Source organism: Flavihumibacter sp. (genome assembly GCF_036676075.1).
Taxonomy (GTDB): Bacteria; Bacteroidota; Bacteroidia; order Chitinophagales; family Chitinophagaceae; genus Flavihumibacter.
The window spans coordinates 749,729-865,071 of the sequence record NZ_JAKFDQ010000007.1 but is presented as its reverse complement, the minus strand read 5'-3'; the positions used below and the strand labels follow the sequence as shown (position 1 = coordinate 865,071).

The following is a 115,343-nucleotide window of genomic DNA, read 5'->3' as shown; positions in this document are numbered from 1 at the left end:
GTCGGTTATTCCACTAAGAAAAAATCGCAGTTATCCAGTGCAGTATCGGTGGTGTCGGCAGAAAAGCTGACGGATGTAACTTCCAGCAACCTGAACTCTTTATTGCAGGGTAAGGCCCCTGGTGTGGTGGTATCCTCTGCTTCCGGAGATCCCACATCAGGATCGAGTGTGGTGATTCGCGGTGCAGGAACAATTAATGCAAGTACCAGTCCGCTTTATGTTGTGGATGGAAATATCGGCGGTACCTATAATCCAACCGATGTTGAATCAGTTACTGTTTTGAGAGACGCTGCCGCAACTGGTCTGTATGGTTCAAGAGCTGCCAATGGTGTGATCATCATTACCACCAAATCCGGAAAAGCTGGTAAAACAAAAATCGAGTTGAATTCTACCATAGGTGTTGCCCAGGCCACAACAGGTAATTTCAAATTGATGAATTCACAACAGCTCTATGATTACCAGCAAACTTTCTATACTCCTGATCCCGCTGCCATCAATAACAATACCGACTGGTGGGATCTTGCATTCCACAACGCGATGGTTAACAGTTATACCCTTAGTGCAAGTGGAGGAACAGAAAAAAGCCAGTTTTATGTTTCCGGAAACTATTACCGTGAGGAAGGTACACTCATAGAAAACAGCAATGACCGGTACAATTTCAGGGCTAATCTAACGAGCAAGCTCACCCAAAAGCTTAAGCTTACAACCATGCTGAACGGAATATTTATCCAGGATAAATATAACCCGGATGCAACCGTTTATGATGCCTATCTGAACCTTCCCTTTGATGCGGCGTATAATGCCGATGGCACCCCGGTTGATGCACGTTATGGTACCTGGTATGGCCGCGACCGCGACAATTTCCTTCATTCACTACAGTATAATACATCAAAGGCTCGCAGCTTCAACATGAGCGCTGATGTTAACCTTGATTATACCGTATTAAAGAATCTTACTCTTTCTACGTATAACCGTGCCCGTATTTACCACTATAACAGTGATTCTTATTACGATAAACGTTCCAAGGAAGGCGCTACCAACAGCGGTTCAGCCTATATGAGCAATGGCTTTAACACAACCCTGGTATCTTCAAACCGTTTGCGTTATGGCGTTGAAATGGGCCAACACAGCCTGTCGTTATTAGGGGTATATGAAATCGAAAAGGGATATTCAGAAAGCAGCGGTGCTTCTGTAAAAGGATTGCCTCCAGGTAGAGATGCCTTTAGTACGGCAACAGATATAATTCAGAATCCTTATGGTGGTAATGACCGTTATATGTTCAGTAAATACCTGGGACAGGCAGATTATAGTTTTGCCAATAAGTATTTTGCCGTTGCTTCCCTCGTAAATGAATTTTCTTCCCGCTTCGGTGTAAATAATCCGGCTGCAACATTTTATCAGCTGGGAGCAAGCTGGATCATCAGCAATGAAAATTTCATGACAGGTATTGACCCGGTCAGTTTCCTGAAACTTCGCGCCAGTTATGGTACTACTGGAAATGCTGAAGGTATCGGGTACTATGCATCTATGGGACTCTATAGTATTTCCACCGGCGCAAGTTATGCCGGCCTGCCAGGCGCAGCACCCAGCCAGAAATCAAATCCAGATCTGACCTGGGAAAAGTCTAAGTCAATGAACCTGGGTATTGATATGAGTTTCTTTAAAAGGATTGATCTGTCGGTTGACCTTTACAGTAAAGAAACCTCCGACCTTCTCTTCTTCCGCGGATTGCCCGCCACTTCCGGATTTGATGGTGTGTATGAAAATGTTGGAGCCATTCGTAACAGGGGTGTGGAATTCAATCTTACCACTAAGAATATCGTAAAAAAGGATTTCAGCTGGGAAACCAATTTCAATATGGCTTTCAACAGGAACAAGGTACTTGAGATAAACGAAGGTCGTACTGAAGTAAACACGGGCGCTCGTCAGCCTATTGCTGTTGGTCGTGATATGGACGAATGGTTTATGCCTGTTTGGGCCGGCGTTAATCCTGACAATGGTGATCCATTATGGCAGAACCTGATCATGGATGCCGATAATAAAAATTATATCACCTATACGAATAATTACAACCTGGCATCACGTGTTTATACAGGTAAATCTGGTGCCCCGAAATTCACAGGTGGTTTATATAATAACCTTCGGTATAAAGCCTTTACACTTTCTGCTTTCGTCAATTTTGTTTACGGCAACTATGTTTACAATGATAGCCGGTTTTATTTCGACAATGATGGTTTATATGAGAGCTACAACCAGATGCAGCTGGCAGAAGGCTGGAATCGCTGGACCAAGCCTGGTGATATCGCAACACACCCTAAACCCATCCATGGTCGCTCAGATGCATCCAACGCAACTTCTACGCGTTACCTTGAAGACGGAAGTTATCTGCGGCTGAGAAACATCACCCTTGGTTACAATCTGCCCGAGCAGATTACTCAATCGCTTCGGATAGCAAATTTTCGCGTATTTGTTAGCGGCGATAATCTCTATACTGCCACTAATTTTTCCGGAACAGATCCGGAAGTTGACCTGGGCTCTGGTCAATCCAGCATTAAATATCCCATCAGCAGGAAATTACTTGTTGGTTTAAACATTACCCTTTAAGCATCCTGAAAATATTGAAACATGAAACAATCATTTATATCTGCATCACTGCTTGCTGTTGTTCTGGTGACCAGCCTGGGTTCCTGTAGAAAAACGTATCTGCCCTCAACGGCAATTGATGAAAATTCCGCTCTCTCTAATGCGGGTGATATTGAAACCGCAACCATAGGTACATATGCCTTATTCAAAAACGAAGGCTACGTTCGGAGCGGCCACTTTTTAATGGAATATCCCAGTGATGAAATTGCACAGGGACAAAACTCTTCCGACGATCTGACCAGAGCATATCGTTATACACACCTGGTTACTTCTTCGCACCCTCAATTGTTCTGGTCGCAGGCTTATAAGGCAGCAGGTGCAGCAAACAGGATCATTGAAGTAATACCAGATAATGCAACTCCTGATCTGCTGCAATTAAAAGGAGAAAATCTGTTTATCAGGGCGATGATGCATTTCAACCTGGTGCGCATTTTTGGACGTCCCTATTCGCAGGGAAGCGGACTTGATGCCGGTGTGCCTATCCTGAAAGATGGGTTAACAGAAGAGGAAAAGCTGACAGTGCCCAGAAGCACGGTAAAAGAAGTGTATGAATTTGTAATAACTGACCTCCTCAGGGCGGCTGAATTTATGACACAGCCAAAATCAAATTCATTTGCCTCAAGGGAAGTTGCTTATGCTTTATTATCGCGGGTTTATCTCTATATGGAAGATGATGCCAAAGCAATTGAGTATGCGAACCTCGTAATTGGAAATGATATTCCCGGAACGGCTGCCACCGGTCGCTACCAGTTATTGCAGGGCGCTGAGTATTCTAATTATTTCAGAAATGCACCGGATGGAAATAAGGAAACAATTTTCTGCATCCGCCATATCAAGACAGAAGATCGTGGATATTCTGCAATTGGCTCCATGTACTTCAGTGGAGATGCCAGCGGCAATGCGCAAAACCAGGCATTCAGCGGATGGGGTGAAATTTATGCCTCTGAAAAATATGTGAATTTCCTGAAGCAACAACCTGGCGATCGCAGGCTTTCCTTTATTTCCAGTTATACGGTAAACGGTGTTCAGCAAATGAATACTAAACTGACACCCAATACTCCCATGCATTATATCAATAAATATAGTTTGCAGGAAGGGATCGTTAACCTAAGCTCACCTGTATATATCCGTCTCGCTGAATTATATCTGAATCGCGCCGAAGCCAATGCGAAACTGGGTAATACTGCAGCAGCACTGGAAGATGTAAACCTGATTCGTTCCCGTGCAGGCGTTGCACCTTATACAGAAGCCGACCTAACGGTGATGAATAAATCAATTCTTGATATTGTATTGGAAGAACGTTGGCTGGAGCTCGCTTTTGAAGGCCATCGTGTGTATGATCTATTCCGTAACAATCGGTCTATGATCCGGAATTATCCTGGATCGCATGTGGTAGGTGGTAACGTAAACCAGACGATCCCTGCTGCTGACAACCGGGTTATATTCTATATTCCGCAAAGCGAAATTGATAAGAACCCGGCGCTCTCTCAAAATCCTTAAGCGTTCATTTTAAAAATTATGTCGATGCTACTAATAAAACAAATCATGGGTTGGGGACTTTTCTTATCTGCCCTTGCCTGTGGTAAATCTTCAACGGGTGGCGATAATATACTAACCCCGGAACCCGTAATTACGGGTACCAATATTCCACTTGGTGGAAATGCTTATCTGGTAGAAAAGCCTGTTGGTGCAACAGAGAAAATTGAAGCTACGGGCCTGGTGGGCTGGACAAATGCCTCTACCGTTTGTGCAGTTTATTTTCTTGTAGAGAAACCAGGTGAAGTTTCAATTGCAATTAAAGGCAGAGTTCTTTCAGGTAGCAGTACCATAGAGATAGGTATAGGCGACAAAACCTTTCGAAAGGAATTGACGAATACGACTGTAAAAGTGATCAATATTGGATCAGTGCAACTGACCCAACCTGGTTATCTGAAACTGACGTTGCGGGGTATTCAGAAAACAGGAGCAGAATTTGCAGAGGTATCCGATATCGTAGTGCATGGCGCCGCTGCAACGCAGGTAAAATTCGCCAATGATCCCGAGAATTTTTACTGGTCGAGACGAGGCCCTTCTGTTCATATGACCTATTCGATTCCCACTGAAACCCAGGTGGAATGGTTTTACAATGAGCTTACAGTTCCGGTTGGAGAAGACAAACCCGGTTCATTTTTTATGAGCAATGGTTTTTCGGGTGGCTACTTTGGCATCCAGTCGAGAGCCAATGACCGCTGGGTTTTATTTTCTGTTTGGGATCCTGCAGTTGGACAAGGAACAACGCAGGCCATTGAACAGGGCGAAAATGTGGTGGTACAGCGTTTTGGTGGAGAAGGAACAGGGGGTCAGAGCTATCTCGTTTATGACTGGAAAGCTGGTACTACATATCGTTTCCTTACCCGGGGCCGGCCCGATGGCGCGGGCAATACACTATTCAGTGCATGGTTTTACGCCCCCGAATTGAACAAATGGACTTTTATTGCAACCTGGAAACGACCTAATACAAACACCTATCTAACGGGCAATCATTCCTTCCTTGAGAATTTTTATGATGAAAACGGATGGATGGAAAGGAAAGTAAATTTTCATCAGCAATGGATACTCCCGCATTCAGGTGCCTGGACGGAGATCACTTCAGCCCGATTTACCGCAGATGCTACTGCACGCAATAAGCAACGTTTTGATTATGCAGGCGGGCTCAGTTCCAATGAAGGGTTTTTTCTGCGAAACGGCGGTTTCTTTTCTCCCGCTGTAACGATGGATCAACAATTTTCCAGGCCTGCTAAAGGGCAGGCACCAGTAATCAATCTTGAAACATTACCAAAAAAATAAAAGAATATGAAAACAACATATTTATGCATAGCATTCGGATTACTGACCATTGCAGGTTGTAGCAAACCCGAAGCTGTTCTTTTCAAAGACAACAGCACTGCCATCAAGGCCGATAAATCATCATGGACGGCAACTGCCGACAGTGAAACGCCTGATGGTTGGGAAAATACCGGTAAAGCCTCAGCTTTGCTGGATGGCAATAATGCTACCTACTGGCATACAGATTATTCTGTATCACCAACACCCGGGTATCCGCATTGGGTTTTAATTGATATGAAGGCAGACCAATATATGGTAAGTGTTGCTGTTACAAACCGCCAGGCTGCCACGCCAAATCGTGTGGGAATGAAAAAATTCAAACTGGAAGGAAGCAGAGATGGTCAGACGTTTACATCTCTGGGTGAATTTAATTTTGGTATCACCAATGCAGCCCAAACATATCCCTTATCTCCGTCGGAGGGCTGGCGCTATTTAAAACTGACTGCCCTCGAAAGTCAGACCGGAACAACCGCACATACTTTCCTTTCAGAGATCGATGTGTTTACGACAAAGTAATTATGAAGTATTGATTTCTTTTTATTGAGCATTTAGTTTTGGTTAAACGAGCCGGGGTTTCAACCCCGGCTTTCTTTTTTCCACAGTATTGAATACCCCTTTCGTGGTATTGCGGCGGCGGGTGGAATTACATATTTTAGTGATCATGCAAACCATCTCCACCACCCAATCTCTGCCACGGGGGAAGGCGGGCACGAAAAAGTACAGCGCCTGGCGCAAAAACCATTTCTTCTGGGGCAGCACGGCAATGCTGGTGTTAGCGGTGATCGGCTTCTCCGACAATCTTTTTTTCGATCTTGGGCAGGAGAGCAATAGTGATCCCAAATTCATCATACACGGGCTGTTTTTCCTGGCCTGGTTCGTGGTGCTGGTTATCCAGTCGGGCTTTATCCGACAGGGTAATTACAAGGCGCATATGCGATGGGGTATTGTGGGCATGCTGATCGGGGTAGGTGTTGTGCTCAGCACATTTTATGTTTTTGTGGCAGTGTACAAGGGCTGGTCGGTGATGCCGTTTTATGTAAAGGCAAACCGCTTTTACACGGTGACTTTTGCAGTGCTGCTCTGGCTGGCATGGCGAAACCGTAAGAACGGCGTGAAGCATAAGCGCTACCTGTATATGGGCACGCTGTACACATTGGGACCAGTGCTTGACCGGGTGGCGCCTAAGATCGGAATAGACAGTTTCTGGGGCACTGTATGGATGGAAGTGTTGATTTGGAATACGCTTTTTCTGGGTTTGTTCCTGTACGACTGGCGTACTCTGAAACGCATCCATCCCATCAGTTGGATCGGTGTGCTTTGGTTTTATATTGTCCTAACCCTGGTGCAGGTTTTGTGAGTGGATTGGTTCGGCTGCAGATCAGCGTTATATTCCAGTGACCAGGAGTTGCCAAAAAGAAAAAATCCTCGCAGAACGTAATATCTGCAAGGATTTTTGCCTTTATTGAAGCTCCCCCTGCTGGACTTGAACCAGCGACCCTCTGATTAACAGTCAGATGCTCTAACCAACTGAGCTAAGGAGGAATGACCAGCTCCACAGTTGCCTGCAGAGTTCCCTTTTGGGGAGTGCAAAAATAGGCATTTTTGCAATCGGACAAAATTTTTACTGCCTTATTTTAAAAGCTGGCACTATTCAGCTCAATCATATAACATTCTACTGTCAATCATAAGATGCCGCATAGGCATTGTCACGCTTTCTTTGCGCTATCCACCACTCAAACAGTTTGGCGGCCGCAGTGCCAATGAATATGCCCAGGATAGCACCTCCAATAATGTCCAGCGGGTAATGCTTGCCCACATATACCTGTGCATACCCTATCATGAAAGCCCATAAAAATAACCAGCTCCATCGTTTGCCTTTTATCAGCCAGATCGCCCAATACCAGAAACTGGCCAGGGCAAAATGATTGCTTGCATGGGAGGATGGAAAACTGAAATGTCCTCCACATCCTGCCAGTACCCGCACCATCCCATCCAGCGATGGCTCATAACATGGCCGCTCACGACCAAACAAAGGCTTTAGCATGGAGGCCGATGAATAATCCGCCAATCCTACACAAGCAACAGTTAAAAGAATAAAAACAAGCGCATATGGTCGGGCATAACGGATTGCCCAGTAAAGAAAAACAGCATATAAAGGCAACCATGTTTTCGCATTCCGCAGGGTTAACATTATAGAATCTGTAAAGGGAGAAGCACTTGTTTCCTGAATCCATAAGAACAGGGATTTGTCTGCACCCAGCAACCATTCAGTGAAGCCCATAATAATATTCTATTCTGCTAAGGTGTCTTCTATGTATTAGCTTAATATGAAATGGACGTTATCTTATCTTGAACGTCGCGTTTTATCCACATTATCTAAATGGTTGATTTTCGCCCCCATTTGGTTGGCATTTCTCTACATTATTGCGCGCATATTTTCTCCTCAACAGCCAATTTTTGCTGGCACCGGAATTGTTGCTTTAGGTTATTCTTTAACCATAAAATTATTAACTATGCGAAACAGATCAGACAGACGGGACTATGGCTCCCGTGATCAGGACAGGCAGCGTTATAATGACCGGTATGAAGGCCGCTCCGGCGACAACCGGTACTATTCAGAATATGACCGCGGATTTGAAGACGATAATGACTTCCGCAACAGTTCTCAGCGTTACAGAAATGATGATGAAGATGTAGATGAGCGAAGCTATCGCAATGACTATGGTCGCAATGACTTCGACCGTAATGATTATGATCGTCATCGGAATGATTATGGCCGTAATGACTATGATCGTAACAACTACAGCCGTTTCAGTGATGAGCGTAACGAAAGATCAGACCGCTATGATAATCAATGGCGTTCAGATCGCCAGAATCAGTATGGCCGCGATCATCAGTCAGATGACCGCAACAGATCCCGTAATAATCCAGAATCAGCTGATAACCTCGCCCGCATGACAAGCCGTAATTTCGGCCGCGGACGCAGCACTGATCCATATGAAAATACAAGGTCTTCCTGGGATAGCAATTATCGCGAATCACGCGGCAGTGGCTACGGTTATGCCGGCAGAAGAACACGCCGGGATAACGAATGGTAAAAACTTTGCTTGCCTAAAAACAGTACGATCAGTTCGTTGGAACTGATCGTATTTTTGTTTAGTTCAGGCAAGAAATTTGTAGTAAATTATTAAACGATTGCATCTTTTTTCCATCCTTAAAACAGCCGCCATGAAAAATTTCAAACCAGGTTCAAAAGCCCTGAAAAATTTCCGTGTCATTGATACGAAAAGACAGGAACCGGTACCCCCAACAAATACCAACCAATATGGGCACCGCGGTATCTATGACCAGGTTGAAGCTGCGAAAATGGGCTATGGTATAGCTAATCCTGATAGGAACAGGCCGGGACTGGAAAACCGCCATATCGGAAGCGATCCTGCAATGGGCGGATTTGCGCAGTGGGATATGGAAGAGAGTCTTCAGAAAAATCAGCCAAACGCATATAGCCGTAAGGATGAAGACCTCGCCTATGATTGATCATTATCAGAATATTCCGAACAAACCTTTTTCTTCCATCCCTATATATATACCTTCTTCCCTAATCTCTACGGGCCAGTGTTTCAGGTAATAACCTTCACCCGAAACATTGCGCCCGTTTTCCATGCAGAATTTATACCTGTGCAACGGACAAACTACATTCCCCAGCGCATCTATAAAACCCGAAGATAAAAGCCCACTGGCATGTGGGCATTTATTTGCGAAGGCAAACAGGCGTTCCTGGTGTTTACCCACACAAATTGTCTTTCCATTGAGTGATGCCACTGCAATGTTATTTGCAGCGAAATCCAACTCCTCCACACTCTCTGCCAGCTTATGCCATTTGTATTTCTTATAGCTCATCTGACCAGAAAAATTCCGTTTTGTAAGGATAGCGTTCGCGGTAGAGTTTACGAACCCTGTTCAGGATGGTTGCCCTCAACCCTTCCAGGTTACGGCGTTCCAGGGCAGATATAAATACGCAGTTGCCAAGTGTCACATTCTCCCACCGTTCTCTCAGCTCTTCCAAAATCTGGTTTCTGACATCGGGCTCCAGCCATTCATCAAATGTGTTTTTTTCATATTGATCCAGCTTATTGAAGATGGTGATCATGGGTTTCTCCGTAACCTTAAGTTCCTGCAAGGTTTTATTCACCACATTGAACTGGTCCTCATACTGCGGGTGACTTAGGTCAACCACATGCAAAAGAATATCCGCTTCACGTACTTCATCCAATGTGCTTTTAAAACTCTCCACGAGGTGATGCGGTAATTTCCGGATGAATCCCACCGTATCACTCAATAAAAACGGAGTGGTATCAAAAACAACCTTTCTCGTTGTGGTGTCGAGGGTGGCGAATAGTTTATTCTCAGCAAAAACCTCACTTTTGGCCAGCAGGTTCATGATGGTGCTTTTACCCACGTTGGTATATCCAACAAGGGCAACCCTGATAAATTCTCCACGGTCCTTACGTTGCGTAAATGACTGCTTATCGATTTCGGCAAGTCTCCTTCGGAGGAGGGCGATCTTTTCCTTAACAATACGACGGTCGGTTTCAATCTCCGTTTCCCCTGGTCCCCTTGATCCGATTCCACCTCCCTGTCTTTCCAGGTGCTTCCACATTCCTTTAAGTCGGGGTAAGATGTATTGGTACTGCGCTAATTCAACCTGGGTCTTGGCCTGGGCTGTCTGCGCACGGCGGGCAAAAATATCGAGGATAAGATCAGATCGGTCGATGGTTTTCACACCAAGCGCCTTTTCAATATTAAGGATCTGAGAGCCGGTTAGCTCATCATCAAATATCACGAGGTTGATCTCATGGCGTGTGATGTATTCTTTGATCTCTTCCAGTTTACCCTTGCCTACAAAAGTTTTGCTATCGGGATGGCTTAGCTTCTGCATGAATTTGCGGTGGGTGACCGCCCCGGCTGTTTCCGCCAGAAAAGCCAGCTCGTCGAGGTACTCTTTTACCTGTTGCTCATTCTGGTCTTTCTGTACAACGCCAACAAGTACTGCCTTTTCGTCTGTAAGTATCTGTGATTTTTCTATCAATGAGATTTGATTAAGTTGACAAAAATACTATAAAAAAAGCGGGCCATTAAGCCCGCTTCTGAATATGTTGACCGGTTTTATTAAAGTCCGCTGATAGTGAGTCCGATGCTGTACGGGCGCACCTGCGGTCCCTGGTTTTCTTTTATAAGTGTTGTGATCTGGTAAGCGCCATGCAATGTAAGATTGCCATATCCAACGCGCGCCATAGCGGATAGACGTGTCGTATTGAAATAGCGCTTGGTACTTTCCTTGAAAGTATATTGGTTAATGGAGCTGCCCGATTTTGTCTGCAGGTTCTTGCCCTTGGTATGAGCATTGAGCATGGTTCCTATCTTGGCTCCCATTGCAAATTTCCAACTGCGGTTGCTATTTTCAGGGTTGGCAACAAAACGAAGCTCCACGGGGATCTCTGCCCAAACATTGGCCAGCTTGTATTTTTTGAAATGATTGGTATCGGCAACATTCCTGAACTCCATCGTTGGCGTAGTTCCCGCGATCTTTACTTCCATCTTGTCAAAAAAGATATTGCTGCTTCCTATTCCAGCACCCAGTCCAACGCTGAAACGGGGATCGGTCTTGAAAGGAAAATCAAGCATGAAATAAACATTCAGGTGGCGACCTATTCCGGTTGTTACAATAGAATCCGGTTTATTGGCCCAGCCATCATACCCAACCTGGATCATAAAATGATCATTGGCCCGGCCGGCAAGGTTCACTTTACTCCAGTCTTTTTTTGATTTCTTACCGGTGGAATCTGTCTGCGCAAAAGCTCCCAGGCTACATACCAATGCCATGAGGGCAACAAAAAATTTTCTCATATTAGTTGATAAAGAACAAATCTAGAGGTCCCGTCTCATTGCTGTAGCCGGGCTCCTGTTAATGTTAATAAAAATCACCGCCCGCGGCGGCGACCGCAAAAATAGGGTCTTTTATGTTCTAGGGAACAAGAATTAGAAGGGCTATACCAGGGGGATGACCTTCTTTTCATGGAAACTCTCCATCGCAGCATCAATCACCCGCATGGTTCTTATTGCTTCAGATGCTGGTACCGGGTTTACGGCCCCGTCCACCAGGCACTTATATACATCATCATAAAAACCCATATAGTTACCGGGCTCTGAGCGGGTTTGTTTTTTGATCTCCTCTCCCTGGTAGCTTGTATGGATATATCCGTCGGGTTCCTTAGTTGCCGGGCACCAGGCACTAATAGTTGGTATTGCTCCTTCCAGTAGTTTCTGCTCCTGCTGGTCTGATCTTTCCTGTAAAAATGTGCCGTCCATTCCATGCAGCACAAAGGCTGGAGTTGTTACACGGGCAACTACGGTTCCCTTTAGCCGAACACGCATCCGGGGATAATATAACAACACTTCAAAATAATCATTCGCACCTACGCCTTCCCTGGTAATCATCAGGTCTGCAAATACCGATTGCGGCCATCCGAATAACTGAAGGCTCTGGTCAATAAGGTGCGCCCCAAGATCATGCAACGTACCCGCACCGGGCAATGATCCCTCCTTATGTTCCTTTCCACTGCTTACTGTCCGGTAGCGATCATAACGAAACTCCACTTCGCGGAGATCTCCCAGCATTTTATCGTCCACCACTTTTTTGATGGCCCTGAAATCACCATCATAACGCCGGTTCTGGTAAACAATCAGCATACGATTTGCTTCCCCGGCAATTGCCTCAAGAGCCTCAGCCTCACTGGCAGTTACCGTGAATGGCTTCTCTACTACCACATGCTTTCCTGCCTGCAGCGCTGCTTTAACCATTTCATAATGGGTCTGCACAGGGGTATTTACCACAATAAGTTCAATACTTGTATCGGCCAGCAGCTCCTCAAAGGAGCGGTAACATTTTGAAACGGGATAGCGCTCGCGCGATTCATTCTTGCTTCGCTCAACGATAGCCGTTAATTCGAAGCCGGGATGACTGTCAATAAAGGGGGCATGAAATAATTTGCCGCTCATGCCATAGGAGCAGAGGCCGGTTTTGATGGTTCTCATGTAAAGATGATATTCCCAAATATACCAATTGTGGGTACTTCCTTTGCAGGCAATGGATCATTGTCCCCATTTATTGCGGGGATTGCCCCTATAAGGGGAGATTTTTTTTCGCAACGCTACCAAAGCATCTGCAAAGGCAAGTGCCCGTTCAGCAGTTGTGAAACGGAATGTGCCAACATTTATGAAAGATTTTAAAGTGATCTTTCCATCAGCATCGGTCTCCATCATTTCATGTGGACCATCGAGATAGAGTTCCACTTCCTTATCCATTGGCTTGATGCCATAAAGTAGATGATTGCCTGCGCTGTCGGTTGTATATGAACGAAGGGTTAGTAAGGTTATGGAATCTTTCTCTTTCCCCGATTTGTCAAACCATAAACTTAAAGTACCGGTTTTGGACAACCGAAGGTCGTGAATCCCTTTTCCATTGTATTGGGCAGTATCCTTCCCAAAAAGTTCTGCTTTTAGTGAGGCTAGTGTTTCGTCAACCTGTGGTTGCCGGCCAGCTTGTGACTGCTGGCCTCGCAGCACAGGTAAGTAACCAACTATAAAAAGAAAGAATAAGATTGAACGCATGTTCTGAAAACGAAAACCAGGTATATTATCGTATAGCTGTGCAAAAATGCCTGTGGAGTTAGTTCCGGCCATCCAACACCAGTACCCAATCTTGTCCATAGCCCGCTGTTGGCGGATGAAATAGGAGCGGAAGCTGCTTCCCGAAGTTGCCGATTGGTTTGCTTTCGCCATTCCGTGGATCATACCAGCTGGCCTTCAATTGAGTGGCGTTTAGTTTGCCCGCATCCACGGTAAAAGATTTTCCGGCAGCTGTATAGATAAAGGCATAATCCTTTCCCCGGGTAGCTTGAATTCTTTCTGACGGCGGGGTAGCCGGTTCCAAAAGAATTGATTGATCGGGTACCCGGTCGATAATGGAGAATGACTCCATAAGCTTGCGAACATATTTCATCTGGTTAGCACCGGGAAGTTCAAGTGCCTCCTTCCAGAAAAAATGCGGTCCATTGATACCCTCTGTTTTTTCTGAGTAGAATTGCCATACTCCATGGCATCCATAGGTATGTCCATGTGATCCGGCAAACAAATCGATCCACGCAGCTTTACGAACATCATATGCATTTGAAGTGCCCAGATCTTTAGCGTTGAAACAAACGGGATGATCTTCATAAATAGGCTCGCCATCCATCACAGGTTTATCGGGCACCATGTCATATACCTTGCGGATCAAATCATAGCTGGCAATATCGCGGCAATGCCCGATCTGGAACATATGGAAACTTATCCAGTCATCCTTGGCAAACCAGGTGGCCGACCCCAAAGCACTGGGTTGGGGATGAAAAGTAAGCAATGTCTTTTGTGCATCCCCAACACCTTCAATTACTGCTTTAGCCATGCTGCGCCATACCGCCATATCTGATTCATTCCTGGGATTTCGATCACCACCCATCACCCAAATAATATTCTTCTTGTCGCGATAGCGTTTACCAATCCATTTTCCATAGATGGCAGCCTTCTCTTCTGTAAAAATTTCCGGTCCCTTGCCCCAGCTGTCTTTGAAAAGCTTGTCTCCCCATGTGGGTAGCAATGCCACCGTTAATCCATATGATGCTGCTTTGTCTATTATATGGTCAACATGCTTGAAATAGGCTTCATTTGGTTGGGCTGCATCCTCATTATGAAGTGGAAGAACACCGTAAGCGTTAGGTACCCTTAGCCCATCCAACTCGGCTAATACCACTGCCTGTATAACGGTGAAGCCTTGTTCGGCACGGCGTTTCAGGTATTGATCCGCTTCTTCGCGGTTAAGGCGGTGGAAGAGTTCCCAGGCAGTATCACCCAGCCAGAAAAAGGGTTTGCCATCTTTAAGCAGATAGCGCTTGTTTTCACTGATAGCATACTGGCCGAATGATGCATGAAGTATTTGCATCATTAAAAGAGAAAGCAGGAACCTCTTCATGATCTGTACATTTTTCTATTTTCAAACCCGCTCCAGGATAACGGCATATCCCTGTCCCAGCCCTATACACATAGTTGCCAGGGCATATCTTTTCTGTTGTTTCTTCAGCTCCAGTGCCGCTGTATGGATTATTCTCGTTCCACTCATTCCCAGAGGGTGGCCAAGCGCAATTGCACCGCCATTGATATTGATTCGGGCATCGTCATCGGCCATCCCCAATTCACGTATGCAGGCTATACTCTGTGCAGCAAAGGCTTCATTGATTTCTATAACATCCATATCACTTAACTGCAGGCTTGCTTTTTCCAGTGCTTTCCTGGTGGCACCTACCGGACCGATTCCCATGATCCTGGGTTCTACACCCACCACTGCTGAACTTACTATGCGTGCCATCGGTGCCAGTCCATATTCTTTTACCGCTTTATCTGAGGCAATATACATGGCCGCGGCTCCGTCGTTCAGTCCCGATGAATTTCCTGCGGTAACTGTACCATCTTTTTTGAATGCAGGCTTAAGAGTAGCAAGCACCTCTTCTGTTGTATCAGGTCTGAGGAACTCATCTTTGTCAACCACCAGCGTACTGCCTTTTCTCTGAGCGATCTCAATAGGGGCGATCTCTTCTGCAAACCGTCCGGAAGCCTGTGCTTTCGAAGCTTTCTGCTGAGAAAGGAAGGCGAAACGATCCTGGTCTTGTCTACTGATATTATATATCTCTGCCAGGTTCTCGGCGGTTAATCCCATAGGGTCGATACCATATAACCTTTCCATCTCGGGGTTTACAAAACGCCACCCGAAACTGGAATCATACATTTTTGCATCGCTGCCAAATGGCTGGGATGTCTTGGAAATAACCCATGGACTTCTCGTCATATGCTCCATGCCACCTGCTATAAAGAGCTCGCCATCTCCGGCCCTGATTGCCCTTGCTGCCTGCACCACTGCGCTCATTCCCGAAGCACAGAGCCGGTTAACGGTTTCTCCCGGCACAGAATAGGGTATGCCTGCAAGCAGTAATGCCATCCGAGCCACATTGCGGTTATCTTCTCCGGCCTGGTTATGACAACCAAGGATTACATCATCTATTGCGCTCATAGGGATGGCGGGATTTCTCCCGGTAAGCTTCCTTAAGATGGTTGCGGCCAGGTCGTCGGCCCTTATACCGGCAAGGCTTCCCTTAAAATTACCAATGGGTGATCTTACCCCGTCAATGATATAGGCTTCTCTTTCCATTTTTTCTGATTAGGGCTTCAAAGGTGCAGCTTTCCGGGCAATGCATAACTTCCAGCCGGGGATAGAGTAGAGGCTTTTGGTTTTTAACGGTTCCAGACCGGCATCTGATTGCCAGTCGGTTATTTCCGCTACCGTCCACGCACCCGATGAACTGGTCATAGAAAAATATAGTGCCGATGTTGCAGTGATCATATCTGTCTTTGCCGGCTGGCCTTCCGGAATGAACTCCCCGATAACAAAGATTCCTCCCGGCTTTAATGCTGCTGCTACTTTTTTTGTAAGCCGCCGGTTCTCTTCCACATTGAAATGATGCACAAGATTATTGGCCATAACAATATCATATACCCCTGTCCCGAGATCATCCTCCAGGGCATTACCTGCCTTGTAATGGATGCGGGAACCATCGTGGTATTGCATTCCAATTTCACGGGCAGCCTGCACGGCACCAGGTAATTCGAAAATGGTTGCTTCCAGTTGAGGATATTTCTTACAAAGTTCTATAGAATAAGCTCCATGCGCCCCACCAATATCTAGCATGCTTCGGGCATCATCAGGCAAAGTGAGCTTTTTTGCAGTTTCCAGGGCAAGCGTATAGGAGAGGTCGCGCATCGCGCCCTGGTAATCGGCCCATTCCTGCTCCGTAAGATTTGAATGAATGTCAATGATCTTTCCCTCCCTGATATAATTTTCCAGGCCAGCCATCCAGTTCCATTCTTTTTGCTGGAATCTAAGTTTAGCCAGCAGGTTGGTGGGAGAATCAGGCAGCAGCCATTTGTAATACCCACGACGTAATTGATAGGTATTGTTCCTGTAACGCACATAATTCATACTCACCAGGCATTGCAGCAATTTTTTAGTTGCCGCTTCATTGGTATCTGTTTTTTCGGCAAGTTCCTTTGCTGTGTTCCCTGTTTTTCCCATCGCTTCAAACAAACCTGTGTTAGCGGCAGCCATGATTACACGGGCAGCATTAAACGCTACCTGTGTATCAATTAAAGGCCTAGGTACCAGGTTGAAAAGCATTCCGATTGCTTCCAGCAGGTTCTGCGCTTTGAGCTTGAATTTCATGATGGTGTTCCAGCCCTTAATTTAAGCATTTGCGAAACATTTGTTAATCACTAGATCAGCACCCAACCCTTTTTTCTCCACCCGGGGTATTACCTCTATCAAACCTGAACCTTAAAAATTTAAAAAATGAAAAAGTTATTTCAGTTAAACCTTGTTCTATTCTCTTTTATGATTCTTTTCCTTGCTGCATGTAGTAAGCAGGATGTAGTTAAACCAATGCCAGGTGGAGGAAATGGTGGCAATGGCGGCGGTAATCAAAAAACAACCATTCGTTTCCAGGTTGCATCATTGCCAGGTGAAGTATCCGCTGTAAATGGATTATTTGCTGTTATCAGCATGGTTAATGGCCAGCAGCAACCAGTTTGGACAGCTAAAAAAATCGCCCTTCCTCACAATGGTGCTTATCTCACCGATTCTATTATTGTGGAAGCCGATAACTACCGCGTTACCAGTGTAATGATCATGAATGCAGCCGAAAAAGTGTTGTTTGTTAGTCCCATGGCCCATTCACACAAAGCCAATGAAGTGACCAAGCCGCTTCCTTGTGGTTTCCAGGCAGTGAAAAATACCCGGACAGATATCACACTTGAACTCTCAAAGGTAAATCCAACTGACCAGCCAGCAATGTTCGGTTATCCCGAAGGATCTTTCAATCCGGGCAGTATACCGGTTGATCCTTTCATGAAGATCATCGTTCATCCCCTGATAAAGATCGGTGATGTGGTTTATGACAGCATACCAGTTTCTTACCGCCTGATGACCTGGGATGCTAACGGTGGTGGAACTGTTGTTCACGGAACATTCAATCCAGGCAAAAACGAACTGACCTTGTTACGTTCAGCCATCCGTTTCCAGATTGCAATTAGCAAATGGGGTACCCGCGATGAACTTACACTCGAGAAAGCTGATGTACAGGAAGGCACTGTTTATACTATGGGCGGAAGCAGAGAAGCTAAAAAGCTACGCGCTGAGTATATTTTCCAGTATGACAATGGCAACTTCAAACCTATCAGCAAAGCGGCTTATGAGTATGCTTCGGATGGCAGGATTTCTCAAATAGTTCATTATCGCAAAAAAGCAGACAACAGTACTTATGTAGATATGACTGATAAGTTTGAATACAACGGACTCACTAAACCAGCCCGTATCATTCGATACAACGAAAGCAACTCAATAGTAGCAGAGAATATGTTTACATATGATGCGGAAGGCCGGGTAATAACCATGAAGAAAAAAGAAGCGGGTGTTGAAACAAGCGCACAGGTACAGTATAGCCCACAGCCAGGCGGAACAGGTATAACCGGTAACTATGATGTAATGGCCCGATATGATTACAGCAACAGTCCTATTGACATGACATACACCATGCGGTTTATTGGTGGTAATAATATGAGTGATGCGGCTACTACGTCTAATCATAGCAGTGAGGTTGGTACTTACCAGTATGATTTCAATATCAATCCGTTCATTCATATCAACATGCCTGATATCATGTTGCCTGCAAGGTCAAGGCATAATGCAACAGTTGAGGTGAAGTCATACCATGGTAGTTATCCTGAGTTCGTAGCCTATGACTTTCAATATAAGTATGACGCTGATGGCTACCCGATCGAGCTGGTGAAAAGCTACAAATCCTATTTAACCGGAATATTTGCTTTTAAAACGAAGACGGTTTACAGTTATTGATTGTGAGGTTGAATGACGAAAGGGTTCCGGATTTCCGGAACCCTTTTCTATTTGCAATCCGTCCTTATTTAATATATCGGCTGATGTTTTTAAAACTACGCTGGAAGGAATCATTCGCAATATCAACGCCTCGTTTCACTCCTTCATCAAACACTTGCTCCATTCTGTCTGCTATCTTCTCATCCATTTTTTCAAGGTTGGCTCCTATTTCCTCTCTTACGGCAAGTAGCCCACTGCCAATGGCGATTGCAAAGAGTGGATTAAGGTCAAGCCATGGCACCACAGGATCCTGAATTTCTTCCGGTTGAGGAAACCATGGATCAATGGTTGGAATGAGTTCGGGAAGTGGATAACGGATAATATCCAGTATGAACTGTATTTTACGGCAATGACTTGCTCTTTTGCCCAGCACATCCGTAGCATGTGTACCAATGGCATAAATAAGAGAGGCATGTATTTTTTCAAAACGCAGGTTAGGTTCCATCATGGTTGCTTCCAACACGCGGTGGTTATAAACAAGGTCCCAGATTGTCCGCTTGCGGAAACATGCATGGTTAGTTTTCCTTGCCATCCACACACCAATATTGATATAGTAATGTTTGATCTGGTCGAAGTGTGCCTGCCCTGCTGCAGTGGCCAGAAATCCAAGTCCCTTAATTTCTGAATCAGGAATGCCAAGTTCACCAACCAGGTTAACATTCACGAAATGGTGCCAGGTGGCATCAGTTACAACCCTGCCGATATCCGCACGGTGACCATCATACGCAGATATCGCTCCAAACCGTTGGGCATTAGTGGCGGTTTTACTTCCTCCTGCATTGCTGCCTGCAAGTACCGTTGAAAATGCTATCACTTCCGGACGTATACCCATTGGGTATTCGGGGCTGCCATCTAAATAGGTTTGGGAAATATCCGATGGTTCGATGCATTCGCCTTCATGCGGATGATCGGGCAGTATCATTATTCTTCCATTGGGACTGCAAAGGAGTGGATGTGGATAGGTCTCCTTCCAGAATGCACCCCATCTGCTTGAATAAAGTTTTGGCTGAATGGGTTGCGGAACATCATCTGACTGGTCATCAAATTGGGAGCCGGCATCATGACCCGGACGGTTGGTATCATTACGGGCAGCGTCTGACATCCCCACATTACCGGCGCTATTATTCCAGTTGCGCATAGACCGAACCCTGGTGATATTTCCACATAGTTCATTACCCAGGCTGCCATGATCACCGGTGGCAAATACTCCACCTCCTCCGTTCATAAACTGGCTGATAGCGATGAGTTCACTGTCGGGTATGGGGGCTCCACTATTGATGCCAAACAGAAATACTTCATCATACATGTTGCTGCTAAAATGATTGGTATCATCAAACTTGAATCCCTTGATACTTCTCTTTATACCCGCCGCGCCTGCCTGAACCTGAGCATCAGAGGCAAAGGCCGAACGATGTGCAAGCGTAAGTTCAAAGCGAACATAGCCCCTGCCATCATTCTGTAGAATACTGACAAAAGTGGAGAGGCCGAAATCGCCCGTTCCAAAATCAAGTCCCCCATCTGTTACCAGCAGAGCCCGCACAGTGCAAGGCCAGAACCACCATGGATAGATCTTCATTGGTTCAGTTCTGAATAGTTCTTTGTTTTTCCTGATCTCGCGCAGGAGATTTTCATTTGCTGTTGACAGCAATTTGTTGTCTTCCATTTTAATTCATATTTAAGGTTTACGAAAATGCAATAGCAAGACGATGCGCTAATCAGGAGTGATGTAAAAATAAGACGATGGCAAAGTTGTGTACAGGGGCCTTTTCCCCGCTCTGGCAGGGCATTTTAAAGGGGTTGCTACTGTAGGTCTTACGATAGCAGAATTACCAGATGATTACAGTTTTCTGCAGTATGAATTTTATTGAGGGATATAGTTAAGAAGTATTACACCGCTTTTAAAAGTCCGCGTACTAACAAGTTGGAAAGAGAGAGATTGGTTTATATTTTCAAAAAGGGCTGTTCCTTTTGCTATTGCAACCGGATCGATCATGATCTGTAATTCATCGATAAGTCCCGCTTCCGCAAACTGCGAAACAATGCTTCCGCTTCCCAGTATGGTCATGTCTTTCCCTGGTATCTCTTTAAGCTTTTTTGTTTCATTGATTATATCATCGCAGATAATTCTCGTGTTATTCCAGTTGGCCTGTTTGAGAGTGCGCGAGTAAACGATTTTTTCTGAGCTATTCATCCCGGCAGCAACTTCCGGCATCATCTCTAAAGCCATGGCACTGGGCCAGAAACCCGCCATCATTTCATAGGTAACCCGGCCGAAAAGCAGGGTGCTGCCTGAATTTGCTCCTTCTTCAGAAAATTTCATTTCTTCCTCTCCATGCTTATGCCAGCTGATATCCTCATTAATTCCTTTGTAGTAACCGTTGAGGCTGGTAAAGACAAATGCTGATATTTTTCTCATGTCACAAATTTAAAGTGGGCTGGTACACATATTGATAAACCCATTTGACCTCCTATTATTCATTCAAAATTTAACCCATGAAAAAATTCATGTTGGCCTGCGCTGTATTGTCGGCACAGATGGCCTTCTCACAGAAAATTGTGAAAGAGCATTACACCGTTAGTGGTGGACTGTTAGGTGCAGCCAATTTCGCTAAACTCCGTGTATCGGATAACGACAATCTTGACTATAACTCAAAATTTGGCTGGGGCGCCGGTGCCTGGCTGAATATCCCACTGGGTAAAGTTGTGTCTTTTGAGCCACAGTTGATGTACAATAGCCTCAAGTTCGAAACTGATGCAGGTGCTGCTTTTCTGAAAGATACTAAAGTGAGTTATTTCTCAGTTCCCGTATTATTGAAGTTTCATTTGGGCGATAAATTTGCCCTTACTGCCGGCCCACAATTCGATTTTGTGTCCTCGGTAGATGATGATAACAACCGTTATACCAAAGACAGTCTTGAAAAGTCGGGGATTGCCCTCAACGTAGGTGCTGAATTATTTCCCCATGGTAGGGTTACGCCTTTTGCCCGTTATATCCATGGTTTGAAAAATATTGATAACAGGGGGAATGCTAATCCCGGTGGTGAATACTTTAACCAGAATATACAGGTTGGACTAAAACTCAAACTATTTGGTAAACTCATTCCGGCAGATTCTGATGGCGATGGTGTTATCGACAAGAATGATGAATGCCCAGGTGTTGCCGGATTAGAGCGTTACAAAGGATGCCCGATTCCTGATACTGATAAAGATGGCATCAATGATGAAGAAGACAAATGCCCTACAGAAGCTGGTTTGCCTAAATATGGTGGTTGCCCCATTCCGGACACAGATAAGGATGGCGTGAATGATGAAGAGGACAAATGTATAGATGTGCCCGGTATTGCTAAATACAATGGCTGTCCAATTCCTGATTCTGACAAGGATGGAGTGAATGATGAAGAAGATAAGTGTCCGAATGAAGCTGGATTAGTTCGTTACCAGGGATGTCCTCCGACTGATCGCGACAATGATGGCGTGAATGATGATGAAGATCGTTGTCCAGACCTCGCAGGTCCTGCAGAAAACGGAGGTTGCCCAACCCTTGAAGCTTCTAAATTCAATGCCAACGCTGTTCAGTTCGTAACCGGAAGTGCAAATCTTACCGCTACAGGTCGTAAGGAACTGGATAAGGCTGCACGGATCCTTAATGAACAATATCCGCAGTTGAAAGTGCAGATAGCAGGACATACTGATAATACAGGTAAGGCTGAATCTAACCAGACACTCAGTGAAAAGCGTGCTGCTGCTGTTAAAGCATACCTCGTGAAAAAAGGAATTGCTGATGATAGGTTAACGACCATAGGCTATGGCCAGGATCAGCCCGTGGCAGATAATGGAACAGCTGCTGGTAGGACCCAGAACCGCAGGGTAGAGTTCAAAGTGAGCCAGTAAGTTTTACAGGATCATATAAAAGTAAAAGGGGTTACGATTAACGTAACCCCTTTATTTGTGGGCCCTGCCGGGCTCGAACCAGCGACCCTCTGATTATGAGTCAGATGCTCTAACCGACTGAGCTAAGGGCCCTTCCCTCCGTGGAGGTGCCTAAGTTTTCGCTAAGGCGGGGTGCAAAAATATAAAAACATGCCCTAAACTGAGCAGCTGGTAAAAAAATAATCATTCTTGAACATTATCGGTAATTTTCCAGCTCAATCCATTTATTTACAGATTGCTCATGATTGCTCCTGGCCGTATACAATATTTGCAGGAACGCATCGCGCGTTTTGATGACCAGGCGGCCTATCGCGAGCTCTTCAGTGCATTTTATACACCCCTCACCCAGTTCGCCTTCGGCTTTACCCGCTCTAAGCAATCAGCTGAAGAGATCGTATCGGATGTGTTCATAATCATCTGGGAAAAAAGAAAAAGACTGGAAAATATCAGCAGTCTTAAACTCTACCTGTATACAGCTACACGAAATACTGCCTATAATTTCCTGTCAAGACAAAACAGAGTGCTTCTGACCGACCTGAGTGAGATCCCCGTTGATCTCAAATCAGTCCACCTTGATCCGGAACGTATGCTGATAACCGCGGAAATGAAGAAAATGGTGCAGGAGGCTATCATGAAGCTGCCACCTCGCTGCCGCCTGATCTTTAAACTGGTGAAAGAAGATGAGCTCAAATACCGGGAAGTGGCCGAATTACTCAAGCTTTCGGTCAAAACCGTGGAAACCCAAATGTCCATTGCTCTAAAAAGGATAGGTGAAGCCGTGCGCTTTGATATCCGAAAGGCAGTTCCCGCCCCCCAAAGAGGGAAATAAAAATATTTTTAAGAATTCTTTAAGGGTAAGAGGTATGAATCGGTGTCTTACTACCCTCAACAACAAACCAGCATGATTACAGACCGGCTCTGGGAGCTAGTGGCCAAGAAATTATCGGGAGAGAGCTCCGTACAGGAGGCTGCCGAGCTGGAGGAGTTGTTGAGGCAACACCCCGAATATCATTATCCCCTCCAGACCATATCAGACATATGGTTTCAGCAGGGGGGTTCCAATTCCGCTGATGCCGCGGCTGCCTATGAAAGGCATATTGATCGAATGGTAACGCAGGGGCTTCTGGAAGGGGTAGAGGAAAATAATGACGATTTGGAATCAAACATATCTCATGGTTTTTTTCGCCGTAACTGGTTATGGATGTCAGCCGCTGTAATTGTATTAGTTGCCGGCCTTCTTTATTTTTTTAACCCGGTACTGCCGAGCAGCCAAAAAGAGCTTGCGGTTGTCAATAGTGAGATATCTACACGCAATGGCTCCCGGTCAAAACTTATGCTTCCTGATGGAACACAGGTTTGGCTTAATTCGGGCTCGAGGATTACCTATAGTAAAGACTTTGGTATAAATACGAGAGAGGTAAACCTTACAGGTGAAGCCTATTTCGACGTGGTAAAAAATGCAGAAAAACCTTTCCTTATACATGCCCACAACATCGATATTAAAGTGTTGGGCACGGCTTTCAACGTGAAATCATATCCGGGTGAAAAATCTACTGAAACCAGCCTGATCAGGGGCAGTTTGGAAGTTAGTATCAAAAGCAGGCCGAGCGAAAAGATCATCCTGAAGCCAAAGGAAAAACTGGTGGTAATGGACGAAGAAAGATCCGGATCCCGCTCACTTAAGCCAATTGCTGTAAGCGGCAAAAATGTACCTAAGGTGGCAATCGGTGAAATCCGTTACGCAGAAATTGACAGCGCTGTAATTGAAACATCCTGGATAGAAAACCGGCTGATATTTGAGAATGAATCACTTCGCGACATAGCCCGCAATATGGAAAGATGGTATAATGTGCAGATAGAATTCGCGGATGAAGAAGTGGCCGAATGGCGGTTTAAGGCAGATTTTACCAAAGAATCGCTGGAAGAAGCACTGAGAGCACTGTCTATCGCCACAAAATTCAGATACAAGATCAATAACGATACAGTAACGATTTCAAAATAAAACCAACGAACGACTAAAAAACGAACTGCCATGATCAACAACTCCACTTAAAAAATGGCGGGAAATGCGCCAACATTCCCCGCCGGGAAAACAAGGACATACTCAACCCTTGAGAAAGTTGATGAACCATTTAGTTAACCCTAATTGCTCAAAATATGAAAAAATTCGCTGATGGGGATGCCTGTCTATTAGCTCCCTTTTTGCTAAAGTTTGCCAGAATTATGAAGCTAACCGCACTCTTTATGCTTTTTTGCGCCCTGCAGGTGTCTGCAGGTGGATATTCTCAAACCAGGATCAGCCTGAAACTGGAAGGTGTTAATCTCAAAAAAGCACTCTCTGTAATTGAAAAAAAATCCAGCTACAGGTTCCTGTATAACCAGGCACTTCTTAATGAGGATGCCCGTGTTGCCATCAGCGCCGAGAATGAAGAGGTAGTTTCAGTTCTCGATAAATTGCTGAATAATACACCCCTTGGTTATGAGATCCTCGACAATTATCTCGTTGTTCTTAAGTACCGGGGAATGAATTTTCAGCAGACACGTGTTACAGGTCGTATCACCGATGTTAACGGAGCGCCCGTTCCACTCGCCTCCGTAAAAATAAAGGGAAGTACCGCCGGCACCTCCGCCGATAATGACGGAAATTTCGCTATCACTGTTCCCGAGAACGCCACACTGGTAATCTCTTCCATCGGTTTTGACGACCAGGAAATAGTTGTGGGTGATAAAACAATCATCAATGTTGTTCTCCAGCCTTCTACAAAACTGCAGGATGAAGTAGTGGTGATCGGTTATGGTACAGCCCAGAAGCGCGATCTTACCGGATCCGTTGCCAAAGTAAAAGGTGATGAACTGGCTTCCCAGCCTAACACCAACCCGCTGGCTTCCATGCAGGCTAAGGTAGCCGGACTATCAATCGTGAACAATGCCATTCCGGGTTCAACTCCCGATGTAAGGATCAGGGGTACCATCAGTATCGGTACCGTTCGCCCTGTTTATATCATCGATGGTATCTTCAGTGATAACATGGACTTTGTTAGTCCAAATGAAATCGAAAGCATCGAAGTATTAAAAGATCCTTCTTCTCTCGCAGTATTTGGTATCAGGGGTGCAGCGGGTGCTATCCTGGTTACAACCAAAAGAGCTAAGGCCGGGCAGGTTAATGTAAACTTTAGTTCTGTTTACGGTGTTAAAACACTTGTTGATAAGATAGAACTCGCAAATGGCGATGAATATCGCCAGCTGGCAACCTTCGAGGCCAATAACCGCGTTCAGGATAATAGCAATGATAATTCTTACCTGAGCTTTATTGATAATATTGGCGGACCAGGACTGTCGGCTTATACGGGTAATACCGATTGGATAGATGCCGTAACGCGAAATGCCAAATTCACTACCAATAATATAAGTGTAGATGGAAGTTCAGAGAAAAACCGTTTCCACATGGGCGTTGGTTATACATATGATGAAGGTCTCGTGAAACATGTTAAATATGACAGGATAAACATCAACATCAATGATGAATATAAGATCAACAAGATCTTTAAGGTTGGTTTCAATTTCATTGGTGCAAAAGAAAACCTGCCATACAATAGTGGTGCGCTTGAAAATGCAAGAAGGGCGCTTCCTATCATTGATTCAAAAACAAGACAGTTCAATACACGGAATCCTTATTTCCCGGATGATTCATCAACCTATAACCTGTACTCTAATACACCTATCATCCAGAATTCAGAAGCTAATCCCCTTGCCGTTCTGGAGAATGAGTACGATAAGAGAAGTGATACCCGTTTCCGCTATGTGGGAAGTGCATTTGTAGATATCAATATCACCAAAGACCTGAACTTCCGCAGCACCTGGTATGCAAATATCAGTAACCGCGATGAGCGTGTATATACACCCTTATATGATGTATACGATCCCACAAGACCAGAAGGAGAGCAGGTGATCGCAAAAAATAACCTTACAGCTGTTGCTCAGTATCAGGATAATACCAAGTCATTCCAGCAGGATTATATTGGTACCTATAAGAAACGTTTTGGCGATCATTCGATCACGGCAACTGCAGGTTTCACTACTTTTTATAATAAGTTTCAGTCCATCACCGGAAATATCAGCCAGGAAACAGGTGGTACGCCCATCCCCAATGATGAGCGTTTCTGGTATATTCAAACAGGATTTGGAAATATCGGAAGAGCTACTTCAAGGTCGAGCCAGAATGAATATTCAACTGTATCAGGACTGGCACGTGTTCTTTACAATTTCCAGAACAAGTATTATCTCAATGCAAGTTTCAGGAGAGATGGATCCAGCCAGATCAATCGTGACTACAAGAAGAAATTCCAGAATTTCTGGGCAGTGGGTGCTGCATGGGAAGTTACCCGTGAGAACTTTATGGATGGACAGGATTTCTTTGATTACCTCAAGCTGAAAGGATCGATTGGTGAATTGGGAAATTTTAACTCAGACAGAGCTTATCCTGCTTACCCAACTACTTCCACAGGATCTTCAGCAGTATTCGGAACAACATTGGAGCCGGTATGGACAGAGGATTTCCTGGTTGATCCAAATCTGCAGTGGGAAACAGTAATGTCATCAGAAGTTGGAATTGAAGCTGACTTCCTTGACAGGCGCTTTCATTTTGAAGCCAATTACTATTATAAGAAAACAGAGGATCTGCTTGTATCACTACGTTATCCGGGTATCCTTCCAACCCTTACCAATGGTGGTACCATTGAGAATAAAGGTTTTGAATTCATTGCAGGATGGAATCAGAAACTCAGCAATGATATGACCCTTTCCCTTTCCGGAAACCTAACCACTTATAAGAACAAGGTTTTGGAAATGGAGACTAAATTCAGAACATTATCCAGCAGTGAACAAACTGCCAGCCAGGTGGAAGCAGGCTACCCAATGGGTTATTTCTATGGTTTGGTGGTGGAAGGTGTTTACCAGTCTTATAGGGACATCCTTCTTTCTCCTGATAATACCATTAATGGTGGAAATGCACGTCCGGGCGATTTGAAATATGCCGACCTGAATGGGGATGGTGTTATCACTGATGAAGACCGTACTAATATTGGTAATCCAACTCCTGATTTCACTTATGGTGCAAATGCCAACCTGAAGTATAAGAACTTCGATCTTGGTGTAGATGTTGCTGGTGTATATGGTAATGAAATCTACAGGGTTTGGGGCACATCGGAGCAGAAAAACTCAGTTTACAACTACCCAAAGAATTACCTCGAAGGTTGGACAGCTCCTGGTTCATCCAACTTCATTCCTATTGTAAATGCTGCGCACCTGATAAACAGGGCACCATCAACATATGGAGTGGAAGACGGAAGTTATTTCAGGATAAGGAATGTAACACTGGGATATAATTTCAGCCAGTTTAAGAATTCAAATATTATAAAGAACCTGCGGATTTACGGTAGTGTTCAGAACCTGAAAACATGGAAGAACAACCTTGGATATTCACCTGAATTTTCAGGCGATGCAACTTTCTGGGGTGTTGACTTCGGAGGTGCAGGAAGTGCGCTTCCAAGGATAGTTAGTGTTGGTTTGAATGCGAATTTTTAATTACAATTTTCACAAAAAAGGAAGCAACCATGATAAAGAGTAAACATATAGTACCGCTGGTGCTGATAGTCGTGATCTCTGCAGTAACAGGATGTGAAAAATTCCTGGACAGGAAGCCTCTGCAGGCAACCATCGAAGATATTCCGGGTGCCCTGGATGGCCAGGCAAAAGGTCTTTATGGCGCCATCAGGAATTCCGCCAATGATCCTTTCATTGGAGATGGATTTCAGAACATTCCCTGGATAGCGATGAACGGATTCCGTTCTGATGACGGTGAAGTAGTGGCCGATCCGGGTGCATCTGCCTGGAACCAGACCTATGACAGATTTCAGTACACCAAAGATGACTGGGGTGCTGGCCTGTACTGGGATAAGCACTATGTTATGATCGGGCAGTGCAATAGTGTACTGTATACGGCCGAATCAGGAAATTTTACCGATGAAAGATCTATGGTTAACAGGGCCGAAGCGAGGTTTTTCCGCGCCTACACCTATTTTGACCTGGTACGTACTTTCGGAGATGTTCCCATTATTGATTTTATCATCACTAAACCAACTGATGGTGAAGTGGAGAAATCCAATGCTGATGCAGTATGGCAGTTCATTGATGAAGACCTTGCTTTTGCCGAAATGCATCTTCCTCTCGTATGGGAGGAGAAATATGCGGGAAGGCTAACCTCAGGAGCTGCGAAATCGCTCCGGGCTAAAGCTCTGATGTATAAAGAAAGATGGGGTGAGGCGCTTGGTCTTCTTACACAGGTAATTAATTCTGAGAGCGCTGCTGGATATGGGTTACTCGATGATTACTGGAGGGTTTTCAAAGAAGAGGGTGAACTTGGGCCAGAATCTGTATTCGAGATCCAGGCATCCAAGCAGGCGGGCGATGGTAATATATATTGGAGCCGTCTCGGACAGTCACAAGGTGTTAGAGGTTCGGGAACATGGGACCTTGGCTGGGGTTGGAATACGCCTACACAAGATCTCGTAGATTCCTATGATGATGGTGATAAGCGCAAGGCTGCAACAATTCTTTATTCCAACCAATCAGATGGTGGACCGAGTACGGGTGGATATGGACTTACACTCCCTAACTTAACCAATGCACTTTACTGGAATAAAAAGGTTTACAACAATTTCGAAAGATATCTGGATGCCGGTTTGGGTACCCCTAACAATGAAGCACAGAACACCTGGATCAACCATCGTGTGATCCGTTATGCCGACGTTCTATTGTTGGCAGCTGAAGCAGCTAATGAAGACGGAAGAAGTGCAGAGGCATTACCATGGCTAAACAGAGTTAGACAAAGAGCCGGATTAGACCCGGTTACTACTACAGACCAGGCTGAACTTAGGGATATAATCAAGAAGGAAAGAAGGGCTGAATTCGCCATGGAATATGAAAGGTTCTTTGACCTGGTAAGATGGGGTGATGCAGTGGAAGAATTGAGCGAACTCGGTTACCAGAACAAGCACCGCTATTTCCCTATTCCTACACCTGCATTGAATGCCAATCCAAAACTGACACAGAATCCGGAGTGGTAATTTTCTTAAACCTATAAAAGGAGTGAACATGAAATCAATAATTAAATTATACCTGTTATCACCCATACTGGTGATGCTGATGATCGGGTGCCAGAAAACAGAACGCCCAGTTCTGGGTGAATATCCTACCGATGAATCTAAACCACCTCTGCCAGCAGGGGAACTAAGGTTCTTTGTTCCATTTGGTGATGACCCGCAGAAAAGATATGAAGTAAAAGATAGTATCTCTGGCGATCCCGCACAGGTACATCCTTTCAGTCTTACTGAAGGTATCAATGGCAAGGCTGTACAGGGCACTGATGCCGGTAATGCCATCAAATACATGAACGTGAATGATTTTGGTGCAGCTACCAGTTTCACCATTGCATTCTGGATGAAGAATACAGATAAAGGAAGAACTGAATTTGTTTTTTCATTGGTGGATGATAAATATGGCTGGCACCACTCCGCAATATTTCTCCTATTGGAGCATGGTGATGCAACTGCTACTACGCTCAAATTGGGGGTAATGGACCAATGGCTTGAATTCCCTGACTCCAAAAAATTTGCTAAGCCTTTGATGGATGGCAACTGGCACCATATAGCTTTTGTATATGATGAAACCACTTCCAAAATGGCCTATTATTTTGATGGGGCGATAGTAGAAGATGCACCAGCCAGTGCAACCGATGTTAAGAAAGATGGTAATCCAAGAGGAGCCGTTGACTTAACAACTATTAAGAACCTTGTACTTGCAGGTTGGAACAGGCATGCAAAACTTGCCGGACCAACTGACGATTGGATCAAGAGCTATACCGGTGCATTGGATCAGTTCAGGCTGTATAACAAAGCATTATCCGCAACTGAAATCAACGCATTGTTTGCAGGTAAACTGTAAAGAAGGAAAAGTTATTTCACACACGGAACATTTTATACAAAAGGGCTGAAAGTCTTCTTTCAGCCCTTTATTTTCCTGCCAGGGCTCAAAACAACCGTATGTTATTTTTAAGATCGGCCGTAATCCTTTTAATATCTATCTCACTGTTTTCCGTTTCCTGCAACAACCAACGGAAGGATACCCTGTTCGAAAACCTCCCGGTTTCGCATACCAATATTTCTTTTGAAAACAAACTCCAGGAAAATGAAAACCTGAACATCTTATATTATCTCTACTACTATAATGGTGGCGGAGTTGCTACAGGTGATATTAATAATGACGGCCTCCCTGACATTTACTTTACGGCGAATTCCAAAAGCAACAACAAGCTTTATCTCAACAAAGGCGATTTCAAATTCGAAGACATAACAGCCGCTGCAGGAGTAGCCGGAAAGGCCGATTGGGCATCAGGTGTAACCATGGTCGATATTAATGCCGATGGTTTCCTTGATATCTATGTTACAGTAAGCAGCCAGCACCATGGTCTTACCGGCAACAATGAACTCTACCTCAATAACCAGGATGGAACATTTACGGAAACTGCCGAAAAGTATGGACTCAACTTTTCGGGTATGGGTACCCAGGCAGCCTTCTTTGATTATGACCGTGATGGCGACCTTGATTGTTACCTGCTTAACCACTCCCAAAAACCAAACTCAAATATTGTTGATACAGCAGCCAGGAGAAAATACAATCCTCTCTCCGGTGATAAATTGTATCGCAACGATCTTTCAGCAGCCGGTCGGTTCACAGACGTCTCTGCTGAAGCGGGTATCTTTCAAAGTGCACTTGGTTATGGACTCGGTATAGCCATAGCTGACATGAACCACGATGGATGGGATGATATCTATGTAGGCAACGATTTCCACGAAAACGATTATTACTACCTGAATAATGGTAACGGCACTTTTACAGAAAGTGGTGATAAAGCCTTTCGCCATTATAGCCGCTTTAGCATGGGCAATGATATCAATGATTTCAATAATGACGGACAACCTGACCTGGTAACCGTTGATATGTTACCCCCTGATGAAAAAGTGCTCAAGACCTATGGCAGTGATGAAAATCCGGATACCTATAAATTCAAACTGACCTACCACGGCTACCAATATCAGTATTCAAGAAATGCACTTCAAGTGAACAATGGTATGGGTACAAGTTTCACGGAGACCGCATTATTGAGCGGAGTAAGTGCCACTGATTGGAGCTGGGCACCACTTTTTGCAGACTTCGATAATGATGGCAATAAGGACCTCTTCATTTCCAGTGGAATCGTAAAGCGCCCTGTTGACCTCGACTATATTCGATTTGTATCAGACCTGGTTGCAAAAATGGACCTTAAGGATACGAAGAAATATGACAAAGAAGCCATTGATAAAATGCCCGACGGCGCTTCGCACCCATACTTTTATAAAGGCAGCGGCTCATTGAAATTTGATGATGTTAGTGAAGAATGGGGGACTTCTGATATCAAAGGATATTTCAATGGCGCATCCTACGCAGATCTCAATAATGATGGCAATCTGGATATGGTCATCAATAGCCTTAATTCGCGTGCCCTTGTATTGAAGAATAATGCTCCCCCAAAATACACTGCAGAACTACATTTTAAAGGACCAGACCAGAATCGATTTGGTATAGGAACAAAAGTTTGGCTTTTCACCGGGGGAAAGATGCAATACCAGCAACTTCATCTCTCCCGTGGCTTCCAATCATCCTGTGAACCAGTAATGCATTTTGGAACCGACAGCATTCATACTATTGACAGTATGCTCGTAGTTTGGCCCGACCAGAAATATCAAATGGTAAAAAACATTCCTCCTAAAGGTGATCTCCAGATGGAATACCGACATGCAGGAGGAACATTCGAATACAATTTATTTTTTCCTCCGATTCAACCGCTGCTGAATGACATAAGCAAACAGGTGAATGTAAACTGGAAGCATAAAGAGAATAATTTCTTCGACCAGAATAAACAATACCTGATTCCACACCAGCTCTCAGCAATGGGCCCACGGCTTGCAGTGGGCGATATCAACCTTGACGGACTGGATGATATCTATGTTTGCGGTGCTTCCGGGCAATCGGGTCAACTGCTTCTTCAGCAAGCATCCGGAAGCTTTCTTAGTATGGATACAGCGATATTTTCACCTGCTAAGTCAAGTGAAGAAACAGCAGCTATATTCTTTGACGCCAATAATGATAAGTTTGCCGACCTATATGTGGTAAGCGGCGGTAATGAATTTAATAACGGAAGTCCCGAATTGGAAGACCGCCTTTATTTGAATGATGGAAAAGGACATTTCAAATTAGCTGCGGGTTCCATCCCTTCAATAACGCGTAACAAATCAACTGTAAGCAGCTCCGACTTTGATAAGGATGGGGACCAGGATCTTTTCGTAGGCGGACTGGCAGATGCAAGGATGTATGGGATCGCACAACCATCTTATCTATTGGTAAATGATGGCCAGGGGAAATTTTCACTTGCAGCCAATGATGTGATCTCGCTTGATTCGCTGGGTATGGTCACCGCTTCCAACTTTATTGATATTAATAAAGATGGCTGGGATGACCTGATCGTTACAGGTGAGTGGATGCCGCTCAAAATCTTCATGAATAGTTCAGGTAAATTTTCCGCGAAGGATATTCCTGCTTCCACCGGACTATGGCAATCGTTGCTGCCCACTGATATTAACGGTGACGGACATGTGGATATACTCGCCGGAAACTGGGGCCATAACAGTAAGCTCTATGCAGGCAAACAATCACCCCTGAAACTCTATGTAAAAGATTTTGACAACAATGGCTCCATAGAACAGATCATGACCTATACCATTGATGGAAAGGAATACACTTTCCTGGCAAAAGATGAGCTAGAGAGAGCCTTGCCGGTGCTAAAAAAAGCATATCTGAATTACAGTGACGTAGCTGGAGAAACTGTACAATATATGTTCTACGATCTGTTCAATAATTATAAAGAATTGAAAGCAGAAAAGCTGGGAACATCTGTATTTATCAACGATGGGAAAGGTGGCTTCAAAATCACTGAGTTGCCCGAACAATTTCAATTATCACCGGTATTTTCTTTCCTTCCGTTAGGTGAACCGCTGAATGGTTTCATGGTTACAGGAAACTTTTATGGTACCGTTCCTTATGAAGGAAGATATGACGGGTTGCAGCCATCATTTCTTACCTATGATAAGGGTGGTGGCACTTACCATTTTAATGGCATGCTCCCTGCTGTTCAGGGTGAAGTGCGTGACGCTCGTCGTATAAGAACAGCAGGTGGCAGGGAAATGATAGTGCTGGCAAGAAATAATGATTCACTTCTTTTTTTCAGTAATAATATTCAATAAAGCGAAATACTATTGTTATGTACAGAAAAACAAAACTTCCCCGGGCCCTCCTTCTACTATTGCTGATCTGGGGAACAAATTGTTCTGATAAGGGAATGGGTGGAACAGTTGTTCAACCTCTTCCTCCAAGGCCCAATGATGTGGATATGTGGCTCACTAAACCTGACCAGACTGCCTTGTTACAAAAACAGGACCTTACTATTTCTTTTGTTGATACAACCAACAACTATCCTAATATCGACGTTGATTCCAGTATTTCATATCAACCGGTGGAAGGGTTCGGTTATACTCTTACAGGAGGAAGTGCAAGTCTAATCCGCGGACTGAATGCTACGAACAGGGCAAGCCTTTTGCAGGAACTGTTCGGTACCACCGGAAATGCCATTGGCATCAGTTATTTAAGGGTCAGCATTGGCGCATCCGATCTTAGTGAAACAGTGTTCAGTTATAACGATCTTCCCGCCGGACAAACAGATCCGGATCTCACAAAATTCAATCTTAGCCAGGATACTATCGACCTGGTTCCAGTGCTGAAAGAAATACTCGCTATCAATCCTTCTATCAAAATAATGGGCTCTCCTTGGAGTCCGCCGGTATGGATGAAAGACAATGGCAAATCAATTGGTGGAAGTCTTCTCCCCCAGTATTATGGCTCCTACGCCAAATATTTCGTGAAGTATATCGAGGCAATGAAAGCAAATGGCATCAATGTAGATGCCATCACTATCCAGAATGAACCTCAGCATGGTGGTAATAATCCCAGCATGGTGATGAGCGCAGAGCAACAGGCTGATTTCATAAAGAATCATCTGGGCCCCGCCTTCCAGGCAGCCGGTATAACAACCAAGATCATCGTTTGGGATCATAACTGTGATAACCCCGATTATCCGATCGCCATTCTCAATGACCCCGCGGCAAAACAATACGTACATGGATCCGCATTTCATCTTTATGCCGGTGATATCAATGCCCTCTCAAAAGTGCATACAGCACATCCCGATAAAGCGCTTTATTTCACAGAACAATGGACATCTTCAAAGGGTGAATTTGGGGGCGATCTCAAATGGCATATGAAGAATGTTATCATAGGATCAATGCTTAACTGGAGCAGGGTGGCATTGGAATGGAACCTCGCAAACGATGCTACCTTCGGTCCACATACCCAGGGTGGCTGTACTGAATGTAAAGGCGCGCTTACCATCAGCGGAACAAGCATCCAAAGAAATGTGAGCTACTATATTGTGGCCCATGCTTCGCGTTTTGTTCCTGCCGGATCTGTAAGAATAAGCAGTACACAGGTTGCCGGACTCACCAACGTTGTATTTAAAAGGCCCGATGGCAAAAAAGTGATGCTGATAGTAAATGATGGCAATTCAGCCGCCGGTTTCAATATCCGATACAAAGGCAAACGCGCACTCAGTTCTTTGTCTGCAGGATCTGCAGCAACCTTTATATGGTAACCCCTTAAAAAAAGCTGTATGAAATTCAATTCATTACTGGCATCCTTACTTGTACTGGCGGCTTCATGCCAACAGGCCGAAGAAAAAAATCTGGTTGACGCTCCTGCTGATTCCTTGGCAGCTGCACCTGCTTTTAACGCTGCGGGTAAAACAGTACTGGCATATACAACAGCAGAGAAAACAAACCATCGGTTAACCCTTACCGATACCCTGAGCTTTTCTGAAATGGGACAGCCCAAGGAAACACAGGTCTGCATTTTCATCGATCCCAAACGTACTTATCAGTCGTTCATGGGAATAGGTGGTGCTATCACAGATGCATCCGCAGAAACCCTTGCAAAACTTCCCGCAGCAAAACAGGAAGAACTACTTCGTGCTTATTTCAGTAAGGATAGTGGCATTGGCTATTCGCTTATCCGTACCAATATCCAGAGTTGTGATTTCAGCAGTGGCAGTTATTCTTATGTTCAGGAAGGTGACAAAGAACTCAAGACCTTCTCCATTGAGCATGATAAACAATTTAAAATTCCCATGATTAAGAGGGCTATCACGGCTGCAGGCGGAAAGATCCCGCTCTATGCAAGTCCATGGAGCCCTCCCGCATTCATGAAAGACAATAAGAATATGCTCCAGGGAGGAAAACTCCTTCCCGAATTTTATGATGCATGGGCCAATATGTATGTGAAATTTATAAATGCCTATGAAGCAGAAGGAATGCCAATTTGGGGGATCTCCATCCAGAATGAACCGATGGCTACCCAGCGCTGGGAGAGTTGTATCTATAGTGCTGAAGAGGAACGTGACTTCCTAAAAAATAATCTGGGCCCAACCATGCATAAAGCAGGATTCCAGGACAAAAAGATAATCATGTGGGATCATAACCGCGACCTTATCTACCAACGCGCACAAACCTATTTTAATGATCCTGAAGTTGCAAAATATGCCTGGGGCATTGGCTTCCATTGGTATGAGAACTGGAGTGGTGGTGATAATATGTTCGATAACGTTGCCCTGGTGCATGAAGCATTTCCCGATGAGAATATCTTATTTACCGAGGGTTGCCAGGAAAAGTTTGAAGCCTCGAGATATTATGAATGGAAATGGGCTGAACGTTATGGTAAGAATATGATAAAAGATTTCAATGCGGGTGCTGTGGGCTGGACCGACTGGAATATTCTCCTCGATGAAACCGGCGGTCCCAATCATGTCCAGAACTTTTGTTTCGCTCCCATGCATGGCGATACAAAAAAAGGAGAGCTGATCTATACTAATGCTTACTATTATATCGGGCACTTCTCAAAGTTTATCCGTCCAGGTGCTAAAAGGATCATCAGTAGTGCTAGCAGGTCTCAGTTACTTACCACCTCCTTCCTCAATGAAGATGGCTCGATGGTTGTAGTGGTAATGAACCAGGGTGATATTAATACACCATTTTTTCTCTGGGTGGATGGTAAGGCTGCTGAAACGGTTGCCCTTCCACATTCGATCAATACCTATCTGATCAGGTGACCGCTTAAAACGATTGACGATGACCAAAGCCTGCCATTATTTTACGATCGCCACTATGATGGCCATTGGTTTCTGGAGTTGCGGCAAATCGGAAGAAAAGCCCGATCCCGTACCACCACAAAAACCTTTAACGGTTAAGAGTATTCAGCTTAACAATGCCAACCTGAATGATCTTATCTATGATGTGCCAACACGTCCGGGTATCAGGGTGCATTTCAGTGAACCCCTCCTCAGTTCTAGCGTTGCTGCCGCCGTTAAACTCACTGATCCTTCGGGTGCTACTTCGGTTTCCACCAGCCTTCAGAACGGCGATTCTGTATTGCTGATAACACCGGGTGCCGATCTTAAATACCTGTCAAGGCATACTTTGCAAGTAACCAGTGCATTGAAATCTGCGGGTGGCGCAAGTTTAAATACTGTTCTGTCGAGGTCCTTCGTTACCAAAATTGATTCCTCCAATAAGTTTTCCCTCCTCTCTGATGAAGAGCTTCTTACCCTGGTTCAAAGACAGACATTTAAATATTTCTGGGATTTCGGTCATCCGGTAAGTGCACTTGCGAGGGAGCGTAATACATCTGGTGATATCGTAACATCAGGGGGCTCTGGTTTTGGAATTATGGCAATCGTTACCGCTACCGATCGCAATTTTATTACCCGCGCCCAAGCGCTTTCCAGGCTCCAGACAATGGTGGCATTTCTCAAGGACAAGGCAAAGACTTTTCATGGAGCCTATCCTCATTGGCTTAACGGGGCAACAGGGCAGGCAGAACCTTTCAGCCAGAAAGATAACGGCGCCGACCTGGTTGAAACATCATTCCTCGTTATGGGATTGATCACCGCGAGGCAATATTTTGACCGCGCCGAAGCTGCTGAAACTGCTTTGCGCAATGATATCAATACCATTTGTAATAGGGTTGAATGGAACTGGTTCCGGAAAAATGATGAGCAGGTTTTATACTGGCATTGGAGTGAAAACTACGGATGGGAAATGAACCATCCTGTACGTGGCTGGAATGAATGTTTGATTACCTATGTACTCGGGGCTTCTTCAACTACTCACGGCATTCCGAAATCAGTTTATGATCAGGGATGGAAAGGGCTGGGTGCAAATGGCTTCCTGAATGGAAACAAGTATTATGACATCACACTACCATTAGGTCCGGCATATGGCGGACCACTATTCTTCTCACATTATTCATTTCTTGGAATCAATCCAAATGGACTCAGCGATATTCATACCAATTACAAAACGCAGAACACAAGCCATACCCAGATTAATTATAAATACTGTATAGCAAATCCAAAAAACCATTACGGTTATAGCAGCAAGGTATGGGGACTGACAGCAAGCGATATTGAAGGTGGATATACCGCCAGCTCACCCACCAACGATATTGGAGTTATTGCGCCTACGGCCGCTCTGGCATCCTTTCCCTATACACCACAGGAATCTATGGACGCGCTAAAGTTTTATTATTATGTGCTGGGCGATAAACTATGGAAGGAGTATGGTTTTGTAGATGCTTTCTCTTTAAAGGACCAGTGGTTCGCCAATTCATTTATAGCGATTGACCAGGCACCTATTATCATCATGATAGAAAATTATCGCTCCGGACTGCTCTGGGAGCTCTTCACCAGTGCGCCAGAAGTGCAGCAGGGTATGAAAACACTGGGTTTCTCGGCACCTTATCTATAACCTTAAAACATTGATATGAAGATTCGTCAACTTTTGCCCGCCATAGCATTCAGAACGACGTCAAGAAAATTTTTCATTACACCAGCATTACTGATAATTACGGTATGCCTGTTTCAGTCAGCTGATCTTAGCGCACAAAAAAAGAAGACTCCCAAAGCCCCTGTTAAAGCTCCCATAGAACAGGGAGTGCTTACTGATTCTGCACTTCTTGACCTTGTACAAAAACAAACCTTTCGTTATTTCTGGGATTTTGCACACCCAGTATCGGGCCTCTCCAGAGAACGAAGCAATGTAGCCTATAATTATGGTCCTGAAGTAGTGACCACAGGCGGTACCGGATTCGGTATAATGGCAGTGATCGTTGCAACCGAAAGAAAATGGATATCCCGTGATACTGCTGCAAGGTTCCTGCTGAAGATGGTGAATTTCCTGCATAAGGCAGATGCCTATCATGGAGTATTCCCACATTGGCTGGATGGTGCAACAGGTAAGACTATCCCCTTCAGTAGAAAAGATGATGGTGCCGACCTGGTGGAAACTTCCTATCTCTTACAGGGCTTGCTTACTGCCAGACAATATTTCAATGGCGATGATAAAACAGAAAGAGAACTGCGTAACAGGATCGGCTGGATATGGAATGATGTGGAATGGGATTGGTTCACCAGGGAAGGTCAGGAAGTTTTGTACTGGCACTGGAGTCCTAATAACGGATGGGCTATGAATTTTCCGGTGCGTGGATTCAATGAATGCCTTATCATGTATGTACTTGCGGCTTCTGGTGAACGGTATCCGGTATCTCCCGATGTTTATCACCGTGGATGGGCACAGAGCAGTTTCTTCAATAACGGGAAAGAATTCTATGGTATTAAACTGCCGCTGGGTTTCGATTATGGCGGCCCCTTGTTTTTCTCCCATTATTCATTTGTTGGCCTTGACCCCCGCGGACTTAAAGACCGCTATGCTGATTACTGGGAGCAGAACCGGAATCATACCCTCATTAATCGCGAACACAGCATTCGCAATCCAAAAAACTTCAAAGGCTATTCTGCAAGTAATTGGGGTCTAACGGCAAGTGATACCTATTCAGGTTATGATGCCCATTCACCCACCAATGATAATGGTACTATTACCCCAACTGCAGCCCTATCTGCCTTTCCTTATACGCCCGAATATTCCATGCAGGCACTCCGGCATTTCTATTATAATCTTGGCGATAAGATATGGAGTGAATATGGCTTTGTGGATGCTTTCAATGAAACACAAAACTGGTATGCGAAGAGCCACCTGGCCATTGACCAGGGACCCATTATTGTGATGATTGAAAACTATCGTTCGGGATTACTCTGGAACCTTTTTATGAGCGCACCTGAAATTCAGAAAGGATTGAAGAAACTGGGATTCGAGAGTCCGCATTTGAAATAATCAAATTATAAATTCTTAAACAGTACTATCATGACCCGCCAGCACTTTATAGTCAACGCCACGCTTGCCGGAATCGGTGCCATGGTATCGTCATTAGAAGCATTGGCTATTTCAGAATCAAAGAAAATTAAGGTGGCTATCATCGGTTGCGGTTCTGTTTCCACCCAGTACCTTCCCCATCTTACTGCCTCGCCACAAGTAGAGGTAGTAAGTGTTTGTGATATCATTTACCAGAGAGCCATCAATCGCGCAGCAGAATATAAGATTGCTAATCACTATGATCATATTGATAAGCAATTGGCTGGCGCTCCTTTTGATCTCCTGGTGAACCTCACTGATATGCAGGAACATGGCCGGCTCAATAAGATCGCTCTCACCAAAGGAAAAAATGTGTGGAGTGAAAAACCGATGGCTAATACCTACAAAGAGGGTCGCGAATTACTAGACCTTGCAATACAAAAAAAACTGAAGTTCTGGGGTGCTCCGGCAGTAGTTAATAGTCCGCAGTTTGCATTTATGTCCAAAGCCATCCAGGATGGTAAGCTTGGGAAAGTATCGAGCGCACATGCACATTATGGCCATGAAGGTCCGGGATGGTCTGCCTTCTTTTATGAGAAAGGGGGTGGAAGTTTGCCCGATCTCGGGGTTTATAACATTGCGACACTAACAGGTCTTCTTGGCCCCGCAAAGTCATTAATAGCAATGACAAACATCATTACTCCCGAGCGCAAGGTTGATAACAAGGGACTAATTAAAGTGGAAGCCGAGGACAATGCCATGATCATAATGGAGCATGCAGGCGGTACATTGTCGCATATACAATGCGGGTTCAATTATTTCGATCCTTATGGTCATGGTGGAAAGGGTCAGGAGAAACCTTCCATCAGCATCTGGGGAACAAAGGGGAATATTTCATTAGTTGGATATGATTGGGCACCCGCGGGGGTTGACATGGCCACGCATGATGAACCCGCTACCAAAAGGCATCTTCCCGATCCGGGCAACTACAGGTGGCAGGAAGGAGCAACAGTAGTTGCAGATGCCTTGCTGAATAATATGGAGCCTCTTATCAATCCTGAACATGCCCTTCACGTACTTGACATCATGGAAGCAGCCAGGGCCTCTTCCACCACCGGACAAAAGATCAGCCTTAATTCCACTTTTAACTGGCCGATAGTGGGAAGTCAATAATTCTTATCTCTTACCTCTAAATCTTACCTCTTACCTCTTAAATCTTACCTGATATGGTTTCTTACGATGCAATAGTAATTGGAAGCGGCATAAGTGGTGGCTGGGCAGCAAAAGAGCTTTGCGAGAAAGGCTTGAAGACCCTGGTATTGGAGCGCGGACGGAATATTGAGCACATAAAAGACTACCCGGGCTATGACCGCCATCCCTGGCAATTGCCTCATAGAGGAAGGGTGCCACAATCGATCGTGAAAGAAAACCCGCTGATCACTAAGGCTGCGGGCTATTCGGAAGACACCGAGCATTTTTTCATTCGTGATGCTGACCATCCTTATGTTCAGGAGAAACCATTTGACTGGATCCGTGGTTACCAGGTTGGTGGTAAATCACTCACCTGGGGAAGGAGCTGCCAGCGCTGGAGCGATTATGATTTCAACGCACCAAAAAAATTTGGCTTTGGTATTGACTGGCCCATCCGTTATGATGATATCGCTCCATGGTATAGTCATACCGAAAAGTTTGTAGGGATATGTGGTAATAAAGATAGTGTTCCTTCCATGCCCGACGGAGAGTTTCTGCCACCATATGAACTCAACTGCGTTGAACAACATTTCAAAGAAGTATTGTGGAAAGAGTACAATAGATACTATGTGTCCGGGCGATGGGCACACCTGTCTCAACCTACTGAGGAACATCTGCAACAGGGAAGAGGCCAATGCCTGAATCGTAACCTGTGTATGCGTGGTTGTCCATATGGTGGCTATTTCAGTTCGGTTACTTCCACGCTTCCCTGGGCAAAAAAAACCGGTAATCTAACCCTGCGCCCTCATTCAGTAGTGCATTCCATCATATATGATAGGGATAAGAAAAAAGCCACTGGTGTGCGGGTGATCGATGCCGTTAGCAAAGAGGTTATTGATTATTCCGCCCGACTCATATTTGTAAATGCATCGGCACTCAACTCTAACCTGATACTACTGAACTCAAAATCAGAACGTTTCCCTGATGGACTGGGAAATGACAGCGGTGTACTTGGAAAATATATCGGCTTCCACAATTACAGGGGCTATATGAATGGTGCTATTAATGGATTTACAGACAAGTACTATACACCGGGCAGACCTGTTGAGTGCGTGATCCCGAATTTCAGAAATCTGGGCCGCCAGGATACGGATTTCATCGGAGGCTACACTATCTTTAGTGGAGCTTACCGCGAACGATTTAATTCTGATGCCAATCCCGGGCTCATTGGTGCTCCCTTGAAAGAGGCCATTACTGAACCAGGTGGATGGCGGGTGTATATGTATATGCAGGGCGAAACCATCCCAAAAGAAACAAACCGTGTTTACCTGAGTGCCGACAAAAAAGACCAGTGGGGAATTCCCCTTCTGGTAACGGATGTGGGCTATGATGATAATGACGAAAAAATGGTGAAGGATTTTCTTGAACAGGGAAAAGAGATGATGGAGAAAGCTGGTGCCAATGACGTTTTCGTAAATGATTCAAAGCAGCCACCTGGCCTTGATATTCATGAAATGGGAGGCATACGCATGGGGCATGATCCTAAAACTTCCGTTCTGAATGCTTTCAACCAGGTACATGCCTGCCCGAATGTATTTGTAACAGATGGCGCCTGTATGACAAGCACCGGTAACCAGAGTCCGTCAATTCTTTATATGGCCTTCGCTGCAAGAGCTGCAAACCATGCAGTTGAAGAAATGAAAAAGGGGAACCTGTAAATCTAAAAAATGAAACAATTTTTCTCTCCTTCCAATACAATCTGGTACCACCAGGGTATTGCATTGGTAAGGGTCTTTGTGGGTTTCTTCATGGCTTACCACGGATGGGAAATTTTCAATGAGAAACAAATGAGCGATTACGCAAAATGGCTCACAGACCTGCATTTTGCAGAGCCATTGCTTTTTGCCTATCTGGGAAAAGGAGCTGAATTGATTTCAGGTATTCTGATAATGGTTGGACTATTCACCCGGCTCGCTGTACTTCCCATGATCGCTACTATGCTGGTGATCGCTTTTGGAATGGGAAAAGGGAAAGTGTACTACGAAGACCAGCATCCTTTCATGTTTGTATTGATCGGTGCCATTTTCTTTTTTATTGGTCCGGGTAAATGGAGCCTCGATCAGATCCTCTTCGGAAAGGAAGATATCCATTCAACTAAATGAACAAAAATGAAAAAATTATTAGCATACATGGTCCTGGTCTGGTTACTATTTATTTCTACTTCCGGTCAGGCACAACAGAAGACTTATTGTAATCCAATAAATATCGATTATGGTTATACGCCCATCCCTAATTTTTCTGAATGGGGAAGACATCGTGCCACAGCCGACCCCGTTATCGTTACATATAAAGGGGATTATTACCTTTTCTCTACAAACCAGTGGGGCTATTGGTGGAGCAGTGATATGCTGAACTGGAATTTTGTATCACGACTGTTTCTAAAACCATGGCATAAGGTCTACGATGAACTCTGTGCTCCGGCAGTCACAGTAATTGGGGATACAATGCTTGTTTTTGGTTCCACTTATAGCAGCAATTTCCCCCTTTGGATGAGTACCAATCCAAAAGGAAATGAATGGAAAGAAGCACTTGATTCACTGGAGATCGGTGGATGGGACCCGGCTTTCTTTCTTGATGATGATGGCCGCTTCTATATGTATAATGGAAGCAGTAACCGTTATCCCTTATATGGCGTGGAGATGGATCGTAAAACTTTCAAGCCAAAAGGTACACGAAAGGAAATGTACCTGCTGGAACAGTGGCGTTATGGCTGGCAGCGCTTCGGTGAGTATATGGATAATACCTTCCTGGATCCATTTATTGAAGGCGCATGGGTGACCAAACACAATGGAAAATACTATTTCCAGTATGGCGCACCCGGAACTGAAATGAGCGGATATGCAGATGGCGTGGTGGTAGGCGAATCACCCCTGGGACCGTTTACCCCGCAATCAGACCCCTTCAGTTTTAAACCCGGAGGTTTCGCAAGAGGTGCCGGTCATGGGGCAACTTACCAGGATAAGTGGAACAACTACTGGCATGTATCTACAATGGGTATCAGCGTGAAGAATACTTTTGAAAGAAGAAATGGGATCTGGCCTGCAGGGTTCGATAAAGATGGAGTGATGTACTGCAACACGGTCTTCGGCGATTATCCCCACTACCTTCCCCAGGGTGAAGCGGATCACCTTAAATCAAGATTCACCGGATGGATGTTGCTCAACTATAAAAAACCGGTTACGGTTTCGTCTACACTGGGGAGTTATGCTCCTAACAATGCAGTTGACGAAAGCATTAAAACATATTGGAGCGCAGCAACAGGCAATAAAGGGGAATGGATACAATCAGATCTTGGATCCCCTTCAACCGTTAACGGTATCCAGATTAACTATGCCGACCAGGATGCTGCTTTTCTTGGAAAGCAAACTGATATATTCCACCAGTATAAACTTTATTCATCCATGGATGGAAAAAAATGGAAGCTTATTGTCGATAAAAGCAATAACAAAAAAGACGTTCCGCATGAATATGTTGAGTTGGAAGTACCGGTTACAGCCAGATATATAAGGCTCGAAAATATCCATATGCCCACAGGCAAATTTGCCATCTCCGGCCTTCGTGTTTTTGGTAAAGGAATGGGTGAGAAGCCCGAAGCTGTTAAAGAATTCGTTGTATTGCGAACAGAAAAAGACAAACGAAGCGCTTATATCAAATGGCGACCGGTGGATAATGCATATGCCTACAATATATTTTACGGCACCGCACCCGATAAACTGTATAACTGTATCATGGTGCATGATGCAAATGAATATTATTTTAAAGGAATGGACAGTCAGAAAACTTATTACTACACAATTGAAGCTGTTAGTGAAAATGGAATATCAGAGCGCTTTTCTCTCTTGAAATCGGAATAAGTTTTGTAGTAACAAAATTGATCAGCATATGAATCATCCCATATTAAAAATGCATTTAGCAGGCATTCATCAGCTCCTGAAGCGGGTGCTATTGACCTGCTTTTCTTTTATGTCATTTGCCGCTTATTCGCAACAGCCTTCCTCAATTGACCGGCCACTGCCTCCATTTTATGATGAGGTCATGGCATTTGTTAAGCAGGATAGTTTGCATAAGCCATCCCTCAATAAGATCCTTTTTATTGGCAGCTCCTCTTTTACAATGTGGAAAGATGTGGCGGATTATTTTCCCGGTCACACTATCATCAACCGTGGTTTTGGAGGCTCCTCGCTGCCCGACCTGATGCGATACCAGGAACTTATTGTTTACCCTTATGAGCCCAAACAGATCCTTATCTACTGTGGTGAGAATGACCTGGCAGCCAGCGATACAGTGAGCGCTGATATGGTTTACAACAGGTTCCTTCAACTCTTTGCCGACCTCAGGAACCGTTTCCCCGATGTCAATATCAGCTTTGTTTCAATGAAGCCCAGTCCCAGCCGCATGCATATGCAGCAAAGACTTATCGCCGCTAATAAATCTATCCGCGATTTCCTCGCAACTAAGAAAAATACGGCATACATTGATGTATATACGCCAATGCTGGGTGCTGATGGCCAACCCCTTCCGGATATTTTTCTGGGTGACAAGCTTCACATGAATGCTAAAGGCTATGCCATCTGGCAAAAACAGATTAAACCCTACCTTATGAAGTAAATATCAGGATCAGCCGCAAAAGCAACGAACGAACAACTTTCCACAAACGAAAAACAACGAAAGATGAGACGAATTCCTTCTATTTTCTTGCCTATGGCAATTTGTTCAGTACTGGCAATGCCGGTAATGATCACAGCCCAGGTGAAGGCTCAGCAGCCTGCAACCTCTGCAACAAAGTCACGGCCATCTGCAACCGCTGCCGCCCAATCTTCGCCGGCGCAGGTGAAAATGAAAGCCTTCATTGACGCACTGATGAAGAAAATGACTATCGATGAAAAGATCGGACAACTTAACCTCCTGGTGGGTGGTGAAGCTACTACTGGTTCGGTAGTGAGCACCGGAGTGGAAGACAAGATCCGTAAAGGACAGGTTGGGGGCATCTTCAGTGTCACTTCTCCCCAACGTATTCGCAAAGTTCAAGAGCTTGCTATCAACAACAGCCGGCTGAAAATTCCCATCATCTTTGGTCTCGATGTGATTCATGGATATCGGACAGCATTCCCAATTCCACTGGCCCTTGCAGCGAGCTGGGATATGCCACTAATCGAAAGGTCTGCTCGTATGGCTGCCCAGGAAGCAAGTGCCGATGGACTCAACTGGACTTTTTCCCCAATGGTTGACATTTCCCGCGACCCGCGCTGGGGCCGTATTGCAGAGAGCTCCGGAGAAGATCCCTTTCTCGGTTCGGCTATCGCAAGGGCAATGGTAAAAGGATACCAGGGCGACGATCTTTCAAAAAACAATACACTGATGGCCTGTGTGAAACACTTCGCATTATACGGCGCTTCGGAAGCAGGCCGCGATTATCATTCAGTTGACATGAGCCGGATCAAAATGTATAATGATTATTTCCCTCCCTATAAGGCTGCCGTTGATGCAGGCGTGGGTTCTGTGATGAGCTCTTTCAATGATGTTGAGGGAATTCCCGCCACCGGCAATAAATGGTTGCTTACCGATGTGCTTCGCAAGCAATGGGGCTTCAAAGGCATGGTGGTGTCTGATTATACTTCTGTAAATGAAATGATTGACCACGGCCTTGGAGACCTTCAGGCTGTTTCAGCTCTTTCACTTAAAGCCGGGTTGGATATGGACATGGTAGGCGAAGGCTTTCTCACCACCTTGAAAAAATCATTGCAGGAAGGAAAAGTTACCCAGGCAGAAATTGACAATGCCTGCCGCCGCATACTTGAGGCTAAGTACAAACTTGGTCTCTTTGATGACCCTTACCGCTACTGCGATGAGAACCGCGCAAAAACCGAAATATTCACTGACGCAACAAGAAAGATCGCTCGAGAAACTGCAACCCGCACATTCGTATTACTGAAGAACCAGAATAATACCCTTCCTCTGCAACGTAAAGGAACAATTGCACTGGTTGGTCCACTTGCAAATAGCAAAGAAAATATGGTGGGTACCTGGGCTGTATCAGCAGAACCCTCAAAGGCAACATCCCTGTTGGATGGTCTGAAGCAGGTTGCCGGCAGCAATGTGAATATTGTATATGCCCGCGGCGCGAATGTTACTGAAGACTCCGCTCTGGAAGCACGTACAAGTATATTTGGCAAGCTGATGGAACGCGATAACAGGAATGCGGATACGCTGATCGCAGAAGCCCTGAAGGCTGCAGCTGGCGCTGATGTGATTGTAGCTGCCATGGGCGAGCTGGCAGAAATGACCGGCGAAGCATCCAGTCGCACCGACCTCAACCTCCCCCACAGTCAGAAAAAATTACTTGAAGCTCTCATAGCCACCGGTAAGCCGGTAGTGATGGTACTCTTTACAGGAAGACCCCTCTCAATCGTGGAAGAAGACGCCAAGCTTCCCGCTATCCTTAATGTTTGGTTCGGCGGATCTGAAGCTGGTCCCGCAATTGCCGATGTGCTGTTTGGCGACCAGAACCCATCCGGTAAAATAACTGCCACCTTCCCCCGGAATGTTGGCCAGATACCGATCTACTACAGCTACCGTAATACAGGCCGCCCCCTCCAGGGTGATAACTTCCAGAAATTTCGTTCCAATTACCTTGATGTTTCCAATACCCCCCTATATCCATTTGGATATGGCCTGAGCTATACCAGCTTTAATTACAGTGATATTGTACTCAGCAGCGCGAAAATGAAGGGCAATCAACAACTCATTGCCAAAATAACGGTTACCAATAGTGGAAAGGTTGAAGGAGAAGAAGTGGTGCAATTGTATATACGTGATAAAGTGGCATCCAATACACGCCCGTTAAAGGAATTGAAAGGGTTTCAGAAGATACTTCTCCAACCCGGTGAGTCAAAACAGGTAAGCTTCACCGTGAGTACTGAAGAATTGAAATTCTATAACCATGAATTAAAGCATATCTGGGAAGCCGGTGAGTTTGAGATCATGATCGGAGGCAACTCCCGCGATACCAAATCAGCAACAGTTTGGTGGGATAAATAATTCCTTCGTTAGCTTCACAATAGTTGGTTTAATACACGCGATCTTAATCATCCGCTCATGGCGGATGATTTTTTTTGAATTAACTTGAAGTCATGAAAAAGAGACCGTATTATTTAGGGGGGATGGTAATCCTTCTTTCAGTGTTTTTCTGCTGCGCATGCATGCAAACAAAGCAGCTATCAGCCCCGGATGAATGGAAAGAACTTTTCAACGGAAAAGACATGAATGATTGGTGGGTGAAAATTAACCACCATGAAGTGGATGATAATTTCGGTAAAACTTTCCGGGTTGAGGATGGCATGATAAAGGTGAGATACGACCAGTATGACGATTTCAATAATCGCTTTGCGCATCTCTATTACAAGAAACCTTTCGATTATTTTCATCTCATTGTGGAATACCGCTTTACAGGTAAATTCCACCATAACGCTCCCGGCTATGCGATCCGCAACAGTGGCGTTATGTTTCACTCTCAGGATCCCCGAACTATGTACAAAGACCAGGACTGGCCCATATCAGTTGAGATGCAATTCCTCGCTGCACTTGATGATGGAAAGCCCCGGCCCACCGGTAATATGTGTTCTCCGGGTACGGATGTTGTTTATGAAGGACGTGTTGACCCAAGGCATTGTATTGAATCAACATCAAAGACCTATCCTATGGAAGAATGGGTTCGTGCCGAAGCAATGGTGTATGGCGACTCATTGGTAAAGCATATAATCAATGGCGATACAGTTCTTGTTTATTCCAAACCCCAGATCGGTGGCGGTGTGGTGAATAATTACAATCCCTCTATTAAGATCGATGGAAAACTTCTTAGTAGTGGATATATTGCACTCCAGGCTGAGGGTCAGGAAATCGATTTCCGACGTGTTTCCATCAAAGAAATCCCTCGAACCCCCTAAATCTTACCTCTTAAATCTTACCTCTTACCTTAATTCTCACCTCTTAAATCTTACATCTTACATGAATATCATCCTTGACCTCGGCGGCGTACTGATGAATATCAGTTTCGCCGATACAGAGAAAGCCTTTGAGAAAATAGGACTTAAAAACTTCCATAATTATTTTTCGCAATACAAAGCCACTCCGCTTTTTGAAGATCTGGAAACGGGAAAGGTCACTGAGACGGAATTCATCCATAATTTCCGGAATGAAACCGGCCTCAAAGCCCGCGACCATGAAATTGTTCAGGCCTGGAATGCCATGCTCCACGACTTCCCACCTGAGAGGATAGAATGGCTTCGCAATCTCGAAGGGCGTTATCGCGTCTTCCTATTCAGTAATACAAATATTATTCACCATGAAGAGTTCCAGCTGAAATTTCATGCGAATTATCCCGGCAAGGCATTCGACCGGCATTTTGAAAAAGCTTATTACTCGCATGTGATAGGAATGAGAAAACCCTATGTGGAATCGTACCAGGCCCTTCTTGCTGATGCAGGCATAGATGCTCATGATTCTGTCTTTATTGATGATACCCTCACAAATGTGGAAGGAGCACGTGCTGCGGGTCTGCAGGGAATTTTCCTTGAACCGGGTAAAACCGTCCTGGACCTCCCTCTCTAAATCTTACCTCTTAAATCTTACCTTAAATCTTACCTCTTACTTCTTACCTGTCTTGATTTCCTCAAAATCTATATAATCGCTTTTTTTAGGCTTTTCGGCACGGGAAGGATCGGCCTGGGAAAAAGATCCCGGCCCTTGGAATTGCTGTCCGCCAGCACCCGGATATTGTTGTTGAGCACGCATTTGGGCATCCATCTGCTCCTGGGCAGCTTTGAATTGGCGACGTACCTGGCGGGTAGCACGTGTTACAGGGATCAGAAATCCGAAAATAAAACGGTAAGCGATGTACGCCAATAACAGTAGTAATACAGTTTTTAACATAGCCACGCAAAGTTACATTCTAAACAAATGAAGTTATTGTTAATCTTGCCCGCTCCTAATTTGGAAGGAATAGGCTATTACCTTACATTTGCAGCGGAAAAAGAAGCAAGAGAAGGGAACGAAAGCGTTCCCTTCTTCCATTTTCATATCCCCCGGAGCACGGGAAAAGGCTAGAATCAGGACAATTGACAAACGAAACCCTTATACAATCTGTGACCCAGTTCATCAATGAACTGCTGGAAGGTGATACTGACAACTTCCTCGTGGATCTGCGGGTGAAACCCGGGAACAATATAAAGGTGTTCATGGATGCTGACAGTGGAATAAGCATTGCACGATGTGTGAGCATCAACCGCGCTCTGTATAAAAAGATCGAAGAGGCAGCCTGGTTTCCGGAAGGGGATTTTTCGCTGGAAGTATCGTCACCCGGATTAGATGAGCCACTGAAACTTCTTCGGCAATACAGGAAAAATCTGGGCAGAAGCGTGGAAGTGACAATGAAGGATGCCTCCAGAATTGAGGGTAAATTGCTGGAAGTAACTGAAGACGGAATCGTTGTGGAAGAAATAAAAGGTAAGAACAAAAAAAAGGAAGTGATAGCACATTCCTTGTTATTTGATAACATCAAACAGACTAAAATTCAGGTAGTTTTCTAAATATCACTACAATGGCAAGTATCAATTTGATAGAAGCATTTCAGGATTTCAAGGACGCGGAGAATATTGACCGTCCCACCATGATGAAAGTGGTGGAAGATGTATTCAAGACCCTCCTGCGCAAGAAATACGGTGCAGACGACAACTTCGACGTGATCGTGAACGCTGAAAAAGGTGACCTCGAGATCATTCGCAGGCGCACCATCGTAGAAGACGGCGCAGTTGAAGACCCGCTGGCACAGATCGCCTACAGCGATGCTGTTAAGGTGGAACCCGACTACGAAGTGGGTGAAGAACTGTACGAAGCGGTCGAGATCCTCGATTTTGGTCGGAGAGCAATTCTTGCCGCCAAACAAACACTGGCAAGCCGTATCAGTGACCTGAAAAAGAACGTATTGGTCAAGAAATATGGCGACCGTGTAGGGGATATTCTGAGTGCCGAAGTTTACCAGGTCTGGAAAAAAGAAATCCTCCTGCTCGATGAAGAAGGAAACGAACTCATCCTCCCTAAAAGTGAACAGATCCCACAGGATTATTTCAAAAAAGGGGAGACAATCCGAGCTGTGGTAAAGAAGGTGGAACTAAAAAATAATTCACCCGTAATCATTTTGTCGCGCACCAGTCCGCTTTTCCTCGCTAAATTGCTCGAAATTGAGGTTCCGGAGATTTTCGACGGCCTGATCGTGATCAAAAAGATCGTTCGCGAACCAGGTGAAAGAGCCAAGGTTGCAGTAGAATCCTATGATGACAGGATCGATCCGGTTGGTGCCTGTGTGGGTATGAAGGGAAGCCGAATCCATGGCATCGTTCGGGAACTGAAGAATGAAAACATAGATGTTATCAATTACACCAACAACATCCAACTTCTGATCCAGCGCTCACTCACGCCCGCCAAGATCACCAGTATGGAGCTGGACAACGAAAAGCACCATGTAAACGTCTTCCTGAAGCCCGACCAGGTATCACTTGCCATCGGTCGTAAAGGCGTTAATATTAAACTGGCCCAGGAATTGACTGGATTGACAATTGACGTATTCCGTGATAATGAAGGAGAACCGGAAGAATTTGATATAGACCTCGATGAATTCAGCGACGAAATCGAAACCTGGATCATTGATGAATTAAAACGCATCGGCTGTGATACCGCACGCAGCGTTTTGGACCTTACCGTTGACGAATTAGAGAGAAGAACTGACCTGGAACGCGAAACCATTGAAGAGGTGAAGCGGGTTGTTCAGGAGGAGTTCGAAAAAGAATAAATACTGTTCACACAGAAAAGATAAATGGCAGAAACAACAACACCTAGATTGATGGCTGCGGCCAAGGAATTCAACATCGGTAAAGACACCCTTGTTGATTTTCTGGCGAGCAAAGGATTTGATCGTGAAGATCTGAAACCCACTTCCAAACTCACGGAGGACATGTACAATGCCCTTCAGCGTGAATTTCAGGGCGATAAGGTGGCAAAGATCAAGAGCGACCAGATTGACCTGCCCAAAGGCAGTGTGCAGGATAAGAAGCGTAAGGAAGATGAGGATATCAGTATTCGTAAAGAAGTTAAGAAGACAGAGCCTGTTAAGGAAGAAAAACCAGTAGTAGTTGAGGCTGCACCGGCGCCCGTTCAAAAAGTGGAAGCTCCTGTTGTTCCTGAACCAGTAGCTCAGGTGGAAGCCCCGGCACCTCCTCCCGCGGAAGCCCCGGCCCCATTGCCCGCACCGGAAGCAGAGCCAACACCTGTTGTGGAAGCCCCACCGGCTCCTGTGGCAGAAGTTCCTATTCCGGATGCAACACCTAAAACGGAAAAGCCGGCAAGTTTTGAGGGCCCCAGGGTCATTGACAAGATCGACCTCTCTACCATCGATTCCTCTACCCGTCCTAAGAAAACGGTGAAGAAATCAGAGGCCCCCGCACCTGCGGCTAAAGCAGAAGAGGCCCCGGCACCTAAAGCACCAAAAGCCCCGGTAGCCGCACCTAAAGAAGATGTTGTTGCTAAAGAAAAAACAATAGAAACACCACCGGCTGCAGCGCCACAGGAAGAGCCTGAAACGCCGCCGATGATTGAAAATATCCAGGCACAGCGCCTGACCGGGCCTAAGATCTTAGGTAAGATCCAGCTTCCCGTTGATAGCGATACCCGTCCTAAAGCAGCGCCCGCTGCATCGTCTGGCGGATCAGCATCATCAGCTGCCCATGACGAAAAACGTAAACGTAAACGTATCCCTATCGATAAGAAAGGGGAGAATATCACTCGCCAGCAGGCTAGCGGCCAGCAAGGTGGTGGTGGCGGTTACCAGGGCCAGCAACGTCCGCCCGGTCAGGGTGGTGGCGGTGGCCGATTCCCTCGTCCACAGGGACCAGGTGCAGCAGGCGGTAGAGGCCCGGCACGTCCGGGACAAGGAGCACCTCGTACCGGTGGTCCTCGTGAAGTAAAAGAAATTGATCAGAAAGAGATCCAGGAGAAAATACGCCAGACCCAGGCCAAAATGGCCGGAAGCTCTGGTAAAGGAAGAAGTGTAAAGTCAAGGCTCCGCCGCGAGAAACGCCAGGAAATGGCCGATCAGCAAGGCAATGAGACCCAGGATATGACGCTACAGGTAACAGAATTTATCAGCGTTAGCGAACTGGCTAACCTGATGGATGTTGGCTATGCCGATGTTATCGGAAAATGTATGGGACTTGGAATGATGGTGTCTATCAACCAACGCCTCGACGCGGAAGTAATTGAACTGGTTGCCAATGAATTCGGATTCAATGTTGAATTTATCGGAGTTGATGACGTTGACCAGCTTGATGAAGAAGAGGATGAAGATTCACCAGATGAACTTCAGCCGCGTAGTCCAATCGTTACCATTATGGGTCACGTTGACCATGGTAAAACATCATTGCTCGACTATATCCGGTCAGCGAACGTAGTAGGCGGTGAAGCAGGTGGTATCACCCAGCACATCGGTGCCTATACAGTTGATCTCCCAAGTGGTAAAAAGATCGCCTTCCTCGATACACCCGGACACGAAGCCTTTACAGCGATGCGTGCACGTGGTGCCAAGGTTACCGATATTGCAGTTATAGTTATCGCAGCAGATGATGCCGTGATGCCGCAAACAAAAGAAGCGATCAGCCACGCACAGGCAGCTGGAGTTCCAATGATCTTCGCCATAAACAAGATCGATAAGGATGGTGCAAACCCGCAGAAAATATATGAGCAGCTTGCCGGAATGAATATCCTCGTTGAAGAATGGGGCGGTAAATTCCAGAGCCAGGAACTGAGTGCTAAAAAAGGACTCAATGTTGATCTCCTGCTCGAAAAAATATTGCTCGAAGCCGAAATTCTGGACCTTAAAGCCAACCCCGAGCGTGAAGCAAACGGAACCATCATTGAAGCCACCCTCGATAAGGGCCGTGGATATGTTGCTACCGTACTTGTTCAGAACGGTACCCTACACCAGGGCGACCTGGTAGTATCGGGACAATTCTATGGAAGGGTGAAAGCTATGTTCAACGAAAGGAACAAAAAACTCGACCAGGCGCCACCATCAACTCCAGTATTGATCCTGGGTCTGAATGGTGCACCGCAAGCGGGTGAAACATTCCGTGTATTTGAAGACGAATCAGAAGCTAAAGATATCGCTACCCGCCGGGCACAGATCCTGCGTGAACAGGGTATCCGTACCAAGAAACATATCACCCTTGATGAGATCGGCCGACGCCTCGCACTGGGTAACTTTAAGCAGCTCAACCTCATCATCAAAGGTGACGTGGATGGATCTGTGGAGGCACTGAGTGACTCCCTGATCAAGCAAAGTACCGAAGAGATCGCGGTGAGCGTAGTGCATAAGGCAGTAGGTGCTATCACCGAAAGTGATGTACTCCTTGCAACTGCATCAGATGCCATCATCATCGGATTTAACGTTAGGGCATCCTCGCAGGCAGCCAAGCTGGCAGAAAATGAAGGCGTACAAATCAAGACTTATTCCATCATTTACAATGCCATTGAAGAGATCAGAAGCGCCATGGAAGGAATGCTTGAACCTAAAGTTCAGGAGAAAGAAGTTGCTACCGTGGAGATCAGGGAAGTGTACAAGTTCGACAAGGCTACCGTTGCCGGATGTTTTGTTACGGAAGGTAAGATCAAGCGCGATAGTAAGATCCGCCTCTTCCGCGATGGAGTACTCATCTACCCTCGTACCGAAGGAGCTTTTGCTGAACTGGGAAGCCTGAAACGCTTTAAAGACGATGTGAAAGAAGTAAACAACAATTACGAGTGCGGACTTACACTGAAAAACTTTGCCGATATCCAGGTGGGAGATACCATCGTGGCCATCGAAGAAGAAGAAGTTAAACGTACTCTGTAATGATCCGCTCCTCACAGCAACCCTGTGAGGAGCCATATCATTTTGTTAAATAATCAAACAATCGAAACAGGAGCCCGTCTCCTGTTTTAATTTGTAGAAGAATGAAGAAATTATTGCTGCTTTTGACGGCCATCAGCGCCGGCTACCTCACCCAGGCACAAACACGTAAAGTGGTTGCAGATAGAATAATTGGTGTGGTAGGAGATAAGATCATACTCCACTCCGATATCAGGAACGCCATCTTTGACGCGCAGCGCCAGGGACAAACACTTCCTGATAACCCGGAATGTATCATCATGGAACAGGCTTTGGCCCAGAAAGCACTGGTATTGCAGGCCGAAAAGGATTCACTTGTTGTGAGTGAGGCAGAGATCGAAGCGCTGTTAGACAATCAGGTTCGTGGTTTCGTTCAAATGTACGGCTCCAAAGATGCCCTCGAGCAAATCGCCGGCCGTACCGTTTACCAGATCAAGGAAGATTTCAGGCAGTCATTCACTGAGCGGAAGCAGGCTGAAATGATGCGGGCTAAAATTGTAGAGAATATCCGCATTACTCCAAATGAAGTAAAGGATTATTTCGATAAAATTCCCGTTGACAGTCTGCCCTTTTATGAGAGTGAACTTGAAGTGGGTGAAATAGTGATGTATCCAAAAGCAAGTCGCGATCTTGAACTATATGCCATCGAAGAACTAAAGGATTTTAAACAGCAGGTAGAAGAGGGACGCCAGAAATTTGAGACCCTCGCAAGCCTTTATACAGATGATCCGGGAAGTAAAAATACTGGCGGCATGTATGCCATTAACCGTACCGAAAAGCAGATGGACCCGGCATTTATTTCTAATGCCTTCCGTCTTCGTGAAGGACAGGTTTCCCCGGTTTTCAAAAGTAAATTCGGATACCATATCATCCAGATGGTTAGCCGCGCTGGTGATGATGCCACCGTGCGCCATATCCTGAAAATCCCGGCAATAACTGATACTGAAGTAGGAACGGTTGTTGAGAAAATGGACTCCCTCCGCGCTAAGATCGTTGATGGAACAGTAGGCTTTGGAGAGGCGGTTAACAGGTACAGTGAAGACGAGAATTCCAAGTTCACAGGTGGTATGCGCCAATGTGGGAACGGTACCTTCTGCACCATCGATCAACTCGACAAGGAACTGGTATTACAATTGAAGGATCTCAATCCCGGTGATTATTCAAAACCACTGGTTTACACCGATGAGCGCGGTAAGAAGGGTGTGAGATTAATTTACCTGAAATCACGTACAGAGCCCCATCGCGAAAACCTGAAAGACGATTATAATAAGGTGGCAGAAAGAGCCCTGGAAGAGAAGCGATATGAAACCATCGAAAAATGGTTTGCGGGTAAGATCCCAAGTTTCTACCTCACTATCGACTCCCAGTTTGCTACTTGCGAACAGTTGGGTTTGTGGATGCAAAATCTGGCAAAATAAGGTTTCCACCTCCATGTTTTTCCTACTGAACTGTTCTGCCTAACTTTAGGATATGATCGTTACCAGCCAGGGAATACATAGCATGACGCAGCACCTGCCCTATCGGTTCCACTCAGATGAGTTTGCTGTGGTTTCCTTTTGCAGCGATGCACTCAGCATGCTTTCCGGAAAAGAGATTAACGGTACACCGCTAAAACTTGATGGTTTACTTCATCTCGACAGCAGTGCAAGTGCTGCCCTCGGTGTTGCCACCCGTTACCGCGAGCCCGTGTGTTTTAGGGCATCCATCAGAGTTAAAGAAGAAAGTTTACTACCGGTATACTGGACCGTGGTGCCTGAACCCGGTGGATACGACTGGTTTGGATTTCCAGCAGCAATACGCGACCGCATAGAAGGCCGGCTTACAGAACTTGAACTGTTGGTTGCCTCGCTTACGGATATGGTATTTGAACTCGACAAAGATGGCATCTATATAAATTTCTGGGTCAAAGATCCCGGTGTACTATTTGTTGAGCCTTCGCTGTTTCTGGGTCAGGACGTACGCCAGGTGATCCATAATTATTTTGAACCACTTGAACACCTTCTTCGTCCGGCTTATGATGAAGCAGTTGAAACGCGTAGCATTAAAATTGTTGAATACATACTTCCTGGTACAAGCCAGTGGTACTCCTGTCGCTTTTCTCCCATACTCAATTCCGAATCAAACCTGGTTGGGATGATCATTACAATTGCTGAGATCAGTGCTCAGAAAAAACTGGAATTTGATCTGAGAGAAAGTGAACAGAGCTATCGCGACCTGTTTGAGAATGCTAACGATATAATTTATATAATCGATAACAATGCCAATCTGCGATCTATGAATCGCATGGCGGAAAAACTTCTCGGTTATTCAGAAGAAGAGATGGCAGGCAAGTCATCACATCTTTTTTTCGCACCAGAGAAGCTTCCATACGCTATAGAGCAGGGTGCAGTAAAAATGGAGGGAGGCACCAGCCTGACTGTTTATGAATCTGAGTTCGTCTCAAAAAATGGAACGCGCATACCCGTGGAGGTGAGTTCAAGGCTTATCATCAAAAATGGAAAACCAGATGGAATTCATGTTACTGCCCGTGACATGACCAATCATAAAAAAGCCCAGTCAGAACTCGCTAACAGCGAAGCCAGATTTCGATTCCTTTCAGAATATGCCCACGACCTTATCTGCCTGCATCGTCCTAATGGCGATTATATTTATGTTTCCCCAGCTTCAAGACAGTTACTGGGTTATGAACCGGAAGAGCTCACTAACAGATCTCCCTATGATTTCTTTCTTCCGGAAGATGCAGATACTACTGTAAGAGATGCGCATAATCATAACAGTAAGGGGATGAGCAGCCATTCTGTTCAATATCGTTTCCGTAAAAAAGACGGATCTTATATATGGTTGGAAACTGTGTCTAAACCTATCGTTGAAGATGGAGAAGTAATCTATATCCAAACCAATAGCAGGGATATCACCTATCGGAAAATGACCGAAGATCAGCTTGTTGAAAGAGACCGCCTTTCTTCTGCTCTCGCTAAGGCTTCTAAATTATTGCTTACAAGTAACTCAGTGGAAGAAGGTCTTCGGCAATGCCTCCAGGTTTTGGGAGATGCTGTTCAGTCAGAATGCCTTTTTGTTCTGCAATGTGTTGAAGGGGAAAGTAAACTCTTTCATATCTGGTGCAAATCGTCACCATGCACCGTTATGCAGAAATCGCATTTGTTTATTGGTGCTTCTTCCCTGTTATCTGATGAGGATAAAAATACAGCTGGCTTTGTTGCCGAGTTCCATGTTGCCAGTGAATCCAATGATACGATCCGTGATTGGATGGAAGAGTTGGGGTATAAATCCATTCTGATTACTCCCCTGGTTACAAGTGATGGTAATTGGGGAGGTTTTGGCTGCGGGCAGAAGGAAAATGCCAGGCAATGGACCAAAACAACCATTGACACCCTCACCACATTCGCTTCTTCTCTAAGTGCGGTAATTGAAAAAAACATCCGCGACCAGCAAATCAGGCGAAGTGAGAACCTTGTGCAGTTAGAGAAAGAAGTGCTGGAGATGCATACTGGTTCTAATGCTTCCCTGCAAGAAATTGCTAATCACCTGTTGATGGGATTAGAAGCATTGGGTGATAGTTTCCATTGTGCAGTTCTACTTTGTAAAAGCAACCTCAAAGAAGCAGTTAGCCTTGCTTCTCCCAGCCTTCCGGCCGCTTTCAGAGATTTCGTGAACAATACGCCTAATGATTCGGTTCATACTACTTGTGGAAGGGCTGTAGAAAGTCGTCAGCAGGTATTTATTGAAGATATAAGCAAGAGCGATCTTGCAGAAACCACCAGGCAGGGGGCTGAAATGATGGGAATAAAAGCAAGCTGGTCGATACCCATTATCAGCTCCACAAATGAAGTGCTTGGAACCTTTTCAGTATTCTTCAAAGATGCCCGGTCGCCCAGGCCGGAAGAACTAACGATGATCAATAGGGCCAACCATATCCTTACGATGATAATTGAAAATAAACAGGCAGCAGAGAAGCTGCACATGAGTAATGAACGGTATATCCTTGCAACACGAGCATCAAATGAGGCCATATGGGATTGGGATGCAATTGAAAGAGTATCATTCTGGGGGGAAGGTTTCAATACACTTTTCGGCTATCCGTCACAGTTCTACCCCGGCGATACAAATAATTGGGAAGACAAGATTCATATCGATGACCGTGAACGCGTACTTAAGAGCATAGATTCGGTTTTAAGCGGAGATAGGCAGGGACTGTTCATTGAGGAATATCGTTTCCGCAAAGCCGATGGAACCTATGCACTTGTTATTGATAAGGGTTATTGCATGTACAACGACCAGGGCAAGGTGATCCGCATGATCGGTTCTTGTGAGGACATTACCGAGCGTAAGCGAATGGAAGAGCGACTGGTGCAACAGGAGATCCATAAACAACAGCAGATTGCACAAGCGGTGGTTGATGTTCAGGAAAGTGAGCGCGCCGAAATTGGTAAAGAACTTCATGATAATGTAAACCAGTTGCTCACTACTGCAAAACTTTTCCTTGAGGTTGCACAAAATGAGGACGGCATGTCAAAGCAAATGATACGCCGTAGCTCTGATACCATCATGAGTGCCATAAATGAGATCAGGACCATCAGCCGGAGCCTGATGCCCGCAAGTCTTAATGATCTCGGACTTGTTTCATCCATAAATGACCTGGTAGAAAACATTGAACTTACCCGGCAATTAAAGGTAATTTTCCGCCACAAAGGAAAATTGGATAGTGGTTTGCACCCCAAACAAAAACTGACCCTTTTCCGGATCATCCAGGAACAGGTCAATAATGTTATCAAACACGCTAAAGCAAATAAACTCGAAATCGATATATCATATACTAATAAGTTCACCCGACTCGAAATTAAAGATGATGGCCAGGGCTTTGATCTCAATGAAGCAAAGTTGAAAGACGGCATGGGATTGTCTAACATCATGAGCAGGGCAGCCATCTTTAATGCAGATGTTCAGGTGCTCACGGCACCGGGTGAAGGCTGTAGACTGATTATTGCATTACCAAATAAAAACAACCAGGATACCTGATGAAAAAACTTTCAATACTTATAGTGGATGATCACAAGCTGATTCGTGAAACATGGAGTTTTATCCTGGCGAGTGATCCTCGCTTTGAAGTGATCGCCGATTGTGGTGACCCTGAGGAGGCTATTAAGATCGCCGGCGAAAAGAAGCCAAGCGTTGTGTTAATGGATATTAATATGGTTCCGATGAGTGGTTTCGATGCCACCGGTGAAATTCGTAAGATATCTCCCAATACAAAGATCATCGGAGTCTCAATGCACTCGCAACCTGCTTATGCGCGTAAAATGCTGCAGGTAGGGGCACAGGGATATGTGACCAAAAACAGTAGTCGGGAAGAAATGGTAAAGGCCATTCTTGAAGTTGATAAGGGCAATAAATATATCTGTGATGAGATCCGGAATATCATTTCAGAACAGGTGATGGAGCCGGGAAGTGAAGGTCCAGATATCCAGAGCCTTACCGAGCGCGAGATCCAGGTGATACACTATATTAAGGACGGCCATTCCTCCCGCGAAATCGCCCAACAGCTTGATATATCACTAAAGACAGTGGAAGTGCACCGCCATAATATCCTGAAGAAGCTAAAACTAAAAAATGCGGCTTCACTCGTAAACTTCATCAACAGCAACCCCAGTTTGTATTAGGTGTCTGACACATGTTCGGGGGATGTTCGAACATCTATTTCCTGAACACCCTATTTCCATGTTCTCTAACTGCGCGATATCATTCTTCAGGAAACTCCGCCCGCCGGAAAAACTGCCGGATGGAATTGACCCGCTCTATCCCCATCCCCAACCTGAGGTACAGCAGGCAATACGCGAATTTTTTACCCGGTTTTATTCCGATGAAGAACCCCGCGTTATGCTTATTGGTATCAATCCAGGCAGATTCGGCGCCGGTATTACCGGCATCAATTTTACCGCCCCCAGGCAATTATTGAATGATTGCGGCATAACCCATCAATTCGGCGAATCCTCAGAGCTTTCTGCCGAATTCATCTATACCATAATCCGCGAATATGGTGGTGCCGCCGCATTCTACAGCAGATTCTATATAGGCTCCGTTAGTCCCATCGGCTTCGTAAGAGCGGGTAAAAACCTGAACTATTATGATGACCCCCAACTTCTCGCATCCATAAAACCTTATGCTGTCCAATGTCTTCAAAGCCAGCTCAGTTGCGGCATCCTGCGCCAAAAAGCCATCTGCATCGGAGGATATAAGAATCTGCATTTTCTTAACCGGCTTAATGAGGAGTATCATTTTTTCGATGAGATCATTTCCGTTCCACACCCGCGTTTCATCATGCAATATCGCCGCTCACAACTTCAGATGCACGTTCAGGAATATTTATCGGCACTTGCGTATTGCGTAAATGAATAATATATACTTTTACATCTTCTAATATTTATTTTATGATTTTCTAAGCTGTCGGCCCTCCCGCCGACCTGGGTCTAATGACCTTTCCAAACAAAAAGGCAACAGGTAAACTCCTCGCTTGCCCTATCCGGTAATTTAACCGGCAACCCCTTAGCACAAGTTTTTTTAACCAACTGAACAATCACAATGCATCAGAACGACGCATCAACCCTTTCAATGGGTAATATATTTCGCCTTATACGCGCCGCCCTTCGCGGCGATGAACAGGATTATACATCAGGTAGCATCCGCCGCTCAGTGTTTCTCCTCGCTATTCCTATGATACTGGAGATGGGAATGGAAAGCGTTTTCGCGGTAGTGGACCTTTATTTCGTGGGAAGACTTCCCGATAGCCGGCATAATATTCAAACGGTGGGACTAACGGAGTCTGTCCTCTCACTTGTATATGCACTGGCCATCGGTATAAGTATGGCAGCCACGGCCATGGTAGCCCGAAGAATAGGAGAGAAAGACCCCCGCGCGGCAGCCCATGCTGCCATGCAATCACTATGGCTTTCACTCGCCATTACAGTGGTGATAAGCATAACAGGAATAATTCTGGCTCCCGATATACTCCGCTGGATGGGAGCCGAGGCCGAAACTATCGCCCTGGGTACCCCCTATACCAGGCTCATGATGGGAGGTAGCATAGTCATCATGCTGCTATTCCTTATCAATGGTATTTTCAGGGGCGCAGGTGATGCCTCCATGGCCATGAAAAGCCTTTGGATAGCCAATATAGCCAACATCATACTTTGTCCACTCCTGATCCTGGGCTGGGGACCATTCCCTGCACTTGGATTATTTGGTGCTGCCCTTGCCACTACCATAGGAAGGGGAATCGGTGTGTGCTACCAGGTTTACCACCTTTTCGGAGGAAAAGGAATCGTAAAACTTAAAACGGCTAACTGGCGGCCCGACTTCACCATCATTGGCTCCTTACTTAAAGTTGCTACACCAGGAACGATGCAGTTCATCATCGGTTCCTGCAGCTGGATCTTCCTTGCAAGACTGGTGGCCGAAACAGGTCATTCCGCCGCCTCCGCAGGATACCAGACGGCAATCAGGATCCTGATCTTTTTCCTCTTGCCGGCATGGGGAATGGCTAATGCTGCAGCAACGCTGGTGGGACAAAACCTCGGCGCCGGTCATCCGGATCGTGCGGAAAAATCAGTGAAAACCGCCGCGCTTTATAATACCATTTTCATGGCGGCCGTAATGCTTTTTTTCCTGGCAGCAGCTGATGTAATCGTGGGCTTTTTCACCACCGAAGCAGATGTGAAACGAATAGGCGTCCAGGCTTTACGTATAATGAGTGCCGGCTATATTTTCTATGGAATCGGAATGGTTATGGCCAATGCCTTTAATGGCGCCGGCGATACAAAAACCCCAACCTGGATAAACCTCTTCGGTTTCTGGCTTTTCCAGATACCACTGGCATATCTGCTCGCTAAAACATTGGAGATGGGACCCCTGGGTGTGTTCATCGCTATCCCCGTTGCAGAAACCGCAATCACCATCGCAGCATGGCTCCTGTTCCGAAGAGGCAGATGGAAAACGGTGGCGATATAAAAGGCAATAGGCAATAGTGAATAGGCAATAGTGAATAGGCAATTGATTTTACTTATCTTCATTTAGGTTATATTCTTCCATTCCCTATTGCCTATTCACTTCATAACTTTCACCATTAACCGACTATGAGCTACATCGATCCGGACAAACTTCGACAATCCTTTTTCCTCCTGATCATAGCGGGATTAGCAGTACTGCTTTTCTTTGAGATGAAAGCATTCCTGCCAGCCACCCTCGGTGCATTTACCTTGTTTGTTTTAATGGGGAAATGGATGCAGAAACTTGTAGACAGGGGATGGAAACAGTCGCTGGCAGCGGCAGCCCTGATGCTGTTATCATTCATTGTGATCGTATTACCAATAGGAGCAGTTGTGAAGCTGGTGATCTCCCGGCTAAGCATATCCGAACAACAAATAACAGAAGCCGTAAATGCCCTTAAATTATATATTGGACGTATAGAACAGAAGACCGGGTTTGAAATATTGAGTGATAAGTATATGGGACAGTTGAGTGAGCAAGTGGCCAAAACACTACCTGGCATACTGGGCGCCACTTTCAACACGCTCACTACCCTGGTTGTGATGTATTTCATTCTATATTTCATGCTTACCCAGCGAAAAGAAATGCTGGATGTGTTTACTGATCTTACCCCCATGAGCCGCAGGCACCAGCAAGACCTTCGTAAGGAAGTGGGGTCGCTGGTTTATTCCAATGCTATCGGTATCCCGCTCATTGCCATACTGCAGGGTATAGTTGGATTGATAGGGTTCCTGATTCTTGGTGTCAAAGAACCCATGCTCTGGTTTGCCATTACATGCATCACCGCCATGTTACCCATCGTAGGTGCAGCACTGGCCTATATTCCACTTGCCGTCATGTTTTTTGCGGCAGGAGATACCTGGCGAGGTGTTGCTATGCTGATATTCGGATTCGGGATCATTGGCACTGTAGATAATGTATTCCGATTCTGGCTTCAAAAAAAAATCGGCGATGTCCATCCGCTCATAACTGTTTTCGGTGTTATTATTGGATTGCAATTATTCGGTTTTATCGGACTTGTTTTTGGACCACTTCTTATATCTGTTTTCATTCTTCTTATTCGTATCTATAGATATGAATTCAGCAACAAAATAGAACCTTCCAATACTGACACCAAATCAGAAAGCAAGTCATTATCCAAACCCGGTTCCAAATCAGAAAACAGGTCTTCAGGCAAACCAGTTAACAAACCCCAAAATCAACAACCTCACAAACAACCAACGAAAGCAGCCACCAATCCACCTTCCAAATCAGAATCAAAATCCGAATCCAAATCAGAATCCCCACGCATCCCCATTCAAAAGAAAAAAGACTGAAACCTCCCTCTAAATCCTTCCATCTCTCCATCCCTCCATCTCTCCATAATATTTCCCCCGCTTCCCCGTTATATCCTTCCAAACCTCTGAAAAACCCAGATCATGAACCTGACCGTGAAAACTGTTATGGTAGGCTCGATGCTATTTGCAGGCCTGCTCACTCCCGTCTTTATGACTGGAAAAGACATCGGTGAATCAACAATCCGTATTACCGGATTCACTGCGCTGCTGATTGCAGACCACCCTACTAAACCCGGCTCCAAAAATCCGGTTTCTCCTGGTAACAGTAAGCCAATTGCTCTGGGCAAGACCAATGCATCAGCTAAGAAAATTACTTCAAACAAACTTGCTGAAGAAGCCACCGCCATCTATACAAAATTGGGCCTGCGCGCAAGAGGACTTTCTGCTGCTGCATTTCAGCATGCATGGCGGGGCTATAAGAACCTGCGTCAAATGGGAAAACTTCGTCGCGGTGATGTTCTGTCGATCTGCGACTTCAGCCAGTCTTCTCGCAGAAAACGCATGTATATCATTGACGTAGAAGAGATGAAATTACTTGTTCATACCTATGTAGCACATGGCCGGAATTCGGGAGGTGAGTATGCGAGGCAGTTTTCAAACCGTCCGGAGAGTCACCAAAGCAGCCTGGGTTTCTATGTAACAAGACAAACCTATTTCGGGGAGCATGGACTGGCATTAAAAATTGATGGGGTAGAAAGGGGGATCAATGACAAAGCTTCCGCACGCAATATTGTAGTACATGGATCGGATTATGTCGGTTCTGATTTCCTGAGATCAAATAAATTCAATGGCCGTAGTTTCGGCTGTCCTGCAGTACCCAGGGAACAATCAAAAAAAGTTATCAATGCCATTAAACATGGCAGTTGCCTGTTTATTTATCACCCGTCCAAAAAATACCTGGCGAAATCGCAGATACTCAACGCTTAGAATGGATGAGATCAATTGATGAACAGATCGGTTTTTTATCGCTTTTCTTTTTTATTTTGAGGTAAGAACCAAATCACCAACTGTGTCCAGCTCCAGCCATGAATGCCTGAACTGCCTTCATCCACTTGACCCAGCCGATAAATTTTGCCCGCAATGCGGGCAAAGCAGCGCTACGCATCGATTCACCATACCTCATATCTTCCACGAATTCTTTCATGCCTTTACACATACTGATAAATCAATATTCAGTCTTATTATAGCGCTTTTCACCCGACCCGGTAAACTGGTGGCTGAATACCTTGATGGCAAGCGAAAAAAAGTTTTCAACCCATTCACCTTCCTTCTTCTTGTAGCGGCCTTTTCTGTTCTGGTTCTTAGCCTCATAAAAACGAATGCCAGCCAGAACACTAAACCTGTTAGTAGCAATCCGCAGAAAACAGAAGAACGCAATTCTACAAACCCAAACATTGAATCAGGGAAGAACGGGAACCCCAATATTACCCCTGATATAAGCCAATCTAATAAGGTTAGTACTGAACGCGATTCTGAAATCCGTACAAGAGCAAATAATGTGAATTCATTCATGCAGAAGCGGCAGAACCTGGTAATGATCATTGCAGTTCCTTTCAATGCGTTGATATTTTTTGTCGCCTTCAGAAAGAAAGGAAGGAATTATGCTGAACACCTGGTGGCCAATGTATTTTTTGTTGGAATAGTAATCCTCTTCACCTCAATTATTTTCTACCCGCTGATGGCAGTTTATAACCGGCCACCTGCTTTATTCTGGCTCTTAGGCACTATGTTACTGTCGCATGTTCTGTATTACGCCTGGGCCTATGCGCAATTGTTTTCTATTCGCAGTGCTGGTGGAAAAATTGCCGTAGTTGGCGTGAGTTTATTAGCAATATTACTCTGGTCCGCTATTTCAAGAGCCCTAATCCAAATGTATATAATGGGCTCCTTTTCATAAATCCCACCTCTTACCTCTCACCTCTTACCTCTTATATCTTACCGGTTTTGCCTCTTACTTCACAGGACAATCACCGCAATCAGCATTGACACCAGCCCTGTTGCGTATCCCCACACGATCTCTTTGACAGTATGGTCACTCACGGCGAATCTGGCAGTTCCAACAGCTCCTGCAATAAGCAATGCAACAGAGAGAGGCATACCCATGGGGATCTCGCTGTTCCAGGCAAGGTGGATGAAAAAACCCGCCAGCACTCCCATTGCAATTGTATGCAGACTGATCTTAATGAAGTTGTTAGCCGTTAGCGCAATGATACTTGAAACAAAAACCGCGCAGAGCATCTGCACTAATTCAGGTGGATTATCCGGACGGTTTTTACTTACATAAAAGATCCAGAAATAGAAAATCATGGATGCCACAATTGGGATGATGCGGTCCTTTTTTTCCTTCAAATGAATGCTGCCCGCAAATCCGAGTTGCTTTAAAAGGAAAACAGTAAATGCGGGGAAAAGCGTTGTGCTCACCATCACAGAAGCAAGCTTTAATGTTTTATACCATTCATTCTCTCCGGCAAATGCAAATGGATGCAGGTAAAGAAGAAATGCGGTGATGTAGGCCGGAATGAAAAGCGGGTGAAAAATAAAGGACAGCAGGTGGCCAACAACACGAAGTGGCGCAGGCGTTTGTTCCGGTTCGGCACCCTGGGTAGCGGATTGCTCATTTAGTTCTGAGAAGACCATCATATTTCCTTTCTTAGTCGGGCCACCGGGATGTTTAATTGTTCACGGTACTTGGCCACTGTTCTGCGTGCAATGTTATAACCTTTTTCCTGCAAAAGTTCAGTAAGGCGTTCATCGCTCAGCGGTTTGCGCTTATGCTCTGCTTCCACAAGGTTGCTTAGAATTTTTTTCACCTCGCGTGTACTAACTTCTTCACCGCTCTCCGTACTCAGGCTCTCAGAGAAGAAAAACTTCAACCGGTAAGTGCCAAATTCTGTTTGTACAAACTTGCTATTGGCCACCCTGCTCACCGTTGAAATATCCAGGCCCGTCCGCTCTGCAATATCTTTGAGGATCATGGGGCGCATCGTAGTTTCATCTCCCGTGAGAAAAAATTCATGCTGGTATTCCATGATGGTGGACATGGTCATCATCAGTGTCTCCTGCCTTTGCTTGATAGCGTCTATAAACCATTTGGCCGCATCTATTTTCTGCTTGATAAAAAGTACGGCATCACGCTGGCGTTTATCTTTCTTTGTGCCTTTATCGTAATCCTTCAGCATATCGCGGTAGCCTTCACTGATTCGGAGGTCAGGTGCATTTTTGCTGTTGAGGGTGAGTTCAAGTTTTCCGCCATTATTATAGATGAAAAAATCAGGCAGCACATAACTTTCGGCCTTGTTGATCTCACCTATATTTCCACCAGGTTTGGGACTCAGCTTAATGATTTGCTGGATGATCTCTTTTAATTGGTCATCATCAATATTTAATCCCCGCTGGATCTTATCATAATGTTTTTTGGTGAATTCATCGAAGTAACGCGTAAGGATCTCAATAGCCCCTTCAACCGCAATACCTCCAACAGACCGGCGGCGCTCCAGTTGCAGGAGAAGGCATTCCTGCAGGTCGCGGGCAGCCACGCCGGCGGGATCAAATTGTTGTATAAGTCTTATCAGTCCTTCGATCTCTTCTTCGGTTGCATCAATATTCTGACGGAAAGCAAGATCATCCTGGATGGATGCTGTTTCGCGGCGAAGGTATCCATCGTCATCAATGCTTCCTACGATCTGCTCGGCGATCTTGCTACTCCGCTCATCGAGTTTCAGCATACCTAATTGATCGGCCAGCGTATCATGAAGCGTGGTCTCAACTTTAAAGGGCATCACCTGCTTATCATCAAGCTCGGGGTAATTATCATCCCGAAGCCGGTAATCGGCAATATCATCATCCCCTTCATGAACATAGTCGCTGATATCTATCTTATCATACTCATCTTCGCTTCCTTCTGTATCATATTCCTCCTCACCCTCAAATTCATCCCGGTTTTCATCAAATTCATCAGAAGCTTCATCCGATTGCTCCAGGGCCGGATTCTCCTCCAGCTCCTCCTTGATCCGCTCTTCGAGGTTTGCCGTTGGCACCTGCAGCAGCTTCATCAGCTGTATCTGCTGAGGAGAAAGCTTCTGTAGTAATTTTTGTTGTAAACTTTGACTAAGTGCCATACGTTATTAGGGTTTATGGCGCACCAGTCCGGTGGGATGGTCGCGCTTTCCACAAAAACCAGGCCGTAAATTACAAAATTCATGGTAATACAGGGGAAAGGATTCCTTAAAATTCTATTAACACTGCTTTTTGGAGCAGTATGGATGCGCTCAAATGCGCAACAGGAGCGGATTTTGCACCTTCAGGATCTTTTTTTTGACTCCCCTGTCGCAATTGTGGATAAAATAGAAAAAAATTTCAATATTTCTGCTGCCGGGAGGTCTATTCCGGGGACCAAACCTATGGCTCTTTGGACCTCATACAGCACCACCCTGCCTGTTATTCAACAATATCCTCCTACAAAGATCGCCCCGCATACGTCTATGGATCAATGGGGAATATTTTGTGTGGGCGAGTGGAAATTCGAACAACGCACCGGCATCCCCCTTCGGTTTCGGCTGGGTTCACTTCAATATGTTGATATGCTGGAAGGGAAGAGCCAGGGATATGATTTCAAGCGGCGGTAGATCCATCTAGCGCTTACTGTTTATTCACCAAGCGCAGGCTCCTTCTCGGGAATCCACTCCATAACAGGTATGGTTGCACGCTGCCTGTAATAATTAAGTCTTAAACTATCGCTCCATCCATTCGGATTTTTCACGAAACTTTTACTGCTAAAATAAACCGCCCCATGAACATTTGGGGTTTTGCGAACTGCCTCAATCATCCTTGGCAACTGTGTCTTATCCCGCCATGGCGCACTGGTTCCTGCCTTATAGATTCCCAAACCTATATAGCAATGCTTTCCATAGCTGTTTCGACTCCACCAGTCGAGCAAAACTTCAAAAGCAGCAGCCTTATGCCCAAACTCCCAGTAGATCTGTGGAGCTACATAATCGATCCAGCCCTCGCGAAGCCAAAGAAGGATATCAGCATAGAGATCATCATAATTTGTTACCCCTGCAGTGGTTGCACTCCCCATAGGGTCCTTATCTGCATTGCGCCAAACGCCAAAAGGTGAGATGCCGAATTTTACCCAGGGCTTTTCTTCCTTGATGGCGCGCGATAAACCCACAATAATGGAGTCCACATTGCTCCGGCGCCAATCGTCGCGCGTCATACCATTTCCATATTCCCTGAATGTTTTTGTATCAGGAAATTCCTTTCCCGCAAGCCGGTATGGATAGAAATAATCATCAAAATGCACCGCATCAATAGTATAGCGCTTCACAAGATCTCTTACCACCTTAACCACGAAAGCCTGCGCTTCTTTGTTACCCGGATCAAAATAGGTCTTATCACCATAATTAAGGAACCAGTCGGGGTGCTGTCTACTTACATGGTCGGGGGCCGGAACAGATTTTTTTATATTGAAGACGGCGCGATATGGATTCAGCCAGGCATGAAATTCCATTCCCCGCTTATGCGCCTCGCTGATCATAAATTGCAAAGGATCATAGAAGGGCACGGGTGGCTTACCCTGCTTGCCTGTGAGCCACTCGCTCCACGGTTCGTAAGGCGAGGGGTAGAAGGCATCAGCAGCCGGACGTACCTGCACTATCACTGCATTCATACCATTCCTTTCATGCATGTTCAGCAGCCTTATATATTCCAGTTTCTGGTCATCGGGATGATAACTGCCAGCATCAGGCCAGTCAATATTTGTGACGGTAGCGATCCATGCACCCCTGAACTCAGGAGCAGCTGTTGCCATGCCGGCAACAGTAATTTCCATTGGCGCGGCAACGGGCGCTTTGGGAAGGGCTGCAGGAGGAACGCCTTTCGGTACTTCAGGAGTCTGGCTTCTGACTCCCACGGCAGACGACAACAAAATAAAAATGGAAAGAATACGGGTAAGAGATTTTTTCATTTCTGAGATTTCATCAACAATCGCAACGCTTAAAACTAAGGCAGTTGCGTTGGTTTCCATTTATTGGAACCGTTAAATATATTGGAGTTTAATTTCCACACTAAAATGATTGGATCCTCTGATGTTTATTGCCTCGCGAGTCAATCCTGAGAGTTGCGCAATTTATCGAGTAAACTATTAAGCTGCAGTGCCTCTGCTTCATCAAGGTTTTTTAATACGGCTTCCATATCATCTTCCTGGGCATCCATCTGCGATAACAGTTCTTTTCCCTTCTCCGTTATAACAACATCCACCAGCCTCCTGTCAGCACCGCAAACTGTTTTACGCACAAGGTCCTTCTTTACCAGCCTGTCAACAATGCGGGAAGTATCACTCATCTTGTCCAGCATCCGCTGCCGAATCTGCAGGGTACTCAGCGGCTCACCCGCCCCCCGAAGGATGCGCAGGATATTGAATTGCTGGTTGGTAAGATCATAGTGGTCAAGGAACTTACGGGTGTTTTCCATCAGCCAGTTGTAGGAAAAGATCATATTGATCATCGCCTTCTGGTGCTCATTTCTGAACTTTCGCTGGTTGATGTCCTTATTGAGACTCATAAAATGAATGGTTAAACGATAAAATTACAGAAATTCCATGTGCCCACTTCAATTATCCCCACACTTTAGTTCCCTCAGAACAGTTTGCGCATATATCAATATTCGCTCTTCCCGCCAGTAATTTAGAGCGGAAACTTTTATAATCACGATCCTGCCAAACCTCTTTAAATGGCTTTCCCTTCAGGTTCCCGAGCTGGTGCTGTGCATCCTTATCAAAACAACAGGGAACAACCAATCCATCCCAGGTTATGACCGGCGAATGCCAGGCACGCCAGCAATGATTTGCCAGACTGCCTTTGAATTGATAATCTCCTTTCTCGTTCTTCTTATACCTGCTATACTTATCCAACGTTGGGATCAGCTGGTTGGGATCATTTTCATAATCATATACCTGCGCGGTCTTCAGCCAAACATCATCCACACCAATTTCTTTACCCAGGGCCTTTACCTCATCTATCTGGTGTTCATTGGGCTTAACCACCAGAAACTGGAATACCACCAAAGGTGTTTTGCTCTTCAGTTCTTTCTTCCATCGCACAATATTTCTGGCGCCCTCAAGCACCTTATCCAGTTTTCCGCCCACCCGGTACTGCTGGTAAATTTCCTGGGTGGTGCCATCCAGAGAAATGATCAGCCTGTCGAGCCCACTCTCTACCGTTTTGCGCGCATTTTCATCTGTTAGATAATGCGCATTGGTGGAAGTGGCTGTATAGATCCCTTTACCTCCGGCATATTTCACCATTTCAAGGAAGCCCGGATTCAGGTAAGGCTCACCCTGGAAATAAAATACCAGGTAATAAAGATGCCGATGCAATTGATCAATGGTATCCCGAAAAAAATCCTGCTGCAGCATACCCGTTGGGCGGGTGAATGCCCTGAGTCCACTCGGGCACTCGGGGCACCGAAGGTTGCATGATGTAGTTGGCTCAAAAGAGATAGAGATCGGCAATCCCCATTGCACAGGCTGCTTCAGGTACTTACTCACATAATAACTTCCCAATACTTTGGAGGCATTCCAGGCCCTGCGGATTGTGAGCTTGCGAAGTAGATTGACTGAATCAGTGAAATTAAAGGGCATGGCGCAAATATACGTTTCTCCTTACCTTAACCATTTTATAACCCTTCTTTACATTATTGTTTGATGCCCGGCATAACCCTTGCTATTCACAGGAAAATACTATATCAGATATGAAAAAATTTCTCTTTATTATATTACTGGCCGGGGCATTATCTGGGTGGAACAATAACAGTAAACCTGTGTTCCCAAAAGAGAGCCCTGCAAGTTTTGAGGAGATTGGATCCATAGATATAGGTGGTCAGGGGGCTGCTGAGATCACCGCCTTCGATCCCATTACCAGGAGATTATTCGTTGTTAATAATACAGGTCCTAATAAGATCGATGTACTTGATTTTAGTAATCCTGCATCAATGAGAATAATAGCTGATATTAACATCAGTTCATTAGGTCTTGTAAATAGTCTAGCCGTTTCAGAGGGCAAACTTGCTGCTGCTGTAGAAGCGCAGAATAAACAGGATAATGGCTGTGTAATTATATACGACACAAAGTCACTGGCAGAAATAAAACAAATAATGGTAGGCGCTTTGCCAGATATGATATGCTACAGTGCAGATGGAAATTTTATTGTCACCGCAAATGAAGGCGAGCCCAGCGTGGACTATACAAACGATCCTTTGGGAACAGTATCAATCATATCTGTGAGAGATAATTATTCTGTAAAAACACTTGATTTCAACGCTTATAACAAGCAGGCATATGCGCTGAAGGAAAAGGGTCTGAGAATTTTTGGTCCAGGTGCAAGTGTTGCCCAGGATTTCGAGCCTGAATATATCACGGTATCCCCTGATTCTAAAACCGCCTGGGTTACGTTGCAGGAGAACAATGCTATTGCCCGAATCAACCTGCAATCTAAAACTATCACCGGCATCTTTCCCCTGGGTTATAAAGACTTTAGCCAGGGAACAAATGGAATCGATCCAAGTGATGCAGATGGAATCGAGGAATTGCGTGCTGTAAAAACCTATGGCATGTATCAACCCGATGCTATTGCAAACCTGGAAATAAAAGGAATACCATATTTATTTACAGTGAATGAAGGTGATCCCCGTGAATACGAGGCATTCGTTGAAAGCAAACGAGTTGGTGTTATAGATTTTGATAAAGTCGTATTTCAGGATGCCCCGGTATTAAAGGAAAAAGCTAATCTCGGCAGACTCAATATCACTACTTCACAGGGTGATACCGATGGTGATGGTGATTATGATGAGCTCTATTCTTTTGGTGCCCGTTCATTCAGTGTGTGGAATGGTAATACCGGAGAGCTGCTGTTCGATAGCAAAAATGAACTGGAGAAAAAGATCATTGCTGCAGGCATCTATGACGACAAACGCAGTGATGATAAGGGCGTAGAACCGGAAGGTATCGCACTGGGGAATGTTGGCAATAAAATAATTGCATTTGTAGGATTGGAGCGCGTGGATGCAGTAGCGCTATACGATGTAACAAACCCCGGCAATCCGCAGTTCCTGCAAATACTCAAAACTGGCGATGCTCCGGAAGGCATTTTATTTATTCCTGCGCTGCAAAGTCCCACCGGCAAAAGCCTGCTGGTAGTAAGCAGCGAAGGGGATGGGGTGATTAAGGTGTTTAGTCCGCAAAGCCTGTAGGAGGGATGGAGAGATGGAGGGATCGAAGGCAATAGGCAATAGAAAGTAAGATGTTTTTCTGACCGTAGATTGAAGGTGTACCGTATAGGGTACACCTTTTTATTCAGTCTATAAATGTTCTGATGACGGTTACTAAAAGAGACTAATTACAGATATAATTTAAAGAGTATAGCTTGGAAGCAATTGATTTTCAACCCGAAAAATAGTTTGTTAATTTTTTAACAATTTTTTGGTGGAATTGGAGGAATTCACCCTATCTTCACGACCGCTTATAAAAAAAAGAAGGTCCACTGTAGAAACAGTCGACCTCTAACGATTGCTTGCCATATAAAAAAAACGTTCGAATCTTGTTTGTCCCGTCTGGCCCTTTAGCTTTCGGGGGAATGAGTTCCGGATGTCAGGCCTCTAATTCTTGCTTTGCCCTTTCTAACGATTGTCTTCCTTTCTAACGGTTGCTTGCCAATTTTTTCTTTTCTCCTGAACTCTGATGTAAAAGTAATGCCTGTTATAAGTGGTTTAAAATCATATTTAGCCACTTTTTATTACTCCAAAAAGGGTAATTTTGCGCCTAATCGCTTATCCAGCAAGGAGTTCCGAAAAAAAACCTAATGATGCCCAACCGATCTACAGATGCTTTATTTCAATTAATAAAATCACTTCACAAGGCCGAAAAGCGACATTTCAAGCTCTATATCAAGCGTGCAACAGCAAAAGAGGATCTGAAAATTGTGGAATTATTTGACACACTCGACAAACTCGACGATTATGAGGAAAGGGAATTGCTCAAAAAACTCCCTTCCATCAAAAAGCCCCAGCTCAACAATATCAAATCGCATCTCTATAAACAGCTTCTTGCCAGCCTGCGCGACCTGAAAAGCACTGATACCCTTGAACTGCAGCTCTCCGAACAACTCGATAATGCCCGTATCCTCTACCACAAAGGCCTCAAACACCAGGCCATGCGGATTCTTGAACGCGCCAAGGAACTGGCCACGGCCAATGGAAAGTTCAACTACCTGGCGCAGGTGATCTCACTGGAGAAAAAGATCGAAACCCTGCATATCACCCGCACCATCCAGGAAAAAACTGAAAAGCTTACCCAGGAGGCCCTCGAGATCAGCGGTCATATCGACCGCGTTACCCGGCTGAGCAACCTGGCGCTTCGCCTTTATGGCTGGTATGTGATGCATGGTCACGCGCGCAATGAAAAAGATGAAACAGGTATCAGGCAATTCTTTAAAGAACAACTGCCTTCGGATGCATTTGAGCTCACAGATTTCTATGAGAAGCTTTATCTCTACCAGAGCTATACCTGGTATGCCTTCATCCGGCAGGATTTTCTCATGTACTATCGTTACTCAAAAAAATGGGTTGATCTTTTTTATGAGCAGGAAGTGATGCAGAAGGTGGAGATAGGTCACTTTATAAAGGGATTGCATAACCTACTGAACGCACATTTCGATTTGCGAAACTACCAGCAGTTCCAGGTGGTGCTAAAACAGTTTGAGGAATTTGCCAAAACGCCCATCGCGCAGCAGCACGATAATTTCCGGATCCATACTGATATCTATATCAACAGTGCCCGACTTAACTGGCACCTGATGACTGGCACATTCAAAGAGGGATTAGGATTGGTAAGTACAATGGCCAACAACCTCAAAGAATATGAACTCTATGTTGATCCGCATCGCATCGTTGTGTTCTATTATAAGTTTGCCACCTTGTATTTTGGCAGCGGCGATTATAATACCTGTATAGACTACCTGCAAAAGATCATCAACGATACCTCCGCCAACCTCCGCATCGATCTGCAGAGTTATGCCAGGCTCATGCACATGATGGCGCATTACGAATTGGGCAACGATGATATCATGGAGTCACAGATCAAATCCGTTTATCGTTTCATGGCGAAGATGAAGAACCTGACGGTGGTGGAAGAAGAGATGTTCCGTTTCATCAGGCATTCATTCGGATTGAGTCCGCGTAAGCTAAAACCCGAACTCGAAAAATTCCTGCAGAAGATCAAGCACCTCGAGAAGAACCGCTTTGAAACCCGCGCCTTCGCCTATCTCGATATCATCTCCTGGGTAGAGAGCAAAGTATTTGAAAAGCCAATGAACCGGGTGATAAATGAGAAATACTTAGCGAGCAGGAAAAGGAGATACTGATGGAGGGATAGAGGGATGGAGAGATGGAGGGAAAGCCTAAATCGGTTTACTCCAGAGCTTGATGAAATATCGGATCAGGGCAATAAGGCTGATCAGAAAAAAAGCATAGAAGATATAATTTCCGAGAGTTGGTGTATTTGCGAAGAAGAACCATCCGAACCATAATCCGAGTGTAACGTTGGTGAGCATCCATAAAGCACCCACACTAACGGTCATCAGTGTTCGCGTTAGCAGATCCCGGGCATCTTTTTCCATTTCACTCATAAAAAATATTTTACCTCCATCCCTCCATCCCTCCATCCCTCCGTTTCATTCTATCAAAAGGTCCGCAAAATCCGTGGAGTCGCCATTAAAAACATTGAAATCCACTTTGCCCCTGATACCATTTACATTGCCAGTTTCGCTGTACTGCCAGAAGGCCCAATTGCGGGCGATACGGGGACGGTCCTTTCTCAGGTAATGCGCCACCCAGAGAGGGTAGTTATCAAAATCACCTTTCAGGAATTTATTATAGAATTCAACATTGGTATAGATGATAGGTTTAACCCCATAATGTGCCTCGAGGCGGTCGAGGAATGCCTTCACCTCGGCTCTTAATTTATCGGGAGTTACACCATAGGTCTGCTCCACATCCAAAACGGGGGGGAGGTCACCTTTCTCCAGTTCCACCCTGCTGATAAAGTTCTCGGCCTGTTCACTACCACTCTTGGGAGCCAGAAAAAAATGATAGGCCCCACGGGTTATGCCTGCATCCCCTGCATTACGCCAGTTCCTGTTGAATTGCGCGTCCATATTTCCCAACCCCTCCGTAGCCTTGATAAACACAAACCCTATACGCACATCCTCCGCCACCATCTCTTTAACCATCTCCCAATTGATGCGTTGCTGGTATTTAGAAACATCGATGCCATGGATGGAATAATTGGCAGGCACTTCAATCCCGAATTCCTCATAATGTTCAAAATCGGGTCGGCTGCTGCTGAACCACCACCAACCCAATAGTGCCACCACTACTAATATAAGTACTGCCAGCAGGGAACGGGGACCAGTAATATTTGTCGCTTTCTTTTTCGCCATGCGTCGGCAAATTTATGGATTTAGACCTCCCCTCCATCCCTCCACCTCTCCATCTCTCCCTTCCATCCCTCCATCCCTCCATCTCTCCATCACAATTTTTCCCTTTTCTGGAACGTTATTTGCCAATAATCTGTTCCAATTGTACCAATATGAAAACAATCACCCTACTGCTTACTTTTTTTGCCTTCAGCTTTATTTCCTGCGAAAAGATCGACAAGCTAACCCAGTTCACCATCAATGACCAGTTCGAGACAACCATAAAGGCCGGCCTCGCCACCCTGGCACCTACCGATATGGAAACACCACCCGTTACCTCCATCGCCGAAAAGGAACTCACCATGAACAACTCCCGGATCGATATGATCGAATCGGTGAAACTGGAAGAACTGAAGATGGTGATCTTCGACCCTACCGGCCGCACCTTTGATTTCCTTAAGGATATTGAAATATTTATTGCGGCTGATGGACTGCCGGAAAAGAAAATCGCTTCTGCCAATAACCTGGCCGACGATGTTACCAATACCATTCGCCTCACCACCGAGAATGTGGAACTGGAACAATACCTTAAAAAAGGGACCTATACCATCCGCATGCGGGTTACAACTGATAAGATCATTAACCAGGACATCAAGGTACGCAGCACCGCCAAATTTTTTGTGGATGCCAAAGTATTGGGACTCTGATCGTTAACATATTCTGAAAATATAAAGGGATCGCATCACAGCGGTCTCTTTTTTTATGCTATTAGCCGGCAATCCGCTAAATTGTAGGTTGATTAAAAACAAGACCATGTCGCTCCTGAATAATAACAACAAGAACAAAGACAAGAAGAAGAACAATCCACAGCCGGCAAAGCCAGGATTTGGGTCCGGCGTTAAGGGCAAGAGCAGCACCAAGGCAGCTACCCGCAATACCAAACTAACCGGCGGAACACAGCGGGGATCTTAGTCCACCGCGGTATGAACAATCTTTTTTCTTATAAAGGTGAACACCGCCCCGGCCAATAAAAGGAAGAGGCAGGCCTGTGCTACATTTCCTACCATGGCATTGTCCGCACCCTGCCTGGAGTAAATGCCATATAATGCCCAGCTGATCACCAGTGCATAGGCCACATCCTTAAATTTCACCAGGAAATATATTCCCAATAACGTAGCAACCACTATCATTATGCTGCTCCAGCTTGCGGCTTCTATCCCCGCGCCCTGCCATTCCATATCAACCAGTAAAGCTGTGATATTGGCGATGGTGGCAACACTGATCCAGCCCAGGTAAACACTGAAAGGAAGACGGATACAAACTTTTTGGGTCAGCGTAAGCTCTCCCCTTAAAGGCAGGAGTTTCTGGTATATATAAATGAGGGTCGACAAAAACAGCAGCATAACGATTACAGACAACCGAATCTGCAGGTAATGCCAGCAAAAGATCCAGCTGATATTCAGGATACAGGTCACCACGAATAAATTCAATACCGATTCCAGTCTTTGATAAGGGATTCTTGACCCAGGGGCACTGAAGGCCACGATCAAATGATAGATGGTATAGGTCAGTAGTAAGGCGTAAATCACCGACCAGATACTGAAAGTGAAACCCGCAGGTACAAACAGGTTGGGATAGCGATCAGAAATGGCCCCGGTGCTCATGCCATTAAGGGGAAGCATCACGGCCATCGCGTTCACAATAATAACGGCGATCATTGCCAATATGCCCAGAACGGCCCAGGTTTTGAAGCTATTTTTCATATTCAGGTCAAATTAACATCTATCGTTCAAAGATGGTTTATCCGGTTAAGGTAAATAAATTGCTGATTGGATAATATTCTGTAAACTTCCGGCTGATTGCAAGAGGCTTTTTCAGCGCAATCAAAGGAGATTTGTATCAATCAAAATATGCTCATGATCAATCTGTCATATATGTTCCGTAGCCGGCACTGGGTGCTTCTGCTATTCATGGTATTCAGTTTTACCACTACATCCGCCCAACAGCAGCTTTATCCCAAACCTTATGGGGTGCTGCCTACCGAAAATCATCTTCGCTGGCACGAGATGGAGTCATATGTGCTGATCCATTTCACGCCCACCACTTTTGAGAATAAAGAATGGGGCTATGGCGATGCGGATCCTGCCATCTTCAATCCCAAACAATTTGATGCCCAGCAGATCGTGAATGCAGCAAAAGCGGGCGGATTCAAAGGTGTCGTTTTTGTTGCCAAGCACCACGATGGCTTTGCCCTCTGGCCAACAAAAACAACGGCCTATAATATAAGCAAGAGTCCATGGAAAGATGGTAAGGGCGATATGGTAAAAGAATTTGCACAAGCCAGTAAAAAGGCGGGAATGCAGTTCGGCGTTTACTGTTCACCGTGGGATCGTAATCATCCCGGTTATGGAACCGCCGCCTATGTGACCGACTACCGCAACCAGCTCCGCGAACTCTATACCAACTATGGTGAACTCTTCATCACCTGGTTTGATGGTGCCAATGGCGGCGATGGCTACTATGGAGGCGCCAATGAAAAAAGAAATATTGACCGCACTACTTATTATGGATGGGATAGTACCTGGAGCCTTGTACGTACCCTCCAGCCAAAAGCCGTGATCTTCAGTGATATGGGCGATGTACGCTGGGTGGGAAATGAACATGGACATGCAGCAGAAACATCCTGGGCTACTTTCACACCTGTACCCACTGATGGAAATACCGTTGCCGTTCCCGGTGAAATGAAATACGATAACTCCCCCGGCGGAACCCGTAATGGTGAATTCTGGAAGCCGGCAGAATGCGACGTTCCTTTGAGGCCAGGATGGTTCTATCACCCCGACCAGGATAAAAGGGTAAAGACCCCGGCGCAACTCCTGGATCTTTATTTTAAAAGTGTGGGTCGTGGGGGTAACCTCGATCTTGGACTTTCTCCTGATACTCGTGGACTGCTCCACGACAATGATGTTGAATCCCTCAAAGCTTTCGGAGAAATTCTAAAGGAAACTTTCGCTGAAAACCTTGTTAAGAAAGCAAGCATAAGCGCCAGTAATGTTCGTGGTGATAATAAATTATTCAGCGCCGATAAACTGATAGATGCCAATCGTTATTCTTATTGGGCAACCGATGATGATGTAACCAAAGCGGAACTGTTGCTAGAATGGAAAGAACCGCAAACCTTCAATGTTATCAGACTGCGTGAGAATATCAAACTTGGACAGCGTATTGAAAAACTTGCTGTTGATATAATGAGCAGCGGACTCTGGAAACAGGTAGGAGAGGCCACCAGTATTGGTGCCAACCGACTCATCCGGCTACCCGCTACTGTTAAGACCGACAGGCTCCGCATCCGCATCCTCGAATCACCGGTGAGCCTGGCCCTCAGTGATATCGGGGTGTTCCGCGCCCCCGATAGTATTCCCGATCCTTCGTATGCAAAGATCAGGGGTAAGGCAGGTATCGATCGCAGTGGATGGAAACTGGTGGAATCCACTCCCGCCAAACCCGGACAGGTTACCATTGATATGGGACAAGCATATTCAGTGAAGGCATTTACTTACCAGCCGCAGGCAGGGCAAACTGCGTTTGCTGCTACAAGTTATGAATGGCAGGTTAGTGTTGATGGCAAAAACTGGAAAACTGTTTCAGAAGGGGAATTCAGTAATATCAAGGCCAATCCCATTGAGCAACTGGTGGTGTTGAAGAAGCCGGAGCAGGTTCGCTATTTCCGTTTCATCGGAAAAAATGATGGCGAGGTTCGTGCCGGTATTTCCGGTTTGGGAGCTATAGAAGAATGATCACCTGCATTTGATTTGCTGCGACAATTAATTGCCCTGACTTAACAGAATTAACAGAAGGAGTTGAAGACCTGCAACCTGCATGTGTAAACGAAAAATTATGAAGAAGAGTTTTAGCAACAGAATGATTTCAAAGCTATGTGCTGGTTTGCTGGCCACTTCATTTTTACTGGCAGGTAATGCAATTGCGCAAACTCAATCACTTCAATTCCCTGCCCGCCCCAATATCGTTCTCATCATTTCCGATGACCATGCTTACCAGGCCATCAGCGCCTATGGCAGCAAACTGGCAACCACCCCCAATATTGATCGGATCGCCAAACAAGGCGCCATTTTCAATAAAGCCTATGTTACCAATAGCATCTGTGGGCCCAGCCGTGCTGTTATCCTCACAGGAAAATACAGCCACAAAAACGGGTTTAAGGATAATGAGAATTCCACCTTTAATGCCAACCAGGATTCATTTATAAAGCAGCTTCGAACCAATGGCTACCAGACAGGCTGGGTGGGCAAATACCACCTGCATTCAGATCCGCAGGGATTTGATTTCTGGAAAATACTACCCGGACAGGGAGAATATTATAACCCCGATTTCCTTACAATGGGCGGAGGTAAAGAACGCATCGAGGGTTATGTCACTAATATCATCACTGATATTGCGGAAGACTTTCTCAACAAGCGCGATGCCACCAAACCATTCTGCCTGGTGATCGGTCATAAGGCTACCCATCGTACATGGATACCCGATACTGCCGACCTGGGTATGTTCAGCAATACAAAGTTTCCCCTTCCGGAAAATTTCTATGATCAATATCGCGGTCGCGCCGCAGCAAGTGTTCAGGACATGACCATCTCCAAAACTATGCTGATGGATTATGATCTGAAAATGCATTCCTTCGGCAACAGGGGGCAGGGTTATCACAAGCGTTATAATGATGCGCAGCGTCAGCGGATGGATGCATATTATGGTCCCATTGAGGCCGACCTTAAAGCAAGAAACCTCAGTGGCAATGCATTGACAGAATGGAAATACCAGCGCTATATGGAAGACTATCTGAGTACGGCAGCATCTTTGGATCGTAATATTGGTCGCGTGCTCGACTACCTCGACCAGAACGGCCTCTCTAAGAATACGATCGTTATCTACATGAGCGACCAGGGATTTTTCCTCGGCGAGCATGGATGGTTCGACAAGCGGTTCATGTATGAAGAATCTTTCCGAACACCAATGGTTATGCGCTATCCCGGTCATATACAGCCAGGCACAGTTCTGAATAGCTATGTGATGAATACCGATATCGGTCCAACCCTGCTTCAGGCAGCAGGTGTAAAGGTTCCTTCCGATATGCAGGGCAGGTCTTTTCTGCCCCAGTTAAAGGATACTGCAATCAAAGGTCCCGCCACGATGTATTATCATTATTATGAGAATGGAGAGCATTCCGTATCACCACATTTTGGTGTGCGTGCTGGCCGTTATAAGCTGATCCGTTTTTACCAGCGTGTAGATGATTGGGAACTTTTTGACATGCAAACCGATCCCGATGAAATGAATGATTTATACGGGAAGAAGGGATATGAAAAGATCACTGCGCAGATGAAAAAAGAATTGCTGAAGCAAATCGATAAATACGAAGATGATGATGCACGGAAGCTGGTGAATAAGCCACTGCCCAAATCCAGATTAAAAGAACCGGCTGAAAAGTTATAGGAATGTTCCGCGAAATAATTTTACCTAGTTATATTCCAGGCAATATTTTTGCCGCGCCGATTTTCAGCTTAATATTTTTACTCCATCTATTGAAAGGAATAATTAAAAAGTACTGATGCGCGAATGTTGCGGCACTGTTAATACAAGATCAAAAGATTTTTACGATTTGATTAAAGATGTTTGGTTTATGAGTAGGATTTCCGTTTTGCTATTATTTCTAATAGTTCCGATATTGTTGTGGGCTCAATCAAATTCCCGCACAACACCCAATATAATTTTCATTCTTGCCGATGATCTCGGCTACGGTGATCTTGGCGTCTATGGCCAGAAACATATCCGCACGCCTAATATCGATCGGCTTGCACGCAAAGGCATGCGCTTCACCGATTTCTATGCCGGCAGCACAGTCTGCGCACCTTCCCGTGCTGCGCTGATGACGGGGCAGCATACCGGTCATGTATATGTGCGTGGAAATGGTGAAGTGCCCCTGCGTGAAAATGATACCACGCTCGCGCAAAGACTGAAGGCGGCGGGATATGTGAATGGAATGGTAGGCAAATGGGGTCTCGGATTGCAGGGCACCACTGGCACGCCTGAACGCAAAGGCTGGGATTACTTCAGCGGACACCTACATCATATTGAAGGGCATTATCAAAAGCCCGATTCGGCCTGGCAGATAATCAATGGGCAGTCTGTACGGGTTCCGCTGCCCGCAGGGAAATATGCCAATGAATGGTTCAAGGATGAAGCAATTCGCTTTATTAAATTGCACACTTCCACCACTGCAAATACTTCAACTGCCGCGCATTCTTCAACCTCCTCATATTCTCCAACCACCTCCAATTCTCCAATCTCCACCAATACTGCGAAACCCTTTTTTCTCTACATTTCCTTTACCCTTCCGCATGCAGAGCTTGTGACCAATCCAAAATACTTACGCAAATACATCCGCCGCGGAAGAAGCATTTTCGGTAAGGAGAATGCACATCCTGCAGGCCAGCATTATGGTCCACAGCCTTTTCCCAAAGCGGCCTATGCTGCCATGGTAACCGAGATGGATAAGTATGTTGGCGAAATAATGAAACAGCTTCGAAAATCCGGATTGGAAGAAAATACGATCGTGATCTTTGCCAGCGACAATGGAACCCATGTTGAGGGCGGACGAACAAAAGAAGATGCGATGGAAACTTTTAAAAGCAGTGGTGCCCTCCGCGGAGTTAAGCGCGATCTCTATGAAGGAGGTATTCGCATACCCTTTATCGTGAGTTGGAAGAACAGGATAAAGGGAGGATCAGTAAATCCGCACAATGGAGCTTTCTGGGATATGCCTGCTACCTTCGCTGAACTTGCAGGTGTTACAGCGCCAGGAAGAGATGGCATCTCTTTTCTCCCAGCACTTATGGGCAACACGCAACGCTTACATGAATTCCTCTACTGGGAGTTCGGGGAAGGCGGATTCAAGCAGGCTGTGCGCGAGCGCAACTGGAAAGCGATTCGTTTTTACAGCAATGGTCAGCCTGATCGAACTGAACTCTTTGATCTTTCAACCGACATCGGTGAGCAAAATAATCTTGCCGGTTCAGAGCCTGCTAAAGTAAAGGAGATGGAGAAGCTCATGGACCGAGCACGCCGCCCTTCCGAACATCCGCTCTGGCGTTGAGCACTTCCTCTGGTATTGCACACACCCTCTGGCGCTTAAACACGCTATCACTTTATTTATCCCGTCCCCATTTTAGGTCATCAGCTCCTTCATATGAGACTGACCCAATTCGATTGTTCTGCCAGGTTTTTTTTTTGCCCTTGGCCTGCGGAGTACTTTATTTTCTACTAGCGCCTCAACTATCTCATTTACCCCTGCCAGGTTGAGCAGATTTTTCTCTTCTCCTATTTGAACCAGTAGCTTATAAATGGCGCCAATTGAAACACCAGGATCTCCATTCTCTATCCGGTGAATGGTGCTTCTGCTGAGTCCTGTGTTAAATGCAGCAAAACTGATTGAAATATTACTGAGATATCTTTTTAGCCTGATCTGTTTGCCCATCTCTGCCAGTATTTCCTTTTGGCCCCAGTTATCCGTTTCTTTTGATTTCATGACAGTTGATATTGAGTGTAAAGAACTGAAATTCAGGTTTAAGAAACTAGCGTGCAATAACCCATTCCTTAAGGGTGATTTTACCATAACATTGATTACGGATGCGATGCAGATTTTTACAAATTGAAACTACCAGAAGAGTGGGGTTCAGAAAAGATGTGTTTTATATTGACCTATATATGAATCATTAAATACCAATAATGATACATATTTGGAACACTATAAAAACAGCTTTCAAAGAATATGCTTCCTATGACTAGGTACAGTTTGTAATTTTTAAATCTTCATCAGTTACAATACTTTCATATGGTAAAAACTATTATCACAGATTATCTTTTAGAGTGATCATCCTTGCACGAGAACGATCAAATAGAAGTACCAGCATCATAGAGAAGAACAATCATCAGGCGCAACCATCACCGACGCAACTATAACAGAGCCGAACCTCAACAGCTCCCACAAAAAAAGCCAGCGAAATTTCGCTGGCCTTCATTGGTTTGTTGTTTATCCTTAGTATGCGCTCTTCGACTTTAATTTCTCGATCTGCCTTTCGAGGGCCTCAACAGCTTCCGCCGTCGCTTTCTCAAAAGAATCTGCCTGCGCACTCGCTATAAGATCATTACCCGGTATAACCAGACGAATATCAGCAATCTTATTTTCTCTCGTTGCAGACTTTTCAAGTTTCAAGGTTATATCATAACTGATAATATTGTCGAGGTAGCGGCCAAGCCTTGATACTTTTTCATTCACAAACTCATTTAACTCAGTTGATGCGGTAAAATCCAGCGATTGAATATTAATGTTCATAGTGTAACTCTTTGATACAAAGTACAGCTTTATTCCGGGCTTCAGTGCTGATAAAAGTCACACCATTAACTGTTTAACATTAGGTCAACAAATCCCGAAAATGTACACTCCCAACAGTTTCATTTTCTACTCCGATCACCAACCTGAGATTCAAACTCCCCCCTGAAATGTCGCAATAGCCCCCGCCGCAAACCACCACAGCTCAGTAGCTTTAATCATCAAATCAAAAACAAATGTCATGGTTAACGAACTCTGGATCAACCTCCCCGTTAAGGACGTGATCCGCTCCAAAACCTTCTTTAAAAACATTGGATTTTCATTTAATGAAGAGATGTGCCGCGGTAGTGAATCAGCCTGTATGCTGGTAGGGGATAAAAAAATAGTGGTCATGCTATTCGCTGAATCAATACTCGAAAGTTTTGCACAAAACCCATTGACCGACACAAGCAAATCCACCGAAGTACTGCTCTCCTTTGATGCCGCAACGCGCGAAGATGTTGATGCCATGGCAAAGAAAGTGGAAGAAGCCGGGGGCGATGTTTTTGCCCCGCCTGCCGATAACCAGGGATGGATGTATGGTTTCGCTTTCAAAGATCCCGACGGACATCGATGGAATCAATTATATATGGATCGATCCAAAAGGCCAACTGTTTAAGATCTATTTCATTTCCGCCTCAAGTGTCTGGCGGATCCGGAACGCATGACTGGAACCCATCGTCACGAAAACTTTTTTACCACTATTCACAAGTTCCAGGATCATAGAACAGAGATGGATATCGCGTGTAATATTTGACTCGGCCGCAATATCCGATAACCATCCCTCCGGCCATCCATATTCATCACTGGTTTCGCGCCAGTCCTTTGCACCAGGATAAGTTTCCTTCCAGAAACTATCAATTGCTGCAACATTTTTTATTTGTCCGCGGATGCCATCCTTGTCGGTTCTGCTATCAATATATTCCTGCATAACCCTATCCGGATCAGAAGGTTTTCCAAAACGGTAATTACTGAAATAGGGGCGTAGCGAATAGAAAATCGCAAGCTGTTTTGCATCATAACGCTGAAGCATAAGTTTTATCTCGGCACTCTTCTCAGGCTCCCAGGTGTAAAAAGGAACCCCGGATTTTTTTGCCAGCCGCACCGTTTCGCCTCCTTCACCATGCGCCTCCACAGGATCCTGCAAACCGCTGAACAGAAAGCCCAGCCTTCCTTCCACCAGCGCAACATCCGGTTGGTAAGCATTCCAGATGTTTCTGATGCTGTCTATCTGCGCGTCATTACAATTCTTTGTATGCTCAATGCCGAGAACATAAACACTACCCTTACCCGAAGAGAGCTGGTAGATGTAAGGGCGACTATGATCACCTGCACTATCATAGGCTTTCATGTCCATAATAGGAACCGCAAAATCCTTTGTGGCAGCAACGTTATAATATGCCGGCGACCGCCAGATAATGCCCGTCCAGAGTAGTAAACCAAATACGGCGATAAAAACCAGCAGACTGATTCCAAGGATCTTTATCGCCCTCAGCAGGAAATTCTTCATGAAGACAAAGAAAAAGCAAATCCAATTTTAGTGGGAATAGATTCGGATGAGTTGTGCATAACTAGAAAACTTGGAGCAGTCAGCATCATGCGAAACCCTGATAGGGGGATTGTTAAAACAATCCAAAAACGTTTTTCGGTTTATGCATTCAGTCACGCGCCTGCATCTCAACATGAAAACCATAACCATGCCCTCCCTGCTATCCCACGCCACCACGGCCATACTGATCGTGGCCGCTACAACTACGTTTGTCTATAACCGTTTGACCCAGGAAACTATCATTGCAGAGTGCCCTCCCTTGCCCCCTGTAAGCCCATCACCCCAAACAAAAGAGCCACCACCAGCAATCCCTGTACTACAAGAACATTCAACACCACCTGCACCCCTTCCATCCCTCCATCCCTCCATCTCTCCTTCCCCCTCCATCCCTCCATCTCTCCATCCCTCCACCAAGATCCAGGTCGCCATTCTCCTCGACGTCTCCAACAGCATGGACGGCCTCATCGACCAGGCCAAGGCCCAACTCTGGAACATGGTGAGTGTGCTGGGAAAGGCCCGCTGCGATGGTAAAACACCACAGGTGGAACTGGCGCTCTATGAATATGGCCGCAGCTCCAACAGCGCACAGGTGGGTTATGTGAAACAGATCAGCCCATTTACCAGCGATCTTGATGAAGTATCGCGGAACCTGTTCCGACTCACCACCAATGGCGGTGATGAATACTGCGGACAAGTTATGCATACTTCACTCACCGATCTTCCCTGGGATAACGGTGATGCACACTACAAAGTGATCTTTATTGCCGGCAACGAAGATTTCCTGCAGGGCACAACACCCTTTACAAAAGCATGCACCATCGCCAAACAAAAGGGCGTTATCGTGAATACCATCTATTGCGGCGACCGCCAGCAGGGTATCCGCGAGCACTGGAACCTTGGTGCCGAATGTGGCCGTGGCAGCTTCACCAACATAAATTCAAACGCACGCATCCAGGATATACCAACCCCATACGACCAGGAACTGATTGTACTGAATGATAAACTCAATGCAACCTATATCGGATATGGTACCCTTGCCGCTGAGGGAAAATCAAAGCAGGAAGAAGTAGACCGCGCCAATTACGAAGCACATCCATCGGTGGCGGCTAAACGAATTTCAGTGAAGGGCAAGAGTGAGGTATATCGCAATGATAGCTGGGACCTGGTAGATGCCCATGCTGCTGATACTGCCTTCCTCACCAAACTACCACAATCATCCCTACCCGAAAACTTAAAGGGAAAGTCAAAGGCCGAACTAAAGAAATATATTTCCGACCTGTCAGCCAAGCGCAATAATATCCAAAAGCAGATCAGCGAGGTAACAGCAAAGCGCGAAAATTTTCTGGCAGCAGATCGCGCCAATAAAGCCGGCAATAAAGAACAGACCCTGGAAACAGAGATCGAGAAGATCCTGCGCGAGCAGGCAAAAAGGTACCGTATGGAGATCCATCAATAAACCTTATCACCTATGGAGCGAAGCGTTTTGATCCTTGCCACGCGCGTCATGACAGTTTTGATTGTTATACTCGTCATGGGCGTGGTGGCGGGATCATTTTATAAACCTTATGCATAAACCCTAACGGATAGATCTCTCCAAAATATTAGAGTCCCTGTCATTGAAACAACAAGCAATAACCCGGGAAAAACTATTAAGGAAAGATTTCCACCCCCTGCAGGCTATGCGCGAAAAGAAGTGGACCCTGGTTCTTTCGCCCATTACCTTCGAACCCTTCCCCTCAAACCTCCCGGCACAAAAGTGCGCTATTATGATGGCAGGGAGAAACCATCAGCAGCCTATGAAGCTGTTGTTGATATGACCATCTCTGGCAAGGATCTCCAGCAATGTGCAGACGCGGTGATGCGGTTAAGAGCAGAATATTTTTATGCCGCCAAAGCCTATGACAAAATATCCTTTATACTCACCAATGGATTCCGGGTTGATTATTCTGAATGGATCGAAGGCAGGCGCATGCTGGTGAAAGGAAATAAAACAAGCTGGATAAAATCAGCCGCTCCTTCCAATACCTATAAAGATTTCCAAAACTATATGGAATTCATTTTCATGTATGCCGGAACTGTTTCCCTTTCAAAGAGCCTGCACCAGAAAAACATGCGTGACCTCTCTATTGGTGATGTATTCATCATCGGTGGAACACCCGGACATGCAGTGATAGTTGTTGATATGGCAGAAAATAATCGTGGCGAAAAAGTCTTTATGCTGGCCCAGAGCTATATGCCCGCGCAGGAAACGCAGGTGCTGAAGAATCATTTTAATAAGAAGATAAGTCCTTGGTACCAGTTGAATGCAAGCGCCGATCTGAATACGCCTGAATGGACTTTCAAGGCTTCACAACTTAAAGGCTGGTAGTTCATACAATAATATCTCATCGAAAAAGGGTATTTTTTATTGATTTAAATATGGAACATTAAAGAATGAAAATGATTCAAATATTGATCACTATAAAAAGCTGCTAAAAAAAAGACATAAACCATTCCATACTTGCGAATCTCCTAATAAGAATACGCTTAAAAATCCCGAATGATGAGTTCAATATTAGCTAATAAAAGAAAAAAGCAGGTCAATGAAATTTTCCAATGACCTGCCTTCTTTAGATATACAATCCCCATGAAGCTTACCGGCCCACTACTAACTTTCCGTTAAGCACTTCCTGCCTGCCATATTTATCAACCGTCTGAAGCCGGTATATATATATGCCTGCTGAAAGTTTGGATGCATCATAACTGACCTGGTATGAACCCGACTTTTGCAAGCCATTCGCAAGCTGAGCCAGTTTCTGTCCCATACCATTATACACTTCCAGACTCACCTGTGCATCTACCGGTATTGAATAGCGGATGGTTGTAGAATGCACAACAGGGTTGGGCCATGCCTGCAAACTAACCCTTGATTCAGCAATACTTTCCATCGGCGGACGACTGGTATTGGCACTGGTGATGAGGTTGCTGCAATTGCTGTAAACCGTATATACAACTGCATCTTCACCAGCAGGTACATTCTTCTTACTTGCCGGCACATGAACTTTAACAAAGGCCGTACCTATATTTCCGGATCCATCTTCATAGGATAAATGAATGTTGTAAACCCTGCCATTGCGACCCTCATAACGTTCACGACGCAATTCTACAGACTTGCAATTTGTTGCGATCCTGATATCATTGATCGTGCTTCCATCAAGTCCACCTGGTGCATCATCCGCTTCATCACTTGTTACATAGCTGATGACGACATTGTTAATATTTACCGGTCCACAATTATCCGCGATACTGGTTACAAGATTATTCACATTAATTCGCTGGTATTTATGATCGGGCGACCATAAGAAAACTGGTCCTACCACATTGATCACCGGCGCCTGGTTATCTTCAACCGTTACCGTGAAAGTACATTCATCAGTACCAGTACTATTTGTAGCGATGGCTGTCACAGTTGTTTCACCAACAGGGAAATTATGCGGCGATGTGATGACAGTATTACCGATTTTATACACAACCGTTGGTGCAGGAGTTCCGCTGGCAATTGCTGCAAAGGTTACCAAAGCACTACAACTATTCAGAGGTGCAACGGCCGTTATATTTGCCGGACATTCAATGCTTGCCGGAACAGTACATCCGGTTGGTGTTTCAAGTGTAACCGGGTTAAAGCTGTAGGTTGAAATACAGGTTTCGTCAACTGATAGGGTTACCTGAACTGTATAATCACCTGGCGGCAAATCATTAAATACATTACTTTCCTGCCATGCTCCGCCATTCACTCGGTACAGGAATAAAGCGGGTCCATCACTTGAAACATTAACAGTTAAACTACCAGTTGGCGTTTCACAACTGGGTTGGGTTGGAATAACGGAAGTTATATCTGGTCTGATACCAGTTGGGCTCACATTAACTGATCCATAAATTGTTACGCAGGTAATATTATCCTTCAGCCTTACAGATACTGGATAACCACCTGGTGCCAGTCCTTCGAAGGTTGCAGATTCCTGAAATAATCCACCTATACTATATTCCAGGGTGCCAGCTCCTGTTGCATCTATTACAATAATACCTGTTGGCGTTTCACAGGTTGGTTGTGTAACATCAACTGCAACCACGGTTGGTGCTACCGGTACAGGGTCAATAGTTACCGGATTGTCCCCATAAATTGAACTGCATGAATTATCAGCCAGCAGCCTTACCGAAATAGAATAATCACCCGGAGCAAGTCCGCCGAAACTGGTACTACTGCTCCATTCGCCCTCATTCAATTGATATTGTAGCGCACCACTTCCTGTTGCGTTAATTACAATCGTTCCTGTTGTAATATCACAATTGGGTTGTGTTATGGTTGGTGCCTGGATAGATGGTGGCGAAGGCACTGAATTGATTGTAACAGGATTACCATCATATTCAAAAACACAATCCGGATTCGAAGCTTCTCTTACAAAAATATTATAACCACCCGGGGCCAGTTCATCAAAACTATTGCTGCTACCCCATGTTCCATCCACATTCAATTTATACTCAAGGGTACCCGCTGCAATGCTTGCATTCACTACAATCGTGCCGGTTGTTAAAGCACAGGTTGGCTGTGTAATTGTAGGCGTGCTGAAGTTCACAGCCGCAGATGGTTCAGTAATGATTATGGGATTACCTTGATATGCTGCTGCACAGGTATTAAGTAATTCGTAATGAACAGAAATAAAATAGTTACCCGGATCAACCATCGTGAAGGTGTTACTAGCCTGGTAGTTGGCACCACCATCTATACTATAGGCAAGTGTACTGACTCCTGTAGCATTTACTACAATGGTTCCCTTAGGTTGATTGCAGTTGGGTTGTGTAACAGTTGGTGAAGATACTATAGGTGGTGTCCAAACACTTAGAGAAACATTGTTGGATGTAACCTGCGAAGCACATGAATTTGAAATTACAACATTATAATCTGTTGCTTCGTCGGCCGCACTGGTATTGGTAATTATAAGGTTTGCTGTAGTTGCACCTGCTATAGTTGAACCAGTACCAGTAGCTCCATTCACCAGGTTGGTGGTTCCCTTGCGCCACTGGTAAACTATTGTTGCTGTTCCTGCTGCAACAACCGTGAAGTTCGCTGCTGTTCCCTCGCAGATAGTACTGGCAAGTGGTTGTGTGGTGATGGATGCAGGTGCATTCACAACTATAGTGGCACGGGCAACCGGATCAGAAGTAGGGATATTATCAAAGGTAGCATTCACCGTTGCATTTCCCGGGCTGCCATTAGAAGTAAAGGTGACATTAGTGGTTCCATTCACCAGGGTACCGGAAGCCGCAGATAAAGTTCCCAACACTGCAGTATAATTTACCTGCTGACCAATAAAAGCATCCAGGTTTGAAGCTGCTATTGCTTCGTTGGCCGAATTGGAAAGTAGGGATGCTGTTACAGTTGAAGTGTTTCCCAATAATACATTGGTGGGACAAATCGGTGTGGTGGAAGGAGTTGCTTTTAATTGAATCCATTTTGTTGCCACAGGTGGTGTTACAGGAGCGGGACCATTAGCGATATCACCGGCCGCCGGACCATCATTTACTCCCCACCAGTTATTATCCGCATTCACCGTATTACCCAGATCGCCGCCTGCAAGCCAGATGGATTTTCCATTAGCTGGACCAACAGTACTATTGCCTGAGAATCGATTGTAATTTGCAACCAGATCACCTTGCACAACATTAATGGCACCTCCATGGGCGGTTGCATTCTCAGTTAGATTTCCGCTGAATAAACATTCTGTCACTGTGTATGTACCGCCGGGTGCAGTACCGCTTAAATTTAATGCGCCACCATCACCACCGGTATTCAGCCCCACAATACCTGTCGAATTTCCAGAAAAAGTGCATCTGTTTATTGTTGCAGTTCCACCCACAGTAAGGAAATTTATTGCACCACCAGCCCCGCCTGTTTTATTGTTGTTGAATATGCAATTGGTAACTGTCAGGGTATGCGGCCCATTTGCAGAGGCAGAAATTACTCCACCGTTTCCTACCTGGTAACGGAAACCTTCGAAGATGCAATTGCTGATAGTAGTTACTGCACCCACATCCCCAGCAGATATTGCGCCTCCACCTCCTGAATAAGGGACGGCCGGTCCGTTATAGGTTAACCTAAGATCTTCCAATATAAATGTAATGGCGCCGGCCCCTGTGGTGAATATTCTGGAATTTCCTGTCTGCACAATGCTTAGATTCTGGCCCGGTCCCATAATAGTAATATTACTGTTAGCAACACCAACTACAATGGCACTGGTAAGCGTTATAGTATTGGGGAGTGATAAATTAAAAGTGATTGTATGCGATCCACCCAATGCAGTGGCTGTTTGAATAGCCGATCGAAGGGTGATTATTCCAATTCCCAATGTGCTGTTGCCAGTTCCATCACCAGCAGCCGTTGCAGGAGCATCTGCCGTACTATTTACTATATATGTATTGGAGAAAACTGTGCTGGCAATTGTAAGCAGCAGTATAACGGGCAGTAATACCCGCAGCAATTTTGGATAGGTTTGTTGCATGTTGCGTTGATTATAACATTATAAACATATTCATCAGGGGCGGGCAGGGAATATCCCCTGCATCGCAATACAAAAATTAACTACTGCATAAGGCATCAGATTATTATGTGGCAGACCGGCTCCTGCCATTCCCAGGCTAGAAGGGTTCATCTGCACCGGGGAAGCATTAGAAGAACTGTATAATACAAGATTGCGATCGGCACCGGGCCCAGCCCACACATTGTTTTCCGGACTTGGACTCAAGCCATCTCCACTACTTCCCACCACATTATGGGTATGGGCTGGAATTTCAGATTGCAACAGTGAAGTTGTTTCAGATCCACCAATTTGACCAAGATCGTATATGGATAGTCCGGGCCCCTGCCCCTGGTGCATGGCAGCCCTTCCCTGTAAATCAGGAAGGGCAAAAGTTGTTTGTCCATTGCCTCCGTAGAAAGTACCCACCAGTGAAAACAATGCAGTATTAGAGGCGATGCTGATCAATTGGCCATTACATAGGGCCCAGCCGCGAGGGGCGAAATTGAATCCAAACATCCTGATTTCTGCGATAAATGCCTCAGCCATAATTGTAATTTTTAATCACGTGAAGGGAATATTCCAACAAGGGCAATTGAATAATTTATTACCGTATAGGGCGCCATATTTTCATGTGGCTGGCTGCCACCCGTATTGCTCACCACCGCATCACTCATTACAGCATTTGATGCGTCGTGGTAAGCTGATGCACTGGCTCCTGCTGCCCATAAACTGCCACCCGGATAAACCTGGTCGGCAATAGCTGAAGTAGCTGACAATAAATGGTTGTGTTGAGGCATTTCATTAGCTGATAACGTATGTGCGGTTTCACCCCCTCGCTGCCCAATGACAAAAGAGGCTGAAAAATGCATGGAAACCCGCCCTCGCAAATCAGGTAGGGCAAAATTTGTTGTGCCATTGCCCCCATAGGTTGTACCCAATAATGAAAACAGGGCCTGGTTCTGATTAATGGCTAATAATTGCCCATTACATTGTGCCCAGCCCTTTGGGGCAAAATTGAAGGAGAACATCCTTATTTCCGCAAGGAATGGATCGGCCATAGCTTAAGGTTTAATAGTGTTGATCAGGTTTGTGAAGGAAAGATCCCAAACAGGGAAATGATATAATTCAATGCAAGGAAAGGATGCAGGTTATCATGGGGCTGCGACCCTCCCACCGAACTTACTGCACCAGCCTTCATGGGAGCATTGATATTTGCATTTCCCGTACCCTCCTCCACATACGGCAATAGAGCCGGTTGTGCCGCCCAGAAATTATTTGCTGGATTTGTACTGGTTCCGTTTCCCGTATTACATCGTGGTATGTGTGTATGCTGGGGCATCTGGTTGATGGTGAGCGTTACATATTCTGTTCCTGCCATTTCTCCAAGCTGGTGTGTATTACCGGAGGGACCAGTACCCATGTGTAGCGGTAACCTTGACCTGAGATCTGGCAATGAAAAAGTTTCCTGACCGTCACCTCCATAGGTTGTGCCGATCAACACAAACAATGTCTCATTTTCAGCAATGGGTAGAATTGTTCCGTCGCAGAACAGCCATCCGTTAGGAGCAAAGCTGCCCGCGAATATGCGGATCTCACCAACATAAGGCGTTGCCATAATAGTAGAATATTAGCAGGTTAAGGGGGCAGGAAAAAACTATTAATCGGAGGGGTAGGGGATAAGGTAATGGGGATAGTTGAAATAAATCTACAATATGAAAATGGCTTTTGCAAGCATTTTTAAAATTATATTTCTGTGAATCGGGCCCCTTGTTTAAACCCATTATCTGCAAAACGCCAGGCTCCCAGAAATCCTTCTTCCGTGTAAATGGAAACAACCAGGATGCATTCTCCATTAATAGTGGCTACCATTATTCCCCGCTCATCACAAGAAATAATTTCCCCTGAAAATGCATTTGCCAGCTGCTCATTTTCTATTTGCATCGCATCTACTATCCGTACCACCTGGTTATTTAAAGATGTAACTGCACCTTTGTTCCATGGATTACAGGCATTCACCAGGGCGATGATTTCCACTGCCTCCATTTCGCTCCACCGGATAACGATATCCGATGCTCTCTGTTTAGGGTAATACCGTGCCAGTGCAGCGTCCTGGGGCTTTGAGGGTATCCTGATGCCATGCGCCGCCATCCTGATCAATATACCAACCATCTTTACCGCCAGTGCCGCAAGCCTGGTTGTGAGCATGCCATAAGTATCGCGCGGATCTAGTCTGATCATTTCCGTTAGCACCACTTCCCCACTATCAAAATCTTCATCCAGTTTATGTATACTAACGCCGGCTAATGGCTCCCTGTTTATTATCTGCATGAACACAGGATCGGCTCCCCGGTATTGAGGAAGCGGCCCAGGATGTACATTGTAAAATCCCTTCGGCGCCAATACCTGAACACTGAGCGGGATCTTTTTGGGGAAGTTCAATATCAGCCCCAATGTTATCCGATGCGCCTTCATCAGTTCTTCTAATTGGGAGACATAATTTTTTTCCTTCAGCTGTACCAGGGCAATGGAGCTACCCGATAAACCAGCCTCCAATTGTTCGATCATCTCTATATGACTTGCCGGTACAACCACCACGGATAAAATTCCATAAAAGGATAGTTCCCTGATTGCCGGCAGTCCAAACCGGCTGCTGCAAAGTACTATGATGCGTATCTCCTCCATAATAATGCTTAATAACAGAGATAGGTATTCGTCCACCCCGAACTCAGTCCCCCTGCTGCTTCCCCGATGAATGTATTCCAGTCGGCTATATTGATCTCCACAGGTTTCAAATTCACGACAGATGACCCGGAATCTAAGCTGGCATGCAGAAGATCACTCAAATAGCAATGACTGCTTGAATCCAATAACAGGCTGCCACGAGGACTCCCTTCTATTTCCTTTCCTGGTTTTCCTTCTTTTAGTATTTGCTCCAGCACCATCCCGGTTTCCCAGCCCAGTAATGCAAAACAGGATGGTGGCCGTTTTGCTTCCTGCTGGTAGTAGTCACAGAATTGCTGATTGCTGCCATTTTCGGAGCTGGCCGACCACGGTATATATCCGCTTATTGAAAAAGGAAAACCATTTTCTATGGTCGACAGTGCCTGCTTTTCAAACATCATGGGTGAAGCGGAGAGGTGGAGGTTTTCCGCTTTAGGGTATTGTTGCAACCGGTTGTAGAAAAGCGATGCCGGCAGATCATCATAAATGCAGAGCAGTCGTTTTGCTTCCGGATGCTCTTGAAGGAATTCTATCAGCGGTTGGACGCTGAAAGTGTCATTGTACTTGTCTTTATTGATATAGTTGAAAACAATGCTCCCCCCTTTTTCTGTAAATCCCCTCACCGCGGCTGCAGTGTGGAGATAGCCACAATCATAAAAACTGGTTGCCATAATTCCTGCTGCCCCCTGTTCTGTGGCCAACTGCTTTCCGGAGAGCCAGCAAAGAAAGGCATGGTTTAAAGTGAGGTAAAAAATATTGGATTCGGGGATCGGCTGTTGTAAATAATTGGCACCGCCATTCACCACCAGCATCGATTTTCCCACACTTTGAACCAGGGGTTTCAATATATCCAGTACACGGAGGTCAATATGTGCCACCAGAAAATCTACTCCCTCCAGCACCAGGAGCTTCTCTGCTTTTTCATACACTTCCTTTTCATGTCCGCCGAAGCCAATACTCTCCATCACCAGTTGAATACTGTTTTCATTGCCCGAAAACTTTAGCCTCTGGCGGATGCCGTCAATAAAATCGGGCAGCAGTTCGGGATGGGCGGAAGAACGGGGATAAAGTATTCCAGCTTTCATGGTGCTTGCATTATATAAATAATTTACGTACTATTATAGAACCAACCCACCTTTTCCGTTCTCCTTGATAAAAGTTACCCTTTTTTTTACCACCGGTTAACACGGAAAAATTTTTATTATGGATAGCCGCAGAAATTTTCTGAAACAAGGTGCACTTGCTACCTCAGCATTGCTTGTTGCCAAACCCGTTTCCATGGTTAGTAATTCAATCGGGAAAGGTTTCATGCCGGGCAACAACCAGATTACCATCTTACATACAAATGACCTTCATGATAACCTGCTACCGGTGACGCATGAACGCTATGCGAAGATGGGCGGATTTCAAAAGACATCGGAACTAATCGCTACAATCCGGAAACGCGATGCCAATACGCTTTTGGTAGATGCGGGAGATATATCCTGTGGTGATGCATCACATAGCGAAGAACATAAAACTCTTTTAAAGGGAATGCATCGTGCTGGTTATGATGCTGCCCTGCTGGGTAACCGCGATTATGCCTGCGGCACTGATCTGCTAAAGGAATACTGGCAGCAATCAGGCATTCCGCTGGTGGCAACTAATTATAATTTTACCGATAGCCGGCTTGGCAGTATGCAGCAGCCATACAGGGTGGTGCAGAAGGGAAATATTAAGATCGGCATTATCGGGGCGGGAATTAATATGCGGGGACTGGTGCCCGGTGAAGTGAATGATGCCGTGCAGTATCGTGATCCGGTGAAGGATCTTTCAAACCTTGCCTCCATGTTAAAGCAGCAACAACATTGCCAGTTGGTGGTTTGCCTTTCACATCTGGGGTACAAGAATGAAAAGGCCATTGATGATCTCACACTTGCGGCTCAATCAAAGGATATAGATATTATTATTGGTGCGCATACGCATACGTTTATGGCTGCGCCGCAGATTGTTTTGAATAAACAACAGGATGAAGTGATCATTAACCATGCTGGTTACGGCGGAATTGCACTCGGTAACATCAGCATCTCCTTTGATGATAACGGTAATAAGAACGGTCTTCAATTCAATAATATGCTGGTTGGCGCAAGAGATAATAAATGGGTTCAGGATAGAAGTCACTCCAGGCTGCAACCCTCTATGGTTGGGTAATTGCATTGGCGCAAATACATAAAAAAGCCGCCTCAAAATAATTTGAGACGGCTATTTCATTGTTGTTCTTTAGAACTTATCTGACACCATCACACTCCAATCCTTATGCGCTAATCCCTTTTCAAGAAATTTATCCATCTCAGCAATCATAGGAGGAATCACGAGTAAAGATTTTCCACCTTTCTCCGCTTCTTCCATCATCAGCCGGGCATCTTTGCGCGCCATCTGCAATTCCCAGGATGGATTATCATAATCTCTCGCCATAATTCTTTTCAAACGGCCAGGCGCACCCGCACCCGGATTGAAATCTTTAAACAATGTAGCGATCTCTTCCCCACCGATCCCCATTTCCTTGCCAATAACCAGCATATCAGAGAAAGCACCGGTTAATGAGATCAGGAAAAGGTTCCCGATCAGTTTAATGCCGGCGGCCTTGCCTGTAACATCAGCTGCGCCACCACTTCCTGCATCACCATCACCACCAGCCGCAACCCCAAAATCCAGCAGCTTGCCCGTCATTGGCTCCAGCCAGGGACGCAATTTTTCCGTCAGCTCTCGGCCTTCCGAGATCAGCATGAATCCCGAACTATCCAATGCATTGGATGGGCCCATAAAGACCGGTGCATGCACATACGTGTATCCCTTTGCTGCCCAGTTGCGCGTGCGTTCAACAGCGCCATCCTTAGAGGTTGTAGAATGGTCGATAATGATAGCGCCCTTTTCCATTCCGGCTTCGGCCTGTTGCAATACACTATCCACCACAGCATCATCAGACACACAGAGATGAATTCTTTGCACCCCTTTCACTGCATCTGCCGCCTGCTCAAAAGCAACGGCACCATCTGCTTCCAACTCCTTCGCCTTTTCAAAGGTGCGATTCCATACCTGTACTTTTTCTCCTTTCTGTAGCAATGCTTTTATAAATCCCGAGCCCAGCAGGCCCGTTCCGAGAAATGCGATCATAGTAAATTGATTTTTACAAATTTACCGAAACCCGACAGCATCATCGCCGCCAATTCAAAGGGTATATTTAGCTGGCATGGAATAGCTGTTAAACCGGCATGGAATAGTTATTGAATAGAAGGATATATGAAACACTATTTTTTTGCCATACTTGTTTTTGCCGCAGCCTGTGGCGACAACAAACCAGATAACCCCGACGAGATCCCGACGGAAACGGTTATCGATACACTGCATCCCCAGCCACCGGTTGATTCCGGCGCTATCAGGGATACTAATAATCAAATTCCGCCGGCGGGCAGAACTGATTCATTGGAAAAAAATCAACCATCAGGTACAAGCACACGACCGGGTTCCACACTTCCTCCCCGCGGTATCCCGACCCGGGAAACCAGGATTATAGCAGTATCGCATTCCGATAATCAGCCCCAAACACCCGCTGCCCTTGAAGTGATCCGTGAATCACCCGCACCACTTCAGCCGGCACAAACTGTTGATGTAGGTAATCTCAAGCCCGCTGAACTCCTGAGCTTTGCGAAAACGCTTCAGGGCATTCCATATAAATATGCATCCACCGATCCCGCAGTTGGTTTTGATTGCTCGGGATTCATCACCTATGTTTTCAATCATTTCAATGTTCGTGTTCCGCGCTCATCGGTGGATTTCACCAATGTGGGAAGGCAGGTGCAACGTGAAAAAGCAAAGCCCGGCGACCTGGTATTGTTTACCGGTACCGACAGCAGTATAAGAATAGTTGGACATATGGGCATCATCACGGAAAATGATAATGGCGCGATGCAATTTATCCATTCAACCTCGGGTAAGGCATATGGCGTTACCATCACCCCGCTGAACAGTTATTATGATGGTCGCTTCGTGAAGGTTATTCGTATATTTCCATCGTAAGAATTTTCCATCATAGGCACTTTTTCATCTTAAGCACTCCCATGGATAATCAGTATACAATTCCACCTCAAACCCAAATAGGACATGTTCACTTAAAGGTTGCTGACCTCGACCGTGCGCTTGGCTTTTACCGCGATCTTCTTGGCTTTGAACTCATCACCATGTATGGTGCTCAAGCAGCATTTATAAGTGCCGGGGGATACCATCACCATATCGGACTGAATACATGGCATAGCAAAGGGGCCGGACGGGCGGTTGAAAATGCAGTGGGATTGTATCATACTGCTATTCTTTATCCTACACGCCGCGATCTTGCTGCCATACTAAAGCGCCTACTAGATGCAAAATATCCTTTCACCGGCGCCAGCGATCATGGTGTTTCCGAAGCACTCTATCTCGATGACCCCGATGGTAATGGGGTAGAATTATATTGGGACAAACCCCGCGACCAGTGGCCTACCCGGCCTGGCGGAGCAATTGAAATGTACACGCGACCGCTTGATCTGCAATCTCTCCTCGCGACGCTCGAAACTTAAGAAGCCTCCAAATCGGATTTGCACAATATAATTTGCGTAATAGGATTTGCGTAATGGGATTTGCTTAGTCGGATTTGCGAAACCCCTTTTGTGTATTTGCGAAATAAACCACTTATAGTTGCGTATTTGAAAATGTGCAGTCTTTGTTGCGCCAAATTTACAATCCGCAACTGGCTTGGTGTTGTACTGAAAAGCAGATACTTTTTATATTGCACTAAATATGGAACACTAAATGCATTTATTGCACTAAATATGGGTCAATAAAAAACACTCATTTTTTCACCTACGTTGTCCCCTGCTTTCAAATTGTAACGGTACCTACTTTCAATTTCTAAGGCCATCTTCTTTCAAAATGAAAAACCCGGCAGCATCATAATGCCGCCGGGTTTTATATAGCTGTTGCCCGCATCACTACTGCAACAGATCAATTCAATTCTTTATGCGCAAATCCAATCAACTTCACGCAAATCAATTCAACTTCTCCATGCGCAAATCCAATCTCTTCTCCTTGCGGAAATATTCACTCACAAGAATAGATCCTGTTTTGGCCGGCAATACACGCAGCCTGCTTGCATCAGAATTCAACGCAAGCTTATCGCGACTAATTTTTCCATCGGCAAAAGCAATACTGTGGAATACCAGTCCGCGGTAATCCTTGCCGCGCTCGTAATCATTATAACCAACATAAAAACTGCTCTTCGCAGCATCGGTGCGCGTAAAAGCATAATCAAAAGCCCCCATCATTTTCGCTGATGCAGCCAGCATATGCGGCGTAGCATAATCACTTCCAGGCAGGTTGAAGCGGTTTTTATTCTTCTCATAAACCTTCGCATCCTTTATTTCGAAATCTTTACTGAACCTGATCATCACCATATCAGTAATCGTCAGCTTGGTTACACTCGCATTAGCATTATACCCGCCGGCAGCGGCCATCACAACAGTTGCGGCAATTCCACCAGCACTGGCCGTACGCTTGTATCCTTCTCCAATTGCATATACATCACCATCCTCCGTTTGTATCAGCTTATGGAAATAGAGGTAACCGATATCGTCAAGCTTACCCTTGCTGTTCACCTCAAAATACTTCCCGAAATCAGTTGCCCAGCTATTGTACTTCTGCTTCACGATCTTACCCTTTGCATCAATAGTAACCGCCCCGATGCCCAATGTATTGTTCTTCATCACACGGTCGCCCTTATCATAGTAATTCCCCATCAGCAGGGTCTCACCGTTACCACTAAGCGTAGAGATGCTGAGCGGCATGAACTTATATTTGGTAACGCTCTCATCCAGCTCAAAAACCTTTTTACCGGTATTTATATCCACACCCAGCAGCGAACCTTCCATCTTATTACTCATCAGCTTCTCCTTTTTCAATACCTCGAACATCGCAATATCATTACTCGATCCCAGGTAGGATGCCGTAGCATATTTGAAATCACCATAATCAGCGCTATATGTAATTGATTTCTTCTCATCACTGTGAACGATATCAACTTCAAAGGTCACATCCCTTCCATCGCGCATAGGTATTACCGAGAGGAAACCCTTTCCCGGTATATCATATACATATTTGTTTACGCCCTCCTCATCATTCAGCAATGAACCCTGTGCCATGGCGAAGTAAGCAGCACTCCGGCGGTCGAGGGGTTTGGTATAGGTCTGCTCCAGTTTGCCATCTAGTCCATATACCTTGGTGGTTACCAGTTGATCCTTCTTGTTAAAGAACAGGAACATCAATGAACTGCCATTATAAGAGGTTTCGATCAGCAGTTCTTTTTTGTCATCCTCAAAAACGATACGGTTCACTTCCTTTAGATTTTCATCCACCACCTGGATGGTGTACTCATTGGTCTTGCGATCCACTTTATCGCTCACATAGTAAAAGAAATAGCCCTTCACTTCTTCCGCGGCTACAATAGTGCCCGAATTGCGGAGGGAGATGGATCGGATATTTTCAATGGATAACTTTTTCTGTGCCATCAATGCCATGGGACAAAGGGCAAGGAGTTGGGCTGCTAACAGCCATCTTTTAATCAGCATGTTGGGTTTTTTTGGTATGAATTATCAGGGTAATTGTTTGTGCGATCTATAATTGACGCGTGCCGCCTCCGCCTCTTTTTTAAAATCGGCATTGCCGCCAAAATGCGGGTACTGTTGCTTCACGAAATGATAGTTGACAGATGCCAGCTCATCGAGCCGCACATTCTGCAGAAAAAGCAGCCATTCTTCATATTCCTTGTTGCGGGTGCTGCCCGGCAAATCAATAACTTTCCCCAGCGCATGATTTTTCTGTGCATCGTAAAGCCTGTTCAGGCAGCCCGCGATGGTAGTTGCCAGCCAGGCATTGCGCGGCTGCCCGCGGAATAATTGCAGGGCGTAATAAAGCGCCCTTCCATAAGCTTCTGCATCGAGGCAGTAAGCCACCAGCTCTGCATCAAAGCGATTTGCCAGAACCCCGAAGGTATCGGCGCTCACCAGGAATAATTGTTGCGATGCCTTATAACCTTTTTCTACCGCAGGCTTGAGCGCTGCTATGCGTTTACTGCAGTCGGGATGGGTTTTCAGTGAGTCGGTATTTTCTTCCAGCTGCTTCACCCTCGCATCGCGGGCTTCACTCATGGTGAGCGATGGCGCCCTGGTCCATCTTGCGCGGAAAGGATACTCGGCGAAATGAAACTGTTCCTTGAGCGCCAGGTTTCCGTTATGTTTTTCTTTATCGATGGCATCGAGAAGGGCGAGCGTGGAGAGTGATTCGCGGAGATCATAGCCGGTGGACTGCAATAATACAATGGCCATGGAATCGGCGGCGTACTCATGGGTTCTACTATGACGGCGGTCGGTGAAGGAGAGTCCGCGGAGCAGTTCATCCGTCCTTTTATTGCGCTGGTATTCAGATTTGTTGATATCCTTCAACTGCTGCCGGAATTCGGGGGCGTTCACTTCCTGAACATACTCGCGGATATTCCGGTTACTATGGTCGAGGCTCAGATGAGCCAGCTCATGGCAGATGACAAAGGCAGCCTGGGCCTCGTTCTGCAGGCGGTTAAAGAGACTGATATTAAAAGCGATGGTTCCTTCGCCATAGCTCACGGCGTTGGGCCACCAGGCGCGGGAAAAATGAATGGAAGGCTGCAGTAGACGCAGTTGCGGATTGGCATTTAGGATATGGTTTACCAGCTTTTGCAGGTAGGCCGTTGCCAGCGTATCAGTGAGGAATTGCCTGCCGCGGTAGATCTTCCCCAGGGCATCATAACGTTTCTGGTATTGTTCTGCCAGTTCTTTTTTATATGGATCTTTCAGTTGGGCGAGGGCCGACTGGTGTCGCTTCTCGAAATTTGCGAGCATGGTTTCTGCCGCCGCCTCGCGATGAATAAAAGGAAGGGTTTCCTGGGCGCTTAGCTCCATTGGCGGAATTGCCAGGCAGACAAGGGTAAGGGCGAAGATGAATTTCCGGGGGAGGAAACGCATCCGGGACAATTTTTTCATTGGATGCCGGGTAAGGGCGGCGGCAATATAATACGCAGTTTTGAAGAGTGGAATTTTTTGGCGCGAATTATTTCGTGGTTTCCCCCAATTGATTTCCTTACAAATCGGTTTTGCTTCCAAACTGCCTCACTTCCCAAACGCTCTCCTTACAAAATCGGTTTCGCTACCAAAAAAGGGTTTCTAAAAACCAGCATTTTATATTGACCTGTTTATGGAACAATGATCCCCCTTAATGATTCAAATATGGATCTATAAAAAACAAACTTTTCGGTAGTATAACCATTTGCTCAACCTGCCAATTGTAATAAGGCTGATAGAAAAACCATACCCAGGGAGCCCAAACCTCGTTTTCGGGAATATTTTATCAGAATAGCACTTCCCCTTATTATGTATTTAATTTAATCTGTATATTAACCTTAGATTCAAAAATGAAATAATGGCGGTAAAAGGTGACAAAGTGGCGATAAGGAGGGGATAAAGAGGCGATCAGGAGGCGACCACTATTAAGTTTACTGCCTTCTTAAGCGGAAGACAAGATAGACATGACTATATATAACTAATCAAAACCTATTTGAAAATGGCAAAGAACAAAGGAAACATCCTATTAAAGAACTTCTCTGGAAAGATCTGCGACCTGTTTTATCTCAAGAATGTGGGGGAAGACCAGTACCTCATACCAAACCCGAGCCGTAAGCGTCACAAGAAAAAGGAGGGGGAAGCCGAGAACCAGAATCGATTTAAAAGAGCCCAGAAATATGGCAGCCTCGTCATCAAAAACCCGGAGGCCAAGGCGTTCTATACTCCTTTCCGAACGGCCAAAAAAGCGGAATACCATGTTGCTCAGTCCGACAAGCTGATTCCGCCTGTTATTGATTCATATGACATCAGTGGTTATAAGGGACTATCTGGCCAGGCAATATTTATTATAGCCACCGATAATGTGAAGGTGGTAGAAGTTACGTGTACCGTCATTTGTCCGGCAGGCAAAATATTGGAAACCGGCAGGGCAGTAGAAACCGGATTTATAAACCAATGGGTCTATTACGGTCAGAAAGATCACCAGTTGGAGGAAGGAACCCGGTTGGTTTTGCAAGCCTTTGACCGCCCGCGTAATAAGGCCGAAGTTATTATACCGGTTATTGGTTAAGATGCCCAATGAATAAAAAATCACTTCTTCTCCTGTTCCTCCTTAGCTGGTTATCCTATGCACATGCACAGGAGAAGAAGTTTGATTTTCGTATCCGTACGATCACGGCTGGCGTCACCCTGAAAGATCTCTCCGATACCATCACCCTCAAGCAGGCGATTATCTTTTTAAGGCAGGCCAAAAAAACGTTTACAGATGCGGGTTATGAAGTGCAGACCCTCCGCATCGCTACGGCTAACCTCTATAGTTATATTGGGAATGGAAGTCTCATGGAGGCAATACCCTTTTTAATAGCGATTGATAAAATAGCGGTCGATAATGGTATTTCCCTTTCTGTTGGACAAATTTTACCGCCCAACCAATACCAGGCGGGGATCGGGCAATGGGCAGCGGCGCTGGTGAGCAACACAAAATCCATCAGCTTTAACCTCTCTATCTCCTCCCATGCCTTAAAGATCCACCAGCAATCGATAAAGGCATCAGCAGAAATTGTTCGTACGCTGGCGGCACTTGAAGGCGGCGAAGCAAATTTCCGGTTTACGGCAATGGCTAACTGTCCGGCCAATATTCCTTTCTTTCCGGCTGCCTTCCATGAAGGGGTCAATAGTTTCGCGATCGGATTGGAATCGCCTAACCTGCTGACGGATGCCTTTCTTAAAAGCCGGGGGGATGATACGCGCGACTTCCTGAAAGCCCACCTCGAGAAAAACCTCAGGCTGGTGGAGATGCTGGCGGAGTCAATAGGGCGCTCGGCCAACTGGACATACGATGGCATAGATGTTTCTCCCGCCCCCGGCCTTGATGGCTTTGAACCCGGCATCGGAATTGACGGCCTGGAGGATATCAGAAACCGGAAATCCATATTAAGCGGTGATCTGCAAAACAATGATGGTGGTGAAATTTTCAATGATAATGCCTTCCATGTGGTAACTACTTTTGGTGTAGGCATTGAAGGAGGACCACTTACCGTATTGGACGGTTTCCTGATCGCCGATGGTAATGCCAATGGCGGCGGAACCAACGAGTGGGGTGGAGGAATGTTCAATACAGGCTCCGGACTAACCATCAGCAATTGTGATTTCCGTTATAATAAGGGGGCCTCCGGGGCTGCAGTTACCAATCAAAATTCCTCCCCCATATTCAATAACTGCACGTTTTCTTTAAATACGGCCACCTCTAACGGTGGGGCAATCTTTAATCTATCCTCCGCCCCAAAACTGAATAATTGCGCTGTCTTTAATAATACAGCCGGCACGTATGGTGGCGGAATCTATAATTCAGGGTCTTCGCCCATTTTTACCAATAGCTCCATTGCTGCCAATGCTGCGAATGCCGGGGGTGGTGTTTCAAACAAGGCATTTTCCAATCCTTCTTTCATCAATTGTGTATTTGAGGGTAATGCGGCATCCGCTGCTGGCGGCGCAGTGGAAAATGACCAGGCAAATCCGGTCTTTACCAATTCAACCTTTACTGGTAATAGTTCCACTGGTTCAGGGGGAGCGATCCGGAATTACCAGGCAAATCCGGTTATCACTAATTCTATTTTCTGGAATAATACCGGTGCGAACGCCCCAGAAATTGATGATAACTATTTAAGCACATCCAATGTAACCTATTCCATAGTGAAGGGTGGTTTTGCCGGTACCGGAAATGTGGACCTGGATCCTGTATTTGGGACTGGAGTGAACCTAACCGCCTGCTCGCCGGCAGTGGATGCCGGCAGTAATGCGGCAGTTCCGGCAGGGGTACTTAAAGATATTAATGGTAATAACCGGATCATCAATACAACGGTGGACATGGGAGCGCTTGAATTTAGCAGTGCTACCACTTATACCTATTACCGTGACGCTGATGGTGATACTTTTGGTTCAAATACTCTTTCTAAAACAAGCTTCTGCGAAACGCCTCCAACTGGTTGGATTACACGAAGTGAGGATTGTGATGATGGGAATGCCGGGGTCAATCCTGGTATGGTTGAAATTTGTGACAATCAAATTGATGATAATTGCGATGGCCAGATAGATGAAGATTGTGGCGGTGGAGGAGGTTGTGAACTCGAGGGACCTTTATATCGTGATGAAGATGGAGATGGTTTTGGGAATCCAAACTGGATTCTTGCTAATCCAGCCTGTGATAATTATTATGGATATGTGTTAGACAATACGGATTGTAATGATGACGACGCAACCATAAATCCCAACGCCGTCGAAATTTGCGGTAACGGAATTGATGATAACTGCAATGGCCTGGTGGATGAAAACTGTGATCCTTGCGGCGTTTTCTCCAACCTCACAACAACCAATATCAGCTCCACCAGCGCAACCCTGAACTGGTCAGCTTCCACAAACCCCGATCAGTGGCAGGTACAGTATAAATCCACCTCGAAGGGTTCCAAGTGGATTGATGTACCAAATGTTGGCCCTGCAGCCCGCTCGGTGACAATCACCAACCTGAGCCGTAACCAGAACTATAGCTGGCATATCAGGGCTAAGTGCGGTAAAGTAATGACGAAGTATTCGGCATCCATTGAATTCAGGACCGCGCAGAATAGCAATACCAGTGCTGCGCTTGCTGTGAACACGCAAAAAGAGCAGGTAGCGCAAGCCTCGGCGCTGGTGGTCTATCCTAGTCCGGCCAGCCACCAGTTCTCTATCCGCATTAACCTTGGCACTACAGTGGCGGCCCCGGTTGCCATCCAGCTTTTCGATATGAATGGCAAGATGGTGCTGAATCAGAGTGCCGGACTGGTGAGTGGCATTCTTCAAAAGCAATTGACATTGCCTTCTTCACTCAGCAATGGACTCTACCTGGTGCGGATCACCGCCGATGGAAAAGTATTTAACAGGAAACTTATCGTGAACAAGTAAAATAGATAGTAGATAAAATAACAGGATAGCAAATAGTAGACAGGTGTGTAAAGTCTCGCTCTTTTCAGGGCGGGACTTTTTTTGTGCGATCCCGCGAAAAGCTTTTGCGTTCCGACACCCATCCAAACTGCAAGAGTAAGGGTTCGGAAAACAAGCATTTTATATAGACTCATATATGGAACAATACACCTCTTAAAGATTCAAATATGGAACAATAAAAAACACTGAATTTGGAAGGACCTTTTACACAGGGAGTTGCAATTTGTAAAAATATTCAATTCACTGGCAACCCATTGACCGGCTGCCCCTTGATAGTAATACCCTTTCAACCGCAACACCCTTTGTGATGCACCCCTTTAAAATCGCGGAAAAAAGCACTAACTTTTCTGCGGAAGAAACATTTACCATATGCAAAAGATCAAAATAGAGATCAAATGGGCACTAGTATTTTCAGCAGTAGTGCTGGCATGGATGGTGATGGAGAAGATAACGGGATTGCATGACCGATATATCGATTACCATCTCTACCTTACGAATTTGTTTTTGATACCGGCCATATGGATCTATGTGCAGGCACTGCTTGACAAGCGCGACAATTTCAATGGCGGCAAGATCACCTACAGGCAGGGACTGGTTTCCGGCATTATTCTTTCTTTATTCATAGCGCTGCTAAGTCCCCTAACGCAATGGATCACGAGCTATGTTATCAGTCCGGAGTATTTCCCCAATGTAATAAAGCGATCAGTGGAGATCGGTTATTACAAAACCAGGGAAGAAGCGGAAGCCAATTTCAACTATAAGAATTATGCGATCCAGAGCGCGCTCTGGGCTTTCATTATGGGGGTGGCCACCACCGCGATCGTGATGTTATTTTTAAGAACTAAAAATATTAACCATGGCAACGACCAACACCTACCTGAATTTCAACGGCAATTGTGAGGAAGCATTCAATTTCTACAAAAGCGTTTTCGGCGGCGAATTCAACTACCTGGGCCGCTTTGGCGATATGCCTGCCAGTGAGGACTATAAAGTTTCCGAAGCAGACAAGAACAAAGTGATGCATGTTTCCTTACCCATCGGTAGTTCCATCCTGATGGGAAGTGATACCGGCGGCGAGTGGGCACCAGGCTTTGTGCTCGGCAATAATTTTTCGATCTCCGTTACTGCCAATAGCAAAGAAGAAGCTGATACGCTCTTCAACGGACTATCCGATGGCGCTAAAATCACCATGCCCATGGCCAGCACTTTCTGGGGCGATTATTTCGGGATGCTCACCGATAAGTTCGGCGTGAATTGGATGATGAGTTTTAATGAGCAGGCACAACAGCATTAATTCGCCTTTAGCATCTCATCAATTTTATACACGGCAAAAAATATAAACAGCATGAGCAGAAAAGAGAATATAAGCATAAGCCAGTATTCTCTTTTTTCGCTCACAATAATTTTATCCGGTTTTTCGGGAAGGTATTTCACCGGAATGGTTTGCCCAATCCTATGCTTATTATGCTTTGTTACAAAATTAGCCTCATGATACTGACCATATAGGCTGCTGTTGTATCGGGTATCATTTATTAAATAATTGATTTATTTCGCTTTTGCTGAGCCGGGTACGACCTTTATCAGTAGAAAAGATGATCGCTTTTATAGGCATCAATCCCGTTGCTTTATAAACACTAACTTTTGTTTCACCAAGCGTGAATATTTTTATATAATCTTTATTGTTCCAGTTTTCCTTTTTAAAAAATGAAATCAGTATTTCATAAAGATTGTTGAGTGTATTACCGCGACTGTTGAAACCAACACTATAGAAATTTTTTAATTCCTTCCTCTCATCTTCCAGCAATAGAATAAATGTAGAGTCGGTAGTATTCACTTTATACTCAAGACTGGCTTTCGCCACACCTATATTTTTCACCTTGCCATACAATCGCCAATTTTCTTTACTTATAACCTGCTCTGTAAGTTGGGCACACAGGGCAGTTGGAATGCCCCATAGTAAACACACTAAGGCTATGCATTTTAATGCTGGTATATAGTCGGCAAATATGAATTTGGTCAAAGCTCGTATTATTTTCTTTTTGGCTGCTGTTGCGTACTGCAATGAATACCACCTCCCTGCCAGTTCTGCGACAAACAATTAATGAAGATGATTTTTCTTCCGGGAAATACTTTTTGAAAAATTGCTTCCACACGTTTTTCTTTTTCTGCTGAACTGCCAGCATCTGCATAGCCCGGCACCAACACCACACCATTACCCACGTGATAGTTCAGGTAAGTAGCTGCTGCCACATTAATAAGCGTGTCTCCCTCTTTTGGTTGTTGATCTGGCAGAAATGAACCAGGCCTTATTGCATTTTTTTCTTCAGGGCCTGGCTGTGTTTTCACATACTTTGGTCGTTCAATAGGATCGGGCATAGGCACTTTAATGATCCTGAAGGGTTTGCCATCCTGGTCGGTTGCTTTGCTTAGAATCTCATAATTCTTTCTCATCCTTTCATCATTCACTTTATTAAAGGGATGCGCATTTATTTCATTTTCATCAACCCAGGCCAATAAAATAGTATGAGGATCAGCAAAACGTACATAGTCATCCAAATGACCACCGGTGCCAAGAGTAACATATTTTCCAAAATGTAATTGAAACATATGTGAATCTTCCAGCAGGCCATCCTTCACCCAAATGATTTTGGACACACCCAATGCTTTTCTAAATCCTTCTTCCAGTTGCGCCATGGTTTTTCCGGAATTACGTTGCATGGTCAGCACTTCATTCAATAAAAGCGTCCCTTTCCCATTTACCTCTATGCCGCCGCCTTCCATGATAATGTCAGTATTAATGATTGGCAAATTTTCCTTGGCCGCCATCATACTATCAACCCGCGCTGTATTGGGGTTTGCAAATCTTTTATAATATACTTCAGCGCTATCGGCATTGTTATTATATTTTTTCAGTAGCCAGTCTTTCACCGCATACATATTCCAGCTAAAATCCAATACAGCTAACTCGCCTTTTTCATTTACCAGGTAAGTAGCACCATGGTCGCGAATCCAGTAACGCTCGCCCGGCATTGTATAGAAGGTAATGGAGTTTGTGTCAATGCCTCCTTTGCTTAGCACAAGTTTTGCCGTGGTCAGCAACGAATCGTTATCTGCTGCCAGTTTTATTTTTGTGGTGGGAAGCAGGGCTTTTATCATTTCAATAACGGGGGGATGAGCAGAACTGTCTTCTCCCACCCAGCCAAACCATACGGCATCCTGGGCCTCCCATTCGGCCGGCATATAAAAAGCTGAAGATTTTTCTTTGCTTTTGCAGCTAAAAATTAAAGCAAGCAGGAATAATGTGGTTAAAAATTTCATGTTTAATTTATAAAGCTTTATCCCACGAAAATATAGAGTAATTACTCTTTAATAAATTTTCCGGTGTATCTCCATTCTCCGGATTCAATCACCAACTGGTACATACCCGCTGCCAGTGATGGAAGATCAATCCGCTGCGCACTGTAAGAAGTCTTCCTTTTCAAAAATTGCCGGCCCTGCATATCATAGATGCTTATATGCATTTCACCAAGGTTGAGATCGCCCGTTTGCACATAAAGGTAACTACCTGTTTTTTGCGTGGGATAAAGATTTTTAATGAAAATTTCCAGCGCTTCAGGTTTAATGGTGATGACTTTGGAATATGCAGATCTGCCATCCCTATCCACTTGCTTTAAGCGGTAACTGATAGGTCCCTTGTTCGCATCTGCCGGGTCTTTCCATTTATAAGAAGTTGGCGATTGTGCATTTCCATCAGCATGATTTGAATTTTTAACACCCACGATAGAAAAATCATTTTCGTTGCTGTACTTTCTTTCAATATTAAAATAGCGGTTATTATACTCGGCAATGGTTGTCCAGTCTAACAAGGCAGCATTATTTTTCCATCGGCCCGATAATTTCAATCCTCTTACCGGTAAGGCATTACCAATGGAACTCAGGGTCCATCTTGAAAAACCGGGAATGCCTGTTTTCTCCACATAATTCATTGCAATATCCCTGCTGGTAAATCCTTCTTCGGTCCAGTCGCTGTTATTAATGCTCTTCCATAATACAAGGCTGTTTTCATCGAGCCCATTGAGTTCCGCATTGAAATATTGTATTCTCAGCGTTGCATCCAATGCTGTATTGTTGGCTGGTATAATATCATAATAACGTAAAATAGAATTGCCGGTACCACTTCCACTTATCTGGGATTGATGTCCGCGCCTGATAGTGGTAAGTCCCATGTTTTGGGCTGAACTTATGGTAGCACCCAGGTTACCTGGATTTACTGACTGCGGATTATTCAGCTGCATAGAGAGCTGTACATATCCATTAACTCCAGTGATACGACTGTTCTCTGATTCGTTCTGCAAAGATGCATTGCCAAACAGGCTGATGTTATGGTTATTGAGATTTATCAGTCCGGAAGTGAATCTAATAGCGCCACGGATCTGCAGATCCTGCTCCAGCAGCAAGGAACTGCTATTGGCTTTTGCCATTTCCAGTTCATCAAAGCTTGATATACGGCTGCCCCCGATTCTATTATTACCGCTTCCGCTGAAAATAATCCTGCCATCGCCCGCTGCGGCGTTAAATTCACCGTCGTTGATGAGATCCATATCAGTTAGCGTCATTACAACACCGGGAGAAAGTTTTACTGTGGTGCCGCTTTGGATCCTGATACTTGTTTGAGAAAACGATCGCGACGCTATACACAGCGCAAGTATAATGATTGGAAATAGTTTTTCTTTTGACATACACCTGGTTTATGGCTTATATACAACAAAGCTGAATGGACAATCGAATGCTATGCTGTCTTTTAATCCTGGGTCCCATCCGCCAGTATCGATCTGAAAAGTATTGGCATCAATTATTCGCCATGTAGCATTACCGTAATCGCCGGAATTCATTGCAGTTACTACAACGCATGCATTAGTACCAACACCTGAACAAGTGATTGTGTACCTGCCAAGATCCCACCCCATACTAACGGAGAAGTTACCGCTTCCACTTCTGATAGTACCGTTTCCATCTACAACGCCGTAGGCATAAGGGGCTAAATTAACTGATCCTGTATTGAACCGCCGTAACTCGCCCCCGAAGCTTATACTGCCTTCAGCCTCCATATTTGCGCGAGAAATCACGCTACCTTCACTGAAAATAATTCCATTCACATGCAAAGGCGTAAGCGGGTCTTCTGTGCCTATACCAACATTACCATTTGTAGCCGTAACAATCCTGTTAACCCCGCCAGTGCGAACAATAAACCTGCCGGCATCATTTTCTGCATTTGTTCCCAAACGCAGATCAGCACCCGACATCTGAATAAAACCCACCCTGTTTTGCGCATTCGATAATCCGGTAGTGAATTGCAATATTGGATCAGCAACTCTGTGTATGCGCAATTGCTCAGTACCACCCGATATATGCAGTTTTGCCTCAGGTCCCGGCGTTCCGATTCCTACATTGTGATCGGTACTGATGGTAAGGTCATGCGTAGGCGTACTGCCGGTATAAAACCGAAGGAAATTGGAATAATTTAAAGTATCCACATATTCTATTTTGCCCAATACCGTTCCCGTGGAGCGAATAAACTGAATGCCGGGCGTATATCGGTTCACGATGAAATTTCCACTTGGTCCCGCCTGGCTGGTTTCCATCCGCAGCAGCCTGCCGCCGCCAGTTAGTTTCAGGTTGCCGTCCACATCCAGCTTCTCAAAGGGTGTATTGATACCAACTCCCACATTGCCTGTGTTTTTATTGTAGATAGCATTGCTGGATGTTTCCCATTGACTATCTGAATTGCCACCTCCTTTTAATTCTTCCCAACTTGTTCCATTATAAAACCAGAAACTGCCTGTGGTATTATCAAAAACCAATAGCCCCGTTGCCACGTTAGAAATAGCTGTTCGCTGGGCAGTTGTCATCCGCGGAATTAAAATCCCCTTTTCCGTACTTTGTATATCCAGCATTGCACTGCTGTGCGGGGTATTGCCGTTTGTATTAATGGCCACACCGGGCTGTTGGGCATGAACAATCTTTGTAGTTGCCAAAGAAGCAAAGCCAATTAAGGTGATGAAAAAATACTTACGCATAGTTTTGTTTTTTGCAGTTAGAATGATCAGGGCATGAAGAAGAACAACTGTTTATTTTTCTTAAACCGTACACTCGAGTGGCTTGGATCAGGCGGAGCAACATCCGCAGCACGGGTTATAAGATAATATCCCCTTTTGTATTTTGATTCGAGATAGAAATTCTGGTCTGTACCACTGGTGCGCAGGAAAACACTTTTTTCATTTGGGGTATCATTCATGTCGATCGAGTATTCATCATTGGTTGGATAAGGATCGTCTTCAAAACTTAAATACTTGCCAGCATGATTTACCAGGTGCCAGTTATTATCACCCGTAGTTACCAGGGTCCAGATATCCCTTGGCCTGGTAACAAAACTTCCTATTGCTGTGTAAGAATAGTCGCGGATATTATAGGAACCACCACTCTGATTTGATCCGATACAGATGGTATCCGGATTGGGGTAAGCCACTTCATTCGACTTTATTCCGATCGTACAAAGAAAGCCTGTTGTCCGGAGGTTGGCAGGTTCTTCATTTTCATTATCATTCTCTTTGCTACATGCTGCAAGGCTGATAATAGCAGCCAGTATCGGCAGGATCTTCCATTTCATAATTAAGGTTTATTTTCTTTTTTTATAAAGCATCCAATTCAATTAAAAGAGATACGATTGCGGGGTTCATATTTTTTTCACTGGCAAATTTCTTTGCCTGGATTATGATATGGTTTTCATTAATGCCTGCTTTATTCATCAGCCGGTTGGGCAGGTAA

The 115,343-nt window shown here is 45.2% G+C and carries 94 protein-coding genes and 2 tRNA genes (2 of these 96 running past the window's edge); 56 read left to right on the top strand and 40 right to left on the bottom strand.

Features of this window, described 5'->3' with window-relative positions; genetic code table 11:
• The 5 genes from V6M43_RS06575 to V6M43_RS06555 form a co-directional block, all read left to right on the top strand.
• Positions 1–2,604: the 3' portion of a SusC/RagA family TonB-linked outer membrane protein gene (locus tag V6M43_RS06575; protein ID WP_332733506.1), read on the top strand. The gene continues 312 nt to the left of window position 1, outside the view; 2,604 of the gene's 2,916 nt are visible here — the last part of the coding sequence; the start codon falls outside the window, past its left edge; it ends in the stop codon at positions 2,602–2,604.
• 21 nt (positions 2,605–2,625) lie between these two features.
• Positions 2,626–4,143 (top strand): RagB/SusD family nutrient uptake outer membrane protein, encoded by a 1,518-nt coding sequence (locus V6M43_RS06570; RefSeq protein ID WP_332733504.1) that lies wholly within the window; start codon positions 2,626–2,628, stop codon positions 4,141–4,143.
• A gap of 24 nt (positions 4,144–4,167) precedes the next feature.
• Entirely contained in the window at positions 4,168–5,469 is a 1,302-nt protein-coding gene (locus V6M43_RS06565) for a DUF3472 domain-containing protein (RefSeq protein WP_332733502.1), read from the top strand.
• 6 nt (positions 5,470–5,475) lie between these two features.
• The gene (locus tag V6M43_RS06560) at positions 5,476–6,024 is read left to right on the top strand and encodes a discoidin domain-containing protein (RefSeq protein WP_332733500.1); all 549 of its coding nucleotides are present in this window, start codon (positions 5,476–5,478) and stop codon (positions 6,022–6,024) included.
• Positions 6,025–6,112: 88 nt separating this feature from the next.
• Positions 6,113–6,865 carry a hypothetical protein gene (locus tag V6M43_RS06555; protein WP_332733499.1) on the top strand — a complete coding sequence of 251 codons (753 nt, stop codon included), beginning with the start codon at positions 6,113–6,115 and terminating at the stop codon, positions 6,863–6,865.
• Between the two features lie 111 nt (positions 6,866–6,976).
• Here the strand turns inward: V6M43_RS06555 and V6M43_RS06550 are convergent.
• Both V6M43_RS06550 and V6M43_RS06545 read right to left on the bottom strand, forming a co-directional pair.
• Positions 6,977–7,050, bottom strand: a tRNA-Asn gene (locus tag V6M43_RS06550).
• A 136-nt stretch (positions 7,051–7,186) separates the two neighbouring features.
• Positions 7,187–7,789 (bottom strand): phosphatase PAP2 family protein, encoded by a 603-nt coding sequence (locus V6M43_RS06545; protein ID WP_332733498.1) that lies wholly within the window; start codon positions 7,787–7,789, stop codon positions 7,187–7,189.
• A 232-nt stretch (positions 7,790–8,021) separates the two neighbouring features.
• On the opposite strand from V6M43_RS06545, the gene V6M43_RS06540 reads away from it, so the two are divergent.
• Both V6M43_RS06540 and V6M43_RS06535 read left to right on the top strand, forming a co-directional pair.
• On the top strand, positions 8,022–8,606 hold the full coding sequence (locus V6M43_RS06540; RefSeq protein ID WP_332733496.1) for a hypothetical protein: 585 nt from the start codon (positions 8,022–8,024) through the stop codon (positions 8,604–8,606).
• A 130-nt stretch (positions 8,607–8,736) separates the two neighbouring features.
• On the top strand, positions 8,737–9,045 hold the full coding sequence (locus V6M43_RS06535) for a hypothetical protein (RefSeq protein WP_332733494.1): 309 nt from the start codon (positions 8,737–8,739) through the stop codon (positions 9,043–9,045).
• A 6-nt stretch (positions 9,046–9,051) separates the two neighbouring features.
• On the opposite strand, the gene V6M43_RS06530 is transcribed toward V6M43_RS06535, so the two are convergent.
• The 8 genes from V6M43_RS06530 to V6M43_RS06495 form a co-directional block, all read right to left on the bottom strand.
• A complete protein-coding gene (locus V6M43_RS06530) occupies positions 9,052–9,408 on the bottom strand; it encodes a Rieske (2Fe-2S) protein (protein ID WP_332733492.1) in 357 nt (118 codons plus the stop codon).
• On the bottom strand, positions 9,398–10,597 hold the full coding sequence (gene hflX, locus V6M43_RS06525; RefSeq protein WP_332733490.1) for a GTPase HflX: 1,200 nt from the start codon (positions 10,595–10,597) through the stop codon (positions 9,398–9,400). Before hflX ends, V6M43_RS06530 begins: the two co-directional genes overlap by 11 nt.
• 80 nt (positions 10,598–10,677) lie before the next feature.
• On the bottom strand, positions 10,678–11,415 hold the full coding sequence (locus V6M43_RS06520) for an outer membrane beta-barrel protein (protein WP_332733488.1): 738 nt from the start codon (positions 11,413–11,415) through the stop codon (positions 10,678–10,680).
• 141 nt (positions 11,416–11,556) lie between these two features.
• Positions 11,557–12,603: a Gfo/Idh/MocA family oxidoreductase gene (locus V6M43_RS06515; protein WP_332733486.1), complete on the bottom strand. Its 1,047-nt coding sequence runs from the start codon at positions 12,601–12,603 to the stop codon at positions 11,557–11,559.
• A 57-nt stretch (positions 12,604–12,660) separates the two neighbouring features.
• Complete coding sequence (locus V6M43_RS06510; protein ID WP_332733484.1) at positions 12,661–13,278, bottom strand: hypothetical protein; 618 nt, start codon at positions 13,276–13,278, stop codon at positions 12,661–12,663.
• Positions 13,238–14,575 carry a glycoside hydrolase family 140 protein gene (locus V6M43_RS06505; protein ID WP_332733483.1) on the bottom strand — a complete coding sequence of 446 codons (1,338 nt, stop codon included), beginning with the start codon at positions 14,573–14,575 and terminating at the stop codon, positions 13,238–13,240. Before V6M43_RS06505 ends, V6M43_RS06510 begins: the two co-directional genes overlap by 41 nt.
• 21 nt (positions 14,576–14,596) lie before the next feature.
• Positions 14,597–15,805 carry a 3-oxoadipyl-CoA thiolase gene (gene pcaF / locus V6M43_RS06500; RefSeq protein WP_332733481.1) on the bottom strand — a complete coding sequence of 403 codons (1,209 nt, stop codon included), beginning with the start codon at positions 15,803–15,805 and terminating at the stop codon, positions 14,597–14,599.
• A 9-nt stretch (positions 15,806–15,814) separates the two neighbouring features.
• Positions 15,815–16,873, bottom strand: a complete 1,059-nt coding sequence (locus V6M43_RS06495; protein WP_332733479.1) for a class I SAM-dependent methyltransferase — start codon at positions 16,871–16,873, stop codon at positions 15,815–15,817.
• A 126-nt stretch (positions 16,874–16,999) separates the two neighbouring features.
• On the opposite strand from V6M43_RS06495, the gene V6M43_RS06490 reads away from it, so the two are divergent.
• Positions 17,000–18,559, top strand: coding sequence for a hypothetical protein (locus V6M43_RS06490; protein ID WP_332733477.1), 1,560 nt, complete (start codon positions 17,000–17,002; stop codon positions 18,557–18,559).
• Positions 18,560–18,623: 64 nt separating this feature from the next.
• Here V6M43_RS06490 and V6M43_RS06485 read toward each other — a convergent pair whose 3' ends face one another.
• Positions 18,624–20,261, bottom strand: coding sequence for a hypothetical protein (locus tag V6M43_RS06485; protein WP_332733475.1), 1,638 nt, complete (start codon positions 20,259–20,261; stop codon positions 18,624–18,626).
• A 198-nt stretch (positions 20,262–20,459) separates the two neighbouring features.
• Entirely contained in the window at positions 20,460–21,014 is a 555-nt protein-coding gene (locus V6M43_RS06480; RefSeq protein WP_332733474.1) for a dihydrofolate reductase family protein, read from the bottom strand.
• 77 nt (positions 21,015–21,091) lie between these two features.
• On the opposite strand from V6M43_RS06480, the gene V6M43_RS06475 reads away from it, so the two are divergent.
• Positions 21,092–22,489 (top strand): OmpA family protein, encoded by a 1,398-nt coding sequence (locus V6M43_RS06475; protein WP_332733472.1) that lies wholly within the window; start codon positions 21,092–21,094, stop codon positions 22,487–22,489.
• A 58-nt stretch (positions 22,490–22,547) separates the two neighbouring features.
• Here V6M43_RS06475 and V6M43_RS06470 read toward each other — a convergent pair.
• Positions 22,548–22,621, bottom strand: a tRNA-Ile gene (locus V6M43_RS06470).
• Positions 22,622–22,769: 148 nt separating this feature from the next.
• Here V6M43_RS06470 and V6M43_RS06465 point away from each other — a divergent pair.
• The 18 genes from V6M43_RS06465 to V6M43_RS06380 all read left to right on the top strand — a co-directional run bounded on the left by V6M43_RS06465 (position 22,770) and on the right by V6M43_RS06380 (position 49,887).
• Entirely contained in the window at positions 22,770–23,357 is a 588-nt protein-coding gene (locus tag V6M43_RS06465) for an RNA polymerase sigma-70 factor (protein WP_332733470.1), read from the top strand.
• Positions 23,358–23,429: 72 nt separating this feature from the next.
• Positions 23,430–24,530: a FecR family protein gene (locus V6M43_RS06460; RefSeq protein ID WP_332733468.1), complete on the top strand. Its 1,101-nt coding sequence runs from the start codon at positions 23,430–23,432 to the stop codon at positions 24,528–24,530.
• A gap of 155 nt (positions 24,531–24,685) precedes the next feature.
• A complete protein-coding gene (locus V6M43_RS06455) occupies positions 24,686–28,111 on the top strand; it encodes a TonB-dependent receptor (RefSeq protein WP_332733466.1) in 3,426 nt (1,141 codons plus the stop codon).
• A gap of 29 nt (positions 28,112–28,140) precedes the next feature.
• On the top strand, positions 28,141–29,652 hold the full coding sequence (locus V6M43_RS06450) for a RagB/SusD family nutrient uptake outer membrane protein (protein ID WP_332733464.1): 1,512 nt from the start codon (positions 28,141–28,143) through the stop codon (positions 29,650–29,652).
• A 28-nt stretch (positions 29,653–29,680) separates the two neighbouring features.
• On the top strand, positions 29,681–30,529 hold the full coding sequence (locus tag V6M43_RS06445) for a LamG domain-containing protein (protein WP_332733462.1): 849 nt from the start codon (positions 29,681–29,683) through the stop codon (positions 30,527–30,529).
• 98 nt (positions 30,530–30,627) lie between these two features.
• The gene (locus V6M43_RS06440) at positions 30,628–33,924 is read left to right on the top strand and encodes a VCBS repeat-containing protein (RefSeq protein ID WP_332733460.1); all 3,297 of its coding nucleotides are present in this window, start codon (positions 30,628–30,630) and stop codon (positions 33,922–33,924) included.
• A gap of 17 nt (positions 33,925–33,941) precedes the next feature.
• Positions 33,942–35,384 carry a glycoside hydrolase family 30 protein gene (locus V6M43_RS06435; protein WP_332733458.1) on the top strand — a complete coding sequence of 481 codons (1,443 nt, stop codon included), beginning with the start codon at positions 33,942–33,944 and terminating at the stop codon, positions 35,382–35,384.
• Positions 35,385–35,402: 18 nt separating this feature from the next.
• A complete protein-coding gene (locus V6M43_RS06430) occupies positions 35,403–36,893 on the top strand; it encodes a glycoside hydrolase family 30 protein (RefSeq protein WP_332733456.1) in 1,491 nt (496 codons plus the stop codon).
• Positions 36,894–36,912: 19 nt separating this feature from the next.
• A complete protein-coding gene (locus tag V6M43_RS06425) occupies positions 36,913–38,589 on the top strand; it encodes a glucoamylase family protein (RefSeq protein ID WP_332733454.1) in 1,677 nt (558 codons plus the stop codon).
• A gap of 15 nt (positions 38,590–38,604) precedes the next feature.
• On the top strand, positions 38,605–40,011 hold the full coding sequence (locus V6M43_RS06420; protein WP_332733452.1) for a glucoamylase family protein: 1,407 nt from the start codon (positions 38,605–38,607) through the stop codon (positions 40,009–40,011).
• 30 nt (positions 40,012–40,041) lie between these two features.
• Positions 40,042–41,202, top strand: a complete 1,161-nt coding sequence (locus V6M43_RS06415; protein ID WP_332733450.1) for a Gfo/Idh/MocA family protein — start codon at positions 40,042–40,044, stop codon at positions 41,200–41,202.
• Between the two features lie 53 nt (positions 41,203–41,255).
• Positions 41,256–42,938: a GMC family oxidoreductase gene (locus V6M43_RS06410; protein WP_332733448.1), complete on the top strand. Its 1,683-nt coding sequence runs from the start codon at positions 41,256–41,258 to the stop codon at positions 42,936–42,938.
• A 9-nt stretch (positions 42,939–42,947) separates the two neighbouring features.
• A complete protein-coding gene (locus V6M43_RS06405) occupies positions 42,948–43,382 on the top strand; it encodes a DoxX family protein (RefSeq protein ID WP_332733446.1) in 435 nt (144 codons plus the stop codon).
• Positions 43,383–43,388: 6 nt separating this feature from the next.
• A complete protein-coding gene (locus V6M43_RS06400; RefSeq protein WP_332733444.1) occupies positions 43,389–45,134 on the top strand; it encodes a discoidin domain-containing protein in 1,746 nt (581 codons plus the stop codon).
• A 28-nt stretch (positions 45,135–45,162) separates the two neighbouring features.
• Positions 45,163–45,888 carry a GDSL-type esterase/lipase family protein gene (locus V6M43_RS06395; protein WP_332733442.1) on the top strand — a complete coding sequence of 242 codons (726 nt, stop codon included), beginning with the start codon at positions 45,163–45,165 and terminating at the stop codon, positions 45,886–45,888.
• 63 nt (positions 45,889–45,951) lie between these two features.
• A complete protein-coding gene (gene bglX / locus V6M43_RS06390) occupies positions 45,952–48,318 on the top strand; it encodes a beta-glucosidase BglX (protein ID WP_332733440.1) in 2,367 nt (788 codons plus the stop codon).
• A gap of 92 nt (positions 48,319–48,410) precedes the next feature.
• Positions 48,411–49,223, top strand: a complete 813-nt coding sequence (locus tag V6M43_RS06385; RefSeq protein WP_332733438.1) for a 3-keto-disaccharide hydrolase — start codon at positions 48,411–48,413, stop codon at positions 49,221–49,223.
• A gap of 61 nt (positions 49,224–49,284) precedes the next feature.
• Positions 49,285–49,887 carry an HAD family hydrolase gene (locus V6M43_RS06380; protein ID WP_332733437.1) on the top strand — a complete coding sequence of 201 codons (603 nt, stop codon included), beginning with the start codon at positions 49,285–49,287 and terminating at the stop codon, positions 49,885–49,887.
• 36 nt (positions 49,888–49,923) lie between these two features.
• Here V6M43_RS06380 and V6M43_RS06375 read toward each other — a convergent pair whose 3' ends face one another.
• Positions 49,924–50,208 carry a hypothetical protein gene (locus tag V6M43_RS06375; protein WP_332733435.1) on the bottom strand — a complete coding sequence of 95 codons (285 nt, stop codon included), beginning with the start codon at positions 50,206–50,208 and terminating at the stop codon, positions 49,924–49,926.
• Positions 50,209–50,393: 185 nt separating this feature from the next.
• Between V6M43_RS06375 and V6M43_RS06370 the strand changes: the two genes are divergently transcribed.
• The 11 genes from V6M43_RS06370 to V6M43_RS06320 all read left to right on the top strand — a co-directional run bounded on the left by V6M43_RS06370 (position 50,394) and on the right by V6M43_RS06320 (position 66,547).
• A complete protein-coding gene (locus V6M43_RS06370) occupies positions 50,394–50,864 on the top strand; it encodes a ribosome maturation factor (RefSeq protein ID WP_332733433.1) in 471 nt (156 codons plus the stop codon).
• Between the two features lie 11 nt (positions 50,865–50,875).
• A complete protein-coding gene (gene nusA / locus V6M43_RS06365; protein WP_039126110.1) occupies positions 50,876–52,123 on the top strand; it encodes a transcription termination factor NusA in 1,248 nt (415 codons plus the stop codon).
• A gap of 24 nt (positions 52,124–52,147) precedes the next feature.
• Complete coding sequence (gene infB / locus V6M43_RS06360) at positions 52,148–55,216, top strand: translation initiation factor IF-2 (RefSeq protein ID WP_332733429.1); 3,069 nt, start codon at positions 52,148–52,150, stop codon at positions 55,214–55,216.
• 101 nt (positions 55,217–55,317) lie between these two features.
• A complete protein-coding gene (locus tag V6M43_RS06355) occupies positions 55,318–56,670 on the top strand; it encodes a peptidylprolyl isomerase (protein ID WP_332733427.1) in 1,353 nt (450 codons plus the stop codon).
• Between the two features lie 52 nt (positions 56,671–56,722).
• Positions 56,723–60,289 carry a PAS domain S-box protein gene (locus tag V6M43_RS06350; RefSeq protein ID WP_332733425.1) on the top strand — a complete coding sequence of 1,189 codons (3,567 nt, stop codon included), beginning with the start codon at positions 56,723–56,725 and terminating at the stop codon, positions 60,287–60,289.
• Positions 60,289–60,930: a response regulator transcription factor gene (locus tag V6M43_RS06345; protein WP_332733423.1), complete on the top strand. Its 642-nt coding sequence runs from the start codon at positions 60,289–60,291 to the stop codon at positions 60,928–60,930. The genes V6M43_RS06350 and V6M43_RS06345 overlap by 1 nt, the downstream gene beginning before the upstream one ends.
• 22 nt (positions 60,931–60,952) lie before the next feature.
• Complete coding sequence (locus tag V6M43_RS06340; protein ID WP_332733421.1) at positions 60,953–61,666, top strand: uracil-DNA glycosylase family protein; 714 nt, start codon at positions 60,953–60,955, stop codon at positions 61,664–61,666.
• Between the two features lie 183 nt (positions 61,667–61,849).
• The gene (locus V6M43_RS06335; RefSeq protein WP_332733419.1) at positions 61,850–63,274 is read left to right on the top strand and encodes an MATE family efflux transporter; all 1,425 of its coding nucleotides are present in this window, start codon (positions 61,850–61,852) and stop codon (positions 63,272–63,274) included.
• A gap of 125 nt (positions 63,275–63,399) precedes the next feature.
• On the top strand, positions 63,400–64,629 hold the full coding sequence (locus V6M43_RS06330) for an AI-2E family transporter (protein ID WP_332733417.1): 1,230 nt from the start codon (positions 63,400–63,402) through the stop codon (positions 64,627–64,629).
• 102 nt (positions 64,630–64,731) lie between these two features.
• Entirely contained in the window at positions 64,732–65,577 is an 846-nt protein-coding gene (locus tag V6M43_RS06325) for a murein L,D-transpeptidase catalytic domain family protein (RefSeq protein ID WP_332733415.1), read from the top strand.
• 82 nt (positions 65,578–65,659) lie between these two features.
• Positions 65,660–66,547, top strand: coding sequence for a DUF3667 domain-containing protein (locus tag V6M43_RS06320; RefSeq protein ID WP_332733413.1), 888 nt, complete (start codon positions 65,660–65,662; stop codon positions 66,545–66,547).
• A 59-nt stretch (positions 66,548–66,606) separates the two neighbouring features.
• On the opposite strand, the gene V6M43_RS06315 is transcribed toward V6M43_RS06320, so the two are convergent.
• Together V6M43_RS06315 and rpoN are read right to left on the bottom strand one after the other, a co-directional pair.
• Positions 66,607–67,290: a hypothetical protein gene (locus tag V6M43_RS06315; protein ID WP_332733411.1), complete on the bottom strand. Its 684-nt coding sequence runs from the start codon at positions 67,288–67,290 to the stop codon at positions 66,607–66,609.
• A complete protein-coding gene (rpoN, locus tag V6M43_RS06310; protein WP_332733409.1) occupies positions 67,287–68,768 on the bottom strand; it encodes an RNA polymerase factor sigma-54 in 1,482 nt (493 codons plus the stop codon). The genes V6M43_RS06315 and rpoN overlap by 4 nt, the downstream gene beginning before the upstream one ends.
• An 81-nt stretch (positions 68,769–68,849) precedes the next feature.
• Between rpoN and V6M43_RS06305 the strand changes: the two genes are divergently transcribed.
• Positions 68,850–69,275: a hypothetical protein gene (locus V6M43_RS06305; RefSeq protein WP_332733407.1), complete on the top strand. Its 426-nt coding sequence runs from the start codon at positions 68,850–68,852 to the stop codon at positions 69,273–69,275.
• A gap of 20 nt (positions 69,276–69,295) precedes the next feature.
• Here the strand turns inward: V6M43_RS06305 and V6M43_RS06300 are convergent, their stop codons facing one another.
• From V6M43_RS06300 to V6M43_RS06290, 3 genes are all read right to left on the bottom strand, one after another.
• Positions 69,296–70,618: a glycoside hydrolase family 10 protein gene (locus V6M43_RS06300; RefSeq protein ID WP_332733405.1), complete on the bottom strand. Its 1,323-nt coding sequence runs from the start codon at positions 70,616–70,618 to the stop codon at positions 69,296–69,298.
• Positions 70,619–70,758: 140 nt separating this feature from the next.
• Positions 70,759–71,214 (bottom strand): MarR family winged helix-turn-helix transcriptional regulator, encoded by a 456-nt coding sequence (locus V6M43_RS06295; RefSeq protein WP_332733403.1) that lies wholly within the window; start codon positions 71,212–71,214, stop codon positions 70,759–70,761.
• A 52-nt stretch (positions 71,215–71,266) separates the two neighbouring features.
• Entirely contained in the window at positions 71,267–72,292 is a 1,026-nt protein-coding gene (locus V6M43_RS06290; RefSeq protein WP_332733401.1) for a radical SAM/SPASM domain-containing protein, read from the bottom strand.
• 110 nt (positions 72,293–72,402) lie between these two features.
• On the opposite strand from V6M43_RS06290, the gene V6M43_RS06285 reads away from it, so the two are divergent.
• Together V6M43_RS06285 and V6M43_RS06280 are read left to right on the top strand one after the other, a co-directional pair.
• Complete coding sequence (locus V6M43_RS06285) at positions 72,403–73,899, top strand: choice-of-anchor I family protein (RefSeq protein ID WP_332733399.1); 1,497 nt, start codon at positions 72,403–72,405, stop codon at positions 73,897–73,899.
• 611 nt (positions 73,900–74,510) lie between these two features.
• Positions 74,511–76,067, top strand: coding sequence for a hypothetical protein (locus V6M43_RS06280; RefSeq protein WP_332733397.1), 1,557 nt, complete (start codon positions 74,511–74,513; stop codon positions 76,065–76,067).
• Between the two features lie 36 nt (positions 76,068–76,103).
• Here V6M43_RS06280 and V6M43_RS06275 read toward each other — a convergent pair whose 3' ends face one another.
• Complete coding sequence (locus V6M43_RS06275; RefSeq protein ID WP_332733395.1) at positions 76,104–76,331, bottom strand: hypothetical protein; 228 nt, start codon at positions 76,329–76,331, stop codon at positions 76,104–76,106.
• Between the two features lie 45 nt (positions 76,332–76,376).
• Positions 76,377–77,144: a glycoside hydrolase family 25 protein gene (locus tag V6M43_RS06270; RefSeq protein ID WP_332733393.1), complete on the bottom strand. Its 768-nt coding sequence runs from the start codon at positions 77,142–77,144 to the stop codon at positions 76,377–76,379.
• Positions 77,145–77,293: 149 nt separating this feature from the next.
• Between V6M43_RS06270 and V6M43_RS06265 the strand changes: the two genes are divergently transcribed.
• Both V6M43_RS06265 and V6M43_RS06260 read left to right on the top strand, forming a co-directional pair.
• Positions 77,294–77,827, top strand: coding sequence for a hypothetical protein (locus V6M43_RS06265; protein WP_332733391.1), 534 nt, complete (start codon positions 77,294–77,296; stop codon positions 77,825–77,827).
• 106 nt (positions 77,828–77,933) lie between these two features.
• Positions 77,934–78,092, top strand: coding sequence for a hypothetical protein (locus tag V6M43_RS06260; RefSeq protein ID WP_156123517.1), 159 nt, complete (start codon positions 77,934–77,936; stop codon positions 78,090–78,092).
• On the opposite strand, the gene V6M43_RS06255 is transcribed toward V6M43_RS06260, so the two are convergent.
• Positions 78,089–78,883, bottom strand: coding sequence for a hypothetical protein (locus tag V6M43_RS06255; protein WP_332733389.1), 795 nt, complete (start codon positions 78,881–78,883; stop codon positions 78,089–78,091). The genes V6M43_RS06260 and V6M43_RS06255 overlap by 4 nt on opposite strands.
• A gap of 153 nt (positions 78,884–79,036) precedes the next feature.
• Between V6M43_RS06255 and V6M43_RS06250 the strand changes: the two genes are divergently transcribed.
• The 3 genes from V6M43_RS06250 to V6M43_RS06240 all read left to right on the top strand — a co-directional run bounded on the left by V6M43_RS06250 (position 79,037) and on the right by V6M43_RS06240 (position 84,285).
• Positions 79,037–80,917 carry an alpha-L-fucosidase gene (locus V6M43_RS06250; RefSeq protein ID WP_332733388.1) on the top strand — a complete coding sequence of 627 codons (1,881 nt, stop codon included), beginning with the start codon at positions 79,037–79,039 and terminating at the stop codon, positions 80,915–80,917.
• Positions 80,918–81,017: 100 nt separating this feature from the next.
• The gene (locus V6M43_RS06245) at positions 81,018–82,625 is read left to right on the top strand and encodes a sulfatase family protein (protein WP_332733386.1); all 1,608 of its coding nucleotides are present in this window, start codon (positions 81,018–81,020) and stop codon (positions 82,623–82,625) included.
• 187 nt (positions 82,626–82,812) lie between these two features.
• Positions 82,813–84,285 carry an arylsulfatase gene (locus tag V6M43_RS06240; RefSeq protein ID WP_332733384.1) on the top strand — a complete coding sequence of 491 codons (1,473 nt, stop codon included), beginning with the start codon at positions 82,813–82,815 and terminating at the stop codon, positions 84,283–84,285.
• A 72-nt stretch (positions 84,286–84,357) separates the two neighbouring features.
• Here the strand turns inward: V6M43_RS06240 and V6M43_RS06235 are convergent, their stop codons facing one another.
• Together V6M43_RS06235 and hpf are read right to left on the bottom strand one after the other, a co-directional pair.
• Complete coding sequence (locus tag V6M43_RS06235; protein WP_332733382.1) at positions 84,358–84,717, bottom strand: helix-turn-helix domain-containing protein; 360 nt, start codon at positions 84,715–84,717, stop codon at positions 84,358–84,360.
• A gap of 510 nt (positions 84,718–85,227) precedes the next feature.
• Positions 85,228–85,524 (bottom strand): ribosome hibernation-promoting factor, HPF/YfiA family, encoded by a 297-nt coding sequence (gene hpf, locus V6M43_RS06230; RefSeq protein ID WP_332733380.1) that lies wholly within the window; start codon positions 85,522–85,524, stop codon positions 85,228–85,230.
• A gap of 238 nt (positions 85,525–85,762) precedes the next feature.
• Here hpf and V6M43_RS06225 point away from each other — a divergent pair, with 238 nt between their 5' ends.
• Positions 85,763–86,179: a VOC family protein gene (locus tag V6M43_RS06225; protein WP_332733378.1), complete on the top strand. Its 417-nt coding sequence runs from the start codon at positions 85,763–85,765 to the stop codon at positions 86,177–86,179.
• A 3-nt stretch (positions 86,180–86,182) separates the two neighbouring features.
• On the opposite strand, the gene V6M43_RS06220 is transcribed toward V6M43_RS06225, so the two are convergent.
• Positions 86,183–87,070, bottom strand: a complete 888-nt coding sequence (locus V6M43_RS06220; RefSeq protein ID WP_332733376.1) for a hypothetical protein — start codon at positions 87,068–87,070, stop codon at positions 86,183–86,185.
• A gap of 187 nt (positions 87,071–87,257) precedes the next feature.
• Between V6M43_RS06220 and V6M43_RS06215 the strand changes: the two genes are divergently transcribed.
• Positions 87,258–88,565: a vWA domain-containing protein gene (locus tag V6M43_RS06215; protein ID WP_332733374.1), complete on the top strand. Its 1,308-nt coding sequence runs from the start codon at positions 87,258–87,260 to the stop codon at positions 88,563–88,565.
• Positions 88,566–88,709: 144 nt separating this feature from the next.
• A complete protein-coding gene (locus V6M43_RS06210) occupies positions 88,710–89,477 on the top strand; it encodes a DUF4846 domain-containing protein (protein WP_332734369.1) in 768 nt (255 codons plus the stop codon).
• 265 nt (positions 89,478–89,742) lie between these two features.
• On the opposite strand, the gene V6M43_RS06205 is transcribed toward V6M43_RS06210, so the two are convergent.
• The 6 genes from V6M43_RS06205 to V6M43_RS06180 all read right to left on the bottom strand — a co-directional run bounded on the left by V6M43_RS06205 (position 89,743) and on the right by V6M43_RS06180 (position 97,469).
• Entirely contained in the window at positions 89,743–93,645 is a 3,903-nt protein-coding gene (locus tag V6M43_RS06205; RefSeq protein WP_332733373.1) for a T9SS type A sorting domain-containing protein, read from the bottom strand.
• A 33-nt stretch (positions 93,646–93,678) separates the two neighbouring features.
• Positions 93,679–94,209, bottom strand: coding sequence for a phage tail protein (locus V6M43_RS06200; RefSeq protein ID WP_332733371.1), 531 nt, complete (start codon positions 94,207–94,209; stop codon positions 93,679–93,681).
• A gap of 11 nt (positions 94,210–94,220) precedes the next feature.
• Positions 94,221–94,721 carry a phage tail protein gene (locus tag V6M43_RS06195; RefSeq protein WP_332733369.1) on the bottom strand — a complete coding sequence of 167 codons (501 nt, stop codon included), beginning with the start codon at positions 94,719–94,721 and terminating at the stop codon, positions 94,221–94,223.
• A 23-nt stretch (positions 94,722–94,744) separates the two neighbouring features.
• Positions 94,745–95,278 carry a phage tail protein gene (locus tag V6M43_RS06190; protein WP_332733367.1) on the bottom strand — a complete coding sequence of 178 codons (534 nt, stop codon included), beginning with the start codon at positions 95,276–95,278 and terminating at the stop codon, positions 94,745–94,747.
• A 128-nt stretch (positions 95,279–95,406) separates the two neighbouring features.
• Complete coding sequence (locus tag V6M43_RS06185) at positions 95,407–96,345, bottom strand: methionyl-tRNA formyltransferase (RefSeq protein ID WP_332733365.1); 939 nt, start codon at positions 96,343–96,345, stop codon at positions 95,407–95,409.
• Between the two features lie 8 nt (positions 96,346–96,353).
• Positions 96,354–97,469 (bottom strand): hypothetical protein, encoded by a 1,116-nt coding sequence (locus V6M43_RS06180; protein WP_332733363.1) that lies wholly within the window; start codon positions 97,467–97,469, stop codon positions 96,354–96,356.
• A 118-nt stretch (positions 97,470–97,587) separates the two neighbouring features.
• On the opposite strand from V6M43_RS06180, the gene V6M43_RS06175 reads away from it, so the two are divergent.
• Entirely contained in the window at positions 97,588–98,574 is a 987-nt protein-coding gene (locus tag V6M43_RS06175; protein ID WP_332733361.1) for a metallophosphoesterase, read from the top strand.
• A gap of 69 nt (positions 98,575–98,643) precedes the next feature.
• Here the strand turns inward: V6M43_RS06175 and V6M43_RS06170 are convergent, their stop codons facing one another.
• Complete coding sequence (locus V6M43_RS06170; RefSeq protein ID WP_332733359.1) at positions 98,644–99,537, bottom strand: NAD(P)-dependent oxidoreductase; 894 nt, start codon at positions 99,535–99,537, stop codon at positions 98,644–98,646.
• Between the two features lie 126 nt (positions 99,538–99,663).
• On the opposite strand from V6M43_RS06170, the gene V6M43_RS06165 reads away from it, so the two are divergent.
• Positions 99,664–100,440 carry a C40 family peptidase gene (locus tag V6M43_RS06165; RefSeq protein ID WP_332733357.1) on the top strand — a complete coding sequence of 259 codons (777 nt, stop codon included), beginning with the start codon at positions 99,664–99,666 and terminating at the stop codon, positions 100,438–100,440.
• Between the two features lie 41 nt (positions 100,441–100,481).
• Positions 100,482–100,976 carry a VOC family protein gene (locus V6M43_RS06160; protein WP_332733356.1) on the top strand — a complete coding sequence of 165 codons (495 nt, stop codon included), beginning with the start codon at positions 100,482–100,484 and terminating at the stop codon, positions 100,974–100,976.
• A gap of 468 nt (positions 100,977–101,444) precedes the next feature.
• Here the strand turns inward: V6M43_RS06160 and V6M43_RS06155 are convergent, their stop codons facing one another.
• Together V6M43_RS06155 and V6M43_RS06150 are read right to left on the bottom strand one after the other, a co-directional pair.
• The gene (locus tag V6M43_RS06155; RefSeq protein WP_332733354.1) at positions 101,445–103,019 is read right to left on the bottom strand and encodes a DUF6770 family protein; all 1,575 of its coding nucleotides are present in this window, start codon (positions 103,017–103,019) and stop codon (positions 101,445–101,447) included.
• A gap of 24 nt (positions 103,020–103,043) precedes the next feature.
• Complete coding sequence (locus V6M43_RS06150) at positions 103,044–104,447, bottom strand: M48 family metalloprotease (protein WP_332733352.1); 1,404 nt, start codon at positions 104,445–104,447, stop codon at positions 103,044–103,046.
• Between the two features lie 595 nt (positions 104,448–105,042).
• On the opposite strand from V6M43_RS06150, the gene V6M43_RS06145 reads away from it, so the two are divergent.
• From V6M43_RS06145 to V6M43_RS06130, 4 genes are all read left to right on the top strand, one after another.
• A complete protein-coding gene (locus V6M43_RS06145) occupies positions 105,043–105,612 on the top strand; it encodes a hypothetical protein (protein ID WP_332733350.1) in 570 nt (189 codons plus the stop codon).
• Positions 105,613–105,620: 8 nt separating this feature from the next.
• Entirely contained in the window at positions 105,621–108,479 is a 2,859-nt protein-coding gene (locus tag V6M43_RS06140; protein ID WP_332733348.1) for a DUF711 family protein, read from the top strand.
• Positions 108,480–108,887: 408 nt separating this feature from the next.
• Complete coding sequence (locus V6M43_RS06135; RefSeq protein WP_332733346.1) at positions 108,888–109,418, top strand: DUF4199 domain-containing protein; 531 nt, start codon at positions 108,888–108,890, stop codon at positions 109,416–109,418.
• Entirely contained in the window at positions 109,375–109,812 is a 438-nt protein-coding gene (locus V6M43_RS06130) for a VOC family protein (protein WP_332733344.1), read from the top strand. The genes V6M43_RS06135 and V6M43_RS06130 overlap by 44 nt, the downstream gene beginning before the upstream one ends.
• Positions 109,813–110,043: 231 nt before the next feature.
• Here the strand turns inward: V6M43_RS06130 and V6M43_RS06125 are convergent, their stop codons facing one another.
• The 6 genes in view from V6M43_RS06125 to V6M43_RS06100 are tightly spaced (at most 41 nt apart) and all read right to left on the bottom strand, a layout consistent with a single transcriptional unit that may run on beyond the window.
• Positions 110,044–110,538 (bottom strand): hypothetical protein, encoded by a 495-nt coding sequence (locus V6M43_RS06125; protein ID WP_332733342.1) that lies wholly within the window; start codon positions 110,536–110,538, stop codon positions 110,044–110,046.
• Between the two features lie 8 nt (positions 110,539–110,546).
• Complete coding sequence (locus tag V6M43_RS06120; protein WP_332733340.1) at positions 110,547–111,836, bottom strand: agmatine deiminase family protein; 1,290 nt, start codon at positions 111,834–111,836, stop codon at positions 110,547–110,549.
• Between the two features lie 41 nt (positions 111,837–111,877).
• Positions 111,878–113,257, bottom strand: a complete 1,380-nt coding sequence (locus tag V6M43_RS06115; protein ID WP_332733338.1) for a T9SS type A sorting domain-containing protein — start codon at positions 113,255–113,257, stop codon at positions 111,878–111,880.
• Positions 113,258–113,266: 9 nt separating this feature from the next.
• Positions 113,267–114,595, bottom strand: coding sequence for a hypothetical protein (locus V6M43_RS06110; RefSeq protein ID WP_332733336.1), 1,329 nt, complete (start codon positions 114,593–114,595; stop codon positions 113,267–113,269).
• Between the two features lie 26 nt (positions 114,596–114,621).
• Entirely contained in the window at positions 114,622–115,185 is a 564-nt protein-coding gene (locus V6M43_RS06105; RefSeq protein ID WP_332733334.1) for a hypothetical protein, read from the bottom strand.
• A 22-nt stretch (positions 115,186–115,207) separates the two neighbouring features.
• On the bottom strand, positions 115,208–115,343 hold the 3' end of the coding sequence (locus tag V6M43_RS06100; RefSeq protein WP_332733332.1) for a YqcC family protein. 161 nt of this gene lie beyond the right edge of the window; only the last 136 of its 297 coding nucleotides appear in the window; its start codon lies beyond the right edge, outside the window — the gene reads right to left on this strand; it ends in the stop codon at positions 115,208–115,210.

Bases quoted from the DNA above. Each gene is read 5' to 3' on its own strand.
- V6M43_RS06570 (WP_332733504.1), top strand. From the start codon at position 2,626: ATGAAACAATCATTTATATCTGCATCACTGCTTGCTGTTGTTCTGGTG.
- V6M43_RS06565 (WP_332733502.1), top strand. From the start codon at position 4,168: ATGCTACTAATAAAACAAATCATGGGTTGGGGACTTTTCTTATCTGCC.
- V6M43_RS06560 (WP_332733500.1), top strand. From the start codon at position 5,476: ATGAAAACAACATATTTATGCATAGCATTCGGATTACTGACCATTGCA.
- V6M43_RS06545 (WP_332733498.1), bottom strand. From the start codon at position 7,789: ATGGGCTTCACTGAATGGTTGCTGGGTGCAGACAAATCCCTGTTCTTA.
- V6M43_RS06540 (WP_332733496.1), top strand. From the start codon at position 8,022: ATGCGAAACAGATCAGACAGACGGGACTATGGCTCCCGTGATCAGGAC.
- V6M43_RS06535 (WP_332733494.1), top strand. From the start codon at position 8,737: ATGAAAAATTTCAAACCAGGTTCAAAAGCCCTGAAAAATTTCCGTGTC.
- V6M43_RS06530 (WP_332733492.1), bottom strand. From the start codon at position 9,408: ATGAGCTATAAGAAATACAAATGGCATAAGCTGGCAGAGAGTGTGGAG.
- V6M43_RS06520 (WP_332733488.1), bottom strand. From the start codon at position 11,415: ATGAGAAAATTTTTTGTTGCCCTCATGGCATTGGTATGTAGCCTGGGA.
- V6M43_RS06515 (WP_332733486.1), bottom strand. From the start codon at position 12,603: ATGAGAACCATCAAAACCGGCCTCTGCTCCTATGGCATGAGCGGCAAA.
- V6M43_RS06510 (WP_332733484.1), bottom strand. From the start codon at position 13,278: ATGGACAAGATTGGGTACTGGTGTTGGATGGCCGGAACTAACTCCACA.
- V6M43_RS06505 (WP_332733483.1), bottom strand. From the start codon at position 14,575: ATGAAGAGGTTCCTGCTTTCTCTTTTAATGATGCAAATACTTCATGCA.
- pcaF (WP_332733481.1), bottom strand. From the start codon at position 15,805: ATGGAAAGAGAAGCCTATATCATTGACGGGGTAAGATCACCCATTGGT.
- V6M43_RS06495 (WP_332733479.1), bottom strand. From the start codon at position 16,873: ATGAAATTCAAGCTCAAAGCGCAGAACCTGCTGGAAGCAATCGGAATG.
- V6M43_RS06490 (WP_332733477.1), top strand. From the start codon at position 17,000: ATGAAAAAGTTATTTCAGTTAAACCTTGTTCTATTCTCTTTTATGATT.
- V6M43_RS06485 (WP_332733475.1), bottom strand. From the start codon at position 20,261: ATGGAAGACAACAAATTGCTGTCAACAGCAAATGAAAATCTCCTGCGC.
- V6M43_RS06480 (WP_332733474.1), bottom strand. From the start codon at position 21,014: ATGAGAAAAATATCAGCATTTGTCTTTACCAGCCTCAACGGTTACTAC.
- V6M43_RS06475 (WP_332733472.1), top strand. From the start codon at position 21,092: ATGAAAAAATTCATGTTGGCCTGCGCTGTATTGTCGGCACAGATGGCC.
- V6M43_RS06465 (WP_332733470.1), top strand. From the start codon at position 22,770: ATGATTGCTCCTGGCCGTATACAATATTTGCAGGAACGCATCGCGCGT.
- V6M43_RS06460 (WP_332733468.1), top strand. From the start codon at position 23,430: ATGATTACAGACCGGCTCTGGGAGCTAGTGGCCAAGAAATTATCGGGA.
- V6M43_RS06455 (WP_332733466.1), top strand. From the start codon at position 24,686: ATGAAAAAATTCGCTGATGGGGATGCCTGTCTATTAGCTCCCTTTTTG.
- V6M43_RS06450 (WP_332733464.1), top strand. From the start codon at position 28,141: ATGATAAAGAGTAAACATATAGTACCGCTGGTGCTGATAGTCGTGATC.
- V6M43_RS06445 (WP_332733462.1), top strand. From the start codon at position 29,681: ATGAAATCAATAATTAAATTATACCTGTTATCACCCATACTGGTGATG.
- V6M43_RS06440 (WP_332733460.1), top strand. From the start codon at position 30,628: ATGTTATTTTTAAGATCGGCCGTAATCCTTTTAATATCTATCTCACTG.
- V6M43_RS06435 (WP_332733458.1), top strand. From the start codon at position 33,942: ATGTACAGAAAAACAAAACTTCCCCGGGCCCTCCTTCTACTATTGCTG.
- V6M43_RS06430 (WP_332733456.1), top strand. From the start codon at position 35,403: ATGAAATTCAATTCATTACTGGCATCCTTACTTGTACTGGCGGCTTCA.
- V6M43_RS06425 (WP_332733454.1), top strand. From the start codon at position 36,913: ATGACCAAAGCCTGCCATTATTTTACGATCGCCACTATGATGGCCATT.
- V6M43_RS06420 (WP_332733452.1), top strand. From the start codon at position 38,605: ATGAAGATTCGTCAACTTTTGCCCGCCATAGCATTCAGAACGACGTCA.
- V6M43_RS06415 (WP_332733450.1), top strand. From the start codon at position 40,042: ATGACCCGCCAGCACTTTATAGTCAACGCCACGCTTGCCGGAATCGGT.
- V6M43_RS06410 (WP_332733448.1), top strand. From the start codon at position 41,256: ATGGTTTCTTACGATGCAATAGTAATTGGAAGCGGCATAAGTGGTGGC.
- V6M43_RS06405 (WP_332733446.1), top strand. From the start codon at position 42,948: ATGAAACAATTTTTCTCTCCTTCCAATACAATCTGGTACCACCAGGGT.
- V6M43_RS06400 (WP_332733444.1), top strand. From the start codon at position 43,389: ATGAAAAAATTATTAGCATACATGGTCCTGGTCTGGTTACTATTTATT.
- V6M43_RS06395 (WP_332733442.1), top strand. From the start codon at position 45,163: ATGAATCATCCCATATTAAAAATGCATTTAGCAGGCATTCATCAGCTC.
- bglX (WP_332733440.1), top strand. From the start codon at position 45,952: ATGAGACGAATTCCTTCTATTTTCTTGCCTATGGCAATTTGTTCAGTA.
- V6M43_RS06385 (WP_332733438.1), top strand. From the start codon at position 48,411: ATGAAAAAGAGACCGTATTATTTAGGGGGGATGGTAATCCTTCTTTCA.
- V6M43_RS06380 (WP_332733437.1), top strand. From the start codon at position 49,285: ATGAATATCATCCTTGACCTCGGCGGCGTACTGATGAATATCAGTTTC.
- V6M43_RS06375 (WP_332733435.1), bottom strand. From the start codon at position 50,208: ATGTTAAAAACTGTATTACTACTGTTATTGGCGTACATCGCTTACCGT.
- nusA (WP_039126110.1), top strand. From the start codon at position 50,876: ATGGCAAGTATCAATTTGATAGAAGCATTTCAGGATTTCAAGGACGCG.
- infB (WP_332733429.1), top strand. From the start codon at position 52,148: ATGGCAGAAACAACAACACCTAGATTGATGGCTGCGGCCAAGGAATTC.
- V6M43_RS06355 (WP_332733427.1), top strand. From the start codon at position 55,318: ATGAAGAAATTATTGCTGCTTTTGACGGCCATCAGCGCCGGCTACCTC.
- V6M43_RS06350 (WP_332733425.1), top strand. From the start codon at position 56,723: ATGATCGTTACCAGCCAGGGAATACATAGCATGACGCAGCACCTGCCC.
- V6M43_RS06345 (WP_332733423.1), top strand. From the start codon at position 60,289: ATGAAAAAACTTTCAATACTTATAGTGGATGATCACAAGCTGATTCGT.
- V6M43_RS06340 (WP_332733421.1), top strand. From the start codon at position 60,953: ATGTTCGAACATCTATTTCCTGAACACCCTATTTCCATGTTCTCTAAC.
- V6M43_RS06335 (WP_332733419.1), top strand. From the start codon at position 61,850: ATGCATCAGAACGACGCATCAACCCTTTCAATGGGTAATATATTTCGC.
- V6M43_RS06330 (WP_332733417.1), top strand. From the start codon at position 63,400: ATGAGCTACATCGATCCGGACAAACTTCGACAATCCTTTTTCCTCCTG.
- V6M43_RS06325 (WP_332733415.1), top strand. From the start codon at position 64,732: ATGAACCTGACCGTGAAAACTGTTATGGTAGGCTCGATGCTATTTGCA.
- V6M43_RS06315 (WP_332733411.1), bottom strand. From the start codon at position 67,290: ATGATGGTCTTCTCAGAACTAAATGAGCAATCCGCTACCCAGGGTGCC.
- rpoN (WP_332733409.1), bottom strand. From the start codon at position 68,768: ATGGCACTTAGTCAAAGTTTACAACAAAAATTACTACAGAAGCTTTCT.
- V6M43_RS06305 (WP_332733407.1), top strand. From the start codon at position 68,850: ATGGTAATACAGGGGAAAGGATTCCTTAAAATTCTATTAACACTGCTT.
- V6M43_RS06300 (WP_332733405.1), bottom strand. From the start codon at position 70,618: ATGAAAAAATCTCTTACCCGTATTCTTTCCATTTTTATTTTGTTGTCG.
- V6M43_RS06295 (WP_332733403.1), bottom strand. From the start codon at position 71,214: ATGAGTCTCAATAAGGACATCAACCAGCGAAAGTTCAGAAATGAGCAC.
- V6M43_RS06290 (WP_332733401.1), bottom strand. From the start codon at position 72,292: ATGCCCTTTAATTTCACTGATTCAGTCAATCTACTTCGCAAGCTCACA.
- V6M43_RS06285 (WP_332733399.1), top strand. From the start codon at position 72,403: ATGAAAAAATTTCTCTTTATTATATTACTGGCCGGGGCATTATCTGGG.
- V6M43_RS06280 (WP_332733397.1), top strand. From the start codon at position 74,511: ATGCCCAACCGATCTACAGATGCTTTATTTCAATTAATAAAATCACTT.
- V6M43_RS06275 (WP_332733395.1), bottom strand. From the start codon at position 76,331: ATGAGTGAAATGGAAAAAGATGCCCGGGATCTGCTAACGCGAACACTG.
- V6M43_RS06270 (WP_332733393.1), bottom strand. From the start codon at position 77,144: ATGGCGAAAAAGAAAGCGACAAATATTACTGGTCCCCGTTCCCTGCTG.
- V6M43_RS06265 (WP_332733391.1), top strand. From the start codon at position 77,294: ATGAAAACAATCACCCTACTGCTTACTTTTTTTGCCTTCAGCTTTATT.
- V6M43_RS06260 (WP_156123517.1), top strand. From the start codon at position 77,934: ATGTCGCTCCTGAATAATAACAACAAGAACAAAGACAAGAAGAAGAAC.
- V6M43_RS06255 (WP_332733389.1), bottom strand. From the start codon at position 78,883: ATGAAAAATAGCTTCAAAACCTGGGCCGTTCTGGGCATATTGGCAATG.
- V6M43_RS06250 (WP_332733388.1), top strand. From the start codon at position 79,037: ATGATCAATCTGTCATATATGTTCCGTAGCCGGCACTGGGTGCTTCTG.
- V6M43_RS06245 (WP_332733386.1), top strand. From the start codon at position 81,018: ATGAAGAAGAGTTTTAGCAACAGAATGATTTCAAAGCTATGTGCTGGT.
- V6M43_RS06240 (WP_332733384.1), top strand. From the start codon at position 82,813: ATGAGTAGGATTTCCGTTTTGCTATTATTTCTAATAGTTCCGATATTG.
- V6M43_RS06235 (WP_332733382.1), bottom strand. From the start codon at position 84,717: ATGAAATCAAAAGAAACGGATAACTGGGGCCAAAAGGAAATACTGGCA.
- hpf (WP_332733380.1), bottom strand. From the start codon at position 85,524: ATGAACATTAATATTCAATCGCTGGATTTTACCGCATCAACTGAGTTA.
- V6M43_RS06225 (WP_332733378.1), top strand. From the start codon at position 85,763: ATGGTTAACGAACTCTGGATCAACCTCCCCGTTAAGGACGTGATCCGC.
- V6M43_RS06220 (WP_332733376.1), bottom strand. From the start codon at position 87,070: ATGAAGAATTTCCTGCTGAGGGCGATAAAGATCCTTGGAATCAGTCTG.
- V6M43_RS06215 (WP_332733374.1), top strand. From the start codon at position 87,258: ATGCCCTCCCTGCTATCCCACGCCACCACGGCCATACTGATCGTGGCC.
- V6M43_RS06205 (WP_332733373.1), bottom strand. From the start codon at position 93,645: ATGCAACAAACCTATCCAAAATTGCTGCGGGTATTACTGCCCGTTATA.
- V6M43_RS06200 (WP_332733371.1), bottom strand. From the start codon at position 94,209: ATGGCTGAGGCATTTATCGCAGAAATCAGGATGTTTGGATTCAATTTC.
- V6M43_RS06195 (WP_332733369.1), bottom strand. From the start codon at position 94,721: ATGGCCGATCCATTCCTTGCGGAAATAAGGATGTTCTCCTTCAATTTT.
- V6M43_RS06190 (WP_332733367.1), bottom strand. From the start codon at position 95,278: ATGGCAACGCCTTATGTTGGTGAGATCCGCATATTCGCGGGCAGCTTT.
- V6M43_RS06185 (WP_332733365.1), bottom strand. From the start codon at position 96,345: ATGGAGGAGATACGCATCATAGTACTTTGCAGCAGCCGGTTTGGACTG.
- V6M43_RS06180 (WP_332733363.1), bottom strand. From the start codon at position 97,469: ATGAAAGCTGGAATACTTTATCCCCGTTCTTCCGCCCATCCCGAACTG.
- V6M43_RS06175 (WP_332733361.1), top strand. From the start codon at position 97,588: ATGGATAGCCGCAGAAATTTTCTGAAACAAGGTGCACTTGCTACCTCA.
- V6M43_RS06170 (WP_332733359.1), bottom strand. From the start codon at position 99,537: ATGATCGCATTTCTCGGAACGGGCCTGCTGGGCTCGGGATTTATAAAA.
- V6M43_RS06165 (WP_332733357.1), top strand. From the start codon at position 99,664: ATGAAACACTATTTTTTTGCCATACTTGTTTTTGCCGCAGCCTGTGGC.
- V6M43_RS06160 (WP_332733356.1), top strand. From the start codon at position 100,482: ATGGATAATCAGTATACAATTCCACCTCAAACCCAAATAGGACATGTT.
- V6M43_RS06155 (WP_332733354.1), bottom strand. From the start codon at position 103,019: ATGCTGATTAAAAGATGGCTGTTAGCAGCCCAACTCCTTGCCCTTTGT.
- V6M43_RS06150 (WP_332733352.1), bottom strand. From the start codon at position 104,447: ATGCGTTTCCTCCCCCGGAAATTCATCTTCGCCCTTACCCTTGTCTGC.
- V6M43_RS06145 (WP_332733350.1), top strand. From the start codon at position 105,043: ATGGCAAAGAACAAAGGAAACATCCTATTAAAGAACTTCTCTGGAAAG.
- V6M43_RS06140 (WP_332733348.1), top strand. From the start codon at position 105,621: ATGAATAAAAAATCACTTCTTCTCCTGTTCCTCCTTAGCTGGTTATCC.
- V6M43_RS06135 (WP_332733346.1), top strand. From the start codon at position 108,888: ATGCAAAAGATCAAAATAGAGATCAAATGGGCACTAGTATTTTCAGCA.
- V6M43_RS06130 (WP_332733344.1), top strand. From the start codon at position 109,375: ATGGCAACGACCAACACCTACCTGAATTTCAACGGCAATTGTGAGGAA.
- V6M43_RS06120 (WP_332733340.1), bottom strand. From the start codon at position 111,836: ATGAAATTTTTAACCACATTATTCCTGCTTGCTTTAATTTTTAGCTGC.
- V6M43_RS06115 (WP_332733338.1), bottom strand. From the start codon at position 113,257: ATGTCAAAAGAAAAACTATTTCCAATCATTATACTTGCGCTGTGTATA.
- V6M43_RS06110 (WP_332733336.1), bottom strand. From the start codon at position 114,595: ATGCGTAAGTATTTTTTCATCACCTTAATTGGCTTTGCTTCTTTGGCA.
- V6M43_RS06105 (WP_332733334.1), bottom strand. From the start codon at position 115,185: ATGAAATGGAAGATCCTGCCGATACTGGCTGCTATTATCAGCCTTGCA.